This is a genomic window from Paenibacillus xylanilyticus (assembly GCF_009664365.1).
GTDB lineage: Bacteria > Bacillota > Bacilli > Paenibacillales > Paenibacillaceae > Paenibacillus > Paenibacillus xylanilyticus_A.
In genome coordinates this window covers 661,545-750,000 of record NZ_CP044310.1, presented here as the reverse complement: position 1 = coordinate 750,000, position 88,456 = coordinate 661,545, and the positions used below count along the sequence as shown (strand labels likewise).

General features: G+C 48.9%; 80 protein-coding genes, 2 riboswitches and 1 other annotated feature (2 of these 83 only partly in view). Of the genes, 23 read left to right on the top strand and 57 right to left on the bottom strand.

Features of this window, described 5'->3' with window-relative positions:
• The 5 genes from F4V51_RS03515 to F4V51_RS03495 all read right to left on the bottom strand — a co-directional run.
• Positions 1-79, bottom strand: the start of a protein-coding gene (locus tag F4V51_RS03515; RefSeq protein ID WP_153976870.1) for an NCS2 family permease. The gene continues 1,298 nt to the left of window position 1, outside the view; only the first 79 of its 1,377 coding nucleotides appear in the window; it begins with the start codon at positions 77-79; the stop codon falls past the left edge of the window.
• A 179-nt stretch (positions 80-258) separates the two neighbouring features.
• Positions 259-359: riboswitch (purine riboswitch) on the bottom strand.
• A 213-nt stretch (positions 360-572) separates the two neighbouring features.
• Positions 573-1,418 (bottom strand): carbohydrate ABC transporter permease, encoded by an 846-nt coding sequence (locus F4V51_RS03510; protein WP_095293153.1) that lies wholly within the window; start codon positions 1,416-1,418, stop codon positions 573-575.
• A 45-nt stretch (positions 1,419-1,463) separates the two neighbouring features.
• Positions 1,464-2,339, bottom strand: a complete 876-nt coding sequence (locus F4V51_RS03505) for a carbohydrate ABC transporter permease (protein ID WP_095293154.1) — start codon at positions 2,337-2,339, stop codon at positions 1,464-1,466.
• 109 nt (positions 2,340-2,448) lie between these two features.
• The gene (locus tag F4V51_RS03500; protein ID WP_153980542.1) at positions 2,449-3,666 is read right to left on the bottom strand and encodes an extracellular solute-binding protein; all 1,218 of its coding nucleotides are present in this window, start codon (positions 3,664-3,666) and stop codon (positions 2,449-2,451) included.
• A 310-nt stretch (positions 3,667-3,976) separates the two neighbouring features.
• Complete coding sequence (locus F4V51_RS03495) at positions 3,977-4,960, bottom strand: glycoside hydrolase family 43 protein (protein WP_153976869.1); 984 nt, start codon at positions 4,958-4,960, stop codon at positions 3,977-3,979.
• 296 nt (positions 4,961-5,256) lie between these two features.
• On the opposite strand from F4V51_RS03495, the gene F4V51_RS03490 reads away from it, so the two are divergent.
• A complete protein-coding gene (locus F4V51_RS03490; protein ID WP_153976868.1) occupies positions 5,257-6,180 on the top strand; it encodes an ArsR/SmtB family transcription factor in 924 nt (307 codons plus the stop codon).
• Between the two features lie 109 nt (positions 6,181-6,289).
• Here the strand turns inward: F4V51_RS03490 and guaA are convergent, their stop codons facing one another.
• From guaA to F4V51_RS03465, 5 genes are all read right to left on the bottom strand, one after another.
• Positions 6,290-7,828, bottom strand: coding sequence for a glutamine-hydrolyzing GMP synthase (guaA, locus tag F4V51_RS03485; RefSeq protein ID WP_153976867.1), 1,539 nt, complete (start codon positions 7,826-7,828; stop codon positions 6,290-6,292).
• A 219-nt stretch (positions 7,829-8,047) separates the two neighbouring features.
• Complete coding sequence (locus F4V51_RS03480; protein ID WP_153976866.1) at positions 8,048-10,369, bottom strand: DUF4129 domain-containing transglutaminase family protein; 2,322 nt, start codon at positions 10,367-10,369, stop codon at positions 8,048-8,050.
• Entirely contained in the window at positions 10,356-11,630 is a 1,275-nt protein-coding gene (locus F4V51_RS03475) for a DUF58 domain-containing protein (RefSeq protein WP_153976865.1), read from the bottom strand. The genes F4V51_RS03480 and F4V51_RS03475 overlap by 14 nt, the downstream gene beginning before the upstream one ends.
• A complete protein-coding gene (locus tag F4V51_RS03470) occupies positions 11,627-12,619 on the bottom strand; it encodes an AAA family ATPase (protein WP_153976864.1) in 993 nt (330 codons plus the stop codon). Before F4V51_RS03470 ends, F4V51_RS03475 begins: the two co-directional genes overlap by 4 nt.
• A 99-nt stretch (positions 12,620-12,718) precedes the next feature.
• Positions 12,719-14,038: a polysaccharide deacetylase gene (locus F4V51_RS03465; RefSeq protein ID WP_236146683.1), complete on the bottom strand. Its 1,320-nt coding sequence runs from the start codon at positions 14,036-14,038 to the stop codon at positions 12,719-12,721.
• Between the two features lie 307 nt (positions 14,039-14,345).
• Between F4V51_RS03465 and F4V51_RS03460 the strand changes: the two genes are divergently transcribed.
• Positions 14,346-14,996, top strand: coding sequence for a DedA family protein (locus F4V51_RS03460; protein WP_153976863.1), 651 nt, complete (start codon positions 14,346-14,348; stop codon positions 14,994-14,996).
• A 41-nt stretch (positions 14,997-15,037) separates the two neighbouring features.
• Here the strand turns inward: F4V51_RS03460 and F4V51_RS03455 are convergent, their stop codons facing one another.
• A complete protein-coding gene (locus tag F4V51_RS03455; protein WP_153976862.1) occupies positions 15,038-16,291 on the bottom strand; it encodes an MFS transporter in 1,254 nt (417 codons plus the stop codon).
• A gap of 180 nt (positions 16,292-16,471) precedes the next feature.
• On the opposite strand from F4V51_RS03455, the gene F4V51_RS03450 reads away from it, so the two are divergent.
• The 5 genes from F4V51_RS03450 to F4V51_RS03430 are packed head-to-tail and all read left to right on the top strand — an operon-like array spanning position 16,472 to position 21,717.
• The gene (locus tag F4V51_RS03450) at positions 16,472-17,986 is read left to right on the top strand and encodes a spore germination protein (RefSeq protein ID WP_153976861.1); all 1,515 of its coding nucleotides are present in this window, start codon (positions 16,472-16,474) and stop codon (positions 17,984-17,986) included.
• 21 nt (positions 17,987-18,007) lie between these two features.
• Complete coding sequence (locus tag F4V51_RS03445; protein ID WP_153976860.1) at positions 18,008-19,210, top strand: Ger(x)C family spore germination protein; 1,203 nt, start codon at positions 18,008-18,010, stop codon at positions 19,208-19,210.
• 8 nt (positions 19,211-19,218) lie between these two features.
• Positions 19,219-19,452, top strand: coding sequence for a hypothetical protein (locus F4V51_RS03440; protein WP_153976859.1), 234 nt, complete (start codon positions 19,219-19,221; stop codon positions 19,450-19,452).
• A 17-nt stretch (positions 19,453-19,469) separates the two neighbouring features.
• On the top strand, positions 19,470-20,573 hold the full coding sequence (locus F4V51_RS03435) for a GerAB/ArcD/ProY family transporter (protein ID WP_153976858.1): 1,104 nt from the start codon (positions 19,470-19,472) through the stop codon (positions 20,571-20,573).
• Between the two features lie 25 nt (positions 20,574-20,598).
• Positions 20,599-21,717, top strand: a complete 1,119-nt coding sequence (locus F4V51_RS03430; protein ID WP_153976857.1) for a GerAB/ArcD/ProY family transporter — start codon at positions 20,599-20,601, stop codon at positions 21,715-21,717.
• A 58-nt stretch (positions 21,718-21,775) separates the two neighbouring features.
• Here the strand turns inward: F4V51_RS03430 and bcp are convergent, their stop codons facing one another.
• The 4 genes from bcp to F4V51_RS03410 are packed head-to-tail and all read right to left on the bottom strand — an operon-like array spanning position 21,776 to position 24,917.
• The gene (bcp, locus tag F4V51_RS03425; protein ID WP_153976856.1) at positions 21,776-22,240 is read right to left on the bottom strand and encodes a thioredoxin-dependent thiol peroxidase; all 465 of its coding nucleotides are present in this window, start codon (positions 22,238-22,240) and stop codon (positions 21,776-21,778) included.
• Positions 22,241-22,285: 45 nt separating this feature from the next.
• The gene (locus tag F4V51_RS03420) at positions 22,286-23,071 is read right to left on the bottom strand and encodes an ABC transporter permease (protein ID WP_153976855.1); all 786 of its coding nucleotides are present in this window, start codon (positions 23,069-23,071) and stop codon (positions 22,286-22,288) included.
• Positions 23,072-23,075: 4 nt separating this feature from the next.
• Positions 23,076-23,870 (bottom strand): ABC transporter permease, encoded by a 795-nt coding sequence (locus F4V51_RS03415; protein WP_095362146.1) that lies wholly within the window; start codon positions 23,868-23,870, stop codon positions 23,076-23,078.
• Positions 23,871-24,917, bottom strand: coding sequence for an ABC transporter ATP-binding protein (locus F4V51_RS03410; protein ID WP_095293171.1), 1,047 nt, complete (start codon positions 24,915-24,917; stop codon positions 23,871-23,873).
• 213 nt (positions 24,918-25,130) lie between these two features.
• Between F4V51_RS03410 and F4V51_RS03405 the strand changes: the two genes are divergently transcribed.
• Positions 25,131-26,174 (top strand): LCP family protein, encoded by a 1,044-nt coding sequence (locus F4V51_RS03405; protein ID WP_095362144.1) that lies wholly within the window; start codon positions 25,131-25,133, stop codon positions 26,172-26,174.
• Positions 26,175-26,270: 96 nt separating this feature from the next.
• Positions 26,271-27,590 (top strand): glutamate-1-semialdehyde 2,1-aminomutase, encoded by a 1,320-nt coding sequence (locus F4V51_RS03400; RefSeq protein ID WP_153976854.1) that lies wholly within the window; start codon positions 26,271-26,273, stop codon positions 27,588-27,590.
• 96 nt (positions 27,591-27,686) lie between these two features.
• On the opposite strand, the gene F4V51_RS03395 is transcribed toward F4V51_RS03400, so the two are convergent.
• Positions 27,687-29,066: an aminotransferase-like domain-containing protein gene (locus F4V51_RS03395; protein WP_153976853.1), complete on the bottom strand. Its 1,380-nt coding sequence runs from the start codon at positions 29,064-29,066 to the stop codon at positions 27,687-27,689.
• A 172-nt stretch (positions 29,067-29,238) separates the two neighbouring features.
• On the opposite strand from F4V51_RS03395, the gene F4V51_RS03390 reads away from it, so the two are divergent.
• From F4V51_RS03390 to F4V51_RS03370, 5 genes are all read left to right on the top strand, one after another.
• A complete protein-coding gene (locus F4V51_RS03390; RefSeq protein ID WP_153976852.1) occupies positions 29,239-30,174 on the top strand; it encodes a DMT family transporter in 936 nt (311 codons plus the stop codon).
• A gap of 27 nt (positions 30,175-30,201) precedes the next feature.
• Positions 30,202-30,529, top strand: a binding site (T-box leader).
• Positions 30,530-30,685: 156 nt separating this feature from the next.
• Positions 30,686-31,681, top strand: a complete 996-nt coding sequence (gene trpS, locus F4V51_RS03385; RefSeq protein ID WP_153976851.1) for a tryptophan--tRNA ligase — start codon at positions 30,686-30,688, stop codon at positions 31,679-31,681.
• A gap of 122 nt (positions 31,682-31,803) precedes the next feature.
• A complete protein-coding gene (locus tag F4V51_RS03380) occupies positions 31,804-32,910 on the top strand; it encodes a GerAB/ArcD/ProY family transporter (protein WP_153976850.1) in 1,107 nt (368 codons plus the stop codon).
• Positions 32,891-34,360 carry a spore germination protein gene (locus tag F4V51_RS03375; RefSeq protein ID WP_153976849.1) on the top strand — a complete coding sequence of 490 codons (1,470 nt, stop codon included), beginning with the start codon at positions 32,891-32,893 and terminating at the stop codon, positions 34,358-34,360. Before F4V51_RS03380 ends, F4V51_RS03375 begins: the two co-directional genes overlap by 20 nt.
• Positions 34,357-35,514: a Ger(x)C family spore germination protein gene (locus tag F4V51_RS03370; protein ID WP_153976848.1), complete on the top strand. Its 1,158-nt coding sequence runs from the start codon at positions 34,357-34,359 to the stop codon at positions 35,512-35,514. The genes F4V51_RS03375 and F4V51_RS03370 overlap by 4 nt, the downstream gene beginning before the upstream one ends.
• Positions 35,515-35,579: 65 nt before the next feature.
• On the opposite strand, the gene F4V51_RS03365 is transcribed toward F4V51_RS03370, so the two are convergent.
• The 14 genes from F4V51_RS03365 to F4V51_RS03300 all read right to left on the bottom strand — a co-directional run bounded on the left by F4V51_RS03365 (position 35,580) and on the right by F4V51_RS03300 (position 51,049).
• Positions 35,580-35,996, bottom strand: a complete 417-nt coding sequence (locus tag F4V51_RS03365; protein ID WP_416226508.1) for a sensory rhodopsin transducer — start codon at positions 35,994-35,996, stop codon at positions 35,580-35,582.
• Between the two features lie 32 nt (positions 35,997-36,028).
• Positions 36,029-37,192: a rhamnogalacturonan acetylesterase gene (locus tag F4V51_RS03360; protein WP_236146780.1), complete on the bottom strand. Its 1,164-nt coding sequence runs from the start codon at positions 37,190-37,192 to the stop codon at positions 36,029-36,031.
• A gap of 122 nt (positions 37,193-37,314) precedes the next feature.
• A complete protein-coding gene (locus tag F4V51_RS03355; RefSeq protein WP_095293181.1) occupies positions 37,315-38,154 on the bottom strand; it encodes a carbohydrate ABC transporter permease in 840 nt (279 codons plus the stop codon).
• Positions 38,155-38,156: 2 nt separating this feature from the next.
• Entirely contained in the window at positions 38,157-39,059 is a 903-nt protein-coding gene (locus F4V51_RS03350) for a carbohydrate ABC transporter permease (RefSeq protein WP_227780131.1), read from the bottom strand.
• Positions 39,060-39,198: 139 nt separating this feature from the next.
• The gene (locus F4V51_RS03345; protein ID WP_153976845.1) at positions 39,199-40,482 is read right to left on the bottom strand and encodes an ABC transporter substrate-binding protein; all 1,284 of its coding nucleotides are present in this window, start codon (positions 40,480-40,482) and stop codon (positions 39,199-39,201) included.
• A gap of 222 nt (positions 40,483-40,704) precedes the next feature.
• Positions 40,705-42,258, bottom strand: coding sequence for a response regulator transcription factor (locus F4V51_RS03340; RefSeq protein WP_153976844.1), 1,554 nt, complete (start codon positions 42,256-42,258; stop codon positions 40,705-40,707).
• Positions 42,233-44,020, bottom strand: a complete 1,788-nt coding sequence (locus F4V51_RS03335; protein WP_153976843.1) for a sensor histidine kinase — start codon at positions 44,018-44,020, stop codon at positions 42,233-42,235. The genes F4V51_RS03340 and F4V51_RS03335 overlap by 26 nt, the downstream gene beginning before the upstream one ends.
• 207 nt (positions 44,021-44,227) lie before the next feature.
• Complete coding sequence (locus tag F4V51_RS03330; RefSeq protein WP_153976842.1) at positions 44,228-45,550, bottom strand: SGNH/GDSL hydrolase family protein; 1,323 nt, start codon at positions 45,548-45,550, stop codon at positions 44,228-44,230.
• A 217-nt stretch (positions 45,551-45,767) separates the two neighbouring features.
• The gene (locus F4V51_RS03325) at positions 45,768-46,034 is read right to left on the bottom strand and encodes a hypothetical protein (protein WP_153976841.1); all 267 of its coding nucleotides are present in this window, start codon (positions 46,032-46,034) and stop codon (positions 45,768-45,770) included.
• Between the two features lie 267 nt (positions 46,035-46,301).
• Positions 46,302-47,165: an inositol monophosphatase family protein gene (locus F4V51_RS03320; RefSeq protein ID WP_416226507.1), complete on the bottom strand. Its 864-nt coding sequence runs from the start codon at positions 47,163-47,165 to the stop codon at positions 46,302-46,304.
• Between the two features lie 107 nt (positions 47,166-47,272).
• Entirely contained in the window at positions 47,273-48,274 is a 1,002-nt protein-coding gene (uvsE, locus tag F4V51_RS03315) for a UV DNA damage repair endonuclease UvsE (protein WP_127540723.1), read from the bottom strand.
• Between the two features lie 156 nt (positions 48,275-48,430).
• Positions 48,431-48,754, bottom strand: a complete 324-nt coding sequence (locus tag F4V51_RS03310; protein ID WP_095362127.1) for a hypothetical protein — start codon at positions 48,752-48,754, stop codon at positions 48,431-48,433.
• Positions 48,755-48,817: 63 nt separating this feature from the next.
• On the bottom strand, positions 48,818-49,918 hold the full coding sequence (locus tag F4V51_RS03305) for a D-alanine--D-alanine ligase (RefSeq protein ID WP_153976839.1): 1,101 nt from the start codon (positions 49,916-49,918) through the stop codon (positions 48,818-48,820).
• A gap of 132 nt (positions 49,919-50,050) precedes the next feature.
• Positions 50,051-51,049 (bottom strand): amidase domain-containing protein, encoded by a 999-nt coding sequence (locus F4V51_RS03300; protein ID WP_153976838.1) that lies wholly within the window; start codon positions 51,047-51,049, stop codon positions 50,051-50,053.
• A 383-nt stretch (positions 51,050-51,432) separates the two neighbouring features.
• On the opposite strand from F4V51_RS03300, the gene acnA reads away from it, so the two are divergent.
• Positions 51,433-54,147, top strand: coding sequence for an aconitate hydratase AcnA (acnA, locus tag F4V51_RS03295; protein WP_153976837.1), 2,715 nt, complete (start codon positions 51,433-51,435; stop codon positions 54,145-54,147).
• A 112-nt stretch (positions 54,148-54,259) separates the two neighbouring features.
• On the opposite strand, the gene F4V51_RS03290 is transcribed toward acnA, so the two are convergent.
• The 7 genes from F4V51_RS03290 to F4V51_RS03260 form a co-directional block, all read right to left on the bottom strand.
• Positions 54,260-54,574 carry a hypothetical protein gene (locus F4V51_RS03290; RefSeq protein ID WP_153976836.1) on the bottom strand — a complete coding sequence of 105 codons (315 nt, stop codon included), beginning with the start codon at positions 54,572-54,574 and terminating at the stop codon, positions 54,260-54,262.
• A gap of 32 nt (positions 54,575-54,606) precedes the next feature.
• Entirely contained in the window at positions 54,607-55,008 is a 402-nt protein-coding gene (locus F4V51_RS03285; protein WP_153976835.1) for a hypothetical protein, read from the bottom strand.
• Positions 55,009-55,182: 174 nt separating this feature from the next.
• The gene (locus F4V51_RS03280) at positions 55,183-55,392 is read right to left on the bottom strand and encodes a hypothetical protein (RefSeq protein WP_153976834.1); all 210 of its coding nucleotides are present in this window, start codon (positions 55,390-55,392) and stop codon (positions 55,183-55,185) included.
• 13 nt (positions 55,393-55,405) lie between these two features.
• A complete protein-coding gene (locus F4V51_RS03275) occupies positions 55,406-55,957 on the bottom strand; it encodes a VanZ family protein (RefSeq protein WP_153976833.1) in 552 nt (183 codons plus the stop codon).
• Between the two features lie 28 nt (positions 55,958-55,985).
• On the bottom strand, positions 55,986-56,849 hold the full coding sequence (locus F4V51_RS03270) for a M15 family metallopeptidase (protein ID WP_153976832.1): 864 nt from the start codon (positions 56,847-56,849) through the stop codon (positions 55,986-55,988).
• A gap of 99 nt (positions 56,850-56,948) precedes the next feature.
• Positions 56,949-58,037 (bottom strand): HAMP domain-containing sensor histidine kinase, encoded by a 1,089-nt coding sequence (locus F4V51_RS03265; protein WP_153976831.1) that lies wholly within the window; start codon positions 58,035-58,037, stop codon positions 56,949-56,951.
• On the bottom strand, positions 58,030-58,725 hold the full coding sequence (locus F4V51_RS03260; RefSeq protein WP_095293200.1) for a response regulator transcription factor: 696 nt from the start codon (positions 58,723-58,725) through the stop codon (positions 58,030-58,032). Before F4V51_RS03260 ends, F4V51_RS03265 begins: the two co-directional genes overlap by 8 nt.
• An 84-nt stretch (positions 58,726-58,809) precedes the next feature.
• Between F4V51_RS03260 and F4V51_RS03255 the strand changes: the two genes are divergently transcribed.
• From F4V51_RS03255 to F4V51_RS03240, 4 genes are all read left to right on the top strand, one after another.
• Positions 58,810-59,760 carry a helix-turn-helix transcriptional regulator gene (locus F4V51_RS03255; RefSeq protein ID WP_153976830.1) on the top strand — a complete coding sequence of 317 codons (951 nt, stop codon included), beginning with the start codon at positions 58,810-58,812 and terminating at the stop codon, positions 59,758-59,760.
• Positions 59,761-59,833: 73 nt separating this feature from the next.
• Complete coding sequence (locus F4V51_RS03250) at positions 59,834-60,607, top strand: zinc ribbon domain-containing protein (RefSeq protein WP_153976829.1); 774 nt, start codon at positions 59,834-59,836, stop codon at positions 60,605-60,607.
• A 692-nt stretch (positions 60,608-61,299) separates the two neighbouring features.
• Positions 61,300-61,467 carry a hypothetical protein gene (locus F4V51_RS03245; protein WP_153976828.1) on the top strand — a complete coding sequence of 56 codons (168 nt, stop codon included), beginning with the start codon at positions 61,300-61,302 and terminating at the stop codon, positions 61,465-61,467.
• 190 nt (positions 61,468-61,657) lie between these two features.
• Positions 61,658-62,347: a hypothetical protein gene (locus F4V51_RS03240; protein WP_153976827.1), complete on the top strand. Its 690-nt coding sequence runs from the start codon at positions 61,658-61,660 to the stop codon at positions 62,345-62,347.
• 84 nt (positions 62,348-62,431) lie between these two features.
• Here F4V51_RS03240 and thiC read toward each other — a convergent pair whose 3' ends face one another.
• Together thiC and F4V51_RS03230 are read right to left on the bottom strand one after the other, a co-directional pair.
• Positions 62,432-64,237 (bottom strand): phosphomethylpyrimidine synthase ThiC, encoded by a 1,806-nt coding sequence (gene thiC / locus F4V51_RS03235; RefSeq protein ID WP_167301680.1) that lies wholly within the window; start codon positions 64,235-64,237, stop codon positions 62,432-62,434.
• A gap of 354 nt (positions 64,238-64,591) precedes the next feature.
• A riboswitch (TPP riboswitch) is annotated at positions 64,592-64,705 on the bottom strand.
• A gap of 122 nt (positions 64,706-64,827) precedes the next feature.
• Positions 64,828-65,571, bottom strand: coding sequence for an IclR family transcriptional regulator (locus F4V51_RS03230; RefSeq protein WP_153976826.1), 744 nt, complete (start codon positions 65,569-65,571; stop codon positions 64,828-64,830).
• Between the two features lie 360 nt (positions 65,572-65,931).
• Here F4V51_RS03230 and F4V51_RS03225 point away from each other — a divergent pair, with 360 nt between their 5' ends.
• Both F4V51_RS03225 and F4V51_RS03220 read left to right on the top strand, forming a co-directional pair.
• On the top strand, positions 65,932-66,957 hold the full coding sequence (locus F4V51_RS03225; RefSeq protein ID WP_095362113.1) for an alpha/beta hydrolase: 1,026 nt from the start codon (positions 65,932-65,934) through the stop codon (positions 66,955-66,957).
• Between the two features lie 160 nt (positions 66,958-67,117).
• A complete protein-coding gene (locus tag F4V51_RS03220) occupies positions 67,118-68,425 on the top strand; it encodes a Fe-Mn family superoxide dismutase (RefSeq protein ID WP_153976825.1) in 1,308 nt (435 codons plus the stop codon).
• Between the two features lie 159 nt (positions 68,426-68,584).
• Here F4V51_RS03220 and F4V51_RS03215 read toward each other — a convergent pair whose 3' ends face one another.
• From F4V51_RS03215 to F4V51_RS03180, 8 genes are all read right to left on the bottom strand, one after another.
• Positions 68,585-68,809, bottom strand: a complete 225-nt coding sequence (locus F4V51_RS03215) for a hypothetical protein (protein WP_095293207.1) — start codon at positions 68,807-68,809, stop codon at positions 68,585-68,587.
• Positions 68,810-68,879: 70 nt separating this feature from the next.
• Positions 68,880-69,743, bottom strand: a complete 864-nt coding sequence (locus F4V51_RS03210) for a lipoate--protein ligase family protein (RefSeq protein WP_153976824.1) — start codon at positions 69,741-69,743, stop codon at positions 68,880-68,882.
• Between the two features lie 178 nt (positions 69,744-69,921).
• Positions 69,922-70,515, bottom strand: coding sequence for a GTP cyclohydrolase I FolE (gene folE / locus F4V51_RS03205; RefSeq protein ID WP_095293209.1), 594 nt, complete (start codon positions 70,513-70,515; stop codon positions 69,922-69,924).
• Between the two features lie 93 nt (positions 70,516-70,608).
• Positions 70,609-70,872 (bottom strand): YneF family protein, encoded by a 264-nt coding sequence (locus F4V51_RS03200; RefSeq protein ID WP_095293210.1) that lies wholly within the window; start codon positions 70,870-70,872, stop codon positions 70,609-70,611.
• A gap of 225 nt (positions 70,873-71,097) precedes the next feature.
• Entirely contained in the window at positions 71,098-72,129 is a 1,032-nt protein-coding gene (locus tag F4V51_RS03195) for an HD-GYP domain-containing protein (RefSeq protein ID WP_153976823.1), read from the bottom strand.
• Between the two features lie 15 nt (positions 72,130-72,144).
• Positions 72,145-73,980, bottom strand: coding sequence for a tRNA epoxyqueuosine(34) reductase QueG (gene queG / locus F4V51_RS03190; protein ID WP_153976822.1), 1,836 nt, complete (start codon positions 73,978-73,980; stop codon positions 72,145-72,147).
• Between the two features lie 168 nt (positions 73,981-74,148).
• A complete protein-coding gene (gene lepB / locus F4V51_RS03185) occupies positions 74,149-74,724 on the bottom strand; it encodes a signal peptidase I (RefSeq protein WP_153980539.1) in 576 nt (191 codons plus the stop codon).
• 258 nt (positions 74,725-74,982) lie between these two features.
• Positions 74,983-75,408: a GNAT family N-acetyltransferase gene (locus F4V51_RS03180; RefSeq protein WP_095293213.1), complete on the bottom strand. Its 426-nt coding sequence runs from the start codon at positions 75,406-75,408 to the stop codon at positions 74,983-74,985.
• Between the two features lie 532 nt (positions 75,409-75,940).
• Between F4V51_RS03180 and F4V51_RS03175 the strand changes: the two genes are divergently transcribed.
• Complete coding sequence (locus tag F4V51_RS03175; protein WP_153976821.1) at positions 75,941-76,552, top strand: superoxide dismutase; 612 nt, start codon at positions 75,941-75,943, stop codon at positions 76,550-76,552.
• A 67-nt stretch (positions 76,553-76,619) separates the two neighbouring features.
• Here the strand turns inward: F4V51_RS03175 and mutY are convergent, their stop codons facing one another.
• From mutY to F4V51_RS03150, 5 genes are all read right to left on the bottom strand, one after another.
• A complete protein-coding gene (gene mutY / locus F4V51_RS03170) occupies positions 76,620-77,936 on the bottom strand; it encodes an A/G-specific adenine glycosylase (protein ID WP_153976820.1) in 1,317 nt (438 codons plus the stop codon).
• Positions 77,937-77,988: 52 nt separating this feature from the next.
• A complete protein-coding gene (gene acpS / locus F4V51_RS03165; RefSeq protein ID WP_153976819.1) occupies positions 77,989-78,387 on the bottom strand; it encodes a holo-ACP synthase in 399 nt (132 codons plus the stop codon).
• Between the two features lie 323 nt (positions 78,388-78,710).
• Positions 78,711-79,520 (bottom strand): NAD(+) synthase, encoded by an 810-nt coding sequence (gene nadE / locus F4V51_RS03160; RefSeq protein ID WP_127540767.1) that lies wholly within the window; start codon positions 79,518-79,520, stop codon positions 78,711-78,713.
• Positions 79,521-79,658: 138 nt separating this feature from the next.
• Positions 79,659-80,093: a BrxA/BrxB family bacilliredoxin gene (locus F4V51_RS03155; protein ID WP_095362104.1), complete on the bottom strand. Its 435-nt coding sequence runs from the start codon at positions 80,091-80,093 to the stop codon at positions 79,659-79,661.
• 221 nt (positions 80,094-80,314) lie between these two features.
• Positions 80,315-82,012: a two-component system sensor histidine kinase NtrB gene (locus tag F4V51_RS03150; RefSeq protein ID WP_162009887.1), complete on the bottom strand. Its 1,698-nt coding sequence runs from the start codon at positions 82,010-82,012 to the stop codon at positions 80,315-80,317.
• Between the two features lie 299 nt (positions 82,013-82,311).
• On the opposite strand from F4V51_RS03150, the gene F4V51_RS03145 reads away from it, so the two are divergent.
• Entirely contained in the window at positions 82,312-83,586 is a 1,275-nt protein-coding gene (locus F4V51_RS03145) for a BaiN/RdsA family NAD(P)/FAD-dependent oxidoreductase (RefSeq protein WP_153976817.1), read from the top strand.
• 76 nt (positions 83,587-83,662) lie between these two features.
• Here F4V51_RS03145 and F4V51_RS03140 read toward each other — a convergent pair whose 3' ends face one another.
• From F4V51_RS03140 to F4V51_RS03120, 5 genes are all read right to left on the bottom strand, one after another.
• The gene (locus F4V51_RS03140; protein WP_153976816.1) at positions 83,663-84,046 is read right to left on the bottom strand and encodes a hypothetical protein; all 384 of its coding nucleotides are present in this window, start codon (positions 84,044-84,046) and stop codon (positions 83,663-83,665) included.
• An 89-nt stretch (positions 84,047-84,135) separates the two neighbouring features.
• Complete coding sequence (locus F4V51_RS03135) at positions 84,136-85,386, bottom strand: ABC transporter permease (protein WP_153976815.1); 1,251 nt, start codon at positions 85,384-85,386, stop codon at positions 84,136-84,138.
• 19 nt (positions 85,387-85,405) lie between these two features.
• Positions 85,406-86,137, bottom strand: a complete 732-nt coding sequence (locus tag F4V51_RS03130; RefSeq protein WP_153976814.1) for an ABC transporter ATP-binding protein — start codon at positions 86,135-86,137, stop codon at positions 85,406-85,408.
• Between the two features lie 194 nt (positions 86,138-86,331).
• Positions 86,332-87,765, bottom strand: coding sequence for a hypothetical protein (locus F4V51_RS03125; protein WP_153976813.1), 1,434 nt, complete (start codon positions 87,763-87,765; stop codon positions 86,332-86,334).
• Between the two features lie 33 nt (positions 87,766-87,798).
• Positions 87,799-88,456 carry the 3' end of a hypothetical protein gene (locus F4V51_RS03120; protein WP_153976812.1) on the bottom strand. Its footprint extends 731 nt past the window's final position, so the window shows 658 of its 1,389 coding nt (coding positions 732-1,389); its start codon lies beyond the right edge, outside the window; its stop codon occupies positions 87,799-87,801.

Sequence of the window (88,456 nt, the reverse complement as noted above, 5' to 3'; positions counted from 1 at the left end):
TCATAAAGGTAGTAAGACCCGCAACAATCTCCGTTCTAACATTCGTTCCGTTTTCTTTTAGTTTAAAGAAACGATCCATAATCCACTAACTCCCCCTTAGAGATGTTGAAGCCATTTTGAAAAACGACAAAGACCCTGGACGGACTTACTTCACCCAGGGTTAGCTATCAGGAGAGGTGTAGCCTATCGCCAAGAACAAAAAAAATTCTAATGTGCGTCCATTATAGTTAACCACGCAGTCATATAGAACTTTTGCTGTGCTTAGCCTCTCCTGCTCGTAGCCAGATCATTAGGGTGATCTTGTAGAAACTCCCGGGCCATATCCCCAGGATTATACGAAGTAGTATGCGCTATTTGTTTGTTTTCCCATCCCTATTTTAGAAGCGCCGGCCTTTTCTGTCAATGATAAAAACGAATGTTAATTATATGTTCCCACGGGAACGTTCGTGTTTTGAAAGCGCTATAAATTTTATCGTAAAAAAGCCACCGTATATACGGCAGCTCATAATACAACCCATACATCATTCCTACTATAAAATAACAGTTTAACAAACAATGCAGTAACTCAGCATTTAACCTTTAATTCCCGAATTCAGGTTAATCGATTGCAGGAAATACTTTTGTGCAAAAATAAACAGCACGAGTGTCGGAATAATGGCCAGAATTGCCGAACCCATCAGTTGTCCAATCATGCGATAGTTGCCGTAGATATCCTGCAGTAACAGCAATCCAGCGGTAATCGGCATTTTCTCAACATCTGTGTATACGATAACCGGCCATAAGAAGTCATTCCAGGACCCAATGAACGAGAAAAGACCACACACAATCAATACCGGTTTCACCAGGGGTAAAATAATGGAGTAATAGATCCGGAAATCACTTGCACCATCAACCTTAGCAGACTCGTCCAGCTCGCCAGGTATTCCTTTCATGAACTGACGAACGAGGAAGATATTCCCCATACCAGCCAGTCCCGGAATAATCATGGCCCAAGCTGTATTGACCCATCCAAGCGCCTCAATGATTTTGTAGGAAGGGATCAGGTTAACGACACCCGGGAAAAATGAAATCCCGAGAAGCGTGAAAAACAAGGCATCTCTCCCTTTGAACTTCAACCTTGTGTATCCATAGCCTGTAAGGGAAATGATAAAAACGACAAGCACCGTGTGAGATACTGCAATGAGCAGTGAGTTGCTCAACCATCTCAGAATCGGAGCCGTGGATGTATTGTCCAGTATGGCGACGTAGTTATTAAAGTCCCACTCTTTGGGAAATAATCGGAACCCGGCCGACACCACTTCTGCCTGCGAGCGAAATGAAGTCGTAATCCCGAAAATAACGGGCACCACCCATATGACACAAATGGTTACCAAAAATAGATAGGATATATATTTGGAGATACTTATTTTTTTGACCATGTTGATATACCTGCTCCTTCCCGATCCACGTTCGATCCTGCTCCTCTAATTGGCGTTCCGGTTCATTACGTAATATTGCAATGCGGAGATGACCAGAATAACCAGTCCTAACAGCACAGCCATGGCGGAAGCCATACCTGCCACTGACTCACCGGAGCCAAACGCAAGCTGGCGAATATACATCATAAGAACATGCGTAGTCTGCTGCGGTCCACCATCGGTCATCATCAGCGGCTGACCAAATACGTTAAACGAACCCGCTGTTGTCATGACAAATGTAAAGATCAACGGGAAACGGATGGAAGGCAGCGTAATGCTGAAGAATCGGCGTACCGGACCGGCACCATCCATCTCGGCTGCTTCATACAGATCGCTAGGTACACCATTAATGGAAGCGCGATAGATAATCATGTTACCTCCGACCGCTCCCCACACAGATATCACAATAATAATGATCCAAGCATACGGTTGATTGGCAGCCCAGGATATCTCTGATCCAAATACGTTACCCGTGATGCCGAGCTGTTTATTGAAAATAAGAGACCAGATGAGCGCTGCGGCAGATATGGAGATCATACCTGGAATATAGATAATCGCCTGCATGAAGCCTTTGAATTTCACCTTTTTATGTTCAAGGGCTACAGCAACAAGCAGCGGAATAATGATTAACGGCGGAACGCTCAGCGCTACGAAAATCAACGTATTCTTCAAACCATTAAAGAATTGAAAATGAAATGAGGAATCCTGGTCGAACAGGATCGTCCTATAATTTTCAAAACCGACCCAAACCGGATCGTTGATTAGGTTCCATCTGGTGAAAGAGGCATAAATCCCGTAGATCGTCGGCAGCAGTATAAACACCAAAAACAGGATTAGATGAGGACCGACAAATAAGAACGGTGCAAATGATCGTTTATTCATATCCTTTCATTTCTCCTTTGGGAAAAGCAATGTGTCACTCTTGCGACACATTGCTTCTATTACAGTAGAATGGCGAGATGTACAGTACATCCGTTATGCAATTCAAGTGTTACTGGCCCCCACTGCTTCCTTGAGCAATTTTGTCCTCAACCTCTTTTTGCATGGTTTGCAGTGTCGCATCCAGCTCCACATTGCCACGAACAATATCAGCCGCGTATTTGTCAACCGCTTCAGCTACATACGGGTAATACTCGTACGTGTAGATGTAGAGCGATTCAATCTCCTTCTCATTCGAAGTAAAGAACGACTGCATGTAGTCTTTGTACTCCGGACTCTCGATAACCTGTTTACTCGCAACAGTCTGTCCCGCTTTGGCCCATTCCATTGAATTCTGACGTATAAACTCCAGGAATTTACCGATCCCTTGTTCCTTCTCATCTGTTCTCGCTTCATTGTTCAGCATGGCAAACAGGTGGGACGAAGAACGGTTTGTAAACTTATCAGCTGTAGGTGAATACACATTGGTCACGCCGAAATTCAGACCTTCAACAGTAGCATGAGCGGTCGAGCTCCATGTACCATCTGTAGAAAACAGGACATTACCGGATTGGAACATCAGGTAACCATCTTCACCGAACGGAGTCATGAGACCGGCATCGGCGATCTTTTTGACACTTTCAAATGCAGCCTTCATTTCTGGAGTGTTCAGCGCTGGTTTCCCATCTTTCTGCACATCTCCGCCCACATTCTGCAATTGTCCGAGGATAACCCATCCGAGCAAAGCATCATTTACGACGAAGTCTCCTTCATCTAATTTGCCTTGCAAGGAAAGCATCTCATCAATCGTGACAATATCATCATCCAGGAATGATTCTGCGTTATACTTTTTCAGCAAATCCTTGTTGTAGTACATCGCATTACTGTGGATATCGAGAGGAACAGTGTACTGTGTTCCATCAATGGTTCCTGTCGACCATGCTTGGGGCAAATAGTTCTCTTCCTTGATTTCCGGCTGCGCGGCCAGCATTGCAGTCATGGGCTCAAGTACGTTTTGCTTCACAAAGCCCGGAACACGGTCAGCATGGATAATAGCCAGATCCGGAATCCCTTTACCGGAGTTAATTACCGTAGACAGCTTGGTGTACATATCAGACGTAATTACATGTTTTAATTTGATTTCTGGTTCAGTGGCGTTATATTCTTTAACTAACTGGTCCATATAAGCTCCATCTTCTCCAGTCAGAGGCGTCCAGAACGTAATCGTATTTTTGTCGTCTGAGCTGCAACCCGACAGCACAAAAACCAGCAGAAGCAGTGTAGATACCATGATTACAAAACCTTTTTTTGTACGTTTCACACAAGAACCCCCCTAGAATAATCAATCCTAAGCACATTTGTAAACGCATTCAAATATTCAAGAAAATCACAGGGCTCTGCAATTTTCTTCTCGGAAACCGGCCCTGCTGCTAAAGTACCCTTACTGAAGGAAGCTTGCCTAGGAGCACTCCCTTCGCTCTATCACACAAACGTTAATACATAAATTAATCATTAACATTTGTGTGAATTTATCGTAATTCATAGCGCTTACATTTGTCAACCACTTTGTTCCATTTTTATTTTTTATTTATGTTATAGCTCTATACGTTCACAGGACGACCATCTGGAACGGGTTTGCCAAAGTACGGGAATCCAAACTCGTCCCAACCAAAGACCTGTGCCCGCATGTGGCGATTCGGATCATAGAGTGGATCTCCCTCAATTTCTTTATAATTGCGAGCATGATAGACCAAAATATCCTGACTTCCGTCCTCCGACACGGTGAAACTGTTATGCCCGGGACCGTATTGTCCCGCCTCTACATCGGTTTGAAATACAGGGGCTGGAAGCTTTGTCCAACTTTTCGGTGACAACAGGTCGCTCCCTTCCTCTGCATACAGCAACCCCATGCAATAATTATGATCTGTAGCACTTGCGGAGAAGGATATAAATATTTTGCCATTTCTATTCAACACTGCTGCACCTTCATTGACCAGAAAACCGATTTTCTCCCAATCATGCGTCGGTTCAGCAATCATCACCTGTTCGGAAGCGAGTGTCCACGGATTTTCCATGGATGCAATATACAGGTTGGAATTGCCCACGATGTCCGGATCTTTCTGTGCCCAGACCAAATATTGAACGTCATTATGTAGGAATGAGGTCGCATCAAGTGCGAAACTTTCCCATTTTGTCTTGATTTGCCCCTTTTCTTCCCAAACGCCTTCAAGCGGGTTAGCTGAGGCATTTTCCAACACGAACATGCGATGATCAAAAAGCCCTTCCACCGTAGCCGTTGTTCGTGCTGCAGCAAAATAGATATACCATTTACCGTGGACAAAATGAATTTCCGGTGCCCAAATGTTGGCACTCATCGGTCCTTCGTCATATTTGCGCCATACTACGACCGGCTCAGCGCTATCCAGCTCTTGAACAGAGCGAGCTCTTCTAACCTCAATTCGATTATACTCAGGCACGGAACCTGTAAAATAATAATAGCCGTCGGTATGTTTGTATACCCATGGATCGGCTCGTTGCGGTATAATCGGATTAACAAATGATTCCTGCTTCGAAACTGTACTCACGTTGTCATCTCCTGTTCTGCACAATAGGTTAATGTTTTTGTTTATATATTCGTAAATCTGTTATTAATTCACCTAAATATTAAGTTATCAAGCAGCACGTGTCAATGAGTTGGCAGGGTTTTTTTGGTTATTTCATGGTTTGTTTTTACATTTTTCCGAATTGTTCTGTTTTTAAGTTGTATATCTGGTATTATTTATATAAAAACGTTGTGATTATTTTCGAATTCCGATATTATAATATTCTACATTTACTATTCATATAAATGTTAATATTTCATTTCTTCGGAGGAATTACATTGAAAATCGACCTGAACGAAAAAAACCTGCATATCTTCGAAGCCCTTTCTAGCAGTGTGCGCATTCAGATCGTTCATCTGCTGTCTAAAAACTCTATGAATATAAAAGAACTGGCCGAAGCGCTTGGACTTAGTAGTGCCATCATGACCATGCATGTCAAAAAATTAGAAAAAGCCGGTGTGATCGAATCCAACATGGCTCCGGGCAAAGGTGGAGCGGCCCAAAAGGTCTGCTCTCTTCGTATGGACACTCTTGAAATCGCATTCCCGACCAAGGACGTCATCCAGCGTGAGATTCACAAAACCGAAATATCCGTAGGGCATTTCACTGATCTGCAGATCAAGCCGACTTGCGGCATATGTACAAGAGATTCCATCATTGGTATCTTTGATGATCCCCGGTATTTCCTTGATCCGGACCGACTGAAAGCCAAAATCCTGTGGTTTGGTCAAGGATATATTGAATACAAGGTACCCAATTACCTAATGGGAGATGAGAATCCGGAGGAATTGGAGATATCGATGGAGATCTCTTCCGAGGCACCTCTTACCAACAACAACTGGCCTTCCGATATTTCGTTTATCGTTAATGGCGTTGAGGTAGGAATGTGGACGAGCCCTGGTGACTTTGGAGGAAAAGGCAAACTGAATCCGCCTTGGTGGTTTGAAAGTGTAAATCAATACGGCCTCCTGAAACATCTCATTATCAAAAAGGAAGGCACGTTTATGGATGGTGTGAAATTGTCCGATGTTACCATCGATGATATTGGCATCCGTAATAGCTACTGGTCCCTGCGCATTGCGGTCAAGGAAGATGCAGAGCACATCGGCGGCGTTACGTTATTCGGAGAAGGATTCGGTAACCATAATCAGGACATTATTTTCCGGCTGTACTACACCGATAACACTGAAAGGCCTGAATGAATTAAGCCTTTGTAAACCCATTACTGGCATAACAAAAAAACTCCCTTTGACATGTGTAATACATGATCAAAGGGAGTTTCTTTTCGTTCAATACCGTTTGTTCGTAAACCTATTCCCACTCAATCGTTGCTGGTGGTTTGGATGTTACGTCATAGACGATCCGGTTAACGTTATCAACTTCATTTACGATACGTACGGAGATTTTCTCCAGTACATCCCAAGGGATACGTGCCCAGTCGGCCGTCATACCGTCGATGGATGTTACGGCACGAATACCTACAGTGTAGGAATACGTACGAGCATCACCCATAACACCTACGCTCTTCATGTTCGGCAGAGCCGTGAAGTATTGCCAAATTTCGCGGTCCAGACCTGCTTTGCCAATCTCCTCGCGCAGGATGTAGTCGGAATCACGAACGATTTTAAGCTTCTCTTCCGTAACTTCTCCAAGAACACGGATCGCCAGACCCGGACCTGGGAAAGGCTGACGGTGTACAATTTCGTCCGGCAGGCCGCACTCTGTACCCACTTTACGCACTTCATCCTTAAACAGGGTGCTCAGTGGTTCAATCAGCTTAAAGTTCATATCTTCAGGCAATCCACCCACGTTGTGGTGAGATTTGATCGTTTGTGCTGTTGCTGTTCCACTTTCCACGATGTCCGTGTACAGCGTACCTTGCGCCAGGAATTCGAAATCATCAAACTGCTTGGACTCTTCATCAAATACGTAAATAAACTCGTTACCGATAATTTTACGTTTTTGTTCCGGATCATCCACGCCAGCCAGCTTGGACATGAAGCGCTCCTGTGCATCGATTTTGACAACCTTCATGTCGAATTTGCCAACAAACGTCTCCATTACGCTTTCGGCTTCGCCTTTGCGCAGCAGACCGTGGTCAATGAACATACATGTCAGTTGGTCACCGATCGCTTTGTGAAGCAATGCAGCCACAACGGAAGAATCCACGCCACCGCTGAGTGCACACAGTACTTTACCGTCGCCCACTTTTTCACGAATATCCTTGATGGTGTCGTCAATGAATGTTTCCATCGTCCAGTTGCCTTCGCAACCACAGATGTTAAACAGGAAGTTGCTAATCATATCGTTACCACGAACAGAGTGACGTACTTCCGGGTGGAACTGAACAGCATACAATTTGCGCTCATCGTTACTCATCGCAGCGATCGGCGCACTTTCCGTGCCTGCATCCAGTTTGAAGCCCGGAGGCAATGTAACTACATGGTCACCATGACTCATCCATACGGTATGTTCGCCTTCAATGCCCTGTGCCAGTGCAGCACCTGCAGCAAACTCAAGGTCTGCTTTTCCGTACTCACGTTTCTCGGAACGCTCTACTTTACCTTCAAGCTGCTGTGCCATAAGCTGCATACCGTAGCAAATCCCGAAGATTGGCAGTCCCAGATCATACACACCCGGATCTACATGCGGAGCGTTCTCAGCGTACACGCTGGAAGGACCTCCGGAGAAAACTATACCTTTTGGTGCCAATTCTGCGATTTTCTCTGCCGGTGTGTTATACGGCAAAAGCTCGCTGTATACGCCAAGATCCCGGATTCTTCTGGCGATTAACTGGTTGTATTGGCCCCCAAAGTCAAGGACAACCACAATTTCATTTTGCTTATTCATTACCGTGCCTCCCTCAATTAATGAAACTAATTATACGCAACGACAAAACATACCGTCAAGGAAAGACGAAACTCCTTTTTGTGGGCAGTTTACAACATTTGATATGAAGACACCTTCATTGTGAGTTTTCTACAAATTCCCCACTTCCATTCGCTTCATAAGAAATCGCCCAAAGACGCCTTGTCCGCACTTCGGCGAGCAAGACGTCCCTGGGCGATGTTATGGTAATTGCAGGCGCCGGGCAAGGCGAAGTGCCCGGCGCAGGAATTCAAGACTGTCCGCGCGCAGCGGACGGTCCGGCCCATACAGCAGCCGTTCCCAGTCGGCTGCAAACCGCGCGATGTCCGCGGCGTCCGTGCCTGCGGCCAGGGCGGGTGACGCTGCATACTCCCGCAGCGTCATCCCCGGCGGCCGCGGGCCGTACCGCCGCGCGAGCGCGGCCCAGACCGGAGCTGCGGCGCTGAGCAGCCGCTCACGGTCGGGGAAGCTGCTGCGCGGCCATGCCAGCAGCAGCCTCAGCCGCAGCGCGGGGCGAAGCCGCCGCATGCGCAAGGCCCCGGCAGCGGCCAGCAGCGCCGCTGCCGCAAAAGCTGCCGCGAGCCATGGCTCCGCGGCAAGAGCACGCGCGCGGGCCAGCAGCCAGGCGCCCGCACCACCGATCCCGCCGCCAGATTGTGGCGGGATCTCCTCGCCGGGCTGCGCCCCGGCGACTGCTGCGGCGTCCGTGGCACCACCTTGCGGCAATGCGAAGCCCGGCGTAGCCTCGAACGGCATCCAGCCTGCGCCGGGGAAATACACCTCCACCCAGGAATGTGCATCGCCCTGGGTAACGACATACCGACCCGGTACCTCAGGGTCCGGTGAACCTGCACTGAATCCCTTTACCCAACGGGCGGGAATTCCCTCTGCACGAAGCAATACAACCATCGCCGTGGAGAAGTGATTGCAGTAGCCTTCCCCTGTGACAAACAGAAAGTCATCGACGAAATCCGTTCCGCGAGGCGGCATGCGCGTGTCCAGTGTATATTTGGCATGCTCTGCCAGGTAGGTCCGTACTGCCTGGACTGCATCATAACGCGTTTCGCTCTTCTGGATAATGTCACTCGCAAGTAATCGTACCCGTTCAGGGAGAGATTCGGGCAGCTGTAGGTAGGTTCTGCGGATGGCTGCGGGATCCTGACTTGAACTATGCGCATCGCCCAATAGACGAAGCTGTTCTGGCGACGCGGTGGGAATCATGACATCGGTTGTATACGTTTGGATCGGTTCACGACTGCTGGATCCGGCAAGCCAGAGTGTAGCCGAGTCTGCATTGGAGAGCAGGGCCATTCTATTTTCCTCGTTCTGTTCATTGGTATCCTGAAAGGACAGGTTCAGAGGTACTCCTCCCGTAAAGAGCGGATTAGGTCCCCTCCACGGACGCTCCATCGTGACCGTTTGGCGAATACGTGTCCAGTAGGTTTGGTTCTCCCAGCCATCGGCACGAAACAGCCCTGCCGGGCTGGCCTTTTGAAAGTTTTGTGCAGGATCACTCCATGTACTGCCGTTATAATAGGAACGAGTCTCCCCGCGCCAATACGTGACTTGAGGACTCTTCGCTGTAAAAAAGACAGCATTTCCTTGTACCAATGGAGATCCCATCGGCGCATCAGATGTACTGTATCCCGTGACAGATGCCGAAGCAGGGATGCTGCCGCGTGGTGTATAGCCTGCCCAGCGGGCAAGGCGTTCTCCAATCTGATCAAGCGATATCCGTTCAGGCTCAGGTACCGGGACAACACGTCCGGGCAGAGCAGCAAGCAATACCATCCCCGCTGCTGCTGCAGCAGCCACCGTACACCAACGAATATAGGGATATTGGTGAAAGGTTGGTGTTGTGCCCCCTTCCAACAGACGGAGCAGTTGGAGAATGGTCTGGATCAGCAGTATCCATAGAACAGATCGCACGACGGAGGCGTAGACATCCAGCCCGGCCAATGTTTCCAGGAGCAGCAAATAAAGCAGGGTAGCACTGCCGAACAGCATCACACTCCGCCGCATCAACACAAGGGACTGCACGGAAGCCATGAGCATGCTCCACCCACACATCATCAACAAACCTCTCGTCTCCGCACTGATGGAATAAAAGTGTCCACTTTCCATGAATGAGCGTATATCCTCCATCCATGTTTCCGGGTAACCGAGAGCCCAACCGGCAGGATCACTGCCTCCATACATCAGGCATAGAGCAGTAAGAGCCACAAGCAGTCGAACCGCCATCCCCAACATCCAGCCTGTACGCAATAATCCTGCCATCAGGAGTGCACCCGTAAGTCCGGCCATCACCGTCAGAAAACGCCCACTTCCCTGCTGTCCCGACGAAGTAATCGGGTAGATCCATTCCAGGGAGAGAAGCAGCAGCAGAACAGAAATGCTGATCTTATACACGGCAGGCTCTCTCTTAGAACGCTGGGATTTGGATCCCTGACCTAGTACCGAAACTTCTTCGGCAGATTGGACAACCGTCATATCACCACGACCACCATGATTACGCTCCCACATCCGAGACACCCGCCTTTCCAACGAAAGGCATGGATTGGTCTGCAACTGAGCTGACTCTTACCCCGCTAAGCCGAAGCTGTTCCGTCCACTGCTCAGCCGGATTCTCAGGCCCTCCCTGAACTGTATTTCCTTTGGCTTGTTCCTCACCCATTGGTGTTTCGGTTAACTGCACTTCTATTTCATGTCCGAGCTCAGCAGCACCCAGCACCCATCCCGTCAGCACGGCATCCAGTCTGCCCGTAAGGACAACAATGCGTGTCCCCGCAGGCCACTGATCCAGCATGGTTGTATCCGCCAGCGATGAAACAGATAAGTCAGCACTTGATATACTTGCCTGGGCCAAGCTGTCCAGTGACAGATTTACATGATCGGCATGGATGAGATCGCTTAACCAACCGGGCTGCTTATCCGGACCAGCCTCTACCCCTGTCCTCCAGAGTTGATAGGGAACATCATCGCGAACAGCTGTAAACACCCATCGGGCAGCCATGTTAATGGCACGTTCAAACGCCGGATGCTCCTTCGCCCCCTGGACTCGTCGTTCGTAGCCAGTCTTACCTTCATACAGCAGAATACCCAAAGATGTTGATTCCGATATTTCAGGCAAAAAGGTTTGAAGTTTGCCCGTCTTGGCCGTACTTTTCCAATGAATGCGTCCCAAGGGATCTCCTGGCTGATACTCACGGAACTCGGGACTTCGGTTACCTTGACTGGTTTTTGTATTTGCCGAACTCCCCTCATCTATAGCAGCAAATGCTTCAGACTCACGATCACCGAATGTTGATCCAGATGGAACGACAGCAAGAGATGTCCCGCCCACCGTTTCCGCAGAGACGGTATTCCATCCGAATACATCTCCCCAGTACAGTTGGCCTGAGCCCCATTGATACAACCCTCTTCGCAAGCCGGACATTTGATATTGGTAAGCAAACTTGCGTCTCATTCCCGGAAAAAGTAATTTTCGATGCACTCCAGCGGGTGTATCCTCACAGAGCATGATCCAAAGCAGTGGAATTCGGCATTCGAACTCCACTTCCACCTGAACACGCACCATCTCCCCAACCATTATTCGTTCCGAATTCATTTGCCGGCGAATGCGAATACGGCGCGGCCCCAATAGATGACTGACCAGACCGCTAATCAGGATGAGAGAGACGGTAATGGACAAAAACAGCGCCGCCTTGCCTCCATGCCATAGATATAGACAAGCAAAAGCTGCTGCCAAGACTGCATGGAATAGCCATTGAACAGGCGCGGTCATGATCGCCGGCCCCTTCCCTGAGCTGTCATTTGCACAGGCACGGGAACCGATGCTAGTGCATCCTGAATGACTTGTTCCTGACCTCGGAATGCCTCCGTCCTGTTCTGCCCTTTCAACCCGATTCGATGGGCAAGCACAGGCTGAGCCACCTCTTTGACATCATCCGGAATGACATAGCTTCGCCCCTGCAGATAGGCATATGCTTGCGTCGCAACCATCCAGGCCAGTGTTCCGCGTGGACTGATGCCGAGCCTCACGGCCGGATGATTACGCGTAGCTACTGTCACGGCAACCAGGTACTGCTTGACTACGGAATCAACGTGCACATGTCTAACTTCGCGCTGCATCGCACTCACTTCTTCCGCGAGCACCACTGGACGAAGTTCATCCAGCAGCTCTCTGCTCTGCCCTCTGGTTAACAGCTCGACTTCCTGTTCCGGCTCCGGGTAACCGAGTCCTATTCGCATTAGAAAACGATCCAGCTGCGCTTCAGGTAACCGATATGTGCCCTCGAACTGCAGCGGATTTTGCGTTGCCAGCAAAAAGAACGGCTTTGGCAAGGCATGTGTCGTACCATCCACTGTAATCCGTCGTTCTTCCATTGCTTCCAGCAGCGCTGACTGGGTCCGGGGCGATGCCCGATTAATCTCGTCAGCCAGTACAATGTTGGACATGACAGGACCTGGCCGGAATGTAAATCCACTCGTGTGAGGGTGGTACATGGATGTCCCAGTAACATCTGCAGGCATAACATCGGAAGTGAATTGAATACGACCCATGGAACAGCTCAATGATGAGGCGACAGCCCGAACCAGCATTGTTTTTCCTGTCCCCGGTACATCTTCCAGAAGCACGTGACCCCCACCTAGCATTGCAGTAAGGACATATTGAATCTCTTGTTTTTTGCCTATAATTACACTCTCGACCCGCTTGATCACCCTGCTCAGCAGCTCGACCGCATGTTCATGTTCCATTCGAATATACGACATCCCTCATTCTCCTTCCATTCTGGGCATTCAGAGCCATAGTAATCTATGATTCATTGTTGCCCGGAAGTAGAGAGATTAGTCGTGTCTGGATGCGTTAATTCATATTGTTCTGTACAGGTAGAAGTTTAACGCTGCCGCAAGAGGCATATTGGCCTTTACGATCCACTCGGATTCATTGGACTGAAGCGAAGATACATCCAGCCCCATTAATTCCAGCAGTTCTCGCAGTGGAACCCAGATCGTCCCCCCTTGACTCTGCACTGCTCCCTCTATCGTTCTATCATTCGATCGATTCGCTGATGTGGATTTCAGTTCACCGCTAACGCTGTTCGCCTGGATCACTCTATCCTTCCATAGCGCAGTCGCCGTTCTGGATTCCACGTCCCAGCGAATGCTGCCGCCAAACTTTTTCATAAACGGTCTTAATGGCACCATAATTCGCTGATCTTCCACGCGGAATTCCCCTGGCTTCAGTGTCCCCGCAGCAAGACCAATCTCTACCTTGAGTTCCTTGCCGGATAACCACAGGTTGCGATTGAATTTCACATGCTCCGCCACCCACTCGGCGCCAGGTGCCTTGCGAGATTTGTATTTCCCTTCGGGATGAACACGGAATTGCACAGGTGGATCCTCCGCTCTCATGGTGTCAAAACGATATCCGTGATCCCGGTAGTATTTGATTATTCCGGGTAACGCCTTGACCGTCTCCGCATGAGCTCCACCATCGTGCATTAACAAGATTACTGAACCGGTACCGGCAGGCACCTTGGTGGAATTGCGCAAAATCTCTTTGGCAGGCACACCCTTGCGCTTTGAATCACCGCTGTCGACATTCCAATCCATCACGGTGTACCCGCCCAACTGGAGCAGATCGAAATAGTTTTGATCAAAATGTCCATATGTTCCGCCAGGTGCACGTACCAGGTTGGGGCGGAAGCCGGTGATCCGGTTCACGATGTCTTCTGTCTGCTTCACCTGTTTCCAGAACGATTTAAAATCACTATACAGTTCATCATAATGATGGTTATAGGTATGATTGCCAAGTGCATGTCCCTCTTCCACAGCAGCCTGAATCAGCTCGGGGTAACGTTCTGCCTGCTCTCCGAGGACAAAAAATGTAGCCTTTACCTGTTCCTCGCGCAAAATATCCAATACTTCACGGGTATGCTTGCCTGGTCCGTCGTCAAAACTCAGATAGACTACCTTATCCTTACTGCTCTCTTTGTTAGGTGCAGCAGCTTCTGCGCCAGCAGCGTAAGAAGGAAATGCTGTCCAGGCATAAGAAGCAAATACGCATATTATTACCGCAAGACGAAGCAGACACGATGGCCATGCGGGAAAACCATGCTTATGTATGGATCTGGCTTTTACGGATTGCTCTGCTTTTTCCACCATTGTGAAATCCGGTCTCTGCATCATTTACGAATCATCCTCCAACGTCTCTAGTGATTCTGCTGATAGACTTTAGCAGATTTGTTAGAATTATATGGAGGCTTTATCGAAAAAAGACGCGTTTCTGTTTTATATTTTTCACAATTTGGGTTAGCTCATGATTGATTCTTGGCTTCGGATTGGGTAGCATAATGAACAGGCACTTATTACCGGAATCACTGCTATTACGGGGATAAGCACTGCAAATGTTTCATGTGACGGCGGACTGCAATGATCGTATACAAGACAGCATGGAGAGTCATCCGATTCCCCTGTCTTCAGGAGAGTGAATCTATTGGAATTGCTTGAGAAGATCCAACATCTGTTCGGATCCTATGGATACAGCGTTTTGTTTTTTGGCTTATTGCTGGAATTTATCGCTCTTCCCTTCCCGGGAGAAACAACCATGGCTTACGCAGGATACCTGTCATACAAGGGTCAACTGGACTTCGGAATTCTTGCCATCCTTGCCTTTCTCGGAACAACCATCGGCATGACGATCACTTACTTCATTGGTGCCAAAGCCGGTCTGCCCTTCATTGTCCGTTACGGAAAGTGGTTTCTATTCAAACAGGACAAGCTGGATAAAACGCAAAAGTGGTTCGCCAAATACGGTAATGCTCTGATTTTCATCGGATATTTCATACCTGGTGTCCGGCATTTTACTGGATACTTCGCAGGTATAGCGGCAGTTCCTTTTCGCAAATTCGCTCTATATGCATACTCGGGTGCACTGTTCTGGGTCGTGTTATTTCTGGGCATTGGAAAAGTATTCGGTCCACAGTGGAGCGCGGTGTTCCATCTTGCACATCAGTATGCAGCCTATATCGTTGCAGGCATTGGATTGTTACTGATCGCTGCCGTGCTGTACCGCTATCGGAAAGCTTGGGGGCAACGCTCCATCCGCAAGTCTGCTCCAATCAGGCAAAAACAAAATGCAGAATGAAGCTTATCCCCGGAGTCGCCACCAGTGCGACTCTTTTTGAATTAACTCCTTTTAAAAGCATCCCTTCGAATCCATGCGTAAGTCGCGAGCAAGAGCGCAATACATGCGAATCCCATTCCCCCTGCAAAACCAAGTCTACGCGGTTCCATCACCTCCAGCAGTATGCCTGCGCCAAACATGGATAACCCAAGCATCGTACTGCTGCATGCCGTCACTAAACCATAGACAATTCCGCGGTATTTGTCTGGTGTTTCCCGCATCAGGAGCGTATCGAGACACGTGTTTCCCATACCTGACGTAAAGGCGAGCAAAATATACATCAGGACAGCAACCGATGCGAACCTGGTCTCACTTAGCAGCATTAACAAGCAGCCTTCGATCAACAGACATGCTATAACGCCAGGGAGCAGCCACTGCTGCAAGTAACGAGAACCCCAGCTGCTGAGCACAAGTCCAATCCCCAGTGCTGCGTAAAATAGACCCACACCCCAATCTCCGAGTTTGAACACTTCAATCGCATATACACTGATCAGAACATTATCAATCCCATTAATAACGGGAACCCACAGCTCAAATGCAATAAGAATCTGCAAAGGGACCGATGAGCAGATGAACTGCCACAGCAGACGGGCCCCCCCTTTGCTTTTACGCTTTGGAGCATACCCAGGCTGTTTCACCACCGATTCATCTACTTGTTTGGTTCCAAGTGGTGGGAACGAAATCTTGCGGATCAGAGCAGCAGCAATCAGGAAAGCAAGTGCATTAGTTGCAAAAGCAGCCTGAGGACCCAATGCAGCCGAGACGATACCACCTACAAAAGCGCCCACAATAAGAACGGATCCGTTCATGACTTGTTCGAGCCCATTAATCTGGTGCAAGTGTTCGGAACGTACAAGCAAGGGGATTCCCGATTTGCGGACAGGCGCATATAGTGCTTCTGCGCATGCAAGCAGCGTACTCGCTGTATAGAGAATCCATAGATCATCTGCTTGATGTACGAACAAAAAGCTTAAAGCCACAGGTACCCTTAGAAGATTGGTCACAATCATAATCGTTCGCCGGCTGAAACGCAGCGTCAATACACCCCCTAGCGGAGCCAGAAGAAGAAAAGGAAACACCCTCAACCCGAGCGCCAAACCTACGGCAAGACCGGAACCAGTTGTACCAAGAATCAAGGCCAGCATGGCAACCTGACTGAATCGGTCACCAATTCCATTTACCAATCCTGCCATGAAAAGCTGCCTGTAATCGGGTTCTTCGTGCAGCAAGCGTTTAAAACCAAAACTGAATGTCATTACGATACCTCACTCATAATTTAGATAATAATCTAATTAGATAATATTCTAATTAATTGAGGTTGGCAATCACCTTTTGTATGTGCATCGTTCTGAGGTCACTTCTTTTTTTTGACATAAGTTGAATTCATCCAGGTCATACTAACTTGCAAATATAGGGAGGCATGGGGGTGAAAGGTTATGGGTTCTGCAGCGCAGAGCGATCATGAACAGAAACTGATCTCTCCGAATCTGATTGAAAATACGGAATATTGCAAACAAGTGATGGGCCAGAGCAACGACCTGATGATCCGCCCGCTCCAATGTTTACATAAGTGGCCATCAATTCTGCTGTACATTGATGGGTTAGTCGATGTTCAAATACTGAATCAGGCCATTCTGGGATCCCTGCTTCAGACACATGATCTTCCAGCATTCTCGGCTGAAGACGAACGCCTAAGCTATCTCCAAAATGACATCCTTGCTGCTAGTGACGTGCTGCTGGTAGAGAATATTCAGGATGTACTTAATGCCTTATTGTCCGGCTCTGCAGTACTGCTAATTGAAGGCTCAACCAAAGGCCTGAAGATTGGTGCAGCCGGCTGGGAAGATCGCGCTGTTACTGAGCCTGTATCCCAAACCGTTGTCCGCGGACCCATGGAAGGCTTTAATGAAAACTTACGTACCAATACCTCCTTGATCCGTAAACGGATTCGTGACCCTCATCTGTGGATCGAAGAGAGAGAGGTCGGACGAGTGACCAAGACCAAGATAGCCGTATTATATCTGGAGCATATCGTGGATAACGAAGTGGTGGAGGAGCTTCGGCGCAGACTCGATGAGATTGACATCGACAGCGTTCTGGAAAGCGGATATATCGAGGAATTGGTTCAGGATAAGACCGGGACGATCTTTCCAACGGTATATAATACTGAGCGGCCTGACACGGTATCTGCTGCCCTCCTTGAAGGCCGTGTTGCCATTATTGTGGATGGTACCCCATTCGCCTTGTTGGTGCCGGCCCTGTTTGTACAATTTTTCCAATCTGCAGAAGACTATTATCAGCGTGCTGATATCAGCACATTAATTCGGATGATTCGTTACCTGGCCTTTTTTATCGCTTTGCTCGCTCCTTCCTTCTACATCGCCATCTCGACCTTCCATCAGGAGATGCTTCCGACAAATCTGCTGATCAGTCTGGCCGCCCAGCGTGAAGGTGTTCCCTTCCCGGCCTTCATTGAAGCCATTTTGATGGAGCTTACCTACGAGATCTTGCGGGAGGCCGGCATTCGGATTCCGAAAACGGTCGGCCAGGCCGTCTCGATCGTGGGAACGCTTGTTATCGGTCAAGCTGCGGTTGATGCGGGGGTTGTGTCTGCAGCAATGGTTATCATCGTGTCGATTACCGCCATATCCAGTTACGTCATTCCGGAGAACGGATTATCCATCTCGGTTCGGATATTGCGTTTTGTCTTGATGATTCTGGCGGCTGCCTTTGGTTTCTATGGCATTCTGGTCGTTTTGCTCATTACAGTGACCCATCTGTGCAGCCTTCGCTCGTTCGGAGTACCTTATATGTCGCCATTTGCTCCGCTGGTTCAGAAGGATCTGAAGGATACCATCTTCCGCGTACCCTGGTCTCATATGAAAACCCGGCCTCTGAGTACGGGTACACCGAACAAAACAAGGCAGTCCACTAAAAAAATGAAACGCTGATCGCGGCAAGGAGAACACCGAATGAACAAGTGCATCCGGCTCGTTTTATCGCTTGCGGTTCTGCTTCCTCTCCTTACCGGATGCTGGGATCGCAAGGAACTCAATGACCTTGGAATTATGCTGGGTCTGGGCGTGGATAAGGATGGAGATCAAGTTAGAGTTAGCGCCCAGGTAGTCGTTCCCAATGAGGTATCCTCCAAATCCGGAGGCGGCAAAGGAACCCCTGTTACCCAATATCAGGCTACTGCTCCTACGCTGTTTGAAGCCATTCAGAAGCTGACCGAGACAAGCCCACGACGCATATTCATGGCTCATGTGCGCATCCTTGTTTTCGGGGAAGAATATGCCCGTAAGGATGGAATATATGATGTCATGGAAGCCATGATGCGGGAACCTTCTGCTCGGCCGGATTATTATGTCATGGTTGCTCGCAAGACAACGGCCTCCAAAGTATTGGATCTGCTCACACCCCTGGAAAATATCCCTGCCGAAAAGCTGTTTAATTCACTGGATGTTTCCGCCAAGACGTGGGCTCCTACTACCACAGTGACTGGAGACCAACTGGTCGACAATATGCTGACCCCTGGCATACAGCCTGTAATTACTGGTGTGGAAATTATGGGAAAACGGGAGATAAGCGGAAGCAAGGACAATATCTCTTCCATCCAATCTCCAGCCAGCCTTCACACGACCGGATTAAGTGTATTTAAAAAGGATAAGCTGATCGGTTGGCTGACCGAGGATGAATCCAAAGGATATAACTACATTCGGGATAACGTGGTCTCCACGGTAAGTCATCTTCCCTGCGGCAAAGGTGGAGCCGTAACCTTCAAAGCACTGCGCACTTCGACGAAACGAAAAGCCAAAATCGTGGATGGAAAGCCCGTTATTCATATCAAGCTTGAAAATGTTTCTTCCATTGCCGCCGTGGAATGCGGCATCAAGATCGGTTCAATGGAGACGCTCAGAAAATTGGAAGAGGAAAGCGAGGAGCGATTAATCGAGCTCATGCAGACTTCAGTGAACTCCGTAAGACGAAAATATCATGCGGATATTTTTGGATTCGGGCAGGAAGTTTACCATGCGGATCCCAAGCTTTTCAAAAAGATGGAGGATGACTGGAACAAGTACTTTGACAATCTGGACGTGAAATACGAAGCCAATGTACAGATTAAACGTACGGGAACACTGGACAATTCATTCAAAAATGATATGAAGGAGTGAGACCAAACATGATTACGATCACGGTCATTATTGTGGGAGTTATCGTTGGGTTGATCGATCTTCCTGGTCTAATCCGTCGCAAGGAATGGAAAGAGACCGTAGTATACAGCGGCATGCTGCTTGTTGCCACCTTCTTTAGCGTGATTGCAGCAAACTTATGGGAGTTTCCAAGTCCACTCTATATCATTATGTGGATTTATGAACCTGTGAATCAATTCTTGGCCAATATCACCGGAACTTAGGAAAGGGGGTACAACAGATGCTGGAGCAAGGACGGCTTGGAACAAGGCAGTTGGGAACCCTGACTTTCATGATGGTTATAGGAGATATGATGCTGATCTATCCCTCTGTCATTACGTCCTATGCTAAGCAAAACGCCTGGATCTGTGCCCTCATCGGAATTCCCCTTGGTATGGCGCTCATGGCCATGTTCCTTAAACTGGGCAATATGAATCCGGGCAAAAACCTGGTTCAGATAGCACGTAAGTATTTGGGATTCTGGCCAGGAACCGTTTTTTCTATCATCTACCTATTTTACTTTCTCGTGGGTACATCCACACATTCCAGAGAAATAGGCGATTTTATGACCAGTCAGATTTTTCAATTCACACCTATTCGGATCATTATCCTGATGTTTGTCATTACTCTGGGCTGGGGGATATACAACGGCCTGGAAGCCATCGGGCGGACAAGTGAACTGCTGCTGCCGATTGTGATCATTTTCATCCTCGTTCTTTCATTTTGCCTTCTGCCCAAGGTAGAAATCAGTCATCTGAAGCCCTTCACAGATACTAATGTTGTGTCTCTTGCACAAGGCATACTCGTAAGTGTCACCTATCCGGTAGGCGAAGCCATCGCGATCCTCATGATTTTACCCTATACTGCGAGACAAGCTCACCGAACCCGGGACGTCATCGCTGCTGTTGGACTGGGCAATTTGATGCTGGCAATGCTGGTCACCATCTCCCTCCTGGTGCTTGGTGCATTTCTGACTCAGCACAATATCTATGCATCCTTTATTTTATCTCAGAAAATCAGTATCGGAGGGTTCTTTGAACGTATCGAGGCCATTATGGCTACCTCCTGGCTGATCTCAACCTATTTCAAAGCAATGATTTATTTTTATGCGTTCATCGTGGGAATTGCGGAGCTCTTCAAGCTCAAACAGTATCGGATTCTCCTTCTGCCAGCATGCATGCTGGTATTTGGAATGGCCAATGTAGTAGCACCTAACCTGACCTTTATCGTCATTACCATCGTTCCGTATTGGGTAGATTGGGATACGACCCTAGGGATTCTGCTTCCGGGGATGCTGCTGCTTATTGTGACATTCAGAAAAAGAAAAGAATCGATATCCAACTGATCATATAGGAAGGAGCACATGTACCATGCTGATTAAAGATCGCCTTACGGTACGGCAATTTACCCTGCTGACCTTCCTAACGATGGTCGGGGACATGATTCTCATCTATCCATCGCTCGTGACTGCATATGGCCGGCAGGATGCATGGATATGCTCCTTGCTAAGCCAACCGATCGGTATATTAATTATATGGATTCTGTTCAAGCTCCATCGTACCCATCCTGAATTGTCCCTGATCGAAATCTGCAAAAAATTGCTTGGTCCATGGATGGGTTCCGTCCTGGCTGCCGGATACCTGTTCTATTTCATCATGGGCACCGCGGTATGTCTCCGTGAAGTGGGGGACTTTATGACAACACAGATCTATCTTCAAACCCCCATCCGAGTCATTCTGACGTTGTTTCTAATCCCCATAGTATGGGGGATTATACATGGGCTAAAGACCATGGGTTTGAGCAGTGAACTTCTCGCTCCCATTGTCGTTGTCTTCATGATTCTTCTGCTGCTGGGGCTGCTGCCACAAGTAGAGCCTGCCAAACTCCAGCCCTTTCTTGAAACGCCGTGGATCAAATTATTACACAGCACGATTAGAGGTGCTTTCTCTTCATTTGGCGAGTTGATCGTATTATCCATGTTCCTTCCTTATGTGAATAGGGCATCTCATCTTAAACGGGATATATTGCTCGCAACGATTGCAGGGGGAATTATGCTTACTATGCTTGAGCTGGTTTCTCTCATGGTATTCGGTCCTATCCTTACGCAGCATGGTTTCTACATTTCCTATTCACTTGCACAGAAAATCAATATCGGTAACTTTTTCGAACGAATCGAAGCACTGATGGCCATCTCCTGGCTGATCTCGACCTATTTTAAGAGCATGCTGTATATGTTCGGTTTTGTTCTGGGAATAGCCCAGTTATTGGAGTTAAAAAGTTACAAGCCCCTGATTCTGCCCTCAGCCTTGCTGATGTTTGCTGCATCCGTTCTAATCGGGCCCAATATCGTCTTCTATACCAGCACCGTCATGCCCGCATGGCTCGACTGGAATGTGACCGTCAGCCTGGTTATCCCGCTCTTCCTGCTTCTCGTTCATCGCCTTCGCTACCAGAGAAAGAAACGGCCTACCAAACGTGTAACCTCATAAAAAGGCAGTGTCCACGGTAATATCCGGAAACACTGCCTTCGTTGATGCTGAATACTTATTACAGGGACTTTACCGTCTCCAAAGCGGATTCAATATGTCCTTTGACTCTGACTTTCGACCATTCCTTGACTAGCTTGCCCTCTTCATCGATGAGGAATGTGGAACGGACAATGCCCATGTATTCCTTGCCATACAACTTCTTAAGCTGCCACACCCCATATTGCTCAGCTACCTGATGTTCTTCATCCGATAACAGGGTGAACGGCAATCCGTATTTGGCAATAAATTTATCATGCCTGCTCATCGGATCCGTACTAATGCCCAATATAACCGTGTTCAACCCCTTAAACTCCTCATGGCGATCCCGAAAATCGCATGCCTGCTGCGTACAGGACGAAGTCATATCCTTGGGATAAAAGTAGATCAGTACCCGCTGGCCGCGGTAATCGGAAAGCTTCACGGTCTCCCCGGTGCTCGATGGAAGTTCAAAATCCGGAGCAAGGCTGCCTTCAGTTAACGTCATCTCTATTCCTCCTTCTCATCTTACCCTCTATTATCGGGCTTCTCTCTACGAACCTGCACCACGGTAGCGTTTCACGCCGTAGTTCCAGAGCGTAAGTCCAATCGCCCCGAAAACCAGTCCCATAACTGGGGTCAGCAATGCCATGCGATGCATCTCTGATCGATCCAGGAACAATGCTGCCGGATAGATCCCGACAAAAGCAAACGGAATGACCCAGGTTAACAATACCTGAATGGCACGATTATAGATCGTTACCGGATAACGTCCATAACCCTGAATGTTGTACATCAATGGAAGAATACCTGTCGGAGCATCCGAATAAAAGGATAGCGACGTCAGTGTAGTATATATCCCCGCGTAGATTAACACAGAGCTTAGCGCCAAAATGATTAGCGCCGGAATATGCCACCATTCCAGGACAAGTCCCATTTCCGCCCCGCTGAAGATCATGATAATCAGTCCGATAAACGAACCCACAAGTGCAGGCGGGTCCACATTTTCGAGTAATATCTGGAACAGGTTATGCGCCGGACGCGTCAGAATGCGATCCATCTCACCCTTAACAATATATCGCTCACTGAACCCCCAGAGATTGATAAAACAGCTGAAGATGCCATAGGGCACCATGAAATAACCGTATACAAACAGGACTTCACTTTCGCTCCAGCCTCCGAGGTTATCCGTGTGGCGGAAAACAACAAAGATAAAGATCAGATTCGTTGCCTGGAACAGCAGATCGGAAATGATCTCAACCCAGAAATCGGCACGATACGTAAGCCGTGTTTTCATGTAGTTTTTTAAATATTCCCCAATTAGACCTAAATAGTACATGCTGTTAACCCCCTTGCACGAACAGACGCTTGCGCGCCTGACGCCAGATCAGCATCATTGGAACGAGCAGGATAACAAACCAGAGCACCTGAATTCCGAGTACACTCCAAATGCCGGTACCTTCCACTCTTCCCGTGAATACAGAACCTGGCAGATATGTGATGGCTTGAAAAGGCAATACCTTCATGATCGCGGACATCCAGCCTGGATAGAGGCTGATCGGAATGATGAGACCGGAGAACAAATCGACCACGACCCGTTTCATGCGCATCATACCTTCGTTGTTTTCCACAAAGAACGCTGCCAGTCCCGTAATGACATTAATCTGGGAGTTAATGAGGAAACTGAAGAACAGCATGACAAGAAATCCGATCCACGCTGAAGGCGCGGTAGGCAGTTCAACCGGGAACAGCAGGATGGCGATGAGCATGCCTGGGATCATCAGCAGCAGGAAACGGAACACGCCCTCACCGAGACCCTGCATCATTTTGACCATAACGTAATTAATCGGCCTTATAAATTGAATGGCAATGGAGCCATCACGGATATCTGCGGCAATTTCACGGTCCAGGTTGTTAAAATAAAATGCACGCGCCATCCAGGATACCGCCACATACGTGGTCATCTGGGCTGCCGTAAATCCACCCAGTTCTCCACTTCCACCATAAATGGCTTGCCATGTAAAGTAATACACGCCAATATTCAGCGTATATATCAAAATGCCGGAATAATAATTCACCCGGTACGCCAGCATCGTCAGAAACCGGATTCGCATAAAATCAAAAAATGCACTATTCATCTAGGATACACCCACCGCTTCTTTCCCTGCTCCCACAATCTCGGGACGCTCGGCAGAACCGGATTGGTAGATACTCCGTACAATCTCATCGGTATTAATCTCAATAATCTGAATATCCGTAATATCAGCCTGTCCCACCACACGGCCAAGGACATCGGATACATTGAGTTCCAGCGGAATCCAGACCGATGCGGACAGCTCGTTCTCTACCGTCCAGCGTACGGGCATGGCGGCAGTCCATTCCTGCATCTGTGCTATGGTGTGACCCGTGCCGAACTTGAAACGAATTTCCCGTTCCTTGCCCCATTGGGATTTCAAGTGATCCAGACCGCCATCATAGATGATATTCCCGGCATCAAGCATGATCACTCTGGAGCACAGTGCTTCAATATCCTGCAGATCGTGTGTTGTCAGCAAAATGGTTGTTCCGTGTTCCTTATTCATGTCCTTCAGGAATTCTCGGATCTCCGACTTGACGACAATGTCCAGACCAATGGTTGGCTCATCCAGAAAAACAATATCCGGATTGTGCAGCAAGGCGGCCACCAGTTCGCAGCGCATCCGCTGCCCGAGACTGAGCTTGCGAACCGGACGATTCAGCAGATCCTGCAGCTGCAGCCGCTCAACCAGTTCATCCAGCCGTTTGCGGAAATCGGATTCGTCCACACGGTATACCTTACGCAGCAGATGGAATGATTCAATCACGCCAATGTCCCACCACAGCTGGCTCCGCTGACCAAATACGACACCAATATTCTGTACAAATTTCTCCCGTTCCTGGTACGGAACATATCCACCAACCGATATATGCCCTGAAGTAGGCACCAAAATGCCGGTCAACATCTTGATCGTTGTTGATTTACCGGCACCGTTCTCTCCAATATATCCGCAGATTTCACCCTGGGGAATCTGAAACGAAATATCGTTCACCGCCAATACTTCCTGGTATTCGCGTTTAAACAGATCTTGAAATGCGCCCTTCAGTCCACCCCGACTTTTCTGGACGCTAAACGACTTGCGCAAATCTTTGACATCAATCGCCAGCATGATTATACCTCACTTGGATTTTGTTGAAATTGCTTGTAGCCCAAAAAGAAATTATAATGGTATCAGTCAAAATTCAGCAAGCTTTTAAAATAGCTGAAGCTGCGTCCTCTGACAGCTGTTAGGGAAGGGACGTGCACGGAAGGCTTCAGGCTATGTTACTACGGAAACTGAACTCGTTTTTTTATTTCATCTCAAATACAAAGGAGAGCTAGCATGACCAGAAAGACGAAGAGAACCATATGGATTTCTCTTGCCGCCTTTGTTCTGATCGTTGGAGGCGCAGCGGCATTTTATTTCGGTTCTATTCTCAATCAGTTGAATGGCTTGCAGAAGGAAGGCGACGAATCTCCGTTCGCCAGTATTGAAAATGTCGAAAAAGTGAATACACCGGACCCTCCAAAATGGGAAGGCACTGAAACAGTAAATATATTGGTTATGGGTGTTGATGCCCGTGGCCTCAAAGAAGGGGAAATTCCCCGTTCGGACAGCATGATGGTTGTATCGCTCGACCCACTCACCAAAAAAATCAACCTGTTCTCCATTCTGCGAGACACTTACGTCGATATAGACGGATATGGCAAGGAGCGGATTAACACCGCGATTACCCACGGTCCCAATGCAGCGATGAAAGCGGCTGGCGATCTGCTGGGGATTCCTGTCCAATATTATGTGTATACCGATTTCCAGGGATTCATCAAATTGGTGGATGCCGTTGGCGGTGTGGATTTTGACGTAGAGAAGGACATGCACTATACAAGCAAGGCAGACAATAACGAATACGATATTGATTTGAAAAAAGGTTATCAGCATCTCGATGGTGAAACAGCACTTATGTATGTGCGTTTCCGTCATGATGCGATGTCCGACTTCGCTCGTTCCGAGCGTCAACGTGAATTCCTGAAAGCCGTAGCGGCGAAAATGCAATCTACGACTACCATTGCCAAGCTTCCTACCATTCTGGAACAGGTAAGCCCTTATGTGGATACAAACCTGACACTCTCGGATATGTGGAAGCTGGGTGGACTTGGATATCAGAGCAGCATGAACGGCAGCGAACAAATTCCGCCGATGAACATGCTGAAGGAAGAGCGGACCGCAGGTGGAGCACAAGTCCTGACGGTAACCAATGAAGAGAAATTGAAGCAGCATATTCAGGATATTATTCATCCGCCCGCTGAACCGGAAGACAGTACAACTGGAACCGAAGATAAAACAGCAAGCGGTGAAGACCAACAGTCGGAGCAACCGGCTCAGTAATGTAAACACGCAGAGGGCAGCCATTATGCTGCCCTCTCGCTGTGTTGTGTTACGAAAAATTTGCAACAAAATTCATAGCCGAAAGGAATTAAATCCATGAACTCATCTCGTCCCCAATCCGAAATCTTATATAAAGAGGCACTTGAACATATTGTAGGCGGCGTAAACAGTCCTTCCCGCTCATTCAAAGCCGTTGGCGGAGGCGCACCCGTTTTTATGAAAAAAGCGCAGGGCGCACACTTCTGGGATGTTGACGACAACCGCTACATCGATTATCTGGCAGCGTATGGCCCTATTGTCACCGGACACGCTCACCCTCATATTACCCAAGCCATTAGTGAAGCAGCAGCAAATGGTGTGTTGTACGGTACGCCAACCGAGCTTGAAATCAAGCTTGCCAAAATGCTGAAGGAAGCCATTCCTTCCATGGATAAGGTACGTTTTGTTAACTCCGGTACCGAGGCAGTGATGACTACCATCCGCGTGGCCCGTGCCTACACCAAACGTAATAAAATCGTAAAATTCGCCGGCTGTTACCATGGTCACTCCGATCTGGTGCTGGTTGCTGCAGGTTCCGGCCCTTCCACCCTCGGGATTCCGGATAGTGCAGGAATTCCAACCAGCATCGCACATGAAGTGATCACGGTCCCTTATAATGACCTGGATGGCCTGAAAGATGCCCTGGAGCGCTGGGGTGATGACGTTGCAGCGGTTATGGTGGAGCCCATTGTCGGGAACTTCGGCATGGTTATGCCAGAGCCAGGCTTCCTGGAAGGGTTGTGCGCCATGACACGTGCTAACGGATCACTGGTGATTTATGACGAAGTCATTACGGCTTTCCGTTTCCACTATGGTTCAACCCAAACGTATGCCGGTCTTGCCAATCATGCCGAGATTGAACCCGATCTGACTGCACTCGGCAAAATCATCGGTGGCGGGTTGCCAATCGGAGCTTATGGCGGACGCAAGCATGTCATGGAACAGGTTGCTCCGCTTGGACCTGCATACCAGGCTGGAACAATGGCCGGCAATCCTGCCTCCATCTCCGCAGGTATCGCTTGTCTGGAAGTACTGCAGGGCGAAGGTGTGTATGAAGAAATGGAACGACTGGCCATTGAGCTGACATCAGGTCTGCAGGCGTCTGCCGATCGTCATGGCATTGATCTGACGATTAACCGGATTCGTGGCGCTTTCTCCACACACTTCTGCAATCACCCGGTAACAAATTATGATCAAGCCCAAGATACAGACGGGGAACGGTTTGCTTCCTTCTTCCGGCATATGCTGAACCGCGGTATCAACCTGGCTCCATCGAAGTACGAAGCCTGGTTCCTGACTACAGCTCACACAGATGAGGACGTGCAGGCAACACTGGAAGCAGCTGAAGCTTCCTTCAAGGCGATGGCTCAAGAGTAGTTCCTAAGATTTCAATTGAACCAGATAAAGGCGTGCAATCAGGCTGATTATTCAGCTTGGCTGCACGCCTTTTTGTATTTTGGGGCCGCAAATATATCACTTCATCTTACCGCTTTGCAGCTTGACGATCTCTTCACGAATGATCCGCATACCCTCCTCAATCCGCTGCTTCGGCACATTGGATATATTCAGCCTAAGCATTTTATCCTGCTGCGTTCCCTCAGGGTAATAACGCTCGGTTGTACCTGCTATTACTCCGCGTTCTTCCAGCCTTGATAACAACACGCCAAGCGGCATATTGCCGGCTAGTGGCAGCACGGTATGCTCCCCCCCTGTTCGCGGAGCATTGGCAAAGGGACTAAACTCCGGATCGGCAGCCAGCTGCTCATGAACCTTCTGCATCCGGGCTGCATAACGACTGCGAATGACTTTCCCGTGATGTGCAAACATGCCATTGCGAATATAGACCTCCAGTGCAGCCTGGGACAGCACCGAGGTGTCGATATCCAGCATTTTTTTGTGTCTCCCGAACGAAGGAGCAAGAGCCGCGGGAAGGACAGCTACACCAATGCGCAGGCCGGGAAACAGAATTTTGGAGTAGCTTTTCAAATAGATAACCCTGCCTACAGTATCGTAAGAAAATAGCGGGTCCTGTTTTGTATTTTCCTCCAAATCGGCTAAATAATCGTCCTCCACCAAGTACACGTCATATCGTTCGGCCAGCTTAATTAATCTCTTCTTCTCGGCTAAAGTCATGGATGTCCCCAGCGGATTGTGAAAGCGTGGCATGACGTAAAAGAATTTAATATCGCCTTCACCAAATTGCCGTTCCAGCGACTCCCAATCAAGACCTTCCAGCGTTCGTCTTACTCCCGTAAATGGTACATTCAGCCCTTCCAGCAGGGACGGCATAAGATGATAGCTTGGTAGCTCAATCAGCACCCGTCTCTTGCCATTCGGAAAAGCCATCAGGGCCATTACAGCGAGCGCCTGCTGCACGCCAGATGTAATAAAGAACTGTTCCGCAGGGGCAAACACCTGATAATCGGCGAATTGCCTCTGTAACAAATGAATCAGGGATGGCAATCCTTGCTCCGTACCATACAGAAACAACTCCGCCTGATTGTTCTCCATCGCCTGATCAACACAATGACGAAAATCGGAATACGGAAATACACGGGGATCGGGAGCAGCAGAAGCGAAGTCCAGCGGCTCTTTCCAGTCCACATCCTCTGCCCCCACTCCGTTCTGGACAGCGTAATATCCCGACTGAGGGACGGCATACACCAGATGTCGCTGCTCAAGCCATTGATACGCACGAATCGCCGTGCTTACACTGCATTGATATTGTTCAGCCAGCACACGCACTGCCGGAAGTTTGATTCCCTTGTCCATCCACTGCTGATGCCCCCGCTGTTGCAGCTGCTCCTGTATCCAACGCTGCAGCGACTCTGCGATTATTTCATATTTTTTCATATATTAAATTTTCCTTTCCACATAACTGTACCGGTACAATCTCTACTTTTCATCATTGTACCATGACTGAACTGACCGTATATTGAATAAAGCAAAGATCTTACAGGACGTGATAACAATCAATGTCTTTGCCTAGTCCAATCAACATAATCAGGCTATATGGAGGAACATTATGAATACGACACGTACCCAGGCTTATGCCTATACCGCAGCCGTATTGTATGCGGCTATCATTGGTTTATCATTTCTGTTTGTCAAAATGACCGTCCATGTGGCACACCCGATGGATGTGCTTGCACATCGGTTCGCCCTATCCCTTCTCGTCGTTAGCATTCCGGTTGTCCTGGGATGGATCGAAATCCGGCTCACACTGCGGGATCTATGGCGAATCATACCGCTCGGTCTGCTCTCGCCGGTTTTGTTTTTTGCCTTTCAGGCCTTTGGGCTTGTATCATCCAATTCATCCGAGGCCGGAATCATTCAGGCCATGGCCCCTGTCTTCACCCTTATTCTGGCTTCAGTATTCTTGAAAGAACGGACATCTGTGCTGCAAAAGCTATTCCTGCTTCTTTCTGTTGCCGGAGTGGTCTTCATCTTCCTGATGAAAGGCAGCGGAATGACTTCAGGTAATTTCAAAGGAATTGCCCTGCTGCTGCTCTCCACGGTTTGCTTTGCAGGGTATGGCGTGCTTGCCAGACCGCTCACCCAGAAGTATAAGCCGATGGAATTAACGTGGGTTACCCTGCTCGTCGGTTGTCTTGTCTTTAACGTCTCTGCCGTCATCCGTCATCTATCCAGCGGTACAATAAGCGATTATGTAGAACCTCTCAGGGATGAATCTTATCTAGGGGCGCTGGCCTATCTGGCCATCCTCTCCACCATGATTTCGACTCTGCTGTCCAGCTACGCGTTGACCCATCTGGAAGCTTCGAAGATGAGTGTATTCAGCAACTTCTCCACCTTGATTTCCATCGCGGGTGGCGCCTGGATTTTGCATGAACCCGTCAGCAGTTACCATGTTATCGGAGCGATCCTGATTATTGCAGGTGTACTCGGAACCAATATGAGCGGCAAAAAACACAGGCTGGTCAGTAAAATCAAAGCATGATACAATGTGAAAAATTGTAAACGGACGTTATCAACGATGATGAAGTGAAGTACATACGACAGCGTGCTCCAGAGAGCCGGCGGATGGTGGAAGCCGGTGCACGGGTCGTATGGAAATGGGCTTCGGAGTTCCAAGCTGAACACGGCCTGTATCCTGTAATCGGGGTGCAGAACGGTAAGTAGGCAAGGCGGCATGTTCAGCCGTTATCCACGGACAGGATATCGATCGATAGATATGCTGGTTCCGGTCTGGTTTTTCAATCAGCCTGACCATCAATCTTGATCCGTATCTCCAAGCGGGCCGCAACCAGCGGCCAATTAAGGTGGCACCGCGAAGCACAAGCTTCGTCCTTCTATTCTGTTCCCTCACGGGAATCAGGATGAAAGACGAGGCTTTTTTTGATACCTGCATACTGTAACAGGCTGAAAGGGGGTGATGGTCGTGGAAGATGGCTGGTGGCGTCAGCAGATTAGAATGCTCGAACAAATCCAAAATCAAAGGAGAATGAACCATGAATATGAGCAAGGATGTTATTTTAACTGGAGACCGAACCACGGGGCAGCTTCACCTCGGCCATTACGTGGGCAGCCTGCGCAGCCGGGTGCAATTGCAAAATGAATACAAGACCTATATTTTACTGGCAGATGTGCAGGCCTTAACCACCCACTATGATCAGCCAGGGTTGATTGCAGACAGTGTCCATCAAGTGACTCTCGATTATCTCGCTGTAGGTATTGATCCTAACCAAGCCACACTGTTCATTCAATCCATGATTCCGGAGATTGCGGAATTAACGGTGATCTTCTCCATGTTTGTCACCGTGAACACGCTTCGGCACAACCCCACCATCAAAACGGAAGCGCGTGATCGCGGATATACGGATCTGTACTACGGTTTCTTGGGCTATCCGGTCAGTCAGGCCGCTGATATTGCATTCTGCAAAGCGACACTCGTTCCGGCAGGTGAAGACCAGATTCCACATGTTGAGACTGCACGCAAACTGGTCCGGAGATTTAATGAGCTCTACGCTCCTGTTTTGCCTGAACCACGCATTTTGACTGGTGAGCGGCTTGGCGGACTCGATGGGATCGGCAAAATGAGCAAGAGTATGGGCAACGCTATCTCCTTGAATGCGAGTCCGGATGATGTGCATGCCAAACTGACCAAGGCCAAGACCGATCCTGCACGTGTCCATCGTACCGACCCAGGCCATCCCGATATCTGCCCGGTATTTGCATACCATCAGTTATTCCGGAAGGAGTACGCTGAAGAAATTCATGCCAGCTGCAGCCAGGGTTTCATTGGATGCAGCGATTGCAAGCATTTGGCCGGCACTGCGATTAACGATTTGCTCTCACCCTTTCGTGAGCGGCGTGCTTACTATGAGCAGCGCGGGAATGAGGTGAAAGAAATCCTTGTCGAGGGTACTCGTCAGGCTCGCAAAGTCGCGCGGGAAACGATGCATGAAGTACGAGAAGCGATGGGGATTCGTTATTTTGATCTGTGAAGTTAAGGAACAAACCTGAAATACAGCATGGGATACATCAACTTAACTATTCACTGTATGAAGCAACCCAATCACGTTAACAATGCTGAGGATAGTCTATCGCGAAAAGGGGACCCCTCCGCATGAAACCTAGACAACCTTCTTTTTTGCAAGCCTTGATGTTAATCATGTTATCTGTCGGTCTGATTAGCCACGTCCTGATCATTCCTGCCTTGTTAAGTGCGGCTAAAAGAGACTCCTGGCTTTCGGTCCTGTTATCGGCAGGACCCTATCTTGTATTTGCGCTTATGCTTTCCTATGTCTCCCGTTTTCTTCAGCATCAAACCTTACACGAATGGCTGACTTCCCATCTGGGCAAGCCTCTGGGCTTCATCCTTCGGATCGGAAACAGCCTTTTTTTCCTGTCAGTTATCTACTTCACCCTGCACGATACCACCACATGGGCCAAAACCAATTACCTGACGGAGACACCGGTATTGGCAACAAGTATTGCGCTTATGTCGCTCTGTGCCTATGCTGCCTACAAAGGCATTCGTTCGCTCGCATTTACAGCAGGACTCGTTCTGCCTCTCGTTGTAGTGCTTGGCATCTATGTTTCAATCGTAAATACCCAATACAAGGATTACAGCCGTCTCCTCCCTGTACTTGAACAGGGCTGGCAACCCGTTTTCCATGGCATGATGTACAGCCTTTCAGGCATGTTTGAGCTGCTCTTTATCTGGTATATCCAGCCACACTTGGCTAAACGAATCCGTGTATGGCAGTATGTTATGCTCGCGTTTATTATCCTTGGACTGACACTCGGCCCGCTCATTGGCGCTATTGTAGAATTCAATCCGTTTGAAGCGGCCAAAATGCGTTATCCTGCTTTTGAGGAATGGCGGATTGCCTCCTTGGGCAAATACATTGCACAGACCGATTTCTTCTCGATCTATCAATGGCTGGCGGGTTCATTTACCCGAATTAGCCTTGCCATGTATATTGTGGTAGAAATTTGGAATATTAAGAGCACCTCCAGAAGGTTAATCAGCATGGTTACGATCGCTGTTTTGTTTATTCTTTCCATGCTGTACCGTTTGGACGATATGACATTCGAAAAGCTGCTGGTCGATTACGTCTTTCCCATCAATCTCATTTATCTAAGCGGATTAGCCATTATTGCCACCGCCGTTGGATTCGTCAGTTCACGCCATCAGAGGAGGAAACATCATGGAGCACCAAGCGATTGACATCACGTCCCATGAAACACTGCTTGCCTCTTTGAAAAAACAATTCGATCCCTGTGCGGATGTCGTTATTCAGACTTTTCCTGCCAAAAATGAAACCGATAAGTCGGTAATTATGCTATATTGTGACGGCTTGACCGATGGCAAACAAATTAACCAGTTCATTATTCCCCGGCTGGAAGAGCATTCTTTGCTTATTGAAGAAGCCCACCCCAAAGAATTGGGATTAACACTGAATCCAATAGAAGATCTTACCGATGCAGAAAATATCAACCTTCTGATTTTCAGTGGACAATTGCTGCTCATTTTCGGAGACGGTGAGCAATCCTGCAGTCTGGATATTGCAAGTATACCAGGCCGAAATCCTGAGGAATCAGCGATTGAGTCATCGATTAAAGGTCCCCGTGATGGATTCACCGAAGAATTAAGCGTAAATATTGCTCTCATTCGCAAACGAATGAAAACCTCTTCCATGTGTTATGAAAAATATGTGAAGGGCAGCCGAACCCAAACCTCTATTGCCCTCTTGTATGTGAGAGACATTATTAATCCCGAAATTCTGAAGGAAGCTCGCAAAAACCTGGAGCAGATTGAATTGGATGGCCTTCTTGGAACTTCCATTATGGAACGTGCCATGATGGGAGGCATTCGCAGTATTTTCCCGCTCACCGATAATACGGAGCGTCCTGATTACGTCGTGGACTCACTCTTAAACGGGCGTTTTGCTGTTCTGATTGAGGGTTCACCTATAGCCATCATTGCCCCAACAACCCTGTTTAATCAGTTGAAATCACCGGAAGACGAGAGTACCCCTTTCTTTATTGTGACATTTGAACGGATTCTGCGCATTTCCGGCCTGCTTATTGCCTGCTTTTTTCCAGCCTTCTATATCGGTTTAACCAGCTTTAATGTGGAGCAGATTCCTTTACCCCTTCTGGCGACAATAGCCGAAACACGTATGGGCTTGCCCTTGCCAGTGACATTGGAGGCATTTCTAATGATCTTCATGTTTGAGCTATTCAACGAAGCAGGCCGTAGACTGCCGCGTGCATTAGGTCAGACTGTCAGCGTGGTAGGTGGGCTTATCATTGGTGACGCAGCTATTCGCGCCGGAATTACTTCACCAACCATCATTGTATCCGTCGCCATCTCGGTTATTTCCAGCTACATATTGGTGAATACGGTACTGAGTGGAGCTACAGCCCAGGTTCGTATCGGAATGCTTGTCCTGTCAGCCCTCCTCGGATTATTCGGTTTTATGATTGGCATATTTGCTTTACTGGTACATCTCGTATCTCTGGAATGTTATGGCGTGTCCTACTTGTCTCCTGTATCTCCCTATATTCCCGGTGACTTTACCCAATCCGTATCCATGAAACCTTCCATGAAAAGGACCAAACGTCCGGCCGCACTTCATACTCAGGATTCCACCCGACGGAGGAAACGTCCGTGAATAGATGGCTTTCCCTGGGTGGCTTGCTTATAAGCTGCATGGTCCTCCTGACGGGTTGCTGGGATTCCAAAGAGGTTCAGAGCATTAACTTCATCACCGGAATCGGGATAGATTATGAGAATAATAAATATATCGCTTACGCCCAGCTGATCGATTTCTCCAGTATTGCCAAACAGGAGGGACCAACTTCTCGGGAAGCAGGCGAGATCTGGATAGGGCGAGGCGAAGGAACAACACTAAGCATGGCTATTAACGCTCTCTATCAAACTTCGCAGCAGCAAACTCTGTGGACCCATGTTAAGGCCATCGTTTTATCGAAAAACGCCCTGAACGGCAAGCTCGAGGATATTTTCAACACACTACTGCACTCCGGTGAGCTGAGATATACACCTTGGATTTACGGTACGGAACAAAGCATCCCTGATGTACTTGCTCCCTCTGCCCTGTTAAATCAATCCACCCAGACCATTGAGCTATTCGAACCGGTCAAGCTGTATAAGCAGTTCTCTTCCTTCGAACCGATCCGTCTTCATCAGCTTCTTGATGGATTTCGCGAACCCGCTTCGGTCATTCTGTTACCATCCATAACGAACAGGAACCAAACCTGGTCTAATGGGGATAAGAATCCCCCTCTAATCAAAACGGATGGATTTTTTGTCATTTCAAACGGCACCAGTCAAGGCAAAGTGACGGGCGAGGAAGCGAATGGTACCCGATTCGTGAATTATGAACATGTCTACCGGTATCCATTGTACGTATACAAGAATGGAGGTAAGACGCCAGATCTGACACTGAAACTGCATGACCCGCATACCAAAATTTCAGCAAGAAAGGAAGGAAGCGGGGTCACCTTCGACCTCGTTACTTCGGCAGAAGGGATCATCGTTGAAGAACATGGCCCTCACCAGTCTCCCCAAACGATGGAGGAAGCCGCCGGGAAACAGATTGAGTCCGAAATCCGTGATACGTTCGAAAAAACCAAATCACGCCAGATCGATTCTTACGGGCTGGTGGAACATCTGTATCGTCATGATCTCGCTCTATGGAAAGAGCAGGTTCAGAACCGGGCAGATCCTATCAAACGATTCAAACTTGGAAAAGTGAAAGTCCATGTGAAAATCCTAAATGCCAGCACATACAAATACACGGAGTGATATATGAAAAAACGACGAGCCACCTGCAGTAGTTGCAAGGTGGCTCGTCGTCTTGGCATGCAAATTTAAGTCAGGGGAAAAGCCATGACACTCATCAGTGCCAGTTCGGGCTGTGTGGTATCCAAACGACTGTATTGAATGATGACAGGTACATTACTGGAAACGGTGATGGCATACGGCACACCAGAGGGAATAGACTGCTCTCCGGCATGAAGTGATGCCGTACGGATATGTCTGGTTCTTCTTCCCGGTACGCTCGCTTCTATGTTCTCGATCGGTTCCCTGTCTTCAAAGAAGATGGTTATATCGAGTACCGCCTCCTCCCGACCGGTATTGAGAACACAGATGCTCTCATGACTCTCCAGCGAGCCCCGGCTATCTGGCGGTATGTATCCGTCTGGAATAACCCAATAGGTGTGACCTGTCGCCAAGGCTGCCCTACTATTTGCCAAACGGCCTGCTTCAGTATGCTCTCTTGCCACTAGGAATCCCCCTCTATGCATGATATTTAGCCCTATCGTAAATACATTTGCAGCGGCTGCAGTCCAAGCTCGCGGATTCCTTCCGCGACTTGTGCTGCCAGTCGCCGTCCGCCGCGTTCCTGAAAGTGCGTATTATCCTCCACCCCTGCCGGGAAGTTCAAATATTCACCCGGAAGCACCCACATGAAATCGTCCTTGGTGCCTTCGATTCCCGCCTGCTCAAACAGAATACGGCTGCGTTCAGCAAGATCAATTAGCGGAACACCTTCCTCTTGTGCCAGCTCCCGCACGGCAATAATATAATCACCGTGCGTGTCATTCAGCGTGCCATCGTCCGCAAAATAGCGCCGATGCACAGGCGTCACCAATACCGGGCGTGCTCCGGCTCCGCGGGCCGCATCAATGTACTTTTTCAAATACTCCTTATAGGTTGTGAACGGTTCTGTTCCCCGCTCCGGGTCCGGCTTCTCATCATTATGTCCGAATTGAATGAACAAGAAATCTTCAGGCTTAATACGCTTCATGATCGCATCCAAACGGCCTTCATTAATGAAGCTGCGCGAGCTCCGTCCCGATTGTGCATGATTATCCACAGCAACATCATGCTTGAATTGAGCCGGCAGCAGCTGTCCCCAGCCACAGTATGGGTACCCGCTCTCCGGCTGATCCGTTACCGTGGAATCTCCCGCCAAGAATACGGTCATCGTCTGATTGGCAAGCGTAATCTCCAAGGCGTTGATCCGCGGGGCCGGACCGGAGAAGGACAGACGAAGCCTTCCGCCTCTGACCACAACCGAAAATCGGACCTCGGCACACTGTCCCGGCAGAGTACGGATCGTTGGCAGCATTAATCTGCCTTCGCCAGCCTTCACTCTGGTGACCGTCTCAGCGAGCTCATCTCCGGCAATGAGAAGTACCTGATAAGTGCCGTCCGGCACATCAACGATAAACGATGCCTTGAGTGGAATACAGAAGCTTGAACGCAATCGGGCAGACACATTGGCCTGCCCCGAGTACTGCTGATTTTGCTGTACACTATCCCGATCTTCTGTCTCACCAAACCGCTGTTTCTCATAAACACGAGAATCCGGCTCAAATCCGTAACCGATCGTATCCCTGTAGGTACTATGGGCTGACACTTTCCGGTACCCTTCAATGCCCGCACCTGGACCGAAGTCAAATTTCCAATGCGTAATTTTCTCTTCATTGCAGACCGCTGCTTCGGTGGCAACGGCTTGACTACCCCGAGCTTTATCCAATAGGAACAACCTCCCTGTTTAAGCTTTTGGATGAAGTGATAATCCACAGTGAATACAGTTTATCCTTTCAGTCCGCTGGTGCTCATGCCCTGTACAATCTGTTTCTGGAAAATGAAGAATACGGCTACTACCGGAATCAGGCTCACGATGGACATGGCGAACATCGCACCCCAGTTGGAGGCAGACTCGCTATCCAGGAACATTTTGAGCGCCATGGATACTGTATATTTATCCGGTGAGTTCAGATACAATACCGGCCCTAGAAGATCCTCCCATCTCCAGTAGAAGGAGAAGATTGCGGCAGTCGCCAGCGAGGACTTAATCAGCGGCATGATAATCTGAATGTACAACCTGAATTTATTACATCCATCAATGGTTGCTGCTTCATCCAGCTCTTTTGGAATCGTACGAATGAACTGTACCATCAGGAAAATGAAGAACGGCATTCCGAAAAATGTAGGTACCACAATCGGTAGAATCGTATTCAACCAGCCCAGCTTCGTAAAGATAATGTATTGCGGAACCAATACCACGTCATGCGGCAGCATCAGAGTCAACATCATCAGGGAGAACCAGAAGCTGCGGCCTCTGAAGTTAAGTCTGGCAAATCCGAAGGCGATAAGCGACGAGGATAACACGGCACCGATGGTGGAAATGACTACGATCACGAGTGAATTGGTGATGTAGTCCATAAACGGTCTTCCGCCCGCGCCTTTCCAGCCATCCACGTAGTTGCTCCAGATCCACTCCGCCGGGAAGAGAGACTCCGCGGTAACGAAGATGGTGCGGCTCTCCTTGAATGAACTGAATAACATCCAAAGTACCGGATACAGCATCAGGAGGGCTAAAGCTGCAACGAACAGGTGATAAATCGGCCACTTTACATTTTTCCAAACCATCGTTACTTCCCTCCTTCAGATTCGTAGAACACCCAGAACTTGGATGTCAGGAACACAGCTACGGTTAGCAAACCAATCATGATGAGCATGATCCAGGCCATTGCCGAAGCGTAACCCATATTGTTAAACATAAAGGCCTGACGGAACAAGTACAGTGAGTACAGCATCGTACCATCCATTGGGCCACCTTCTCCTTTGGAGATGATGTATGCAGGTACGAAGGTCATGAATGCACCGATCGTTTGCATAATCAGATTGAACAGGATAATCGGGCTAAGCAGTGGCAAGGTGATGCTAAAGAACTTGCGTATCGGGTTTGCGCCGTCCACCCCTGCTGCCTCATACATCTCGGGGGAGATATTTTTAAGTCCTGCCAGAAAGATCAACATGGAGGAACCGAACTGCCAGACGGACAGCGAGATCAGCATCACCAGGGACGCATCCGGATCACCGAACCAGCTGATCGGCCCGATTCCGATTGCGGTTAGTGCACTGTTGATCACCCCTTCATTACTGAAAAGGTTACGCCACATGATCGACACCGCCACACTACCACCAATAATGGATGGGAGATAATACAACGTACGGTACGTTCCGACCATACGGGAACCGGTATTCAGGATCATGGCGACGAAGAGTGCGAAGACCAGTCTCAGAGGAACACCAATGAATACATACAGGAAGGTTACCTTAACCGAGTTCCAATACTTCGGGTCTTCAAAAAACATTTTGGTGTAGTTGTCCATCCCAATCCACCGGGGAGAAGTGAACAGGTTATAACTCGTGAACGACATGTATAAGGACACAAACATCGGGATCAGCGTAAAGCCCAGAAATCCGATAATAAACGGACTAATAAATGCGTACCCGGTCAGGTTTCTGCGCAACGACGAATACTGCCTCAACGGAATGAACCTCCTTTATTGATCTGCCTGCTTCCGACAAACGGGGGATTCACAAATGGACGGGGAAAGGCCCCCGCGGTTAGCGAGCAGCCCCAGTCCCCGTCATCCCGGGTGGGATGAGCAAGCAATCATTCAACTGTTATTTATTGTTGGCCAGAACCGCTTCAGCGTTTTTACGGAATGTCTCCGCTGCCTGTTCCGGTGTAATTCTGCCGAAATTCAATTCCTCAACGGCATCCGCCAGAGACGCAATGACTTCAGGAGAACCCACTGGTGGTGGTGGACTCATTGGTGAAGCTTTTGGTTCCATGGCTGCTACAAAGTCAAATACCTGCTTCGTTGGCTCACTCAGTTCAGGTGCAATAGCATCCTTGATTTTGCCGGAGATCGGCACACCGCGCTCGCCCTTGATCAGTTTGTTGGCTTCCACATCATTCACCCAGAAATCGATGAATTTGGCGGCTTCTTCCTTCACTTTCGAGTTCGAAGTGACTGCCCAGTACATACTCGGCTGCATGTAGAGGCCCTTTTCCATGTCAGGTCCAGGCATTGGAGCAAACTCCAGTGGACGGTCAGCAACTTGCTGTACGGCTACAAACTGGTTGGACCACTGCCAGATTCCGATTCCTTTGCCTTTGACCAGATCGGATTCCTCGATAATCCCTTTCGTCTGGTTAGCAATATCCGGCGAAGGTGCCGCTCCTTGTTCGATCATGCGACGCATCAAACCGAAGAACTCCACAAACAATTTATCATCGTCATATCCAAGTCCTGTACCTTCAGCATTGTAAAGTGACAAACCTTTGGTCCGCAGGAAATAGTGGAAGAAAATATCCGGAGCTACCCCGCCATCCAAGTACAGTCCTTTTTCTGCAGTTTGTTTACCCAGCGCTTCGTACGACTCCCAAGTCAGATTTTCCGGGAATGTATCCACTCCTGCTTTTTTGAGCAGTGCCGGGTCATAATGGAAGCCCAGTACGTTAACCCCGGCAGGGACACCATACTGCTTGCCGTTGATTACGCCAGTACTGATGACGTTCTCGGAAACATCATCCACCTTGATCTGATTGCCAAGGTAAGGAGCCAGATCTTCCAGTTGACCATTTTGTGCATATTGGCTGATGTAGGAAATATCCATCTGAACAATGTCTGGCAGCTGATTCGCTGCAGCTTGTGGAGCGAGCTTTTTCCAGTAGTCATCAAACGAGGCATACTCGACGTCAATTTTGACGTTCGGATTTTTCTCTTTGTACAAGTCAATGACCTTCTGCGTGTACTCATGACGTGTATCCGAGCCCCACCACGCGATACGCAGCGTCACCGAGCCATCCGCGGATGTTCCTCCCGATTCTCCATCTGAGCTGCACGCCGCCGTAAATACCAGCAGCATTGCCATCATCAGGAATATTGCCTTTTTCACCATGCCAATCTCCCCTTTTTGTGTGGATATGGTTTTGTGAAAGGGTTATCCTCGTCTTTCTGATAACGCTTTCACAAACTTGATATTGTCATTTTCGCAAATGTACGACCAGAGTTGAATACACAAATCCGTCTTGTTGGTTCAAAAAACAGAGGAGGACAACATTCACCCTTCACGGTGTTGTTTGTCCCCCTCATACAACGTCCAAGGAGCGGCAATTAATTGTTATATGCCGGATCTTCTGTATTCGGTTGGTGTCATGCCGGTCCACTTTTTGAACACCTGACTGAAATATTGCGAATTGCCTCCGAAGCCGAACAGTTCCGCAAGCTCAAATACCTTTACATCCCCGCCTCGGCGAATGTGCTCACATGCACGCTCAATGCGCAGACGATTCACATAGTTGGAGAAGTTTTCTCCTGTTACTTTTTTGAAAATTTTGCCCAGGTAATCCGGATTCATATACAGCATCTGATGGGCAACACCATTCAGTGAAAGATCAGCCTCACCGTAGTGTTTATCTACAATATCCATCATCTTCTCCACAGCGGAAGACTGACGGCTTATATGATTTTTATAATAACCGGAGGTCAGATTGGCTGTGCTGTTGGCGATAAAAGACTTCAGTCCGGACAAGGTATCCATGTGGGGAAGCTCTGCCATCCGCTGCGTAAACTCCGTGGCCTCTTCAGGCGGACAGACGTGAATCATGGCTGAATAGAGCTGAACAACATAAGATCGGGTGACCTCAATATCAAGCTGCTGTCCGGCTAAACGCTCAAACAGGCGATCAACTTCGGCACTGGCTTCCTCGCTATTCCCCGACTTAATCAGTTGGCACAATTGTTCGGCATCCTGCTCGGCATGCACACCTTCACATTCCCCGGCAATGGCTACATCATTCTTCGTGATCAATTTGCCTTCTCCGATGAAAAAGCGATGGTTCAGACATTGCAGCGCCTCACGATACAGACGCCGTGACTGGACCATGTGGTCCGCTTCGCTAAGTGCGGCCGTCACCTGTAATTTATAGAGCCTGGTAAAGGCCGCTCTCACTTCCTCAATTCTCTCCCTTAAGTCAGTGTAATCAGCCGAATCCTCCAGCAGAATCAGCAGCTTGCCTTCAATGGTTGTGCTTAATAAAACATACGGCAGCAGATCACTGGCAATGTTCTTGATGGCAAACAAATGACTGTAGTCATGTTCGTCCGAGATATGGAACAATAACAAGCGAACTTGACTTGCTTCGAGTTTCAGATTGAACAGCTCCTGATAATACTCCAGGTCGACTGGACCATATGTCCGATTGGTCATGAACTCGAGCAAAAATTGTTCTTTTACATGGGGAAGTACCCTTTGCAGCCGTTGTTTCATTTCCCCAGCCACATGCTCTTTTACCTGTGCATCCTGATGCTCTTGAAGCAGTTCCGACAGGGCATCATGAATCTGATTTTCATTGCAGGGCTTCAGCAAGTAATGCTTCACGCCATATTGCATGGCCCGGCGCGCATATTCAAACTCTTTGTACCCGGACAGCATGATAAACCGTAGGCCCGGGTAGGCTTCAGAAGCCTTTTCTATAAGTCCCAGTCCATCCAAGCCCGGCATGGATATATCGGTAATAATAATATCAGGTCTGGAATGACCGATTTTGTCCAATGCCTCAATCCCATTCCTGGCGGTGTCCACCAATTCCGTACCGGCTGCCGCCCAATCCACCACTTGGGAGATCCCCTCCAAAATCACACGTTCGTCATCTACGAGCATCACTTTGTACATCGTCATCGTCCTCTCTGATCCAAGGTATTCTGATCGATACTACGGTCCCGGCACCGGGATTACTGCTCATGACCATGCTGCCCTCCTCACCGAAGGTCAGCCTGATCCGTTCCTGGATGTTGGATAAACCTATGCCTTGCCCTCTTGTCTGAATGCGTCCTTCCTGCAGTTGCTCCAAAAACTCCGGCGTCATGCCCGGTCCGTCATCCTCTACTTCAATGATAATCTTGTCATCTTCTGCTCTGGCTCGAATCCGAATTTTACACGGGTGTATACTCGGTTCAAGCGCATAGTGAATAGCGTTCTCCACCAAAGGCTGTAACGTTAGCTTCGGAAGTCGTGCACTCCCCACCTCAGGAGCGATATCCATATCAAAATCAAGCCTTTCCTCAAATCGCGTGCGCTGAATGGTCACATAGCTGCGGACGATATCCAGCTCCCTTTCCAGCGTGATCCACTTCTCGGACATATTCACTGAACTGCGCAGCAGGAAGCCGAGTGCCTCGACCATTTCGGAAATTTGCCGCTGCTTCTGTACTTTGGCCAGCCAGTTAATGGACTCCAGCGTGTTATAGAGGAAATGAGGATTGATCTGTGCTTGAAGCGCTTTCAACTCTGTCTCCCGAATGACCAGCTGCTTCGCATAATTCTCGTCAATCAGTTCCCTGATGCGCTGCAGCATCATTTTGAATGTTCGATGGAGCAGCCCCACTTCATTTTGGGAAGATACCGGAACATTGCCCAGAGCAGCCTCCTCCAGCTTATCCAGATCACCCTTTTCAATGTTGCGCATCTTCTTGATCAACTGGGCGATCGGCTGTGTAATGCTGCGGGACAGCTTGGCTCCGAACACAAGTGCCACCAGCAAAATCATAAAGAAGATGACAGTAACCAATTGTTTGACAAACTGTATCTGCTTAAACATCTGGTCAAACGGCGTCATATAAAGGTACACCCAATCCGTATAGGACGAATGTGCACGAGCGACGAAATTTCTACCTTGTTCAAACATGGAAATCCCGTAAGGCTGTGTCCGCTTCAATTCGGATTCCAACTCGGAATCGGTCACTGACGATTGTGTGGGATAGATCACCTCTCGCCCATCCGTAATCAGCAGCTGCGAATCCTCAGCGGGGTGCTGCATCTGATCCTGAACAATACGATCCAGCCGTACCCGAATAATCAGCGTTCCGAGCTTCTCCAAGGTAAAGGCCCCACCTGTAAAAGACTTGACCTGCCTAACCGATATCAGCCTGGCTTGCTGATCTCCACTCGTATACCATGCATTGGATCCTGAATACTGCTGTCCGAGTGCAATCAGTTCCGTCTGCATGGACTCTGATATTCCCTCGCGGTTCCCCGCAGCCATAACGTTCTGATCATTATCGATAAATATCATGGAATAGATGTACTTCTCCGATCCTGCATATGCGACAAGTCGGTTGGTTATCTTTTTGAGCAGCCCATTTTTCTCGTATCCGGATTCTGCCTTATCCAACTGCAGAAGGTACTGCTGGAGCGCCTCGTCCGACATGACCTTGAAGGAAAGATTGGCGATTTCGCGCAGCTGATTCTCGATGCCCACAGAAGACATATTCAGTACCTGGGACGACTTCTCATAGATTTGACGATCATAGATTCTGAATACATACCCTAGGACAGAAACATAAAAGGTGAAGCTGATCAGCATCAAAAATCCGATGAGAAGAATGGTTTTGTGATGGATCGGCAGCGATGTGAAAGCGTTTTTAATTTTTCTCATCCAAAGCGCTCCTTTGGCCCAGCGAAGGGTGCAGGCAGGTGTGAGAGTCTCGTTCTACTGTAAGTTATTTTCATATTTACACATCCATGGGCAGATGACAAGTCATATTTATGCAACATATAGCGTCCTATTCAAAGGCACTTCGAAAAGAAGCCGGATTGATCGTTAGATCAACCCGGCTTCTCGATAAAATAGCTTCACATTGGCTTATGGATTAACGAATACCGTCTTCAACTTCGCCACATATTGCACATCAAAGCCAAGACCTTCAGCTACCATGGCCAGTGGCACGTATGTTTTGGACTCCTTGCCTACCTTGTTCAGGAACGCAGGTGTATCTACGGCAACAGATGCGCCATTCACCTGAACCGCATTTGCCCCAATCTTCACAGCGACCTTACGGTCTCCGTATGTAATGGTTGCCGTGGAGGTTTTATTGTCCCAAACCGTGGTAGCCCCTACAGCGTTCACGATGTCCTGAATCGCCACAAAATTTTTCCCATTGCGAATGATGGGTTTATACGGCGTGTTCAACGTTTTGCCGCTAACGATGATGTTCATCGGTTCACCTGCTGCTGGCGCGGTCAGTTTGGTATAATCGCCCCAGATCGTTTCTGCAAAGACCTTGGCGATCGCTTCGTAACCAAACTGGTTCGGGTGAAAATCACGATCCTTGATCATATGGGTCATGGTTCCCTCGCCGCCAACAAACTCCTTGGCTACATGTGCCACTTTTACATCCATCCCCTGTGCGGTGAATTGGGATGCAATGCCGTCAATGGTTGCCGTAAAACCTTCGGATGCTTCCATGAGCTTGGCATATAACGCTTTGCCCGCTACTTCAGGCATAGGCTGATACTGGTCGGCAATGACAATTTGGGCGCCGGGATTAATGGCATGAATTGTATTGATGACCTCGCTGACATTTGCGGTATACGATGCCAGCAGCTCCTTCACCTTAGCTTCCAATTCCGAGTCACTTAGGGTATTAGCTGTGCCCAGCAGTTCGGATACATCATTACCTCCAATCGTAATCGCTACGAGATTGGCTCCTGCGACGCTCTCGCGGATTGCAGCAATGTTGGCTCCCATCTGCCCCGCTCTTGGATCTGGCAAATTCGGCTGAATGGCTGCAGAGGTCAATGTTTTGCCTTCATTTATTGCAGAGATAAAGTTCTTCAATCCAATGCTCTTCAAGCCGGCTATACCATAGTTATCCACCTGAGTACGGCCATGGAGCAGCCCTTGCTCCTGCAAACGCTCTACATAACCATAAGGCAGGCCTTTAGCATTCGGCTCGTATCCTACCGTAATCGAATCTCCCAAAGTAACGATTCTGAACGCCTTCGTTACAGCTGCAGCATCCTTCTTCACATTGGCGGCACCCGTTGTTGTACCGGCAGGTAATGTACTGGTGCTTGTATCCGCTGCATGTGCCGGTAATGCCGTTGATGCAAACAGCATCATTCCAGCCAGCATACATGCTGTCAATGCAGCCGACGTGTTATTCCATGTACGTGTACGCTTCATTCGTGGGAACACTCCTTTTTCTCATCTATAAGATAATAACTTGAACTTTATTACACAGATTCTTCTCCAGTGGCAGAAGTTCACCACACTTCTATTCTAGCATTAAAAGATAGAGATGTCGTACGACATCAGTCTGCTCACAAAACAACAGACTCCCCTCTGCGGGAAGCCTGTTAACCTATAATTCTTGCTTTGTTTCGCTTGTTACAACGGTGATTTAGTGGTCTTTCTTTTCCGTATCTGCAGCGTTATTTTTCTCGACAGATCGTTCCAGATAACGATCATACCGATCGTCCACTTCACGTGCCATATTCCGGTACATCAACGTTTCCTGGACAATCGGGTCCGTTTCCGTCTGAATGCGCACCTCATATTTGGGAGGAATCAGCTGGCGTTCACGCTTGTCCGCGTCGCCGGACTCTTCCATCTCCCCTTCAGTCAGCATTTCACTCAAACGTCGTTCCAGTTCCTTGGATTCATCCATCGTTCATCGCTCCTTCAATTAAGTTCATAAATGTACAACCAAATACTATTGAACCTACAATTCGTTGGCCAGAACAATCTTCCGATCGCTGTTATCCCCAAATTTTCTTGTCTTCTTTTCAAAGGGAAAAATTCGGGGATAAAGGCTGGTTTATGCTTCCGAAGCAGCTTTCTTTCAGAAAGCTTTTAACTTCGCTTCTCCAGATTTTTTCTGACCCTCGTTTATGTGCAATATACGTTTGTTGAATCATTTAAGAAATTAATAAACTCACTCCAAACCGGTTGCTTTGGCTTCCTTGAGTACCTCTGTCAGTGCATCATGAATTTTGCCGTTCGTGGCAACCACATGACTGACAGACAACTGATAAGGTGTTCCGATTGTATCGGTGACCTTGCCGCCAGATTCCTCAACAAGCAGGGCACCTGCCGCAATATCCCAAGGTTTCAGTCCAACTTCGGTGTATGCACTAAGGCGTCCTGCAGCAACATATGCCAAATGCAGCGCTGCTGATCCACCTGCACGCAGGCTTCGCACTTGCGGTGCAAGAGCCTGTACAGCGGCCATATTGACTGGCAGGGCATAGGTAGTATCAGCCGGGAAGCCCACTGCGACCAGGCTCTGGCCGAGGCTCTGTTCATTGGATACAGCCATACGGTTGCCGTGGACGTATGCCCCTTTTCCTTTTTCAGCTACAAATAGTTCATCTCTGGAAGGATCGTAAATGACCCCTACAATGACCTCACCATGATGAGCCAGGGCAATAGACACCGAATAAAACGGAAATCCATGGACAAAATTCGTTGTGCCGTCCACTGGGTCCACAATCCAGAGGAATTCTTCTTCCTGAGCCTCTTTCAGTGCTTTGGCTGAAGCTTCCGGTCCGGGTTCAACGCCCTCTTCACCGAGAATGGCATGGCCTGGAAAGTGGGTAAGAATCAGGCGGCGGATCATCTGCTCCGCTCCTTTGTCCACTTCGGTCACAAGATCCTGCGGCGAATATTTGGTTCCAGGCTCGCCTATGGTTCCGAGACGGCTCTTGATCCATTCACCTGCTTTGGAAGCTGCATTAATGGCAACAGCAGTATAGCTTTTGCTCGTCACGACATAAGGTGTTTTTTCCTTCTCATTCAAAGCGTTCACTCTACTTTCTATATCAATCTACGAAAAGTTAAAATACTTGTTAAAAGTATACGCCTCACCGGTTGTAAAGTTTCTTGCTGCCCAGGCCCCTTTTGGCTCTAGGGATGGATAATGACTGTAGATTCGTCCACCCATTCCACGCCTTCTTCGTGGTAGAAGGCCAGCTTCTGCATGAGCTGCACCAGGGCTTCATCCTTGCGCTTCGCCTCGATCATGACATCAAGTTCCGGCGTATCTGCAGCAATATGACGCAAAAAGGATAGCAGAGGTTCTACTTCAACGCCATCGGCATGTCCGCGGATATCCTTTTCGCTCTTCGGACTGGATACGTGGATTTTCGGCGGCAATGGCCGGTCTGCAGGGGAATCCGCCTGCGCCAGCGGTGACTGCCACGTCTTCCATATGTCAGGCCACAAATCCCATGGCTGTTCGCCTTCATTATTGACCCACTGATGATGAATATCCAGCACCATCGGCAGCCCCAAATGCTGACACACGGCCAGCGTTTCGGGAACGTTGAATGTTTTGTCATCATTTTCGAGGGTCAACCGTTCCTGGATATCCCGATCAAGCTTCAGAAAATTCTCTTCAAAGCGCAGCGCTGCACTAGGCTTGTCCCCGTATGCACCACCAATATGTATATTATTCTTGGCAGTGGCATTCAGCCCCATGGCATCCAGCATCCGAACATGATGACGAAGGTCACGCATGGAGTTCCGCAGCACTTCCTCCCGAGGCGTACTTAGAACGGTAAAATGGTCCGGATGGAAGGATACACGCATTCCGTTCTCCTTCACAAAATCACCAATGGCAGCAAAATCGGACTGGAGGGCCGGGAATGGATCCCAATCCATCAGATCCTCATGTGTCGCCAGCGGAATTAATTTGGAAGAGAAACGATATACATGAATATGGCTGCCCTTGTTATGTCTAAGCAACCGTAACGTATTATGCAAATTCTCGGCTGCAATCCGTTCCAGCTTGCGAATGGCTGCCTCCCTGTCATCAATTTTCTTGAAGCTGGCCATGGTCATCGTGCGAGAAGGGGATGCATTCTCTACCAGCACAGACATCGCCACATAACCAAAACGTACAAGCATGGTGTTCTTCCTCTCTATTAGGGCGGAATTCCTGCCTGGCATCTGCAGCCGTCAGGTTTTCCGGTCACTGTATATAACCAAGTTTTACCCTAAAAGAAAGTCCGTAATCGCTCGCCTTACAATTCCGTTCATTGGTCCCATATGATGAAATAAGGTTTATCCCTGTGCCTGCTCACCAAAGAACATTTCGTCCGCAAGTGCAGTCTGAACACGGGATTCTTCCTCGTTCAGCTTGCGAATGAGCTGCATCTCCACTTCCGTTACTTCCTGTCCTTGGAAGTTGATCTCTGCAATGGAAGCAACGATCTTGACGATGGCTACAGCCACGTTATCAGGCGTATAGGCAATAACCTTCTGTCCGGTCGGAAAGACCCGGAAGCCCTGTTTTACCATTTTGCCGCGGCCGTATTCCAGCAGTTCAAACAGCTCCTGCTCGCTCTTGAATTTGCATACGGAATTGAATTCAGTCTGAAATCCCATCCATACCCCTCCTTGTGTAGTCTGCTACGGTAAAGTGCAACTTAAAATTCGAACGCTAGTAATTTAAGCCTGCACACCGTTCTCATAGTTCAGCGCTTGCTTGCGGTTGTACCGCTCCAATGCCAGCTCAATCATGCGATCCAGCAGTTCCGCATACGATACACCTGTCTCACGCCACAGCAACGGATACATGCTGTACGGCGTAAAGCCAGGCATTGTGTTTACTTCATTAATAAGCAATGCACCATCCGATTTGCGAATAAAGAAATCTGCCCGGGAAATCCCATTGCCTTCAATCGCACGGAATGCCTGCAAGGCTGCCTCACGGATACGATCAGCGGCTTCAGAATCCAGCGGAGCGGGAATCAGCATCTGTGATTGGCCATCAATATACTTGGCTGCATAGTCATAATATTCACCAGAGGATACGATTTCTCCTGGCACCGAGGCCATCGGCTCATCATTGCCAAGTACACTCACTTCCACTTCGCGTGCCTCAACGAACTCCTCAATAACAACCTTCGTGTCGTAACGCAGTGCAAATTCGACGGCCGTCTTCAGTTCATCCCGGTTGCGTGCTTTGGAGATCCCTACGCTTGAGCCAAGGTTTGCTGGTTTGATGAAGCACGGGTAACCCAGCTGTTCCTCTACTTGCAGGATCATGTCGTGCTCGGTTTGCTTCCACTGGGTCGCATTAAAATAAGTAAAGGCACATTGGTCGATTCCAGCCTGCGCAAACAGCTTTTTCATGACCACTTTGTCCATACCGCCTGCTGAAGCCAGTACACCTGCACCCACATAAGGCATATCCGCCATCTCGAACATCCCCTGAATCGTACCATCCTCACCAAACGTGCCGTGCAGCAGCGGGAACATAACGTCCAGTGCACCTTCTCCGCCATACAGACGTGCAAACAACGTGTTCAGCGCTTCCTGGGTTCCACCTGCTGCCTGCTCCAGCTTCAGATCTTCAATCTGCGCGAATGGCGCGTGCATTACAGCTCCCTTTTTCCATGTCCCCTGCTTGGAGATATAGAAAGGAACCAATTCATATTTTTCATAATCAAAAGCGTTCGTTACAGCAAACGCCGTTTGCAGCGATACTTCGTGTTCCCCTGATTTCCCGCCGTAAACGACGCCAACTGTTAATTTATCCATGCTCATGCGTAACCTCCGATTATCTGTGCATGATGCCGTCATACCTGCATAATCAGCATCAATTTTATTCTTGTCTTAGGGCTTATTTTACACGGAACTGAATGTCCACGTCACCAAATCCCTATATATCTTGCTTCATTAGAACTCATCTGCAATATGAAAAAGCCGGTACACCGTCCGCTCCGTCCAAGCGTAAGAATCCCGGTAATCCCAATAGCGGTGGCGACTGCTGACCGTATGTGCATTGACAAGCGGCATGCCTCCCGCATCGAAGGCAGTCACAACTGTACTATGCTGAAACCTGCCGTCTCCGTCCCAATCGTAGAGAATGACATCTCCGAGCATCAGCTGTTCCGGACGATCCACTTCGGTTGCTGTCAGTCCCCAGCTGCTGCTTCCCAGATAACGCTCGAGACTGTTGGATACGGCCCAGCTGTAGCTCCACATTTCGGTGCTGTTCACATAGCCTTTGTACCACCAGCCCGCTTCTCTTCTACCAGTATAGTGGATGGGTGCTCCCCCTGCAAAGAGACATTGGGAGACGTAATTGGTGCAGTCTACCTCGAATTCCTCAAATGCGGGGTTTCCCGCATTCCACCACCGATCTGCATAAGCAACAGCCAGGTCCCGCCGGTATAATTGCTGCCTTGAACTTCTTCCCTGGCCAAGCACTTCCCTGTTCAGCAGCGGCCGATTAATCGCCTGTACAAAATCCGCTTGCTGAAAGGGTCTCCCTTCCCCTGCCGGACGCCGCTCCGGAACTTCTCTTTCAACCCGTCCAATCATCCAGGTTCCACCCTGCCTAATAAAGGTCAACCGTTCCCTCTCAATCCGATCCTCCCGGTGGGTGATTCCGCTTTTCTCATAGAAAAGCCTGCTGTAAAGTTGAATATCCACCACCGATTCTTCCGGACCTTCCGTAACCGTTCGCACAAGCTTGGCACTGGTCTCGCTGCGAAGAGGCACTGCACGCCGTTTACGATACCAATCGTCCAGTCTGGCCATACGCTCTCCCCGCTCCAGCACAAATGCCGGATCCGTGACAATCCGCTCGCTCGTCTGTGGACGATAGTCGATTTCGCATCGGTTGTACTGGTTCACATAGGTGTATAAGGCACTCTTCCATTCCCTTTCCAAGCCTGTGTCCCCCTTTGGCACTTGAGTTCTCTCTGGAAAATTCAGCTGTGCATACTACTTCTATTCATATGAGGCGTATACCGGTTGTATGTGTTCCGCTCAGGGATCGAGTGCCGAAAATTGGTGACTTGGACAGTAGGAAGTATCGTAACAAGGCAATATTCACGAAAACGCCTTCATTGTTCGCAAAGCTTGTTTGGACAGGCAAAAAGCCCTTTACGTACGGAGGTGAAAACGGTATACTTAATACTAAAGTTGCAATTATGAAATTACGTTTCATCTGATGAAACCAACGAACAAGGACACGGAACGATGAAGGCCTGTTCTTCCACTTAAATGAACTTTATCTTCATCTCACCGACACATTTTAAGGAGGTACATGTATGTCAGCCAAGAACCATTTCTCCGCAGCCCGCAGTCTTGAGGTCGGAGGCAAGTCTTACCGCTACTACAGTCTCGATGCTCTTCAGGAAGGCGGCTACGGCGACCTTTCCAAGCTTCCCTTCTCCATTAAAGTGCTGCTCGAAGCAGCAGTTCGTCAGTTCGACGGACGCGCAATTACCGAAGAACATGTGAAACAACTTACCGGCTGGGCAGAAGGCCGTGACAATAACAAGGAAATTCCGTTTATCCCTGCACGTATCGTCCTGCAGGACTTCACTGGCGTACCGGTTGTCGTGGATCTTGCTGCGATGCGCGATACAGTGAAAAAGGCAGGCGGCGATCCAAAACAGATCAACCCGCTCGTGCCGGTTGACCTCGTTATCGACCACTCCGTTATGGTTGACGCATTCGGAACCAACGACGCTCTCGACTACAACATCAAGGTTGAGTTCGAGCGTAACGAAGAGCGTTACCGCTTCCTTCGCTGGGCACAAACGGCATTCAACAACTTCCGTGCTGTACCACCATCCACAGGGATCGTTCACCAAGTTAACCTGGAGTACCTGGCTTCTGTCGCTGCAACTAAAACGGTTGACGGCGAAACCGTCGTGTTCCCGGATTCCCTCGTAGGTACGGACTCCCACACCACCATGATCAACGGACTCGGCGTTGTTGGTTGGGGTGTTGGTGGTATTGAGGCCGAGGCAGGAATGCTTGGTCAACCACTGTACTTTGTAACACCTGACGTTATCGGTTTCAAATTGACAGGCAGCCTGAGCGAAGGTGCAACGGCTACGGATCTGGCACTCACTGTCACTCAAATGCTTCGTAAAAAAGGCGTAGTCGGCAAATTCGTCGAGTTCTACGGTCCAGGCCTGGCCAATATCAGCCTTGCTGACCGTGCGACTGTTGCCAACATGGCACCGGAATACGGCGCTACGATTGGTTTCTTCCCTGTCGATAGCGAGACACTGAACTACATGCGCAGTACAGGACGTTCCGACGAGCAAGTGGATCTGGTTGAAGCTTATTACAAAGCACAAGGCATGTTCCGTACTTCCAGCACAGTTGATCCAGAATTCACAGATGTAATCGAGCTGGATCTTGCTTCCGTGGTACCGAGTCTTGCAGGTCCTAAGCGTCCACAGGATCGCATCGAACTGACGCAAATGAAAGAAAGCTTCAACAGCATCATTCGTACTCCGGTCGATAAAGGCGGATACGGACTGAGCGATGAGAAGATTGAAGAAACAGTGCCTGTGAAGCACCCTGACGGTTCCACAAGCGAACTGAAAGCAGGCGCGGTTGTTATTGCGGCCATCACAAGCTGCACCAACACATCCAACCCAAGCGTTATGCTCGGAGCGGGTCTACTTGCGAAAAAAGCGGTTGAGCGCGGTCTGACCAAACCAGGCTACGTGAAAAGCAGCTTGACTCCAGGTTCCCTCGTTGTTACCGAGTATCTTGAAAAATCAGGCCTGATCCAATATCTCGACAAGCTTGGATTTAACGTTGCGGGTTATGGCTGTGCAACTTGTATCGGTAACTCCGGTCCACTGCCAGACGAAGTAAGCGAAGCGATTGCCGAGAACGATATGACTGTAGCGGCTGTATTGTCCGGTAACCGTAACTTTGAAGGCCGTGTACATGCTCAGGTAAAAGCCAACTATCTGGCTTCTCCTCCACTCGTGGTAGCTTACGCTCTCGCGGGTACGGTCAATATTGATTTTGCTACCGATCCAATCGGTTATGATACGAATAACGAGCCTGTCTTCCTGAAAGACCTCTGGCCTAGCTCCGAGGAAATCAAGGATGCCATTGCAAGCTCACTGAATGCTCAGATGTTCCGCAACAAATACGAGAATGTATTTACAGCCAATGAGCGCTGGAACAACATTCCTGTACCGGAAGGCGAACTGTATGAGTGGGATCCTAACTCCACGTACATTCAGAACCCGCCGTTCTTCCAAAACCTTGGCGACAAGCTGACTGATATTGCTGACATCCGCTCTGCACGTGTAATGGCCTTGCTTGGTGACTCCGTAACAACGGACCACATCTCTCCAGCGGGTAACATTGCTACAACCAGTCCAGCCGGATTGTACCTGAAAGAGCATGGCGTTGAGCGCAAAGACTTCAACTCCTACGGCTCACGTCGTGGTAACCATGAGGTCATGATGCGCGGTACGTTTGCCAACATTCGTATTCGTAACCAGGTGGCTCCGGGTACGGAAGGTGGTATCACGAAGTACCTGCCAACCGATGAAGAGATGTCCATCTACGATGCTTCCATGAAGTATCAGGATGAAGGTCAGAACCTGATCGTTATTGCAGGTAAAGAGTATGGTACAGGCAGCTCCCGTGACTGGGCGGCTAAAGGTACGTTCCTACTCGGCGTAAAAGCCGTTATTGCAGAAAGCTTCGAGCGTATCCACCGCAGTAACCTGGTGGGCATGGGCGTAATGCCTCTGCAATTCCAAGAAGGCCATGGCTGGTCCAGCCTCGGTCTGAACGGACGTGAAACGTACGACATTACAGGTCTCAGCAATGATGTGAAGCCTGGACAAGAGTTGACCGTTACGGTAACCCGCGAAGACGGAACCAAGTTCGACTTCCCTGTTATCGCTCGTCTGGACAGCATGGTTGACGTAGACTACTACCACAACGGTGGTATCCTGCAAACGGTATTGCGTCAAATGATGAAAAAAGCTTAATTGCATTAACAATTAAGCTGGTGCATTAACATAGAAAAGCTCCCCGCCACGTGCGCTCAGCACGAGATGGGGAGCTTTTTTGATGATTTTCCTTTTAATAGGCGGCTTACTTCTAAAAATCTATTCTTATTCCAACTTCCGACTCATCAGGCGGCGAAGGAATGCGATATATTCCCCTGCGTTTTAATTTCTCCACGTTGATCCAGTCCATGAAGTCATCCCCACCGTAACTCCTTACAAAAACGGCGTATTCCAAATTGCCCTCATAGTTAATGGACTCTGTATATTCTGTAAATGGATGCTTTCCCTCTATACTTTGCAAAAAATCAGAAAATTCCCTTCTCCACTCTTCCATCTGCTCTGCATATTGATCGGGGACGTAATAATAGAAACCATCTGGCGTATAGTATGAAATTTTCATTATCATTCTTATATCCTCCTACAGTTACAGATTACAGATTAAAGTTTCAAGATCTCCATACCTTCTTTCAGTTGTTCTGACACAGCATTGTAATATTCAATACCATATGCGAGTTCTTGTTTTGTTCTATGTACGAGATAATAAGAATATTTCTGCATCAGTTCAGGTCCGGTCAACTCAATAGGTAAATGAATGATTTCAACGTCCTCCCTGTCGAAATAGTGACGATACCCTCGCTCTGACCGCCCAACATTCATTACTGTTTTTATGACTAATAACTCATCACGTGTGCAGCTGTTAATCAACTCTGATCTTTTCTGTTCTAAAACACGCACGATTTCTTTGCCAAGATGATTCCGCTTAGCTTCAACCATTTCACTTTCGATTTCCATGATAGCTCTCATTCTGCCTGCCAAGCTTACAGCTAATGAATATAACAATAAATATCCTCCTTTGTTAAAATGTAGTTCAGTATTCTGTGGTCCTACTCTACCGCAATAGGGAACCCATTCGCAAACCCCTCTCAAGAAAAAAGCTTCCCACCACAGTATTAAAACGTGATGAGAAGCTTTATGTGATGCATATAAGATTGCTCTGTTTCGTTCATTATCTTCCTAGTGCCCAATATGGTGTGAAGCCTCATCCAGCAGCTGCATTGTCCCCTTGATCAGGAACAGACATGACATAATGATCAGTGAGCCTCCGCCCCACCTCGACATGATCACTCGTTCCGCGATCTGACTGCTCGAGCCATCTGTTATACTTCGTGGGTACACAAGAAACAATAAACCTGTGCTCATCAATAGTAAAGTGACTAGGATCAATGGATCTCCCTCCTTATACAGGACTTTCCTTAGGATTATACTCCTTCTTCACCGTTCGGGATTCTCCTCCAATCAACAACCGTTTCATGCCGAGAGCCATGGTAAACAGAATATATCCAATCACCCCGCCTAATGTATTCAACATCAGATCGTCCACATCAAATATGCCCATGCCAGTGAGCAGCTGTGTTACTTCATAGCCTAAACTTAGAAGCAGAGATGACAGAAATACGTTAGCCCCTGACAGCAATTTGTTGCCCATCAGCATCGGAATAAACATCCCCAGTGGAATGAAAGCCATCACATTACCCACCAGATGAATTGCAGTACCTGGACGATGCAGTGACAGGCTGTTCCAATCTCTTGAGATTTCCTGAAATGGCGTCAGGTTGACGGTTCGTGTATGAATCAGATCCGGTTGATGAAGAAAAGCCATAAGCTGGACCCTGACTACTTCAAAATCGACCGGCCCCCCTTTAAAGAGAATGAGCTTGGTTAGCAGAAACAAATAGATGATTAACATGGCAATCCAAAGGATTTTATGTTTGATTTTTCTCTGTCTCATGTTGAAGAACCTCCTTTGTGCAGCCCTGTTACTCCTTTACTGTGACAATGACTCCATCCCTGTTATCTCCCGATATGTCATATTGGCCATGCTCAGGTATGTATACGGTCGTATCCCCGTCCGCCCGGTAATAGCGGATATGATACTTCTCACCTTCCACTTCAACCATAATGTTATCTTTCTCTTTTAGCAAATCCAGATACTCTTCCAGCACCAGGTTATTCTTATACATGACAGCACTATGCGGAAGTCCGACATATCGAAAGTGCCAGGGTTCATATTGAATCCCCGTGAGACTCACCTTGTCTTTCGGATAACGGAGGATAAATCCATATTTCCAGGCATTCTTCTCGAGCCAGGCACCCTCTGGCGCTTCATCCATGGTCGCCAGCGTGGAGCCGATATCCATGGATAATCCAAGATTATGCTCACTGTGTCCTGCCGGAAGCGCGTAGTCTGATCCCTTTTCCTGATAAAGTTCATTCTGCTTGGCAAAGTCTCGATATCCGCTGCTGATGAGAAAATAACGCACTCCCTCTTCACCCGCCGCTTCAATCATCTTTTGAAAAGCTTGGGCTACCTCTCTCGAAAGCAATATGTTTTGATCCAACAATCCGTATCCACGGACCAGATCGTCCTGCTGTGCCACATTTATAATATCGGTTTTGATGCCTTCTTGATGAACCGGATAGGTTGAATTAACAAGCAGCAAGTTGCCCTTATGTACTTGATCCTGAATATTACCGGTGATGGATACGGTATCCCCCGTATGATTTTCATGCTTGTCCTGAATTTCAATGATCATCTCATCCTTCTGCTGAAAAGATGCCGGCGATCTGGTTATCACATACCCGATCAAAATGATGCATAGCAAAAAGCCCCACTTCTTCATCCTAGCTCCTCCTTTGCCTCGTACAATCAAGGATAGAGAAAACTAGTTAAAGAAAAAGCAGGGCATTTTTAAAGTTTTTCTTAAATTTGACTGCAAACCTCATCCCATTGCTGGAAGGCGCACCTCAAATAAGGTCCGTACCACATCACTCTGGGCCGAAATGGTCCCTTCATGCTGTTCCACAATATTCCGGGCAATAAACAGGCCGAGGCCTGTCCCACCCTCCTGAGGAGTCCGTGCACGATCTCCGGTATAATACATATCGAAAATATGCGGCAAATCCTCCGGGTGAATATGCCCACCATAGTTAATAACCTGAATGACGACCTGATCAGCTTCCCGGTATCCCTTCAGGTCCACATAGATGCCATCCTTGCCATGGCGTGCAGCATTAATCAGCAGGTTCTCAAATACCCTGGCGAGTAATTCTCCGTCTCCGGAGATGGTCAGTTCCGATTCAATAGTCAGCCGGGTGAGCAGACGATTTTTCTCAAATACAGGGTATAATTCTTCATTCATCTGCTTCAGCAGTTCGCTAAGATCCAGCCGCGTTTTCTGTATTGGCAGCATGCCATAATTCATCCGTGTAATTTCAAACAAATCATCAATCAGCTTCTCCAGCCGCTGGGATTTGGTAAAGGCAATCGATGTAAAGTGCCTGACCTGTTCCTCTGTCAGCTGATCATCCTTCATGAGCAGATCCAAATACCCCAGCACAGAAGTCAGCGGTGTTCGCAGGTCGTGTGCCAGATTAACGACGAGCTGGTCCTTGCTGTTTTCGGCAAAATCTCCCCGTTTTACCGCTTCCCTAAGCTTCTCACTCGCCAAATTCACATCCTCCGCGATTGTACCCAATTCATCCTTCGAAGAGATTTGAACTCGATGCTGGAAGTCTCCGTTTGCCAAATGCCTGATCCCTATGGAAATGTCCTTGAAATAGGTCACGTAGGGCTTGGTAAACCAGAAGAAAAACAGAATGGCGAGCGGGATGAATAAAATGAGGAAGAAATAGATATCTCCAATGCTTTTCATAAAATGGCGATATTCGGCAAGCTGATCTTCTGCTCTCACACCTGAATAATAAGCCTGCAAAAGCTTGTAAATCCCATAGGTGATCGCGCCAGAGGCAAGCATGCTCAGACCCAGCAGCATAATCATGGTTGTCCGAAAACTTCTTCGTTTAGTCATTAAACGTATACCCCACGCCCCAGATCGTTTTGATAAACTTGTTCTTGTCCAGATCTTCTCCGAGCTTTTTGCGCAGGGTTCGAATATGGACCATTACGGTATTGCCGCTCTCATAATAAGCCTCTCCCCATACCTGTTCAAAAATGCTTTCCGCGCTGAACACCTGCTTGGGGTGACTCGCGAGCAGATACAGAATGTCGAACTCCTTCGGTGTTAGTTCCACTGGTTTGCCGTAGAGTGTTACGCTATGCTGATCCGGCGCGATGACGAGTCCGCCCTTCTCCAGAATGGAGCGCTGGACAGGTACAGACTGGCTGAATTGCAAGGAACGACGAAGCTGGGAGTTCACCCGGGCTACGAGCTCCATGGGATTGAACGGCTTGGTCATATAATCATCAGCGCCCATCACGAGCCCCGTAATTTTGTCCATATCCGACGTTTTGGCACTCAGGAAAATGATCGGCATGTGGTGCTGTTCCCGGATTTTGCGTGTGACCTCGTAACCGTCCATGCCTGGCATCATAATATCCAGGACTGCCAAATCAATTGCTTGCGTCTGAATGGCGTGCAAAGCCGACTTGCCATCGTATGCCGTGACAATGTGGTATCCTTCTTTTTGCAAATGCAAAGCAACCAGATCAGCGATCTCCACTTCATCGTCCGCAATCAGAATCGTAATTCGCTTCATTGCTTATCCCACTCCTATATGTGATGCTCAACAATATAACATATCTGAATCCAACATATAAACGATTGAGAGGAAACCTTTTTTATGAAATTGGACCGTTTATTAGCCATCGTTGTACTACTAATCAATCGCGGCCGAGTACAGGCCAAGGATCTGGCAGACACGTTTGAAGTTTCTATCCGTACCATTTATCGTGACATCGATACCCTGGGTCAGGCAGGCATTCCTGTTGTGACTTACCAGGGCATGAGCGGTGGCATCGGTCTTGCGGAAGGTTACCGTCTGGATCGAAATGTATTGACTGACCGCGATCTGGCCTCTATTGTTACCGCACTGCGCAGCGTCTCCACATCTCATACCAATGTAGCACGAGAACTATTGATGGAGAAACTAAGCAGCATTGTGCCGGAATCCAAAAATGATGACTTTCAGGCCGATACAAATCGCTTCATTGTGGATTATTCGATGTGGACCCACCCGGAAGCGCTGCAAAATAAACTGCAGATCATTGAACAGGGACTGGATCAGCTGCGTCCAATCACCTTTACCTATTGCAGCGCCGAAGGGGCCCAAACTCACAGAACCGTCGATCCTCATACCCTTGTTCTTAAAAAGCACTCCTGGTACCTCTATGCGTTCTGTCACGAGCGTAATGAGTTTCGCATGTTCAAACTCGTCCGTATGCAGGACGTGACACTTGCTCAGGGAAGCTTTGAACGCAAACCCATCAACCTGCAGGAAAGGCCCTGGCAGCAGGAGTGGGCGACTCCAGGGAACGCGGTTGCCATGACGATCAGATTCCACGCCCGTGTCCGTCATATCGCCGAAGAGTGGTTTGGCATAGAGAACGTCATCCCCGACGGCCAGGGTTATTATATAAGTCAGGTGGCATTTCCAGAAGATAACTGGCTGTACGGATTCATTCTTGGCTTTGGCGCAGATGCCGAGGTATTAGAGCCTCTTCATATACGCGACGAGATCCGCCGGATTGCAGAACAAATTGTGCAAAATTATGCTGCCCCTCCGCAAACCTGACAGACTGATGTCCAGTTCCTCTCGTTATACTTCATCTATATTCAAGCTGTACATTACGAGGAGGAATTGAATAATGAACGTCACGATATGCCAGAGCTGCGGAATGCCGCTGACCACCCCTACCCAATTCGGAACGGAAGCAGATGGAAGTGCAACCCGTGAATACTGCATCTATTGCTACAAAGAAGGCATGTTCCAACAGCCCAACATTACACTGGAAGGCATGACTGAGATGTGCACCGTGATCCTCAAGGAAGAAGGTATGGATGAGGAATCAGCGCGGGCAATGCTGCGCAATCAGCTTCCCTTTTTGAAACGATGGAGCCCCTCCAATCCTGAGGGCAACGACAATACGCACTCCGTTCAACCTGTTCGTTATGTTACGCTTCCCGGCAAACGCCTGGCTGGCAAATCGGCCAGAACGACCAACGCAATCGAGATGAGCGGCAATGGTTGTATTCAGGGATTGTGGGATCGTTATTTCACATCAGGGCAGCTCCCCGCTCCAGAGGCAGCGCGATATGGCTGTTACGCGGATTACACAAATGGTATACACGGGGAATACACCATACTCGTAGGTCATGAAGTCGCTGCGGATGAAACATTACCAGCTGGTATGAACTCGGTTGAATTGCCACCAGCAACATACGCCGTATTCACCTCCCGCAAGGGTCCAATGGCAGAAGTTGTAGGTGAAGCATGGGGCGCTGTATGGGGTTGGAACCATCAGAATGAGCGAACGTTTACCGGTGATTTCGAGTTATATGATGAACGGAGTATGGATCCTGCAAATGTCCAGGTCGATATCTATATTGCGGTTAAACAAGCTAGGCCAACTACAGAATAATGATATTAATCATTTACATTTCCTGATTAACGTTACACAAGCCATCCAGCTCCCTGGATGGCTTGTCTTGGTGCTGCTCCCCTGTCTCGCCTGTAAACACGTGTAAAACCACCCCCATCGCGCTCACGACAACCGACTATGGTACCAAGTTAGTTAGCTTCAATGATACCTACTCTCCCAGACAATTTGTCTTATTTTCGACACAATTGACATTCCTGAAACTGGGACTATTCACTTAACAACCGATTCGTTCCTCCCATATCAAACCTATCATATCAGGTTCTTTACTCCTGAATTTCCCTAAAACCGTTTACATCTCCTCAATACGGGGTAAAATCACTACAATCCAATTGGAATTGCACCATAACTTCCCGATTTCATCTAACAAGTCACATATACCTATTTGTGCATTTGGAACGACTACCTATCAAAATACATAGCCCATATAAGATGAATTTAATATTTACACCCCAGCGGAGAGGGCAGGACTCACTGAAGAAGCGAAGCGTTCGCCTAAAAGCTTTCTGCAAGAAAGCTACATCGGAAGCATAGGCAATCACCGGATTTTCCCCTTTAAAGAGGGAATTCAAAAAATCTGGGGATAACAGCGATCGGAAGAGGGTACTGCAATCGCAGTGTTAAGTGTAACGTTCATAAGCTCAACTTATATCCAACCCAGAGGAGGAACCAAGATGATCCGCATGCCTATTCAGCAAATGATCCCGTACCACCACCAATATCCGCGCAACACGGCGACCACTGCTCCCAAAAAGGAGAATGAGAACACTCAAGGTCTATCCTTTCACGAGATTCTGCAGCAAAAAATGGCTCAAAAGAATGCAGCTCCTTCCATGCGATAAAAGAAAACCTGACCATATTTGAGTCTGATTATAGAACCGTCCTTCTGCCTTCTGGCGGAGAGACGGTTATTGGTATTGGTATTGGTATTGGTTTAACACTGTACAGTTCCCGGCCGCGTTTCTATAATGGATTAAATATCTGCAGCACTCACGACTCACAAAAAGAAGCATTGGCAAAGGGGATGTCATTATGATCACGATCGGCTGTTATCACGCTCACTACTCCAACATCGCACTCATTGAAGAAGCGCTCGCCCCCTATGAAGTGGAACTTGTGCATTATGTCGATCCCGGTCTGGATCGCCTTAAACAGGGTGCGAACTTCTCAGAGACTATCATTCGAGAAAAGGTATCCCAGACATTACAGTGGATTGCCCAGTGTCATGCCGATGCCATTCTGGTCACCTGTACCCTGTTTGCCGCAGTACTGGCGCGCGAAGCACAGCATGTCTCCATCCCCGTTATTGGTATCGATGATCCATTACTGCAGAAGGTGCAGCAGGATTCGCAGGAATACATTCTTGCTTTTACCAATGCAGCAACGGTTGAAGGAACGATGGCGCGGGTGCAAGAAGCGCTACAGCAAGGTGAGACTAACGGGCAGGCAAACGTTGCCGCCGCTTCGAGAACGAAGGCCGCATTAATTCCCGGTACATTTGAGTTGATCATGCGCGGCGATAAGGAAGGATATATGAGTGCCGTGACTACGGGCTTGCAACAACTTGCTGCACAGTCACCAGAAAAAAAAATTTTTGCCGCTCAGCTGTCCATGGCTCCCGCCGCTGCCCTTGCTTCAGCAAATGCAGGTACGGAGATCTACAGCCCGCTTGCATCCCTTGCATCATATTTGGAGCAGCAATTGCATATTAGCCTGCGTTAGGGTTATAAAAAGCCGTTCTTCTCCGAGTAGTGGAGAGAACGGCTTTTAGTTATCTTAGGCTGCTTAAATTGCGCTGTAACGAGCTTAGGATCGCGAACGGTATTCCTCAGCCTTCTCCTGCATCCCGGCTGCTACAGCCTCATTCTCGGACAAGCCCTTGACTGCGGCAAAGGCACGAATATCCTGCGTAATGCGCATGCTGCAAAATTTAGGCCCACACATGGAGCAGAAATGGGCCTCCTTGGCCCCTTCAGCCGGGAGTGTCTCATCGTGATAGGACAGGGCACGTTCCGGGTCCAATGACAGGTTGAACTGGTCCCGCCAGCGGAATTCGAAGCGGGCCTTCGACAGCGCGTCATCCCGGCGCTGTGCACGCGGATGGCCTTTGGCCAGATCAGCGGCATGTGCCGCAATCTTGTAAGCAATAACGCCTTCCCGGACATCATCTTTGTTCGGCAGGCCCAGATGTTCCTTTGGTGTCACATAGCAGAGCATCGACGTTCCGAACCAGCCGATCATCGCCGCTCCAATGGCTGAGGTAATATGGTCATAGCCTGGTGCAATATCGGTTGTCAGCGGACCAAGTGTATAAAACGGTGCTTCCTTGCAGATCTCCATCTGAAGGTCGACATTCTCCTTAATCTTGTGCATCGGCACATGTCCTGGCCCCTCAATCATCACCTGCACATCATGCTTCCACGCAATCTGTGTCAGTTCACCAAGCGTAGCAAGTTCAGCCATCTGGGCTTCATCATTGGCATCATAGATGCTGCCCGGGCGGAGTCCATCTCCGAGAGAGAAGGCTACATCATACCTTTTCATGATTTCACAGATTTCCTCAAAATGCGTGTACAAAAAGTTTTCCTGATGGTGTGCAAGGCACCATGCCGCCATAATGGAACCACCTCTGGATACAATGCCGGTCATCCGTTTGGCCGTCATCGGTATGTAACGCAGCAGCACGCCTGCATGGATTGTAAAGTAATCCACACCCTGCTCGGCCTGCTCAACGAGCGTATCCCGGTATAACTCCCAGGTGAGTGCCTCGGCTTCGCCATTCACCTTCTCCAGCGCCTGATACAGCGGCACCGTCCCGATCGGCACCGGAGAATTGCGGATAATCCATTCCCTCGTCGTATGAATATCCTTGCCTGTGGAGAGATCCATTACCGTATCCGAACCCCAGCGTACCGCCCAAGTCATTTTCTCCACTTCTTCTTCAATCGAAGAGGATACGGCAGAGTTGCCGATATTGGCGTTGATCTTCACGTGGAAATGACGTCCGATCAGCATCGGTTCGCTCTCGGGATGATTAATATTCGATGGCAGAATAGCCCTGCCGCTCGCCAGCTCCTGCCGGACGAACTCCGGCTCTACGCCCTCACGGATAGCTGCAAACTCCATCTCAGGCGTAATAATGCCCTGCCTCGCATAATGCATCTGGGTGACACAGCGTCCGGATTGTGCACGCAGCGGTTTGCCGCGGAGGCCTGGATATTCTTCCGCTCCGGTTCTCTTCCCTCCAGGCTTCAGCCCGTTATCCTCCGGTTTGACGGTACGTCCCTGGTACGCCTCTACATCGTTTCGTTCCGTAATCCATCGTGCACGCAAAGCTGGCAGACCTGACCGGATATCGGCGTGAAATCCGGGATCCGTCATAGGGCCGCTCGTATCGTACACGCGCAGCGGCTCGTTATGCTCCACCCCTTGGGGGGTATTCGTGTCATGAAGGGCAATTTCACGCTCGGGTACGGCAATGTCCGGTCGTGAGCCCTGAATGTAAACTTTGCGGCTGCCGGGAAACGGTTGGACCCGCCCAGCCGCCACTGTTCCTTTTTCCAACCCCTGCTCTGCATGTTCCTGTGCTGTTGTTCTGTTGTTTGTGCTCATCGCTACCTCTTCCTCCTCGTTGGTCATCCCATGGTTGGGCCAGTTTGATTGCTCATGCACTCGTTCCATATCATCCACGCATAGGCAAGAAAAGAACGGCCAACTTCCGAAGAAAGAACATTACAGCGGCATAGCGTAGACAGAATCTGGCACAGGCATAAGTGGGTTATACCCAACTCCAGCTCTCCCGCAAAAGAAGACAACTCCCCTCTGCTGAGGATGATCGCTTGACGCTGTATATAAAAAAGCCGGTTCCCGAGGGAACCGGCTTATGTCCATCACCCATAACAAGCCTGATGCCAAGCTCCCACAAGTGGAGACATGCCAAAGGCTAAATTATGCAGGTGTTCGTGGTTATATCGCCGATTACTTCCCTACGCTGGTATGATCCAGATCAGGTGCAAAGGGTCCGGAATCTCATGCGATCCCGTCTCAGTCCGGACAATTCGGACTCCCCCAGTAACGTTAACAGTTGCGGTATGTGTACCGCAGTTCCATATTCAATTCATTCCAGCCCCGCTGAGCTGTCCATTACAGACTAGCGCAAGCCAGTCAGAAATACAACCCTTTATCTTCCATTGCATGCCGGATCAGGCCAACATGAGGCCCATCTGCGCAGCTGCTTCCTTAAGTACAGGTGCATATTCGTGCAAAGTTTCCTGGGACAGGCGGCTAACGGGACCCGATACGGATAGCGCAGCAGCAATATTCCCCTTACGATCCATAATAGGAACGGATACTGCAGCCGCTCCAGGCTCACGTTCTTCGTAGCTGGTCGCATATCCATTCTCCCGAATATCGCCCATCTGGGCCAGATAAACTTCGGGATCGATAAATACGGGCCATTCGGGGCCATTCATCAGTTCCTCCCGGTCTTCTTCCGTCGCAAATGCCATGAGTACTTTGCTGGAAGCCCCTACCGATAGAGGAAGACGGACACCAACCGGAGCCACCCGCCGGATGGCCTGATCACTCTGAACAGCCTGAATACGGATACGCTCACTGCCATCCCGCAGGTACAGACTGACTGTTTCTCCCAAACGATCTCTGAGCCGCTCCATCGCAGGAAGCAGCAAAATGGCAGGGTCATCACTGCGGGACATATGAGCAGACAGCTCCCAGATTCGAATCCCGAGCCTGTATTTCTCAGTGGCCGCATCACGAATGACAAAGCCCTTCTCCTCCAGCGTTGCCATCAGACGGTGAACCGTACTTTTGTGCAAACCAATCTGACTCGCAATTTCCGTGAGTCCAAGATCGCTCCGTGTGGTAAAACATAATAATATATCCAGCGCCCGTTCCACAGCCCGGACGGTTAATTTGCGGTCTTCCATGGCATAATGCCCTCCTCATGTTTCATCACATGAAACTTGGTTACATAAATTATATGAGAAACGATCTCATCTGTAAACCAAAATGAGCCAAATCATGACGTTAAGAAGTGTAAATATTTTCTTTTTATAAGACTAAATCCCCTGCAATTTGCACCATCAGGAAATGTTAACCATATATCTTTTGGACTATATAACAATTGCGTAACAAATGCCTCCAATCAATTGACTTTGACTATATGGAAACATACGATAAAGATATATAAGCAAGACTTTGCTGTCATGTCAGCAAGGACACCAAGATATATTATCTGATCTGAACTCGTTGTTATCTTCAATTGATCTTAATAAGGAGGGGCAATCATGTTTCCGACATCCCAGAGCGAAGCCCCGCTGCAAACGAAAGTGTCCGATCTGCCTTCTTCGTTATCACCGAGGCTGATCCGGTTCAAACATATTATCGTAGCGTTGCTGCTCTCCGTTGTATTTTTTCTGCTCTTTTGTTTCATTGCCCTACACGGTTATATTGCCTGGGTATTATCCAACCCGACCGTAGCTCCCGTGTTCTCCAATCCAATGCAGGCCAAGAACATGAAGTATGAGGATATCACGTTCCCGGCAGCAGATGGCAGCCGTACGATGCAGGGCTGGTATATCCCCGCAGACACGGATGTCAACAAAACCATTATCTTCAGTCATGGATATGGGGCCAATCGTGAGGAAACCTGGGTTCCCATGTATGACCTGGCACACTATGCCCACCAGCTCGGGTTCAATGTCGTGATGTTTGACTATGGTTTCGCCTCACAGGTGAACAAGGCAGTCGCTACAGGAGGCAAAGCCGAGTCCCAGCAATTGCTTGGTGCCATTCAGTTCGCCAAGCAGCGCGGTGCTCAGGAGCTTGTTGTCTGGGGATTCTCGATGGGCGCAGGCACAGCATTACAGACGGGTCTGCTAACCGAGAACGTGGATGCCATGATTCTCGACAGCACCTTCCTGCTAGAGCCGGATACGCTGTATCACAACATTCATAACCAGATTGATCTGCCGCGACAACCAACTCTGCAGATCATGAATCTGTTATTCCCGGTTCTGAATGGCACCGGATTACAGCAGATTCCGTATCAGGAAGTCAAAAAGAAAGACTATCCGTTCCCGATCTTCTTCATTCACGGGACGGAGGATGAGAAGGCACCCTATCCAATCGCCGAGCTTCTCGCCGCCAACCAGACGAACACCTACTCAGAGGAATGGATCGTACAGGACGCACATCATGAGCTGATCTTCCGGGAACATCCGAAGGAGTATCTCCGCCGTGTCTCTACGTTCCTGAGTCATGTGACGAAGACAAGCAGCGACGATGTGGAAAATACCAATACCGGTGAATAGAATCTTCCGGTGATCAGAGCCCCTATGGGGCTCTTTTTTTATGCACACATAGGACAACATGGCAGGAGAATATACTTTTGGGACGATTATAAATGGTGAATCACAGTGTATCCCTTGAAGGGCTGCTATGACAATTGAATTGAATGGAGGTTTGCCGCATATGAATTGGTCTGGCTATGGACCCTTGCTGCCTCTGCGCATCCTGGAAGAGATCAGATTCTGGAAGGAGCAGGAGAAAGAGCATACGCTTGTTATTCGGGCACTGGTTCCCGATCTGGAGCCCACTTATGTAAAGCTGCTTGAAGAATGGGCAGTGACATTTGAAAATACCGAGAAGGCAGCCAACCAGCTGTTGAAACAGTTGTTACCCGGAACCCATCCGCCTGCCCCTTACATCATCGGAAGCGTAGAGCAGCTTATCGCCTCTGCACGTTCACAATCGCGGGAGTTCATCAGGCAGCTGTACGTCCTGCTCGAGCAAAGTGCTGCTGTGCAAGCTGTCCCGCTCGCCAAGGCAGTCATTCTGCACTTTATTCGCGAATCGGAATATTTCCTCGGCGTACTCGATACCTTGATTCAACCTGGAATCATGCGGGATTCGGTAAGTGATGCACCCTTTTCTTTGGATAAGTATGTTCAATTGTCAGGAAGCAGCGAACGTGAAGCAGCGGAGGAGCCGTCATCCATCGCTGGAAAAACTAACGCACCGTCAGCTCCATCAGCTCCCGCACCTTCATCATCTTCTTCACAGGTGCAGTCTTCAGAGGTCTCCGGTCTATCGCCTTCTTCCGGTACGACAGAGAGCATCACCTTACCTTCTACACCTCCTGTGAAGGAGAGACCTGTTCCGATTGGTGGACACACACTGCCTCCTCTGCCCTATGCCTACAACGCTCTTGAACCACATATTGATGAGATGACGATGCGCATTCATCACGATAAGCACCATCAATCCTATGTGGATGGACTCAATACAGCCGAGAAAAAACTGGCCGAGTCACGTAAAAAAAATAATTTCGAACTCGTCAAACATTGGGAACGGGAACTTGCCTTCAATGGTGCAGGCCATTACCTGCATACGATCTTCTGGACGATCATGAATCCCAGAGGCGGCGGCAAACCTTCCGGATTGCTTGCTGAACAGATCAAACGGGATTTTGGCAGTTATGAGGCATTCAAAAATCAATTCACTGAAGCGGCCAACAAAGTGGAAGGCAGCGGCTGGGCTCTCCTTGTCTGGAGTCCACGGGCGCACCGTTTGGAGATTTTACAGGCGGAGAAGCACCAGAACCTGTCCCAGTCCGACATCGTACCCCTCCTGCCGCTGGATGTATGGGAGCATGCCTACTATCTGAAGCATCAGAATGAGCGCAAGAAATATATTGAGGACTGGTGGAATGTCGTCTATTGGCCTGCGGTGGCTGAACGTTACGAAACTGCACGCAAGCTGTTATGGCCACCCTACTAGAACTGAAAAGGTAGAACCGAAAAGGGAACAAGAAAAAAGAGATATCTCCAGCCGATAGACTGCCAGATATCTCTTCTTCATTGGCAATAAAAAAAGCAAGCCTCTTGGTTCAAGAAGACTTGCTTGTATTTGGATATGTCTCTTCTGCGTCATGCCAGACTAGGAAGCACAGCCCTCGCACGCAACATAGTTGTCCCCAACCTGTTTGCTGATGGCAATCAGGTCACCCAGCTTGATATCTTCCTCACCCGTGAACTCCAGGTCGGCAATACGTGCAACGATCAAAGCCGCGGCTTCTTCCTTGCTTGTTGCCATTTGGCTGAACTCAGACTTCTCGCCTGAAGAAACAACCTCATATTCAAATGTATATCTCAAAGTTTCCATCTTGGCACTCTCCTTCCGAAATCACATCATATCATCTCTATTAACCAATTCCAAGTGTTCGCGAACGATACTAATCGTAGCGCAGTTTCATCTGCTCTGCCGTCTGCATGACTGCCTCCCGATTAACGGACAATACGCGGTCAGTTTCAGCCAAAGGGTATCGATTACGAAGCGTACGGACCAGGGAAGCGGTGTAAGCTGCTGCAGAAGGCACTCCTGCCAGCTCTTGAAGACTCGCCATTGTGCCGGGACGAACATCGGGATACCCTTCCTGCAGGCCGTCTGCTGCATGCTGGTAGAACCTGCGCACCTCTGCCGCCAGCTTGTCTCCATGTCCTTCCACGATAATAAAAGCCGTAATAATATAAGCCTTCGCCTGTCTGCGCTGGGCAATACCGCAAAATTTCAGTCCACCGACACTAACATCATAATCACCGGGGCAGAAGGCACCCTCGATCTCTCCGGTTTGCGCCTGATTCGACCATGGCGTTAAAGACTCGGCAATAAGAGCAGCCATCTCGCGGAAGTCATCGTGAATATTAATAGCACGGGCCGGGTTAGGCAAAATCAGTGAAATGTTAACCACGCCCGGATGAAGAGGCACAGCCGCACCTCCCGAGGGACGAACACAGACAGCGGTTCCCTGCGTTCTTATGCCTTCCATTGCCTCTACAGCCTTGGGGAGGCGGCGATCCCGCAGACCTGCAACAAATGCGTCAGGATGACGCCAAATATGGGCGACGGGCAGATGCCCTTCGCCTACACGGCGGCACATCACCTCTTCCCATGCAAATGCCTCGAGCACACTGCTTCCATACCGAAGCAGTGGTGTTTCCCAGATCTGTATACGGTGCAGCCTGGATGACGAGCTGGACAGAACCGGTTGCTCTGCCCCAGGCTGTCCGGTTGTGTCTGAATTCAAAGGTACACTCATATTTGCTAACCTCCGACTAAACGAATCTGAATCAGGATAGGACAAGGAAAGGGTCTTAACATCGCTGATGTACACAAATGCTCATATAAATAAATAAGCCGGTTCCCAGGGAACTCGGCTTATTAGATGAACCGTTTAAATGATTGGACACGGCTTCGAAGCCTGTCCGGTTCGGAACTTAGTCCTTAACCAGAGACAGAAACTCGGCACGCTGCGCCGTATTGTCCCGGAAGGAACCACGGACAGCGGATGTTACCGTCTTGCTGCCAGGCTTCTTCACGCCGCGGGAGCACATGCACAAGTGCTCACCTTCCACAACGACCATGACACCATGCGGTTCAACAGCCTCGTTCAGGATGTCGGCAATCTGTGAAGTGATACGTTCCTGAACCTGAAGACGACGGGTAACCGCCTCCACCAACCGGGCCATTTTGCTCAAACCGACAATTTTGCCGCTGGGTACATACCCAATATGCACTTTGCCGAAGAAGGGTGCCATATGATGTTCACACTGGCTGTAATAAACGATGTCCTTCACAATGACAAGCTCTTCATGATTCTCGTCAAACGTCACGCCGAGTACATCGCGCGGGTCCACTTCATACCCGCCAAAAATCTCCTCATACATCCGGGTTACGCGTGCAGGCGTCTCAAGCAGCCCTTCTCGCGTACTATCTTCTCCGATCAGTTTGAGGATCTGTTCCACATGGTACTCGATCTTCTCCCGATTGTCAGATACTTTTGAATTCAAATAATCTTTCACGCCAGCCACTGCCGAACGCCTCCTTTCGAACCACTTGGTGTAAGCCTTCTTTCATTTCAGCAAATTACTTAATTGATTATGCAATTTGCTTGCTTACAACTATTATTTTCGGCGGCCCGAGTTTTTACGCGCAGGATGCTGCCCCGGCTGAGGCATCTTCGCGCCAGGCTGCTGGTTCTTCATCATCTGCTGGGCGCGCTGCATTTGCTTGCCATTCAGGTTATAACCCATTTGCTTCGCCATTTTTTGAAGCATGTCGGGATCGCTTTGCATTTTCTCGAGTTGTTTACGCAAGTAGTACACCCCGATGAAAAATCCCCCGACCAGACCTACAATCAATGTGATAATCGGTATTACTATTTCCATCTCTTAGACACCTCTGTATGCAATCTAAAAAGCCTGATAATCCGTGTCAGCACCTGATGTCCACTTGCCTGCTTGTACACGTGTCACGGACCGGATTTCCTGAAAGTTATCATAGCATTTCCGCACGAATGGAGCAAACGGATTTTCCAGCTAATAGTTAAAAATCAGTGAACCCAAACTTCGCTTCAACCTGAGAGTAAACCGCTCATGAAGCTCCATGTAAACCTAGGTCATAACCGCCTCAATGAAAACGGTCGTTTCCCTGGCCAGATCCACCTCGACCACATCCAGATCATAACGCGTGCTTCCACGAGCAACCCGAATGACCGGTCTGCCTGGCAGCCCCCGATGCTGCCGGACAATGACTCCCGTTTCTCTGGTGGACAGCCTGACAGCTGTTCCATTCGGATATACGGATACACTCCGGTTAAATTCAATCAAAATGTCCCGATCCAGCTTCGTACCCGACATGGCCATCATCTCTTCACAGGCCTCATGCGGCAGCAGGCTATGACCAGACGAGCCGTTGATCAGATTATCATAGATATTGGCGGCAGCGACAATTTTGGCAAACAGATGAATGTCCTTGCCCATAATGCCTCTCGGCAGCCCGGTACCATCCACATGCTCATGGTGCTGAAGAGCCGTATGGGCCACGAGCAGATTGAACTCCCGCTTGGACTTGATGACTTCAAACCCCCGCCAGGTATGGTGAAGGGAAGCATTCGCCGCAGAAGCGCTGCCAGGAGGCTCTCCAACCTTGCCGATATCATGAAGCAGCGCACCCACCGCCAGATCCTTCAGCTGATTGTAGTTCAAACCCAAATTGAGTCCCATCACAGATGAAAGCAAACATACATTCATGGCATGTACGTACTGCGCGTTGTCCTTGGTTCGGATATCTGTTAACTGCACAAGCAGTTCCCGCCCGTTTAATACGTCGTTCAGCAGCTTGTCTATGCTAAGGGCAACTTTTTTGGGGCTCCAGTCTTTCCCGGAGCGGACCGCCTCCAGCGTCACGCTCATTTCATTAATAATAGCCCGCTTCGTGGCTTCATCCAGAATGTCTTCTGTCTCCACGTCTTTATACACTTCATCCTGGATGTACAGCATGGTTACGCCAATACGCTTCAGCGTATTAATCATAAATACGGTGAGCTGGACTCCCGCAGACAACAGGACTGTTCCGTTGCCAGAATATACGGTTTTGCCCAGACACTCGCCCGCCTCCACACTTTCCACGTTTACATACTTCATGAACGTCCCCCGCTCTTACGATTGCTGCTCCAATGCGAGCAATTGCTCCTTGGTTTGCAGACCGCCTACATAACCTACCAGGGTTCCGTCTTTGCCGCTGATGCGGTGACAGGGAATAATGATCGGAATCGGATTTTTGCTAATGGCATCCAGAACTGCGCGAACAGCTTTGGGTCTTCCGATCGTTTCTGCAACCTGCTGGTGTGTTGAGGCCTCTCCATAAGATATATCGGACAGGACTTGCCATACTTGAAGCTGGAACGGTGTTCCGAGCAGATCCATTTCCAACTCGAAGGATTTTCGCTCCCCGGCAAAGTACTGCTGCAGCTGCTTCGCAGCTTCACTCAGCTTCTCTTCGTTTTTCTCGTATCGGTACTCGCCAATCCAGGTTCGGGCCCATTGCTGCAGGTGAGCCTCGCGTACATGAAATGCTCCAAAATCAATATGACAGAGTCCCTTTTCCGTAGCGCACAGCGTAAGTGTACCAATAGGTGTCAGCACTTCATCATAAAATACCGGCGTACCATGAAGCCCTGTTACGGCCGAAGGTTTCCACGCAGCCGCTTCCTGCTTCACCGGTTGGCCGGATGTATTCGAATTTGTATCGGTTGATTCATTCTTCGGTTCTTCTTGCTGCTTGTCACTCATTAGCCCAACCTGCGGCTTCTCGGGTAAGGACCCGGACGAACTGAGTCGCTCCTTGGCCTTCTGCAGCATGCTTAGCACGTTTCCATCTTGTTCGTTAGCGGCAGCTTCCCCAATTGCTCTCATTGCGTCTTCTCCTCCAATTCTGCTTAACGCCCAGGCTGCGGTTCCCCGCAGCTCCGGACGTGGATCACGCTTCAGTACCTCCGTCAGCTTCGGTACAGCGCTTTTGTCTTTGAAATTGCCGAGTGCTATGACTGCGTTGCGCTGAATCGGCTTCTTGCCCCGCCAGGCGGCAGAGCTCTGCCCGAAGCGTTCCTTGAACTCCCGGTTGCCGATATCCAGCAGCGGTAACAGCAGCGGCTTCACAATCTCCGGATCGGGCTGCAGATCGGGATGGTGATCCCAGTTTTTGCCCCGATTCTTCGGACAGACGATCTGACAAGTATCACAACCGTACAGACGGTTGCCTATTTTCAACATGAACTCTTCGTCCACGAACCCTTTGGTCTGCGTTATAAAAGAAATACACCGCTGTGCATTCAATTGTCCCGGACCCACCAGTGCTCCTGTCGGACAGGCATCGATACATTTGGTACATTCCCCGCAATCTTCCGTTACCGGCGTATCCGGCTGGAAGGGAATGTTGGTCACCAGTTCACCAAGATAGATCCACGATCCAAACTTGGGTGAAATGATGGAACAGTTTTTGGCGCTGAAACCGATGCCTGCTCGCTGGGATACTGCCCGGTCAACAAGGGCCCCTGTGTCCACCATGCTCTCGATCATGGCCTCTGGCACCCGTTCCCGTATAAACTGAACCAGCTTGTCCATTGCTTCGCGCAGTACATGATGATAATCCCTGCCCCAGGCCGAACGGGCCAAAATGCCGCGATATGCCCCAGGTTCTGACTTCGGCGGATTAACCATCTTCGATGGATATGCCACAGCGATGGCAATAAGCGAAGCAGGCTCGCCTTCCTTCAAGGCAGGACGCACCCTCTTCTCGATATCCGGTTCTTCGAAACCGGATGCATAACCGTTGTCGCGATGCTGCTCCAGCAGTGATTTTAAAGAAACAAAGGGTTCTGCCGAAGCAAAACCGACATCATCAATGCCCAGCCCGGGGGCAGCTGCCTTGATCTCCTGTTTTAACTGTTCCCACACGGAACCAGCCTGAGCTGCCCCGGTCTGTACGCTCGTCATGTTCTCTTCCCTCTCTTCTTCTCCACTCATATTAATAAACAGTGAACGCCCGCCTCGCTTGAGAGGACAGGCGTCTATATCGGTACACTTCCGTGTGCACCGCATTTACATTAATAAGGGTCTATCTATTTGACGCAAAATGCAGTCTAAAGTTTCCGGACCAACATTTTACAGCTTCTTAATCTCGGAAAACGGCCAGAAAATAAACTCGGCTTTGCCGACAATTTCGCTGGATGTAATACTGCCAAACACGCGACTGTCCTTGCTCTTCCCTTCATGACGGTTATCACCCATCACAAAATAATGATCATCCTCAAGCGTGATCGGGCCAAAATCAGGATCCTGCACCTCGGTATCCGTATACGTCTCTGCCTGCTGTTCTCCATTCACAAACAAATGGTGGTCACGGACTTCAACCGTATCGCCCGGTAGTCCAACAATGCGTTTAACCAGGAACTCCTTTTTCTCCACACCCTCACTCGGGTCCCGCAGTACAATAACGTCAAACCGGGATGGCTTCCCAATATCATAGACAATCTTGTTGACGAACAAACGATCCCGCTCGACAAGTGTCGGCTGCATGGACTGGCCTTTGACCATCGACAGGTTAAATACAAACAGATTCAACAGCATCATGATCACAAAAGCAACAACGATTGTCTTCACCCAGTCCCATAGTTCTGCAGCCCAGGATTTCCCCGGCTGTTCAGACCCTGTCTGGCTGCTTCGATCTTCGGAATTCATACGCTCTGTAGAAGGTATATTGGAGTTCAAAGGGACACCTCGTTTATCAATTTTGTTCCAATGCAGGCGTTCATACTCCCTCTAAGTCTATCTTATTTGCCGAAGTGAAACAATTGGTTATGAACACCAGCAGCCCGAGGCATAATCCGAAGCGTGTTATCATACAAATAGAAAGGCATATCCCCACGTGGTTACGTTAAAGGATATGCCTAATATAAAATGGAAATCTGTTTATTTCTTTTCTTTAATCATTCAAACCTAAGCTTTGGACAAAATACTAAGTTTCTGAAAAGCACTTAATATCTTGTTGGCACCGTAACCCATAGCTTCGTATAGAGGCATGGCTGCTTTGTTGTGCTCATCACCCGCGACCCATATTTGGCTGACTTTTCGTTGCTGAAAACGTTGCTCCATGGCCTCGACAAGTGTTTTGCCGACTCCACGGCGACGATAGTCTGGATGGACCGCAATACGGTAGATGCATCCCTGGTTGTGATCAATCGTACCGATCAAGGCGCCGACGAGGTCTCCCTCTTCTTCCGCAACCATAATCAGGTCAGAATCCCATGACAATTGACGGGCAAACGGGCCCATCGTGTTCTCATAACACTCTTCCGATAGTGCAACCTGGAGAAGCTCCGTCATCTGGCTTGCATCACTCAACTGAAAGGAACGAACGTGCATGTCTTAAATCTCCCTTTTCGTTAGCTTGATGAGGTTTTACAAAAAAGGGATCCCCTTTTTACCAAAAACCCAATGTTCGAATAATGACAAAAAACGAGAAAATACCGCTTCTCCGTTAATTAAACCATACTTTCCGCCATAAAACACGCATTTTCTTTTGAAAGCGCTTAATTGTAACCGTTTACATCCGAATATTAATTTTTTTGTCTATTAAATCGCCTAATATCACATAAATATATTCATATTGGGTAAAATATGTTTGTTAACCCGAGTCATGCAATTGATCAACTTCCCAGGGGACTTAATAAACAAAAATGTTGCTTAATTAGCCCGGATGCGGTTTAATATTAGTGGCAAGGGTATTATTACATATGTACCTGAGCAGTTTGCATTCATTCAGTGATCGACTCTCCTTCACCAAGGTTGAGATTGAAATGATTCCTTTCGTCTATATCCTTGTACTGGGGAACGAATCAATTGATGATGTAAAATGCTGATTAAAAAATTCAAATTCTCAGGAGGTATTTTCACTATGGCTTTTCAATTACCGGCACTTCCTTACGCTAACGATGCTCTGGAACCACATATCGATGCACAAACGATGGAAATCCACCACGATCGCCATCACAATACTTACGTAACTAACCTCAACGCAGCTCTGGAAAGCGCTCCTGAACTGCAAGAAAAAAGCTTGGAAGATCTGATCGCTAACCTGGACAGCGTACCAGAAAGCATCCGCACAGCGGTTCGCAACAATGGTGGTGGACATGCTAACCACAGCCTGTTCTGGGAAATCATCGGACCTAACGGCGGCGGCGCTCCTACAGGCGACATCGCAGCTGCAATCGACAGCGAACTGGGCGGCTTTGACAAATTCAAAGAAGATTTTGCAAAAGCAGCTACAACTCGTTTCGGTTCCGGTTGGGCTTGGCTCGTTGTAGGCAAAGATGGCAAATTGTCCATCACTAGCACGCCTAACCAAGACAGCCCGCTCTTCGAAGGTCTGACTCCAGTATTGGGTCTGGACGTATGGGAGCACGCTTACTACCTGAAATATCAAAACAAACGTCCTGACTACATCTCCGCTTTCTGGAATGTAATCAACTGGGATGAAGTGAACAAACGTTACGCAGCAGCGAAATAAGACTGCCTGCCTATAAGAAGAGCCTGATTCGGTCGTCATGACTGAATCAGGCTCTTTTGTATTAAAATTATTCCTTTACCTCATCATATGCGCCAGCGAAGTAACTGCTCAGCAGCTTCAAGAAGACATTAGGGAATGCCAGCTTGTCCATATCCTTGGGCCCGATCCATCGATAAATGAGCCCGTCTCCCTTGCCTGTCTGCGACTCGGCAGAGTTATAGAGTGTATCCGCAGCTTCCGTAACGCTCTCTCCGACCAGATCGGATGCTGTTGGAGTAACATCCAGCATGGAAGCAGCCATCTCCTTGGCAGCCGCCTGTGCATCTGCATCATAGGCGGCTCTTGCTTCCGCAGCGATCAGCGGAAGCTCTTCACTGCCCTGGTCCTGCTCGGTGCACTTGTACACCTGCAGGTTCCAAACAATGTGGCTGAACACATGCTCCGCATGGGTAGCCAGCCCCTCCGGGCGGGCAGCGAAGCCCTCCGCCCACAGACTGCCAGCCAGCAATGCCATGGCTGGCTCATCGGCCAGCGGCCCCGCCGCCTTGCCAGCTGCGGCGGGCGCCGCCAGCACATGCGGCAGCTCCCACATGCGGGCCAGCAGGCCCGTCGCTGGGCGCTGGCGCACAAGCACTTGGCCGCGATGCTCGCCGCGGCCCTCAACCAGGGCGACCAGCCGCTGCTCAGGGCGCGGCGGCTTCGCCTTGGTCTTGACCGGCAGCGTGAGCTCCCGTCCGGCGATGCGGCCGGAACATTGCTCCATGACCGGGCAAGTCAGGCAGTGCGGCGCTTTTGGTGTACATACCAGCGCACCAAGTTCCATCAGCGCCTGATTGAAATCACGCGCCCGCCCTTCCGGAATGAGCTCTCCTGCAAGCTCCTCCATCAGCACCCGGGTGCTGCCCTTCATAATGTCCTCATCAATGAGGAAGTATCTGGATAGAACCCGCATGACATTGCCGTCCACCGCAGGCTGCGGCTGGTTGAAGGCAATACTGAGAATGGCCCCGGCTGTATACGGGCCCACCCCTTTTAATGCAAATACGGCCTGTTTATCCTGCGGCATCTCTCCTCCGTGCAGCTCCATCACCTGCTGGGCTGCCGCCTGAAGGTTGCGGGCACGGGAATAGTAACCAAGTCCCTCCCAGTTCTTCAGCACATCCTCTTCCGCTGCTTCGGCCAGGGCCTGAACGGTTGGGAAATTGGCGATAAACCGGTTGAAATAAGGGATGACCGTATCCACGCGAGTCTGTTGAAGCATGATCTCCGATACCCACGTAAAATAAGGATTATTGTGACGACGCCACGGCAAGTCACGTCTGTTAATCATGTACCAATCCAGCAAATTCACACTAAAGTGTTGCTTTTGTTCCATTAAACCCATATTTCCGTCCTCTCCTGTTACCTTGCTATTCCTATTGCTCTATTCTTACCGGCTATTTGTCCGTCTTCTCCACAATGGCAAAAGCTGCTGCAAGCTCTGTCTGATGCGTAATGCTGAGATGAATATCATACTGCTGGTCATATGGCAATTGAAGCCGCTCCCATGCCTGGCTCGACAATGTGGCGACCGGGCGTCCCTTTTCGTCAGGAAGCACCTCGATATCTGTAAAACTCATCACGCGGCCGATGCCGCAGCCAAACGCCTTGGACACCGCTTCCTTCGCTGCAAACCGGCCAGACACAAATTCAGTCATCCTTTTGCCTCGTTCAGCTGCCAATCTCCGCTCAGACGGAGTCAATATTCGATTCATAAATGCTTCGGCATAACGACCAGTCAGCAGCTTCTTCATACGTCCGATCTCCAGTACATCGTTTCCAATTCCATATATCATTAACGATTCACCCGCTTAATCTTTTATGCTGTGTAGAATCTAGAATGGTTCCTATTCATCGCTGTTACGCCGAACACGTATTCTATTGTAGCAGGAGGTAGAGCGAGAAGCGAGTACCTCACCGACATTCCCATTAATGTTAAAATAAGAATCAGGAAAGATATAGAATTGGGCATGCAGCTTCGTCAGATTGAAACCTGGAATGGATCATAATGGATATCATCCAACCGATCCTACAGCAAAAAGAGTCACTGCCTGATGCAGTGACTCTTTTTTTCATTAACAGGCTAAATCATTCACCCTGTAAACTTTAAATCAAGATTTTAGATGCCTGGGATGGCATTACGTTTATGGTGAGTGCGTGTATAGAATGACTCAAGACGCTCCTGCGCAGCAGGATCAATCTGTTTGCCTTCCAGGTAGTCGCTGTTATCCTCATAGGAAATGCCCAGTTCCTGTTCATCTGTCTGGCCTTCCCAAAGCCCTGCTGAAGGAGCCTTGTCCAGAATTTCACGCGGAACACCGAGATATGCAGCGAGCTGACGAACCTGACGTTTGTTCAGGCTGCTCAGTGGGGTAATATCAACCGCCCCGTCACCCCACTTCGTATAGAAACCAGTGATGGCTTCGGAAGCATGATCCGTACCTACTACCAGCAGGTTTTCTTCAAAAGAAAGTGCATATTGCATAACCATGCGGGTTCTTGCCTTTACATTCCCTTTGCCTTGTGGAGTCATATGACGCGGGCTGCCCATGGATTTGAAGCCTTGCTCCACTTCAAGCGCGATCTCATTAACCGCATCTTCAATATTGGTTTCCACTACATGCTTCAGGTCAAACGCTTTGGCAACCGCATAGCTGTGATCGATATCGGATTGCTCACCGTATGGCTGGAACACTCCGAGTGTTTTGTATTCCTGGTTGTTCTCGGCTGTGAGTTCGTCTGTCGCCTTTTTGCACAACGCTGCAGCGACTGCACTGTCAATTCCGCCACTAATGGCAATAAGCAGTCCCTTGGTACCGGAATTTTTCACATAGGATTTCAGAAAGTCAACGCGTTTGCGGACTTCCTCTTCTTCATTAATGCTTGGCTTAACCTTCAACTCAGCGATGATCTGTTGTTGCAAACTCATCGTTCAACACACCCCGTTTCTACATAAATGAAATTTGATGTCCAGCTTGAAAGGTCCGAATGGTTCAATAACCTTATTTGCTCAAAATGAAACGCCCCGGCATCGGTCATCCGAAGGGCGGGGCGCTCCTAGAGCTAATTAACGGCAGTAACGGTCAAATGCATTCGTGAGATCAGCCGCAATTTCCTCCGCAGAACGGTCTTCCACTTGGTGACGCTCGATAAAGTGAACGAGTTCACCGTCTTTCATCAGAGCGATGGAAGGTGAAGACGGAGGGTACGGTGCAAAGAACTCACGCGCTTTTGCTGTAGCTTCTTTGTCCTGTCCGGCAAATACCGTATACAGGTGATCCGGTGTAATATCGTGCTGAAGCGCTTGAGATACACCTGGACGACACTGGCCTGCGGCACATCCGCACACCGAGTTAATTACGACAAGTGCTGTTCCTTTAGCATCTGGCAAACTAGCTTCTACTTCCTCAGGGGTACGCAGTTCCTGAATACCCAGGCGAGTCAGCTCATCCCGCATCGGTTGAACCATATCTTTCATGTATTGATCAAATGACATCGACATTCGTTTCACTCCTTATTAATGGTTGTTCTATTATTTCGGGGAACATGTAATTGCCTACGAATCCACAATCATCAATGCTCCGCCATACAAAACATGGATTTTAATGATGTGCTATCCCTATTATACATCGCCAAGCAATGAAAGCAAGGTTCAGACTCCGCCTGCGGTAAGGCTTCTTTCATATTATTATGTCTTGATCTCTGGCAAAATATGCTGAGCTTTTATCGTTGAAACGAAACCTTGAAGGTCGTGCCCTCGCCTTCCTGTGACTCCACCGAAATCGTTCCGTTATGTCGTTCCACGATGCTTCGGCACATGGATAACCCCAGTCCGGTTCCTTTGGCTTTCGTCGTGTAAAAAGGTTCGAACAGCTTCTCTTGCTTCGGCTTTGCTATGCCTGCGCCCGTATCATGCACACACAGCTCAACCTTATCACCCACCATCCGTGTTTCGAGCGTCAGAACCCCCTTCTCTGTCATGGCTTCCATGCCGTTGCGAGCCAGATTGAGCACTACCTGCTTGATTTCTTTCGTATTCAAATGCAGCTTCGGCACATTATGGTCAAGCATGAGTTCGATACTCTGTCCACGCAGATTGGCATCTGCCCATAACAGCGGACTCAATTCATGGATAATGTCATGCAGCTGGGACTCTTCCTTTTCTGAGATGCGGTTCTGGGCTAGGGAGAGAAAGTCATTGATGATGCTGTTTGCCCGGTCCAGCTCCTCCAGTACAATCTGATAGTAGTGATCTAACGAATTCGGACTCTTCTCTTGCATTAATTGAAGAAAACCGCGTACAACCGCCATCGGATTCCTCACTTCATGAGTTATGCTGGCAGCCATCTGCCCCACCAGACTGAGACGATCCACATTGTCCAGCTCGCTTCGCAGCATTTCCAGCTCAGTAATGTCCTGAATAATGAGCATGGCTCCCGTGACCTCTCTTGACCTTTCGTGTGAAAGAGCATAGATCGGCACGGTCCGTGATTGGAATACATAGGAGCCGTATCTTACGGTCATACCGTTGATTTCCCCGTGCACAACCGCCTTGCGTATACTATTCTCCAATCTCTCAGCCTGCCCCTGTTCGACAAACTGGCTGGCCGGGAGCCCAATCAGATTCGAAGTGGTCGTACACGGAAGTTGATTCCTTGCTGTTTGCTCCATGGTATCATTAACAAACTGTACCGTTCCCTCCGGGTCCACTGTAGCGATCGATAATGGAACTGCGTTCAGTATTTGATGAAGTTTTTCCGTTTCGGATATGTATTGATGATGAACTTCGGACAGATGTTGTTCAAGCCCCTGATGATGATGCATATGCTCAATCCAGAGCATACTAAAGCTGCCTGCAAGAACGGCGCCAATGATGTATCCCAGCATGATGCCAATCCCTTGAGCGAGGGAGAACGTTAAATTGTCATCCATCAAAGGAATGCACAGCAGGGCGGATACAATCAATTCTGCTGCGATCAACGAGCTGACCATCGTCATTTTGCGTGAACGCGTATAGTGCTTGAATCGTTTGGCCGTCAACCATACAATAGGATAGAGAAGAATGCCTGTTTGAAGGAGAAACTCGTACAAGGTGTAGGGATGTCCAATAAGAAAATAAGCGATTACATGGAGAAGAGTAAGTGTGAGGCCTACCGCAGGCCGGCAGTACAATATGCTAATGGTAAGAGGCACAATCCCCAATGAAATGGGAATAGCAGCGGGATACGCATAATGGGCAAACAGCAAACAGAGCAGCATAGTGGCCGCACTTGTCACTGCCAGACTGTTCAGCATCATTCCATTGCGATCTGCCTTGGCTTGAGCTGTTTTAGAAAGTCCCAGATAAAAAAAGGGAATCAGGAATACTGCAGAACCTGCTAGCAGCACTTGTAAAAGAATGTCCTTTAACGCAACCATCATGCCATCTCCCTCCTCGCCCGCACGTACCCTCATGTATTTCTGATTAAAACATAGGCGACAGTATATTACAATATATCCCTTGAGACTGCATAATAGAACAGTTGCTTTCAATATAAATGGTTAAAAATGTGTACCATTTGCCCTATTATCCTGCATAATTCGATTTTTAACGTCCAAGTGTACTATATATAGAAAACGGAAATAGCTGGAATCTATATGTGGTTTATTCAATTTCTTACCAGCGTTCAATTAAAAGTAATAAAACAGACAAAATCAATGGAAAAAGAGGGTAATAATATATGTATGATGTCATTGTAATTGGTGGCGGTTCCGCAGGCTTAATGGCATGCGTTGCAGCTGCCGAGCACGGAGCTTCTGTGCTTCTGCTGGATAAGGGAGATCAACTGGGCCGCAAGCTCGGAATCTCCGGAGGCGGTCGCTGCAATGTGACCAATGCCAAAGAGACAGATGAATTGATCAGGCATATTCCCGGTAATGGGCGTTTCTTATATAGTTCATTTCAAAATCTGGACAATCAGGGGATTATGCGTTTCTTCGAAAACCTGGGTATTGCCCTGAAGGAAGAAGACAATGGAAGAATGTTTCCGGTTACAGACAAGGCCAAAACGGTGGTCGATGCTCTGGTGGGCAAGGTGGTTTCCCTGGGTGTGGAGATTCGTACCAAAGAGCCTGTCAAGGAGCTGATTCATGATGGACAGCACGTTCAGGGTGTCAAGCTTGCCTCGGGGAAGACCGTCAAAGCCCATGCAGTCATTGTAGCAACCGGAGGCAAATCCGTACCTCAAACCGGTTCAACCGGGGATGGTTATCCTTGGGCTGAATCAGCCGGACATACCATTACGGAACTATACCCAACCGAGGTACCCATTGTTTCCGGTGAGAGCTGGATCCAGTCCAAAGAGCTTCAGGGGTTATCTTTGCGGGATGTAGGGTTATCTGTGCTCGATGCCAAAGGCAAGACTGTGATTTCGCATCGCGGTGATATGATCTTCACGCATTTTGGTGTATCGGGTCCTATCGCCCTCCGCTGCAGTCAGTTCATTCGTAAGGTACAAATGAAATCCGGCAGCACTCAGGTCATGATGAGCATTGATTTCTTCCCTGATCTGACTCCAGCTGCGCTGGAAAGACAGGTTCAGCAGGTCCTGGAGCAAGAGTCACGCAAGGCGGTTAAGAACATTCTGAAAACCTGGGTACCCGAACGAATGATTCCATTACTGATGAAACGTGCCGAGATTAGTGAAGACCTGACGTTCCACCACTTTCCTAAAGGTATGCTCAGCACGTTATGCGGGCTAATGAAGTCTTTTACCTTCCGCGTGGATGGCACACGTTCTCTTAAAGAAGCCTTCGTCACTGGCGGAGGTGTGCACTTAAAGGAAATATACCCAAAAACGATGGAGTCCAAGCTGCTGCCCGGTCTATTCTTTTGCGGTGAAGTCCTGGACATCCACGGATACACTGGAGGGTATAACATTACCGCTGCATTCTCTACCGGATACACCGCTGGCATGCATGCCGCAGAGTACAAAAACGCCAGTAGTATAAGATAAATAAACATGTCATAAACAAGAAAACCTCGAAGTGCCCACAACTGTGGGACCCGAGGTTTTTTGACTATTTATCTGATTATGCTTTTACACTGCCGGAGAATCCATCCACTGAATCGTCAAAGGTGGGGTCATCGTCCCGATTATGCAATCCTTGTTGAAGTCCGCTGTTCTGAGTTCCATTTGCATAACCTTCTTGCCAATCCTCGTTAATGATATGAGCTGGAATGGATATATCCTGAAATTGATCAAGCCCGTCTGTTTCAGCCAGGAACGCTGCGCTTCCTCCGTGTGACTGTACAATCTCCACCGCCGACTGTATATCCTGACGATCGGTAGGAATGTACAATTCCAGCGGCCCCGATTGATACGGCTTATATCCAAGCTCCTTCAGTGTGGCCTCAGCCGCAAGCAATGCTGAATGATCAGAAAAATGTACCTGAAGTTCACTATCGTCCATCATTCGTTCTTTTCCTCCTCGCTACAGTTGATCTCCCCTATAGCATGGTCACTAATGGAAAACGATATGCGACTTCATTGGAAGGAAATACTTTAACTTGTACGGGTCAATCGAATCCATCCTCCCACGGAAAGGCAGAAGAGTCCGAAGACCACAACAACTGCTGCAACAATGACACTTAACAGCCAGCCAAGCCAGGTTATTCCCAAAGCAAAACCCATGATAAGGCCCAGCGGGATAAAAAGCATCCGAACCATCGTCAATCCTGCACGGTGCAGAGCAGCCGGGTCATAGGATAGGAGCTGCACATAGTCTGAAGTCGCGAACACATCCCATGAGCGATAAAACAGCAGGGTCAGCATAATAATCAGCAGGCAGCACACGATGACATTCACGGGAAATGGGGGAAGCATGACTGCTGCTGTAGAGAGACTACCCAGCTGCAAATACAGCTTCATCGTGGAAGAGTCTCGAAAAAAAGCTTTGAAAGCCGTTTCGGCTGTCCGGTTGGACAGGGAACGATTGCGCAGAAGCCTGCGCCTTTTGCGAAAAATGACTGTTTTTGTACGAGGAGTCTTTGGCTTGGACACAGACTGACTTAACATAAGCGCTGTTAGCTTCAACCGACCTCGTATATCCTCCCGTACATCCCCCTCGAACGTGCCCTTCATCAACAGCCTCATTTGGATCAAAGTGACAAGGATAAGGATTCCGACAAAGATTCCAGCAAGCTGTCTCCAGATCTCCCCGTCCATCCATGACGTTGTACGAATCGTAAAGAGTCCCAAGGCAATCGCGGCAGGGATGATTCGAATCCAGCGTCTCCATCCGGTATATCGCACCTTAATGATGTGCAGAGCGATCGCCTGAATTGAAGCTACTAAACCAAACCAGAGCGCAAGAAGCGCGATAGGTGTAAATGACATGTCATAAACACGAGACCACAAGGGTGCAGCCAAGGCCGTAATCACAATCATTTTGCCCAAATGCAGCAAACAGGCCCGGATAAGCCCTTGCTTCATTAAGGTCCGCATCCATAATGGTCTTGATTTCAGAAACAGCATGTCCGCTTCTTCCACAAAGATCAGTATACCGCCTGAAAGCATAATGATATAGATCAGCCCTGTCAGGACAGGCACAGATAGTTCAGTCGCCCATGTTGGCAGCGGTTTGGTCCATAGGCTCGAATACCACCCGATCAGATACAGCAGCCCCGGAACCAGCAGATACAACCATACCGTCCAGTCCACTGCCAATCTCAGATTTTTCAACTGTCCATTGAAATGCTCTCGACTCCTGCGTCTATATAAACGAAGTGGTGTATATCGCTCAGAGTTTCCCATCCCTCTTTCACCTCCCTGACTAGGATGTCAGTATATCAAAACAGTCGAATAAGGATAATTCTGGCTGCCCAGCGACAGCGCGAATCTCATCCAGCGTGCCTTCAGCGGCCGATCTGCCTGCTGCAATCAGTACAAACCGGTCACAGATCCGTTCCGCTGTATCAAGTACATGCGTGGACATTAACACCCCTGCCCCGCGGCGGCGTTCCTCATCGAGCAGCTGCAGGAAATCCTTCGTTGCACGCGGATCCAGTCCAATAAAAGGTTCATCTACAATATATAGATCAGGTGAGGCCAGGAAGCCGATCATCAGCATCATTTTTTGACGCATACCTTTGGAAAAACTGCCGGGAAGATCATCGCGCACATGATCCATGCCGAAACGAACCAGCAATTCCTCTGCTCTCGCAGCAAATTCCCTTTCCTCCATTTCGTACGCGGCCGCCGCAAGATCAAGATGCTCCCAGAGCGTCATATATTCATAAAAGACAGGCTGCTCCGGGATGTAGGCATATCTGCCCTCTCCTCCAATCGCAATCTCAAACTCGGCATGCTCCAGCAAGCCAAGCATCGTTTTGATCGTCGTGCTTTTGCCCGCACCGTTTGGACCAATAATACCTACCAGTTCTCCAGGATACACCTGGATTCGGATGTTTTGTATCGTCGTCTTGCCTGCTTCATATCCTGCCTCAGCTATATGTACGTCCAGTATGGACTGCTTCGATGCTGACTCCTCCATTTCGATCTTCATGGCCTTCACTCCCCGGTTAATGACTTGTCCAGTGTGTTCTCCATTATTGTAATGGAGTTATTAGCTTGGTATTTGATCATTTTGAGCATCTTTAATGAATTAGAGGTGGACAATGAAAAACCTTTAAATGCACAAAAAAAGCAGGGGTTCCGGAACCCCTGCTTGTTGAATAACACTAAAGTGAAAATCTCATATTACCGATTGGAATCCACCTCGGCTGTGGTTTTACTCTCTGCATCCGCGCTAATGTTCAGACCCAGATCCAGCGCTCCACGGCTTTCGCCTGCATAGCTGCTGCTTGTGCTGCGGTCGCGATCATTCTCGCTGCTACTGCGATCAGTTTGAGCCGTCGCTTCACTCTCGCCTTCCGCTTTCGCATTCAGACCTAGATCGAGCGCTCCACGGCTTTCGCTTGCATAGCTGCTGCTTGTGTTGCGGTCACGATCATTCTCACTGCTGCTCTGTTCAGTTTGAGCTGTCGCTTCACTCTCGCCTTCCGCTTTCGCATTCAGACCCAGATCCAGTGCTCCACGGCTTTCGCCTGCATAGCTGCTGCTCGTGTTGCGGTCGCGATCATTCTCGCTGCTGCTCTGTTCAGTTTGAGCCGTCGCTTCACTCTCACCTTCCGCTTTCGCATTCAGACCCAGATCCAGCGCTCCACGGCTTTCGCCTGCATAGCTGCTGCTTGTGTTGCGGTCACGATCATTCTCGCTGCTAATGCGATCAGTTTGAGCCATCGCTTCACTCTCACCTTCCGCTTTCGCATTCAGACCTAGATCGAGAGCTCCACGGCTTTCGCCTGCATAGCTGCTGCTCGTGTTGCGGTCGCGATCATTCTCGCTGCTGCTCTGTTCAGTTTGAGCCGTCGCTTCACTCTCACCTTCCGCTTTCGCATTCAGATCCAGATCCAGTGCTCCACGGCTTTCGCCTGCATAGCTGCTGCTTGTGTTGCGGTCACGATCATTCTCGCTGCTAATGCGATCAGTTTGAGCCATCGCTTCACTCTCACCTTCAGCTTTCGCATTCAGACCTAGATCGAGCGCTCCACGGCTTTCGCCTGCATAGCTGCTGCTCGTGTTGCGGTCGCGATCATTCTCGCTGCTGCTCTGTTCAGTTTGAGCCATCGCTTCACTCTCGCCTTCCGCTTTCGCATTCAGACCTAGATCGAGCACTCCACGGCTTTCGCCTGCATAGCTGCTGCTTGCGTTGCGGCCATCGCTGCCTTGTGAATAGTCGCTCATCGTTGTACCTTCTCCCGACACATTGGCATTAAGACCGAGGTCCAGCTTGCCTGAACTGCTGTGTTCTACAGTTTTATCGGAAGAATGATCATTGTAACGGCTTGTACTTTTTGAGGATAGGCCGGCATTCAGACCCAAATCCAGGTTGAGCGCACTCGATGCACTGGAAGAACCCTCTCTGTTATTGTCGATTCCATCATTTCCATCATGTTCTCCTGACAGAAGGGATCCAAGCTCCAGACGTAAACCTGCATTCAGATCCAGATTCCCACTGTTGTAATTACTGCTATAGCTATCCGCATAAGTGGCTTGGGAAGCTCCCAGCAATCCAGCGACCAACGTACCCGACAACACCGACAATTTTACCCAACGATTCACTTTTTTCATGATAATATACACTCCTTCTCGATTTTGGTTGACTTAACGCCATTGTAATTGAGAGAAAGAGGTATATTGAGGCGGCCGGCCTGGTGGTGCTTGTGACCATTGACTAAAACCATCGACGGTTTCGATTCTGAATGCAAAACCAGAATCTGACCCAGCCAGTCCATTCGTTGCTCCAGGAAGCACGGCTGCTGGAGCCGCTGCTCCGCTACCGATTAGACTAGAAGAACCTGAACTTCCACTTGCAGAAGCATTCGTTGCTCCAGGAACAGTTGAAGTTGCCATCACAGACCATGTGGTTGGTCTTTCTGTACTTGGCTGTAACGGAGACCGATGATCGGAAGCATTCTTCTGTACAATCACATCAGGATGATTCCGATCTTGAACTTGATCAGTGACCGAAGCTGCGGCAGATAACGGATCTACAAAAATTGGATCATTCTCCATCAGGACAACCTTACTATCGGAGTCTGACTCAAGCTTAGATTTCTCTACAGGCGAAGCCTGCTGAACCACAGGTTGTTCTGTTAATGTGGTTGTATCCTGAATTACTTGCCCTGTAGTCTGTGTGGTATTCTGCCCTTCATCATTTTGTGAAGAATCCGAATCTACGGATGCCGCCTTTTCCTTAGTCGGTCCTTCACCGTTCGAGTTAGTGACAACCGAGGTATCTTCCGGTGTTGAAACATGCTGC

Excerpts from the sequence above, each read along its gene's own strand:
- F4V51_RS03510 (WP_095293153.1), bottom strand. The coding sequence starts at position 1,418 with ATGGTCAAAAAAATAAGTATCTCCAAATATATATCCTATCTATTTTTG.
- F4V51_RS03505 (WP_095293154.1), bottom strand. The coding sequence starts at position 2,339 with ATGAATAAACGATCATTTGCACCGTTCTTATTTGTCGGTCCTCATCTA.
- F4V51_RS03500 (WP_153980542.1), bottom strand. The coding sequence starts at position 3,666 with ATGGTATCTACACTGCTTCTGCTGGTTTTTGTGCTGTCGGGTTGCAGC.
- guaA (WP_153976867.1), bottom strand. The coding sequence starts at position 7,828 with ATGAATAAGCAAAATGAAATTGTGGTTGTCCTTGACTTTGGGGGCCAA.
- F4V51_RS03480 (WP_153976866.1), bottom strand. The coding sequence starts at position 10,369 with ATGTGGGAGCGTAATCATGGTGGTCGTGGTGATATGACGGTTGTCCAA.
- F4V51_RS03475 (WP_153976865.1), bottom strand. The coding sequence starts at position 11,630 with ATGACCGCGCCTGTTCAATGGCTATTCCATGCAGTCTTGGCAGCAGCT.
- F4V51_RS03470 (WP_153976864.1), bottom strand. The coding sequence starts at position 12,619 with ATGTCGTATATTCGAATGGAACATGAACATGCGGTCGAGCTGCTGAGC.
- F4V51_RS03465 (WP_236146683.1), bottom strand. The coding sequence starts at position 14,038 with ATGATGCAGAGACCGGATTTCACAATGGTGGAAAAAGCAGAGCAATCC.
- F4V51_RS03455 (WP_153976862.1), bottom strand. The coding sequence starts at position 16,291 with ATGACATTCAGTTTTGGTTTTAAACGCTTGCTGCACGAAGAACCCGAT.
- F4V51_RS03450 (WP_153976861.1), top strand. The coding sequence starts at position 16,472 with ATGGGTTCTGCAGCGCAGAGCGATCATGAACAGAAACTGATCTCTCCG.
- F4V51_RS03445 (WP_153976860.1), top strand. The coding sequence starts at position 18,008 with ATGAACAAGTGCATCCGGCTCGTTTTATCGCTTGCGGTTCTGCTTCCT.
- F4V51_RS03440 (WP_153976859.1), top strand. The coding sequence starts at position 19,219 with ATGATTACGATCACGGTCATTATTGTGGGAGTTATCGTTGGGTTGATC.
- F4V51_RS03435 (WP_153976858.1), top strand. The coding sequence starts at position 19,470 with ATGCTGGAGCAAGGACGGCTTGGAACAAGGCAGTTGGGAACCCTGACT.
- F4V51_RS03430 (WP_153976857.1), top strand. The coding sequence starts at position 20,599 with ATGCTGATTAAAGATCGCCTTACGGTACGGCAATTTACCCTGCTGACC.
- bcp (WP_153976856.1), bottom strand. The coding sequence starts at position 22,240 with ATGACGTTAACTGAAGGCAGCCTTGCTCCGGATTTTGAACTTCCATCG.
- F4V51_RS03420 (WP_153976855.1), bottom strand. The coding sequence starts at position 23,071 with ATGTACTATTTAGGTCTAATTGGGGAATATTTAAAAAACTACATGAAA.
- F4V51_RS03415 (WP_095362146.1), bottom strand. The coding sequence starts at position 23,870 with ATGAATAGTGCATTTTTTGATTTTATGCGAATCCGGTTTCTGACGATG.
- F4V51_RS03410 (WP_095293171.1), bottom strand. The coding sequence starts at position 24,917 with ATGCTGGCGATTGATGTCAAAGATTTGCGCAAGTCGTTTAGCGTCCAG.
- F4V51_RS03405 (WP_095362144.1), top strand. The coding sequence starts at position 25,131 with ATGACCAGAAAGACGAAGAGAACCATATGGATTTCTCTTGCCGCCTTT.
- F4V51_RS03400 (WP_153976854.1), top strand. The coding sequence starts at position 26,271 with ATGAACTCATCTCGTCCCCAATCCGAAATCTTATATAAAGAGGCACTT.
- F4V51_RS03395 (WP_153976853.1), bottom strand. The coding sequence starts at position 29,066 with ATGAAAAAATATGAAATAATCGCAGAGTCGCTGCAGCGTTGGATACAG.
- F4V51_RS03390 (WP_153976852.1), top strand. The coding sequence starts at position 29,239 with ATGAATACGACACGTACCCAGGCTTATGCCTATACCGCAGCCGTATTG.
- trpS (WP_153976851.1), top strand. The coding sequence starts at position 30,686 with ATGAATATGAGCAAGGATGTTATTTTAACTGGAGACCGAACCACGGGG.
- F4V51_RS03380 (WP_153976850.1), top strand. The coding sequence starts at position 31,804 with ATGAAACCTAGACAACCTTCTTTTTTGCAAGCCTTGATGTTAATCATG.
- F4V51_RS03375 (WP_153976849.1), top strand. The coding sequence starts at position 32,891 with ATGGAGCACCAAGCGATTGACATCACGTCCCATGAAACACTGCTTGCC.
- F4V51_RS03355 (WP_095293181.1), bottom strand. The coding sequence starts at position 38,154 with ATGGTTTGGAAAAATGTAAAGTGGCCGATTTATCACCTGTTCGTTGCA.
- F4V51_RS03345 (WP_153976845.1), bottom strand. The coding sequence starts at position 40,482 with ATGGTGAAAAAGGCAATATTCCTGATGATGGCAATGCTGCTGGTATTT.
- F4V51_RS03340 (WP_153976844.1), bottom strand. The coding sequence starts at position 42,258 with ATGTACAAAGTGATGCTCGTAGATGACGAACGTGTGATTTTGGAGGGG.
- F4V51_RS03335 (WP_153976843.1), bottom strand. The coding sequence starts at position 44,020 with ATGAGAAAAATTAAAAACGCTTTCACATCGCTGCCGATCCATCACAAA.
- F4V51_RS03330 (WP_153976842.1), bottom strand. The coding sequence starts at position 45,550 with ATGAAGCGTACACGTACATGGAATAACACGTCGGCTGCATTGACAGCA.
- F4V51_RS03325 (WP_153976841.1), bottom strand. The coding sequence starts at position 46,034 with ATGGATGAATCCAAGGAACTGGAACGACGTTTGAGTGAAATGCTGACT.
- uvsE (WP_127540723.1), bottom strand. The coding sequence starts at position 48,274 with ATGCTTGTACGTTTTGGTTATGTGGCGATGTCTGTGCTGGTAGAGAAT.
- F4V51_RS03310 (WP_095362127.1), bottom strand. The coding sequence starts at position 48,754 with ATGGGATTTCAGACTGAATTCAATTCCGTATGCAAATTCAAGAGCGAG.
- F4V51_RS03305 (WP_153976839.1), bottom strand. The coding sequence starts at position 49,918 with ATGAGCATGGATAAATTAACAGTTGGCGTCGTTTACGGCGGGAAATCA.
- acnA (WP_153976837.1), top strand. The coding sequence starts at position 51,433 with ATGTCAGCCAAGAACCATTTCTCCGCAGCCCGCAGTCTTGAGGTCGGA.
- F4V51_RS03290 (WP_153976836.1), bottom strand. The coding sequence starts at position 54,574 with ATGATAATGAAAATTTCATACTATACGCCAGATGGTTTCTATTATTAC.
- F4V51_RS03275 (WP_153976833.1), bottom strand. The coding sequence starts at position 55,957 with ATGAGACAGAGAAAAATCAAACATAAAATCCTTTGGATTGCCATGTTA.
- F4V51_RS03270 (WP_153976832.1), bottom strand. The coding sequence starts at position 56,849 with ATGAAGAAGTGGGGCTTTTTGCTATGCATCATTTTGATCGGGTATGTG.
- F4V51_RS03265 (WP_153976831.1), bottom strand. The coding sequence starts at position 58,037 with ATGACTAAACGAAGAAGTTTTCGGACAACCATGATTATGCTGCTGGGT.
- F4V51_RS03260 (WP_095293200.1), bottom strand. The coding sequence starts at position 58,725 with ATGAAGCGAATTACGATTCTGATTGCGGACGATGAAGTGGAGATCGCT.
- F4V51_RS03255 (WP_153976830.1), top strand. The coding sequence starts at position 58,810 with ATGAAATTGGACCGTTTATTAGCCATCGTTGTACTACTAATCAATCGC.
- F4V51_RS03250 (WP_153976829.1), top strand. The coding sequence starts at position 59,834 with ATGAACGTCACGATATGCCAGAGCTGCGGAATGCCGCTGACCACCCCT.
- F4V51_RS03245 (WP_153976828.1), top strand. The coding sequence starts at position 61,300 with ATGATCCGCATGCCTATTCAGCAAATGATCCCGTACCACCACCAATAT.
- F4V51_RS03240 (WP_153976827.1), top strand. The coding sequence starts at position 61,658 with ATGATCACGATCGGCTGTTATCACGCTCACTACTCCAACATCGCACTC.
- thiC (WP_167301680.1), bottom strand. The coding sequence starts at position 64,237 with ATGAGCACAAACAACAGAACAACAGCACAGGAACATGCAGAGCAGGGG.
- F4V51_RS03230 (WP_153976826.1), bottom strand. The coding sequence starts at position 65,571 with ATGGAAGACCGCAAATTAACCGTCCGGGCTGTGGAACGGGCGCTGGAT.
- F4V51_RS03225 (WP_095362113.1), top strand. The coding sequence starts at position 65,932 with ATGTTTCCGACATCCCAGAGCGAAGCCCCGCTGCAAACGAAAGTGTCC.
- F4V51_RS03220 (WP_153976825.1), top strand. The coding sequence starts at position 67,118 with ATGAATTGGTCTGGCTATGGACCCTTGCTGCCTCTGCGCATCCTGGAA.
- F4V51_RS03215 (WP_095293207.1), bottom strand. The coding sequence starts at position 68,809 with ATGGAAACTTTGAGATATACATTTGAATATGAGGTTGTTTCTTCAGGC.
- F4V51_RS03210 (WP_153976824.1), bottom strand. The coding sequence starts at position 69,743 with ATGAGTGTACCTTTGAATTCAGACACAACCGGACAGCCTGGGGCAGAG.
- F4V51_RS03200 (WP_095293210.1), bottom strand. The coding sequence starts at position 70,872 with ATGGAAATAGTAATACCGATTATCACATTGATTGTAGGTCTGGTCGGG.
- F4V51_RS03195 (WP_153976823.1), bottom strand. The coding sequence starts at position 72,129 with ATGAAGTATGTAAACGTGGAAAGTGTGGAGGCGGGCGAGTGTCTGGGC.
- queG (WP_153976822.1), bottom strand. The coding sequence starts at position 73,980 with ATGACGAGCGTACAGACCGGGGCAGCTCAGGCTGGTTCCGTGTGGGAA.
- lepB (WP_153980539.1), bottom strand. The coding sequence starts at position 74,724 with ATGAATTCCGAAGATCGAAGCAGCCAGACAGGGTCTGAACAGCCGGGG.
- F4V51_RS03180 (WP_095293213.1), bottom strand. The coding sequence starts at position 75,408 with ATGCACGTTCGTTCCTTTCAGTTGAGTGATGCAAGCCAGATGACGGAG.
- F4V51_RS03175 (WP_153976821.1), top strand. The coding sequence starts at position 75,941 with ATGGCTTTTCAATTACCGGCACTTCCTTACGCTAACGATGCTCTGGAA.
- mutY (WP_153976820.1), bottom strand. The coding sequence starts at position 77,936 with ATGGGTTTAATGGAACAAAAGCAACACTTTAGTGTGAATTTGCTGGAT.
- acpS (WP_153976819.1), bottom strand. The coding sequence starts at position 78,387 with ATGATATATGGAATTGGAAACGATGTACTGGAGATCGGACGTATGAAG.
- nadE (WP_127540767.1), bottom strand. The coding sequence starts at position 79,520 with ATGAGTTTGCAACAACAGATCATCGCTGAGTTGAAGGTTAAGCCAAGC.
- F4V51_RS03155 (WP_095362104.1), bottom strand. The coding sequence starts at position 80,093 with ATGTCGATGTCATTTGATCAATACATGAAAGATATGGTTCAACCGATG.
- F4V51_RS03150 (WP_162009887.1), bottom strand. The coding sequence starts at position 82,012 with ATGATGGTTGCGTTAAAGGACATTCTTTTACAAGTGCTGCTAGCAGGT.
- F4V51_RS03145 (WP_153976817.1), top strand. The coding sequence starts at position 82,312 with ATGTATGATGTCATTGTAATTGGTGGCGGTTCCGCAGGCTTAATGGCA.
- F4V51_RS03140 (WP_153976816.1), bottom strand. The coding sequence starts at position 84,046 with ATGATGGACGATAGTGAACTTCAGGTACATTTTTCTGATCATTCAGCA.
- F4V51_RS03135 (WP_153976815.1), bottom strand. The coding sequence starts at position 85,386 with ATGGGAAACTCTGAGCGATATACACCACTTCGTTTATATAGACGCAGG.
- F4V51_RS03130 (WP_153976814.1), bottom strand. The coding sequence starts at position 86,137 with ATGAAGATCGAAATGGAGGAGTCAGCATCGAAGCAGTCCATACTGGAC.
- F4V51_RS03125 (WP_153976813.1), bottom strand. The coding sequence starts at position 87,765 with ATGAAAAAAGTGAATCGTTGGGTAAAATTGTCGGTGTTGTCGGGTACG.